Consider the following 81,548-nt stretch of genomic DNA (forward strand, 5'->3'; position numbering starts at 1 on the left):
AGATGGGGGGATGGGGGGAAGGAATATCCCCTTGTTCCCTTGTCTCCTTGTCTCCTTGTCCCAAAAGGCGGTAAGTCCGCAATACATTCTCCGTTTTTTGAGACTGCACTGTTTCTGGACGGGCTTGGACAACAAACAGTTCGTTGGTAATACCGTCTTTCGCCCATTCGATATCCATTGGGGTGTAAGTGTTGTTTACTTTAGAGTAATGCTCTTCAATCAAACACGCCCAACGAGCTAGTTGTAAAATTTCATCATCAGTCAGGGCGAATTTGCCTCTGTCACTTTCAGGAACTAGCACATTTTTCGTAAATTTAGAACCGTCATCATAAACCATTTTTAATTCTTTACTACCCAATCTTTTATCGACAATTGGGCGGAAATCTTCTTTAAGAGTTGGTTTAAAAACGTAGTATTCATCTGGGTTGACGGAACCCTGAACAACGTTTTCTCCTAAACCGTATGCTGCGCTAATCAGTGCAACATCTTTGAATCCTGTCTCTGTTTCAATCGAGAACATGACTCCAGAAGATGCTAAATCAGAACGCACCATTTTTTGCACGCCAACAGCAAGGGCAATGCTGAAGTGGTCAAATCCCTTAGTATGGCGGTAGGAAATGGCACGATCTGTAAATAGGGAAGCAAAGCATTTGTGACAAGCGGCTAAAACACTTTCTGTACCAGTCACGTTGAGGTAGCTTTCTTGCTGTCCGGCAAAACTGGCGTCGGGGAGGTCTTCTGCAGTTGCACTTGAACGCACTGCTACGTCTGTGTCTGGATTGTATCGCTCACATAAAGTTTGATATGCTTTAACTATCGCTTCCCTTAATTCTTTGGGAAATGGTGTGTGCAGTAAGAGCGATCGCGCTTTTTTCCCTCGTTCTCGTAAATTTTTTACATCTTCTACATCTAAGTCTGAAAAAAGTTCGCGCAAGCGTTCTTCTAGCCCAGCACCTTGAATGAAATAGCGATACGCGTAGGCTGTAGTCGCAAACCCGATAGGAACGTTGATACCTTTGGGTGTTAGTTGTTGAATCATCTCACCTAAAGATGCATTCTTCCCACCAACTATGGGTATGTCAGTAATGCCCACTTCATCAAACCACAGGACGAGCGATCGCTCCTTGGAGGATGATTGTAATAAAGTATTTTTTGCTACTGTATCCATCTGCATTTGCCTCCCTATTTGATGCCCTGACTGTTCGACGATTGCTTGCCTTTACGTAAGGTATATCACATTAAATCGTAAATGATTTTATAGTTTCTTTAGGTTTTACAGAAGAGATTTTAGATATTGCACTGACAAATCATCCAAAATCTAGGTTTTCTAACTCTCAGAATGCGTTGTCTACTCTAGAACAGTAAAAAGATTAAGTTTGCTTTGTTAAATTTACATTATTATTGGCAATTCATATATCTTGACTTGTTTTCATTTGCCTTAGAGATCACACTGTGCATGACTGCGGCAGAATCATACATCTATGACTACTATTTGAGATTCAACTATTCCGGAATTTTGTGTGTGATTGCTGGAGTTATATCTGTACCGCTTTAGCCTTCACAATAGGAAGTCAGCTAATGTTTGATGAGTTTGGTGACTCTCAAGTGCGCATTTTCTATTCTAGAAGAGTCAAAATATCAAGTTTGCTTGGTGAAATCCACATTGGCAATTCATATATGGAGTATCATTTGAAATGATAACTTTAGTAAATTTGTCAAACTAGCTGTTAAACCTGTTTGCAAAAATAGTGGCTTTTTTATAAAAGTATGTTATCAAAGGCAAAATCATTTCCCAAAACGCGTTAATTACAATGATTCAGGAACATATCAATCTTAGATCTCTCAAAGGTCGCACGGCATTTTTTCTCATTCATGGAGTTGGGGAACAAAACCCTTTTGAAACTGTGGATTATTCTGTACAAAATTTTATTAAATATTTTGAACAGCAAAATATGCCAGTCATTGCAGAACACTTAGTTGCGAAGCGAAGACGAGCGAATGGTTCTATTTGGACCGAAAGTTTTGTGCGCTTAAGTTCAAAAGATTCTGAACAAGATTGGTTAATTGATCTTCATGAATATTATTGGGCAAATCAGACGTCACACCAAATAAGCGTACCTGAGGTTTTGCAGTGGACAGAGCAGACGCTTGAAGGAACAATTAAGTTTTATAGCCTTGAAGAAAACAAGTCTCAATTAGATGAACTTTTACAAGTTAGTGATGAAAAACACTTGTTTAAATTTCGTTTGCGCTGGCTGACTATTTTTCTGCGCTTATTCAACTTTGTCTTCCCAGTGTTGCGACTGTTACTTTGGCTTATTCTGTCTTTACTAAATCCGTTTATGAGCGGTCGTTTTCTGCAATCTGCTTGGAAACTAAGTCAATCACTGATCACTCCACAACTAGTCAATTTAGTTGGCGACGTCGCTATATATACAACTACTGATGTCAAATCGCCTCACGAAAAAGTTCGAGACCAGATGCTTTGCGAATCCTTAGCATTATTGAAAGCTATTCTTAGAGATAAAGAAGTTAATTACGACCAAGTTATACTGATTGGGCATTCTCTCGGCAGCTGTATTGCCTACGATACACTTAACCGCCTCTGTATTGAAGCAAGTCTTTTAAAAGACAAAGGTAAAAGTCTATGCTTAGATAAGATTACAGGGCTAATAAGCTTTGGTTCACCACTAGACAAAATCGCCTTTTTTTGTAAGGAACAAGCACAGAAGCACCAGTACATTCGTGCTTCAATCTTAGAACACCTCAATTCCTTTTGCGTGAAACCGCAATCTGCAAAGACAACTCCATACTTCACCATCAATCCAGTGGATTGTAAGCTAGAGAAAATTCAATGGGTTAATTACTTCCATCAAAAAGATCCAATTAGCGGTCATCTTGATTACTACGATAATGTAGATAATTTCCCAATGAAATACGATGCTCGTTGGGGAATCGAAGCGCACATGGGATACTGGACAGACCCAAATTTTTACGAAGACATTGCTCGGCGCTTCCTGTATGCTTCAAATGAGCATAGTGTCAATCAGGAGTTGGTGAATAAATTTGATTCCAGCAAGGGTAGTGAACAGCTCATTGATGCTTGAGAGATACTTTCTACATGAGTTTTGAAGTCTCAAATACTGTCAATCAGCCATCTTTGAGTGTGCTTTTCTCGGTACAAACAGCATGTTAATATACATCTAAAACAAGCTTTTTGTAAAGATAAAACAACAGGAGACTCGCTGATTGCTAAACTACCCATTGACACTAGATTTGTATGATCACTCGCAAGCTTGTAAGAAGGAAGCAGTCATGGGCAAGTACGACAAGTTTTTTAACTCAAAAAAGAAATCAGAAGAATCACTCAGCCCAGAAGAAGCTATAGCGGCGATCGCGGTTGTTACAGCAGCCGCTGATTCTTCGTTAGAGGAAGTAGATCCAGAGTTTTTAGCCGATATCCTCTGGGGACTCGTTGATATTTATGAAGAATACTCAGACGACGAATTGTTAGAAAAACTTGATAAAGTCATAGCCATTGCAGAGGAAAATGGAGTAGGAGCGCTGTTCAATACTGCAAGAGATGTTCTGACAGACGAGTTAGTACTGGATGCTTATGCTGCGGGAGTCAGCGTACTTATAGACGAAGATGAACTGCGTATTCCCAAAGGGAAAACGACTTTGCTTAAAAAGCTGCAAGAAGCGATGGGAATTGACGATGAAGAAGCCCAAGAAGTCATGGACGAGGTGATCGCCACCTTTGAAGAAGTAGATGAAGACTTCGCAGAAGACGAGGATGAGACAGAACTTGAGGAAGACTCAAACCCAAACGTATATGAATCACCCTCAGGTAATTTTATAGTTCTGATTCCGGTGGAGATCAGCGAAGGTGGTAGAATTCAAACTCAAGAAGGGTCAGTCAACTTTTCTGATGACTCTGGCACATTGTTGAGAATTGATTATTATCCTATCTCCTCAAAACAGACGGAAGAAATAGATTCTGTGGGACAAGAAGAATATCTGCGTTCACTTCTCCTCAATAAGTATGTGCCTCAAACAATTGTTGCTAATCTACCAGATGCTCAGGTAAAGCATACAGAATACCACGAAGACATCTTACAAGGAGCTTACTTCGTGTTAGTTGATATGCCAGAAGTTTCAACAATAACCAAAACAGGAAACAACGGTACTGCAACAAAGTCGAATGCCTACCGAGGACTTCTGGCGTTTATCTACGACAACTTTTTGTATGTTGTCAGCAGCCAGCGCAGCTTTTTTGATGGAGAAAAACCAGGTTCTTTGGAAGAAGAAGCCGAGGGTATCAAGCAAAATCTTTTAAATTTTGTTGATACTATCGAGTTTACTTAGAATTGACAAGCTTTTACCAATTTTCACTATAGGGGTAGACGCATGATGGTTTGTAATCAGACATCGAGCTTGTTCTACCCCTGTTGTTTAGTGATACGATTTAGAGTTTTAGATTTGGGCATTCCATCTATTGACATTTGTTTTTCCAGGTGCAAGATGTAAGATAATGCAATTGATTATTTACTAAAAAATCTACGATTGTAACGGTCTTGATATTGTGCAATATATTCCACATTCTGCTGTTCTGTATTTGAGAGTAAGTTAGTTGGAAAATCTTTTGGTGAATAAAGAGGTCGATACCACGGCTGTTTATTAAAATACTGTTGTAAACCAGCAGTGTCAAAACGACGACCATGATGTGCGAAAATTGAATTTCGCATAATATCAAGCTCGAAACCATTTTTCCCATCTAAATCTTTATCTGTAACAAGTCTTTGAGAAAGCCAAGAATAATTATTAGCAGTTTTTGTAGTCACTAGCGGTGTTACAGAAGTTAAGGGAGGTGTAGATGAGGTAGAAATTTGCTTGAAATAGAAGCGATCAGGGGGTGAATTTGGATTTTTGCTTGCAAACGCACAATAAGCTTTGGAATTGACTTGTCCATAAGTTCTTAGTAAGTCAAGGCAATTGTTGCGTTCGCTAAAGATGGCGGTATAAACTTCAAATAACTGCTGATCCGACAAATTTGGATATTCTGGTATCCAAAACATTCCTGCTTCAGGATAACCAGCCGCCTGTAAATTTTTAACTTGCTGAGCAGCTGTTTGTGAATTTGCAAAGGCAGAATCTGCCAAAAAATAAAAAGAACTGGGAAGACTGTTACTATTTGTATTTGATTGTGCAGGCGTTGATACTTTTGGAAATTGAGGATTTGTCTTTTCAGATGCAGAAGTAGGTAAAGAACTGAGATTTTCTGATGGTATGAATGAAGTCGTTTGTTTTGCCACTGGCTGTTGTGAAGATTTTGTTAACACAAGACCAATAATGATAGATGCGCCAATCAATCCACCTGCAATTACACTTCCTATAAGGATACGATTTTGACTATGACTGCGAACTAGAGATGGTGTAGATGTGACCGTTTCAGGAGATGGTGTAGATACGGTAGGAGGTTGAGTAGAAGGCGGTTGTGTCGGTGGTAAAATTGTATTTGGTATTCCCTGCAAAGCTTGCAACATTTCTCTTGCACTAGCAAACCTATCCCTTGGATGATAAGCAATTGCTTTGTCAATCACAAATATCATTGTTGGGCTAATATTCAAGATATAAGGATGCCAAACAATCTCTCCAGTCTGTGGATTTATCTCTAATTCTTGTGGCTGTTTTCCTGTTAACAAATAAATAATTGTAATTCCTAAACTATATAAATCACTCACATAAACAGGTCTACCCATTGCTTGCTCGCTAGGCATATATCCTGGAGTTCCAATGATAATTGAGCTAGCAAGACTTCCTTGAGAATTGATGACTGTACCCATTGTTTCTCGTACAGCACCAAAATCAATCAGTACTGGTTTTTGATCGCGATCGCGCAAAATAATGTTATCCGGCTTGATATCACGGTGGACAATGTGCCTTGAGTGTATGTATTCTAATATAGGTAATAAAGTTAGTAATAATTCACGGACAGCACTTTCACTAAAAACTCCCTGTTGTTTGACTTTAGCTGTCAGCGTATTGCCTTCAATATACTCTTGAACCAAGTAGAAGAGTCCATTAGACTGAAAAAAAGCATATAAAACTGGTATTTGCTGACTACTTTCACCTAAATTTTCTAAAATCGCGGCTTCACGTTGAAATCTTTCTTGTACAAGTTGATAAATCTGAGGGTTATTGTGAATCGGTTTAAGTTGTTTTATAACACAACGACGAAGTGATGGCATTTGGGTATCTTCTGCTAAGAAAGTTTCACCAAATCCACCACTCCCTAAAGAACAGATAATTCGATAGCGATTGTTTAAAAGATTTGACATAAGCTCAGCTAATTAACAATTGAAAGCAGGGGTTAAAAAGTTTTTAAAATCATCCCCATCACAAACCCAACAATTAACCCAGAAGTATGCCCAACAAAACTAATGTGTGGAGTTGTTAAATCAAAGATGACTTGCACCACAATGACTGTTAACATTCCTCGCAAACTTCTAGCAGCAAGACGCGTTTTTTTCCTTCGCCAGTCGTGCAATAAGATTGCAGTAAAACCACCAACAAGACCCATCACACATCCTGATGCACCAACGACAAAATTAGATTGAGAGTATCCCAGAACTGACATATAAGTGACAGCCAGCATTGAGCCGATCGCACTCGTAAAGTACAATAGCAAAAATCGCGGCATTTTCAGAACAAATTCCACCAAGCGACCAAAGAAATAAAGACCAAGCATATTCAGTAATAGGTGCAAGAACCCGAAGTGAAGAAAAGCCGCTGTTAATAAGCGCCACCAACTTCCAGCAACAACTTCTTGTGGTACTAATGCACCTAAACGATATAGATTATTAAGGTTGGTACTACCTCCTAATTTCACTTCTAAAGCAAAGACAAGTAGATTCAAACTGATAATAGAATATGTGCCGATCTCATGACGTGGCTTAATGCTGAGTTTACTGTTATGTTTTGTTTCATACTCTATTTCTGTACAGATTTTAGAAAGAATTTCTTCTGATTTTTCAGTTAGTATTGTATGAGCAACAACCACAGGAGTGGATAAACGTCTTGCGACTGCGTTACGAATGCGAACATCACTGCTATCAGCAATACTCAAAAATTGCTCGTGAGCTATGATAAGTTCTCCCGCTGCTTGATCAACTGTTGCTAACCAGAATAATTTGATAGTGTTGGAATAATTCGCTAATGGACCATTGAATAATCTGGCTACATGTTCTGTTTGACCGCAAAAGGCTAGCACATACATACGTACTAGATTGCGTGTTCTCAGGTTGGGTATTTTTTCTAGACTACGCTCATAGCGCTCCCAAGCTTGGAGCATACCATTCAAATCGCCAGTTTCTCCAAGGACTCTCAGGTAGTACTTCAGCATATCAAAATCTTTTTGCAACATTGCTTCGCTGAGGCTATCTTGTATCCACATCAAGAGTTCTTCCCAACGAGCATCCATTTGGTAAAGATTAACAATTGCAGAACGACCAGTTGGTGTTGTCGCAGTTTGATAACGATCTAGAATTGCAATAGCTGAAGCTCTTTCTCCACGCTGGCTCAAATCTAGAGCATGTAATAATTTTGGTTGCTCGCGCCAACCATCTAATGGATGAAGCCAGGAAATTAGGCTTGCGACTGTGCTTGCTTGATCAAAACGTTGTTGAGCAATAAGTTGGTCAACCTTCCTGTGACCAAAACTAGGTAAAATAATTAAAATCCCCCATAAGCATCCACCTATTAAGCCACTTAAGGATGGAGTAAAATAGGAAAAAACTCCTATGACAACCAAGATGAATCCTGACACTATAATCCAGCCAAGATTATTCTGAGTAGAAATACGAGATGCACTCATCATGGTCGAGATGCACGATAGACACACAAGCCAAATCAGTATGTGATTAAGATCCATTGGATTTACACTAATCAGGAAATGCCTGGTTGTACAGCAATTCAGTCATTACTATTATGATTTTGTTTTCAATATGCGTGTATTAACTTTGTAAAAATCCAAGAAAGCTACACTTCCAAAGCCAGCGCTTTCAATGCTGATTTTTTGCCTATATTAAGCTTGACGTATGAACTCTACTCTTTTTAAAAGTGGGTGTACTCAATTTAGACATTACTAATCAGCTGTTTTAAATAATCACGCTGCTGTGGATCAAGACGATTCAATTCCGTCCCGGACTTTCCGATGATGTATCCTTGAACGTATCGAATTCCAAGTTGATATAACTTCCCTAATGTCACTGGACTTGTGTTGTCAAATCCTTCAATGACGACTTTTGGAGCATGAGAGCGCCCTTCACTAGCAAGGTCAAGCACAAAGCGACATGTAATATCAATAGATGCTTGGTGAAGAATATCACGATCTATCTTAACATGAGCAGGATTCAATCCTGCCAAGCGATTGACTGAAGCATGACCAACACCAAAGTCATCAATAGCAAACCCAATCTTTAACTCTCGTACATACTTCCCTAACTCTCTTCGGAAGACTTGTAAGGCAGACTTTTTAGACACGGTTTTATACTCTGGTAATGGAGACTTCTCGGAAATTTCTAATATCAGTTTTTCAGCCTGAAGCAGTTCTTCATCAGCCAAAATCTGCTTAACTGCTTTAAAATAGGTTTCGTGCATTAATGATTGTGGATATACATTGACCGATAGTTCTTGTATATCTTCAACTCTTCGTCTTCCTGGGGTACGCAAACAAGCAGCGTGATAAGCAGTTATAGCGTGTTGCATAAAATATATGTCAAGTTCAATCATAAATTGATCACCCCAAAGTTCTGCAGCCTCAAACAGATCAATAGGAGCAAAACCATTATCTGGATTGCGGGCTAAAGCTTCCCAACTGTAAATATATGGACGTTTTGGACTGAGATACAAAACTGGTTCAAAGTGAACTATCATTTGACTCAGACGTTCACGGAACAACTGAAATCTACGATGATACATTGCCAAAGAAACAAACCCATAAGCTCGTTTTAGATCATCCAGAATAGCAGCTTCTACTAAAGAAGTTTGCACAGAGGTTAACTCATGACTTGCTGAATACAAAGAGCTTAGAATTCGTCCGTACACTTCTCCTAAAATCGGGGAATTTTGAGATAAACCACAAACAACCATCAAATCATTCGTTAATAAAGATGGCAATGGTAAAAACATCAATGCTTTGGTTGTTTCTCTGTCTTCATAAAGAAGAAAGGCTCCATGATAATCTCGGCTAAAGACAGATTTGTCAGAAGAAAGTATTGGTAAAATTTGCGAAACAACAGTCTCAACATAAGTACTTTGGCTTAACTGTGTCGCTTCAAGATGACTTTGTGCTCGGATAATCCATTTATCCTGATATTGACGTAGAACAACTACAAAATCTGCGCTGGATGTGATGCGAACTGCTTCCAAAACTCGATTTTCTACGCTAGAAAGTGAAGATTCATCTGTTAGGAGTTTTATCAAACTATCGAGAAAAGCTTTGTAAGGTTCAAATGGATTGTTTAAAGGAGTGACCTCTAAACGTTGTTGAGAATGAAATTGTGCTTTAGAACTGATAAAAGTGGTCTGTTCTTTGGTATTCTGTTCTTGCCAGTTAGAGCTAGATTTAGCGAGAACAATTCGACCATAGTCTTGTCCATAACGTCCTGGAAGTTGATTAGAAGGAGCATGATTTCGGATGTAGGTTAACAAGCTATCAACTGTCACTTCACCAGTATCTTGTTCAATTGCTCCTCCTCTTAACCCCTGAAGCAAATAGTAAGTGAACACACTATTTTGAAATTCTTTACTTTCGTAAGAACTCACATCTGCTGGACATGAGACAATAGCAACTCGACCAGTTTCTCCTAAAAAGAATCTCTTGTCTATTAATTTTTCATCAGTGAGTATTTTGGTGACACTACTCATCGTTCCTTTAGTCACAGATGGAACAAATGCTCCGCTATGACAGCTATCTAGAATAAAAAGAACACATTTTGCCGGTGAAGCTAAGAAAATATCTTCGTAGAGTTCATCCATTCTCAAGCCTGCTCGTCTATTTTTCGTGAGTAAAGTCATAACATCTACATCACGAGTTCCTAGATAAGCTTTTCGTTGGTCTTGTCCAAGAATGAAACCATGTCCTGAAAAATAGACTAAAACAGTATCATTAGCAGTTGGTTTTTGTACAATTTCTCTAAAAAGGACTTCTCGTATATTATTTGTAGTTGCATCTTCTCCTAAGAGCAAAGTCGTGTTTTCTTCCAAGAAAATACTAGTTTCTATATCTGTCAAAAGTTTGTAAAAATCTTGACAATCTTTTTCAGCATATTCAAGAGAAGGTAAATATTGAGAATCATGATAATTATTAATTCCTATTAATACAGCATAGTTAGTCCTCTTCATAGCTAATTTCTCCAGATTTCTGCATATTGATATCTTGCATCTGCAAAATAAAATCTCAATTCTATAACGACTCTCCTTATATCTTGCACCCGGTTTTTGACAAGAGTGCAAGATATAAATTAAGAGAATTGATCTACCGTCAACCAATGCAAGAGACGTTGCATCCCGTCGTTCTACACACTGGAAATTCTCATCAGGCCCTAACAGCAACCGTATTGCCTTATGGCAAAGCCGTAACGCATCCTAGTACCGCTCTTACAAGGAAACACAACATCTACCTTGGTTTTGTTGGGTTGCACTGCGCTTAACCCAAGCTACAATTCTTCTTAACAGCAACCGTATTGCCTCTTACTGTAGATCAAAGAAGAAACTAATGACTAATTCAAATTCACCTTGAAAGTACCAACAGTTGCTTGTAATTGCTGAGAAATCTCCACAGTTTGTTGCAAAGATTGCGATACCTTGATTGAAGAATCACTTGTGCGCTGCGAGCAAGCAGCTATATCTTGCATTAATTGGCTAACGACATAGGATGTTTGCGCCTGTGATGTTGTCGCCAGGGAAATCGACTGTACTAAAGCGTCTATTTGCTGTGAAATTTCCAATATTTGAGCCAGATTTTCCTTGGCATCTTCAACAATGCGTGTACCTTCGACAACCTGAGTTGTTCCCAGTTCCATCGCTTGCACAACCTCGGTTGTTTCCCGTCGGATGTTCTCGACGATTTGTTCAATTTCTGTGGTTGCTACAGCACTACGGGCTGCTAATTCCCCAATTTCCTCTGCGACAACTGCAAAACCTTGACCTTCCTCACCCGCACGTGCGGCTTCGATTCCTGCATTAATCGATAGTAAGTTGGTTTGCATGGAAATCTGATTGATTAATGCCACCACACGCGAGATTTGTTGCGTTGATTCTCCCAAGCGTTTGACTTTCTTGCTGGTTTCGCCCACTGTTTCGCGCAAATACAAGATGTTTTGCACTGTCATATCCATTGCGATGCCACTTTTTTTGGCAGTTTGGGCGGCGCTGTTGGCAATTAAAGCTGCTTGTTGGGCGCTTTGAGCAACATATTCAATTGATTGGGTCATGTTATCAACTGCATCTAGTGTGCGGTTGATTTCTTCTGCTTGAGTCAGTGCTTCTTCTGCTAGTTCACGAATTGCACCAGAGTTTGTCCCAATCGCCTGATTCACTTGTAATGCTGATAGCTTCACTTTTGTTACAATCAAGCGCAAACTTTCAACGATAGAGTTGAAAAAGTCAGCAACTGTACCAATTTCACCTTGTTTGACTTCAGCACGCACTGTCAAATCACCTTTGGCTGCATCTTCAATATCATTTAGCAGTTCCAAAAGTTGCATTTTTAGGGCTTCTTTTTGTTTGCGTTCCTCAATTGAAGCTGTTTGAGCAAGTTGACGACTTTGTTCTATATCTTGAAGAAGCCTTGATTGTTCTAAAGCATAACCAACTTGAATTGCGACCTGTTTAAACAAAGTGATTTCTATATCTTGCCACTTTCGGTAATTAGAACACTGATGTGCTACCAATAAACCATATAGTTTTTTGTTGAGGAAAATAGGTGCCAGTAAATACGCTTTGACGGCAAATGATTCTAGCTGTTTAATGTATTGCTCGCTCAAATCGGCTTCGTAAATGTTTTCAACTGCTTTAACCCCACTCACCGTATAGTCTTGAGAGTGTTCTTCTGCATGAAACAGTTCAGTGAGATTTGTTTTTAAAGCTGCGGAACCTTCGTAATTAACGGATTTAGCAATAACTGTACCTAGATAGTTTTCGTCTAAACGATAGAAAAGCACTCGCTCAACTTGTATAACTTTTCGCGTACTAGAAACTGCTGCTTTTAAGATTTTTTTTGTGTCTAGCGATTCCCGCATACTCGTAGTTATTTCATTCAGTTGCATTGCAACTTTCGTTTCATTTTCTTGATATCGGATTTGTTCTACGAGTTTTTGTGCCATGATATTAAAATTAACGGCTAATTGACCGACTTCATCTGTAGAGAAAATCTCAGCGCGAGAAGAGCGATCGCCAGCCGCAAATTTTTGCGCTGTTTGCTGTAGGTTTTCGATAGGTTGAATAATTGTCCGCCGGAGAATAACTGCCCAAATTGCAATAATGATGAGTGCGAACACAACGGTGAGGGCTTGTTCCAGCAAACTTTGTAGTAGTAAATAATTTAAAGCTGTTTCTGGAGTTCCTCGCACTAAAATAGCACTTGAGTGCCCGTCAAAAATTGTTTGGGGTCCTTCAGCTTCTTCAACTATTTTATTAGGGACAGCTTTGGCTGCTATTGTGTAAGTTTGATTTCCTACAAATATGCGTCCAGTCACCGCTTTTCCATCGGTTGATCTTGCTGCCTCTTTCAGTAAAAACTCTCCTTCTTTTGGTAATTTTACATTCAACTGAGCTTGGTTTAAATCCTCAGTTTGACCTTTATCCAGAGAAGTCGCTAGAGTAAATTTTCCAGTCGGTTGACGTAAATAAACAGCACTGTAGCCGCCTCCAGTCGCTTGTAGAGTGTTCCTGACAATTGGGTCTTTGCCATTCACAATATCTCCGGAAACCAAAGCACCAACAACAGTACTTGTTTTTGGATCTCTCACAGGCGTTACCGTATAACGAATGAGAGCATCTTGATTGCTGAAACTATTTGGTAAAGGTGGTGATTCTTTACTCAACTCTGACCAGCTAACGATTCTACTAGCTTTAATTTGCTTAGGATTTTTAAAAACATCACTGACCAAGTTGTTAGGATTAAAAACTTCACCTTCACGGTTCTTATTCGCGTTGACAATAATCTTGAAATCTTTACCGACTAAGGTTGCATATTCAATTTTGCGAGCCTTGATTTCGTTCACCAGAATTCGCTTAACTTCTGCTTTTAAATCGGAACTTATGCTTTTGCTTGAGTTATAGTTGACAGAGGCTTTAATAATAGCAGTATTATCTGATTGCCCTCTAAACCCAAAGCCCATTTGATTAATTTTAATGTTGTAATTCGTATCTACAACTGCAACTTCTGACTTGGCTTGTTCAAGCAGTTGAGTCCGTAAGCCGTTAATAATAATTAGGGTGGCTCCAATACCTATTCCCAGAACAGACACTAATTCAGAAGCGATTAAAGCAATCAACTGTTTGCGACTAATAGGAAGGTTGTAGAACCATTTACTTAAAGACATAAAAATCTTTTGGTTAGCCACAATTTTTGCTTTTTTAACTCGGTGCAATATCTGATGATTTTTAGTCAGGGATATCCTGTTATTTTTGGTCATTAGAGTTTAAATGATCGTTGTGTATTTTATATTACATTCTGCCCTGACGCCTACATTATGCATGGGTAAATATACTGGAAAATGTTAAATGTTTTTATTTAACATTAGTAAATACACTTAACTGATGAATGACAAACTCTGCCTAAAATCTTTAAGTAAATGCACTAATAAATCAATCTTTCTTTAGGGGAATTCATTTATTCAAAATGATCAATCTTTATACCTCTTGCGGAGGAGTTCGCTCATTCAAAATTCATAATTGAATAAGCGAATTTCAGCGTTTAGTTAGAAGCTCCTGTCAGAGGAAAAATGATGTCATGTAAAGTTTTCAGCAATTCTTGCTCGTTGTAAGGTTTGGAAAAGTAAGCTCTGGCACCTAATTGCATTGCCAATTGACGATGTTTATCGCTACTGCGAGAGGTTAGCATAGCGACAGGTATATCTCTAAAGTCAGTATTTGATTTGATACGACCTAAAAAGCCATAACCATCAACACGAGGCATTTCAATATCACAAATAACAGCCTGAACTCTTAAACCACTCTGAAGTTTTTCTAGTGCATCTTGACCATCTTTAGCTTGTTCGACTTGATACCCTCCTTTCTCTAGAGTGAGGGCTAAGAAGCGGCGGACATTAATTGAGTCATCTACAATCAAAACGGTACCTTTTTGATGAATTGATGGTATTGATTTTTCGCTAGCTGGCGTTAGGAAAACAGTCTTTAACCTTGTCGATGGTAGTTGATTGGTTTTTGGTGTGCGCTGGTTGGTAACAATCCAATAAAGTAACTCGCTGGCATTTACGAGTGGGACTACCCGACCATCACCCAGAATGGTACAGTTGCTAAAGCCATTCGGTAAAGGTATGTTTCCTTCAACTCGACGGATGGCAACTTCTTGCTCACCCCAACAACGATCAACTTGCACCGCTACTAGTTGATTGCCTTGGTTGACGATGAGTATGCTAGGAGCATTAATTGCAGGAGGAGTTTCTAAGTCTGGGTTATCGTAACGGGGGCAATTAAACTCTAAATGCCGACCGAGACGAACTAACGGTAACATGCTTCCTTGCCAATTCAGGACTTCGCTGTTCGCCATTGAAAACACCTGCTCGTGATCAAGCAAGAAGATTTCTGAAACTACATCTGTAGGAAATGCTAAAAGCATTCGATGACTTTCTATCAGTAGGACTCTTGCGACTGAGAGTGTAAACGGCACTGATATCGTATAAGTAGTTCCCTTTCCTGATACGGTATTAACTTTAACGTCTCCCCGGACTTGTTTGAGGTTGCTACGAACCACATCCATCCCGACACCACGACCGGACAAAGCCGTCACTCGGTCAGATGTGCTAAATCCTGGCTCAAAAATGAGCGAGAGCAATTCTTCATCAGTTGCTTGTGCTATGAGAGTTGGTTCTAATCCCATAGCTATAGCACGGGCGCGAATTTTATCTAGTGAAATCCCACGTCCATCATCTCTGAGAGTCAGGATTGTGCGATTGTCTTGATGTGTGGCTTTAATCTCAATTAATCCTTGTTCTGGCTTACCGGAGGCGCGGCGTGTTGCTGGATCTTCTATACCGTGGTCGAAGGCATTTCGCAACATATGCATCAAAGGCTCATTTAAAGCCTCTAAGATGTTACGTTCAACTAAGATAGCTGCACCCTCAATTTTCAATTGCACGTTTTTGCCATACTCTACACACAGGTCGCGCAAAGCCCTAGGAAAGCGATCCACAATGTCAGATAATGGGCGCATCCGTACTTGAGTCAGCTTTCTTTGTAACTGCTTGGATGTTTTGGTAAGCTTGCGGGCAAATAGATCTGTATCGTCAAGACCGAGTTGAATATCACTGGTGACTTCCTGTACCTGAACGATAGTTTCCATCACTTCCTGAGAAAGCAGGTTTAATTCGTTATAGCTATCCATTTCTAAAGAATCAAACCCAGCTTGTGTCTGGTCGTCATCGTTAGATGCGATAGACGTCTCCACATTTTCACTTGGTAGTAATGGTAATAATGGAACACCAGATGACAGCACGCTCTGAGTTGCTATTCTGTCGTAAGCTGTACGTAATTGCTGATTTTCTCTGCCGAGAACTTGTACTCGCTGGTTCAAATTGCGAATCAGTTTGCGTAACTTCTCAAGTTGTAAATTCAATCCGTTACGCTGAATAATCAGTTCTCCGAACAAATCATTAATTTGTTCGAGTTGCTTGCTAGGAACTCGAACTGTATTTTCTGGAGGTTCATTCTTATTGTGGTTGTTACCAACAGTTTGTTCGACTTTCTGCTCAATAAATTTGTAATTTGTTGTCTGATTTTCTGGCTCAATATCTGTATTTTGTTCGACTTCAAATTGAGCTTTAATCTCATCTGCAAAAGCTGCTTCTAAAGCTTCAAAATCAGCTGCAATGATTTCACGATCTAGCCAATTTTCTTCTGTTTCTTCTGATTGTAGGATATCTGTTTGCGTAACTTCTGTTTCTGGATCTAGCGTGGGTACGACTTCTACTTTTGGTAGTTCTTTTTGGGTATGTGCTGCACCAACTACGATCAAATCATCTAGTTTAATTTCTGTTGGTAACCTATCTAGTTGATTTGTGATCACTAACGCTTGCGATCGCCGCCATGCTTCCAATGCTGCACGAGCAACTGTTTCAATTTCAGAGGGAGCAACAGTTTCCAAGTAGTTTCCTACTGATTCGCAAAGCTGAGTAAAAGCTGATAATTGCAGCATTTCACCCAAACCACCCAACTCAGCTGCCATAATCGCAACTTCTTCTTTTAAACAGGGCTGTGCGCTATCTGCCAACACAGATTCTAGGCGTTCTAAACACCCTTCTACCTCTGTTTCAAACAGTAAAGGAATGATGTCTTGCCCGTCTTCTGGAGACAGCATAGTTGCTGCATCCTCTGGGCTTGGATCACCTAAACGCGCATGCAGTTCTTCAAACACTGGATAACAGAAAGTTGATAACCAATGTTCATCTATAGGATTGCCTTGTGATAACAATTCCACTATCTGACGTAGCCAATCTACTCCAGATAGCAATAAACTTTGTAATTCTGTGTCAATTTCTAAAGAGTTTTTCCTAGTTTTTAAAACTTTAAAGGAATCTTCCAAGCGGTGAGCCAAATCACTTAGGGAGCGAAATCCCATCATGCCTGCGCCACCTTTTATTGAGTGGGCAGCTCGAAGTGCGGCATTAATTTTTTCTTGAGAAATACGATGATTGTTATTGAATTCTAACAATACCCCTTCTAGGGTATTTAAGTAATCGGTCGCTTCCTCCAGAAATTGCATCTGGATTTCTAATTCTTTGTCTTGTGACATAGTCTTTGCTATTAGTCATTAGTCATTAGTCATTAGTCATTAATCATGAATCATTAGGAGGCAGTGCGGTGAGAGCAGCACTGTGGGAGGGTAACCCAAAGGCAGGTGACTGGCAAACCCGCCTGTCCGTTGGATGACGAACTGAAGACAGTTGTATCTAGCGTCACCTCCAGTCTTCACTAATTATCAGTCATTGGTCAAGGGTCAGATACAAATGACAAAAGACAAAAGACCAATGACTAATTCACCTTGAAGGTACCAACAGTTGCTTGTAATTGCTGAGAAATCTCGACAGTTTCTTGCAAAGATTGCGATACCTTGATCGAAGAATCACTTGTGCGCTGCGAGCAAGCAGCTATATTTTGCATTAATTGGCTCACTGTTTGTGATGTTTGCGCCTGTGATGTTGTCGCCAGAGAAATCGACTGCACCAAAGCGTCTATTTGCCGTGAAATTTCCAATATCTGAGCTAGATTTTGCTTGGCATCTTCGACAATGCGTGTACCTTCGACAACCTGAGTTGTTCCCAGTTCCATCGCTTGCACAACCTCGGTTGTTTCCCGTTGGATGTTCTCGACAATTTGTTCAATTTCTGTGGTTGCTGCAGCACTGCGGGCTGCTAATTCCCCAACTTCCTCTGCGACAACGGCAAAACCTTGACCTTCCTCACCTGCACGTGCGGCTTCAATTCCTGCATTAATCGCAAGTAAGTTGGTTTGCATGGAAATCTGATTGATTAATGCCACGACACGTGAGATTTGTTGCGTTGATTCTCCCAAGCGCTTAACTTTTTTGGTGGTTTCGCCCACTGTTTCGCGCAAATACAAAATGTTTTGCACTGTCATATCCATTGCGATGCCACTTTTTTTAGCAGTTTGGGCGGCGCTATTGGCAATTAAAGCTGCTTGTTGGGCGCTTTGAGCAACATATTCAATTGATTGGGTCATGTTATCAACTGCATCTAGTGTGTGGTTGATTTCTGCTGCTTGAGTCAGTGCTTCCTCTGCGAGTTGATGGATTGCCCCGGAGTTTGTCCCAATTGCTTCATTGACTTGGGTGGCGGTTTGTTGAACTTGAGTGACAATCAACCGCAAACTTTCAACGATAGAATTGAAAAAGTCAGCAACTGTGCCAATTTCTCCCGCTGTCACTTCAGCACGCACTGTTAAGTCACCACTGGCTGCACCCTCAACTTCAGAAAGAAGTTCCAAAAGTTGCATTTGCAGAGTTTCTTTTTCTTGGCGTTCGTCTCTGGATACTCTTTCTGCGATCGCCCTTGCTTTTTCTACCTCTTCAAGAAGCTGTGCTTGTTCTAGAGCATAGCCGACTTGGGTAGCTAGTTGTCTAAACAAATCTATCTCCGGTTGTTGCCAATTCCGGGGACTTTCGCAGTGATGAGCAATGATTAAGCCTACCAGTTCTCCTTCGAGAATAATTGGTGCGACCAAATTTGCCTTCACAGCAAATTTTTCCAACATTTTGATGTAACACTCTGCGTTGCTGAGGTTATTATCTTGATAAATATTAGATATTGCTCGTACTCGACCATCTTTATAACTTTCTGCGTAACGTTCTCGAAAACAAGGATCATCGATTCGAACTCCTAACATTCTTGGTAATCCAGCCGTAACTGATTCAGCGACGACATTTCCATCTAAGGTTTCTAAATTGAATTTATAAATGAGAACCCTGTCTGTTTTTATTGCTTGACGAACTTCTCTGACAGCTGTTTTGTAGATGTCCTCTACTTTGAGACTTCTACGAGTACGCAGGGTAATATCTGTTAGTAACCTTGCCTTTTCTGTGTCTAGCGCTTGTTGTTTCACCAGGGTTTGGAGTTGCGACGCCATTTGATTGATGTTATCGCTCAAAATGCCGAACTCGTCTTGTGATTGTACTTCCAAACGGGTACTGAGCTCTCCTTTACCGAGTTTTGCCACTGCTGTGGTTGCTTTCGTAATTGGTTCTGTGATTCGTTTGGCTAACCAGACTGCAATTAACGCAACAATTAATGCTGTCAATCCTGTTCCAACTGCAACTGTTAACAATAATTGTCTTTGAGCGTCAAATGCTATTGCTGTGTCTGTCGCTAGAATGAATCGCCAATTCAAATTCGGCAATCCATCTTGTGTTCTGGATGAGTAGCTAACAAGTTGCTCTTGGTTATCAGTTTGATTAACACTAATAAAAGTATCGTCTTTTTTTACTTGCTGTTCTAAGCCAGGAAAATCTGATTTAGCACTATTACCTATATATTTCTTGTCCGTTGCCAAGAAGATTTTTCCCGTTCCATCAATCAAGTAGTACTTGTGCCCTGATTGTGCATAATTTTTAATGACATTATCTAGAGCTTTTACGGGTATCTTCGCTCTGACTACGGCAATTGTTTCTCCTGTAGAACTTTTGATAGGTGTTGCAATCGTAATACGAGACTCACTTATGTTTTTTGTGACTTCTGGTTGACTGATGTAAAAACGGTCATTTTGCCGTATTGCTTTAAAGTCCTGACTACTGCTTTGATTAGGAATTAAGTTTCCCTGAGATTGTGCAATCACATCACCGTTTAAGTTAAGTATCACAATGCTGTCATAAACTTTATAAGTATCTATAAACTTATCCAGCAATGCTTGCTTTTCCTTTTGAGAGAGAGTATTGCTTAGGTTAGAATTTGTGAAGATTGGTAGATTAGATGTAAGTTGAATATTGTGATACCGTTCTGTCATGAAACGGTTCACTTTGTCTGCTAAACCTTTGGCTTCTGCTTGTTGAATTTGAGAAATTTTATTCGTTAAGGAGTTATTCGCAACAAAGTAAACAAGTGCTCCAATTGCTAAGACAGGAAGTGTGCCAATAGCGATCGCCAGTAATGTCGCTTTGGTACCTAAACTTAGCCGCCGCAAGGTTGAAGATGCGCGATTTGGTGTCATCTGATGAGCAGATTCAGGATTCACCTCGTGAGCCAATTTTTTGCCATTGTTATTCGTGACATTTTCAGATGACGAAACAGATGCTCCATTTTGAGTTTCAATATTTTTAGCTGGATCAGTTTTATTAAACATTAAGATATTCTCCTATGCTGGTGAATGAAAATACGAAAAATTCAGTGTTCTCTTTGGAGTACACCCTAATCACTGCGGAGAATAGAAGATTGCACAATTGCTTGTGCATCTAAGACAAGTAATATTTCACTTTGTTGAACAACGCAACCACGTAGATAAGGGATTAAACTGGCTGCCACTTGTCCCATAGGAGAGCGAACCTCTTCAGGCATAAACTTAGTGGTACCTTGTATCTCTTGTACGACCAAGCCTAAAAGTACTGAATCTACCCGGATAATCACTACATTATACTGCCGAAGCCTGCTATCTAGATATTCTAGATTGAACATCTTTGGTAAATCAACCACCCAAACTATGCGACTGCGCCAGTTCATCAATCCTATGATACAGCTAGGCATATTTGGCATTGATGATATGGTCTCAACAGGCACAACAACTGCTTCTTGGGTGTGTCTCATTGGTAGAGTGGCAGATGTATGTCTATTTAGCCGAAACTTAAGATAGCCATCCCCCAAGCTATTTTGATTTTGTTTTAGAGAGAGTGCTAGTTTGGAACTATTCATTTGATTCAAATGACTACTGATTTAATTGCTCGTAGGAGCTGCTCTCGAGTGTAAGGTTTTGTTACATAGGCGTCAGCGCCTTGTCTCATTGCCCACAATCGATCAATCTCCTGATTTTTAGAACTGCAAATGACAATCGGCACTTTTTGAGTAGCCGGATTTCTCTTGAGAGAACGACACAACTCAAAACCGCTCATTCCCGGCATAACCACATCAGTGACGATCACGTCTAGGTTTTGTGACTGTGCTTTTTCTATTGCTTCCTTTGCACCAGTGGCTTGAATCACGTTATAACCACTTTCTACGAGATAATGGCTCATCAGTTCCAATTCACTGGGCGAATCTTCAACAATCAAAATTGTGCCAAGCAAAGTAATACTCATCCCTATATCTCCTATACAATTAAATGTACTTTATAAAACTCTATGACTGTTCTTTTCCTCTCGACTTCAATGACCAAGATGTTTAAACACCATTTTCAACAAATCTGATTGAGTAAAGGGCTTAGTCAAATACCCTGAAGCTCTCACCATTTTTGCCTTTGCTCTGTCTATAAATCCTGTTCTGCCAGTTACCATAACAATAGGGATATTCTTAAAAGCTGAATGCCTCCGCAACAAAGAACATAGCTCATAGCCATCTAAATTAGGCATTTCTACATCTAGTAAAATCAGGTCAGGCTTGCTGCGGAGAATTTGCATCAAAGCTTTGACAGGATCGTTGATCATTACAACTGAAAATGTGCTTTCATCTAAAAAGTGCTTGATAGAGTTTAAAACTGTGGGGCTATCATCTATACAGGCAATTGTGTATGTATTTTTGCCACGAGGTTGTTGTAAATCTTTGTTGTTGTTCAGATGAGAAGTCTCAAAATTGTTGTGATTTGGCAATTGTTCCCCGACTTTGACTTGATTATGCTGCATTGCAGGAACTTCAGTGCTAGGTATAAGTTCGGAATTCACTTGCGTATCAATCGTTGATTGAGTCTGTTGGTGATTGCGTAACTGTTTTTGACAATGTTCTACAAGTAATCGCAAGTCCAAACGACAGAATTTTGGTAATTCATTTAAAGAAGTTTCACTTTTAAATTCATAGCTTCCTTGTTTTATTATGAGAAATGACTCCAGGACTTCTTTGGCCAATTCATCTATCAAGACAGCTGCTTGCGGAGGAGTAATATATTCTTCATTAACTAACCAGCAAATAGCTTGATAATCTGGTTGTGACGTTGACTGATTCGCTGTGTTTTGCTCAAATATGGGCCTTAGCCGCATAAGAGATGTACTCGTAAGATTGTTTGTTTGTTGGTCCAAGCGACTCAAAATATTTTCAAGCCGCTCAAACATTTTATCTGAAGAGGCATAAACTAGTTTACCGTCTTCTAGATAGATTGACCAAGAAACCGATTCTGTAAATACTTGTAAGCACCCTGTAGCACGCCGACTTGTTAATTGTGCTAGTAGAGATAGCGGGTGTAGTTTCTGAAAAAACTTGTAGCTACCTATAGGAGTTGTGCTCATTTTGCTTTTACTTGGGCTAAATTCTTGCTAATGTGAGCTAAATTTATGCAGGGTTTTTCTACAATTTCATTGAAACGGTTAAAAACTTTTGTTATAAAAAATACAAAAGCCTAGCTTTAAGATTTGCGGAAAAACTCAGTGTTAGCACCCTTTTATCTGGATAGAAAAACCTCAGATAATTCGCAAATTGCAGTGAAATTTACTAACTTATACTGAGATTAGCAGACATCTTTACACGACAAGTAAAAAAAATGTAAAGACTAGATGAAGCCATGAGACTTAGAGTAAACCTTTTCTAATGGCAACCGAAATAATACTGCTTTTTTTATTCAGTCCAACCCTGCTATCTTTAGTACTCGTACCTAAGTATAGTACGGTTTTTAGAACCTGCGTAAATCTCAGGTCTGTTTTGCTAGTACAACAGTATTTTTACTTGTCAAATCTGTAAAGTATAACATAAAAAATCCAGACTACAGAACACTGCCACTGTCTTTTATATACTTCACAGCCTTAATTTGCCAATGATATGACTCATACAACTTTGACAGACCGAGAGTTGAAGTTTATACGAAAAATTTTTTAACTATAAGAATGACAAGAAAATTCTAACGACCGTTGAATTTATATTTCGTTGTATTAATTGTCATTGTAGTGGTCTTTCTTGAGATGATTCTACGGTCAAAAATACACGATACACGGTGCTTTTTAAAACATGTTTATACTTAGCTTGCTTTGATTTCAAATCAATATTTTTCCAGAAAAATCAAGATTGCTTGGTTTGAGTCTACACATTTCCCACTTTCGGGACAAATTTTCTGTGTATGGAGGTGTATGGAGGTGAGTCGCGTGGAAATTTGCTCAAATCCTAGTTTGAAAGGACTTATTCTTTTGCCACATAGAAGAATTCAGCCTATTTGACTCCCTTATTCAATTTTGAATTTCAAGAATTTAAAGAGAGTGAAGCAATGAATAGCCCTGTCTTGTACGGGTAGACCGAAAAACACCTGCAAAGATAACCACTAAGCGTGCTAATTTTTATAGTGCGGATGAAAGGACTTGAACCTTCACGCCTTGCGGCACTAGAACCTAAATCTAGCGCGTCTGCCAATTCCGCCACATCCGCATTAGTAGTCTATATTATCATAACAAAGTCATCTGTTGCAACACCTAACGATTAATTATAAGGAAGGCTGGCTGAAAACCCTTGAGGAACAGGCGCATAGCGCCGTATTCCCCCTAAGAGGGGAGGTAAGATCAAAACTTGGACGAAAGTCACGCGTTGAGGCACTCGCCTATGAGTAAACAAACCCAGTCCACACCACAGCAGCGCTTGTTTCACTATCTACCAAGCACTAACCAGAGAATCATCAGCTTTGACTAAATACCGCAACACGAGGTAAACGGTGCTTAAAACCACAGAGAATTTCCCAAGAAATTGTATTTAATTGATTTGCCCAATCTTCAGCAGTAATTTCTTCTTTTCCCTGTGTTCCAAGTAGAGTTACGACTTCGCCTTCCTGTACATCTGGTAATGCACTGACATCTAGCATCAACTGATCCATTGTAATTGTGCCAATCTGCGGCACTCGTTGACCACGAATTAACACTTGCATTTTATTGGAAAGATTGCGAGGAACACCATCGGCGTAACCAATTCCTACCACAGCAAGGCGGAGTTCGTCTGAAGCAACAAATTGATGACTGTAGCTGACACCAGTTCCAGAGGCAATAGTTTTTACTTGTGTGACTCGCGCTTTAACTTGTAAAACAGGTTTCAAGTCTATGCTTGAGCGCAAATGCTCAGCTGGGTAAAGTCCGTGAATTGCTAAACCTACACGCACAATATCATAATGCAATGCTTTATCGGTTAGGGTTGCAGCTGAATTTGCCAGATGTAGGCAAGGCGGTTGTATGCCTATTGTCTTGAGTTGGGCAATTGCTTGCTCAAACCTTTGCTGCTGCTGTATCATAACTGTGCGGTCGAGACTATCTGCCGTTGCTAAGTGAGAATATATACTAGCAATAGTCAGATGGGGTAACCGTTGTACAAGCTGAACAAACTCAGCAGCCTCGCGCCAATTGGTTCCTAACCTAGACATTCCTGTATCTAATTTCACGTGTACAGGTAGTGAAGTCTCGGTATTGATGGTTTCTAAAGTATTGGAAAAAACTAAAGCTTGTTTAGGACAAATCAATGTTGGTTGAAGTTTCCATTTGGCGATCGCATGAATTTGTTCTGGGGTATGAGTTGCACCCAAGATCAAAATTGGAGCTTTCATTCCTGCTTCTCGCAATTGAATTCCTTCTGGAACTGTCGCGACTCCTAACCAACTTGCTCCAGACTCTAACACAGTTTGGGCGACTGTAACTGCTCCATGTCCATAAGCATCAGCTTTCACCACCGCCATCAGCTGGGTGTAGGGTGAGAGTATCTTTAAAAGCTGCTTGACGTTGTACGACAATGCTGACAAGTTAATTTCTACCCAAGCACGTTGCGACAACCAGGGGTAGGTATCTAACTGCTGATTAGAGGTTAAACTGGAAGTTTGCTCGTGACTCAACATCTTGAATAACTCCTATCACACCACTGTTTGGCTTCTAAATCATTTACATTATTCTTACTGTTAGAAGCCTAATCGTGATCTCTGGTCGAAGTTTACCTCTAATTTTGGAGTCGGCACAAGATCATGAGGGCACACCCAAGGATGCTTATTTGCTCACGCCCTTGAGAAAATCTATGTAAATTTAGGAGAACTCTCCCACACTGGCTTCTGTGCTTAGAACTCAAACCAAAAATAACTTAACTGTTTGGAAAAATTTAAACCTTGATTCATAAGCGTTTAAGGGATTCCAAAAGGTAACTTATTCTTGCAGAATGCCTTAGCAGTCTTTTTATTTTTCAGTTTTGCCGGATGTATAATTTTTTTTCATCACCAAAGCAGAATATAATTGTGTTAATATATGTAAAATTAATAGCTTGAGCGCTAATCAATGGGGAAAGTTTTAGTTCTAAACGCCTCTTACGAACCGCTCAATATCACGAGCTGGCGGCGAGCTGTCGTGTTACTCATTAAAGGCAAAGCTGAGCGAGTAGAATTCAGTCACAAGCAAGTCTACCTGGGCTTTCCACTTCCGACGGTTATTAGGTTACGTCACTATGTGCGCGTTCCCTATAAAGAGATTCCTCTCACTCGTCGGAATATACTACACAGGGACGGTCACACTTGCCAGTATTGCGGTTACACGGGAGATGATTTGACATTGGATCATGTCGTACCGCGATCGCGCGGGGGCGGCGATACCTGGGAAAACATTGTTACAGCATGTGTCCGCTGCAATGTGAAAAAGGGTAATCGTACGCCCAGTGAAGCTCACATGATGTTGCGTCATACTCCGCGCCGACCTTACAGTAGTCTCTACTTTGAGGTCAGCAAACATCTCAAAAGTGGTATGCATCAAGAATGGCAAAAATATGTTATAGGTCTCTGACAATTTCTGCTGGTTTTAAACAAGGCAGTTGTCAGTTTTTTTGCTTTATTGACCTTGCTTGGTGATTGTAGCTTATCTACAGTTTTTTGTGGGCTTTAACCTTTGAAGCTGATAGAAAAGCTTGAACATCTGCGAGTCTATCGAGAGCAACTTATCTAGTATAGCACATATTAATGTCAAAACAAGCAGGGTGCGTCCCAAACTCTACCAAAAAAGAAAAGGTAGTTGCTCCAAGCATTTTCCTGGAAGGTTGTTGCTTATAAAATATTGACAAAAAATAGACTGGAAGATACAGTTTACAGTTTTGATATTTTGCAAAGATCATAGTAGTCATGTATGGCTGAAGTATTAAATGACAAAATCTCGTATTTCTAAACAAAAAAAGGAGCCTCACACTTATAAAAACGTTTCATATGCACTTTAATTCTTCTCTTACTCAGATTGAGAGTTTGCCGTTGACGGGTGACCCTACTCCAGATGATTTTGAAACGGACAAAGATTTAGTGGAACTTCCACTAACTAAGCACTCAGGTACAGCATTAGCAAATGATGGTCCTTCTCTGAGTCAGCGTAACAATTCATTGGTAAATCAGAAATCAGAAGAACTGCACAATACGTTTCTTGCACATAAACAAGAACGCCAACTAGTCATTCTTCAAGATTTTCCTGACCCTGATGCCTTATCATCTGCTTGGGCTTACCAGTTAATTGCTCAGCAATACGACATCAAATGTGACATCATTTACGCTGGTGCATTGAGTCACCAAGAAAATATTGCTTTGGTCAAGCTGACTGGCTTACCTGCCCAGCGTTGGACACTACAAACACTCAAAGGCAAGGACTTATCTTCCTACCAAGGTTTTGCTCTCATAGATAACCAAGGAACGACTTCTCAGCTAGTACCTTTAGTACAAGAGGCAGGAATACCAATAGTGGTGGTGATCGACCATCACAGTTTACAAAGTGACATCAAATCAGATTTTTTTGATGTTCGTCCTTCTGTACGCGCGACAGCAACGATTTTTACACAGTACTTACAGACCGGGTTGCTGACTCTAGATAGCAGCATAAATCAGCACGTCAAGTGCGCAACAGCCTTGATGCATGGCTTGCGATCGGATACTAATAGACTGATGCAAGCACAGGAAGAGGATTTTATGGCTGCAGCGTATCTGAGCAGATTTTATGACGCGCAGTTGCTGAACGCTATTCTACAGGCGAATCGTTCTAAGCGAGTCATGGACGTGATAGAGCGATCGCTCAAAAACCGCATCGTGCAAAATAATTTTTCGATAGCTGGTGTTGGTTACTTACGTTACGATGACCGCGATGCCATCCCCCAAGCGGCAGATTTTCTTGTGACAGAAGAAAACGTCCATACAGCCGTCGTCTACGGAATCGTTCACGATGAAGATGAGGAGCTAGAGGTGATTATTGGTTCCCTGAGAACTAGCAAACTGACCCTCGATCCTGATGAGTTTATTAAAGAAGCGTTTGGTCAAGATAGCAGCGGACGCTTTTTCGGGGGTGGACGGATAAGCGCAGGTGGCTTTGAAATTCCGATGGGTTTCTTATCTGGAGGTAATGAAAATTCTGCTTATGCGAAGATGAAATGGGAAGTTTTCGATTCTCAGATTAAGCAGAAGCTCCTGAGATTGGTCAATCCGAAAGATAATCCAATACAGCCGGAGTAGATGAGATGGGGAGCAGGGGAGCAGGGGAGCAAGGAAGTGGGGGAATTTTTGACTCCTGACTCGGTGACTCCTGACTCCTACCGAGTAAATGAGATGAGGAGACAAATATCTCAGTGGAACTGTATTTAATTCGTCATGGAATTGCTGAAGAAAGGCGAGTGGATATCAAAGATGAGGAACGTTCGCTGACCAAAGAAGGTCGCCAAAAAACAGAGAAAGTTGCCGAACGATTGAAAAAGCTAGGTTTGCATTTTGACTTGATCGCGACTAGTCCCTTAACACGAGCTCGCCAAACAGCAGAAATTTTGATATCTACTGGGCTGAGTTCTCAGCTAGAGGAATGTTCTTACCTTGGTCCAGATGGCTGTCTTGAAAGTTGGGTTTTGAACTGGCTGAGTCCAAAAACTTATTCATCCGACAGCCAACTTGCTTTAGTTGGACATGAACCAGATTTGAGCACTTGGGCAGAAATTCTTCTATGGGGACAAGCTAAAGCAACCTTAGTTTTGAAAAAAGCGGGTATGATCGGGGTAAAACTACCAGAAAAAGGCTCCCCTCTGGGTCGTAGTCAGATGTTTTGGTTGACGCCACCCAAGTACTTGCTCTAACAGTGGGGTAACGTTTCTGAAAGAATTTTTAGGAGAACGGATACTGTTATGGTAATAACAATTTCTGGTAAGTTAGCCTGAAAAAATCTTTCACAAAAAAGCAGATGGTGTTGCCATGATGGTGTGCGAATACAAGCCTGGATTGGACGGCATTCCCGCCGCTCAATCCAGTATTAGCAATGTTGACGGGCAAAAGGGAATACTAGAATATCGTGGCATCCGCATTGAGGAATTAGCGTCAAAAAGTACATTTTTGGAAACTGCTTATCTCCTAATTTGGGGTGAGTTGCCCACATCGCAAGAACTGGTAGCATTTGAGCAAGAAGTTCGCTCTCACCGGCGGATTAAATATCACATTTGCGATATGATGAAATGCTTTCCAGAAAGCGGTCATCCTATGGATGCACTTCAAGCCTCTGCTGCAGCCTTGGGCTTGTTTTATTCGCGTCGTGACTTGAATAATCCTGCTTACATTCGGGATGCTGTTGTTCGCCTCATAGCAAAGATTCCAACAATGGTGGCGGCGTTCCAGTTAATGCGAAATGGGAATGATGCAATACGTCCTCATGAAGACTTGGACTATTCTGCTAACTTTCTGTACATGCTCAAAGAGAAAGAACCTGATCCATTGGCGGCGCGGATTTTTGATATCTGTTTGATACTTCACGCTGAACACACAATGAACGCCTCCACCTTTAGTGCTAGGGTTACAGCGTCTACTCTAACAGATCCATACGCAGTGGTAGCTAGTGCGGTGGGAACGTTGGGAGGACCGCTGCATGGTGGGGCTAATGAAGAAGTCATTCAGATGTTGGAAGAAATTGGCTCTGTAGAAAATGTGCGTCCCTACATTGAGGATTGTCTCGAACGTAAAGCCAAGATTATGGGCTTTGGACATCGTGTGTACAAGGTGAAAGACCCACGCGCTACAATTTTGCAGAACTTGGCAGAACAGCTGTTTACCAAGTTTGGACATGACAAGTACCATGACATTGCCCTAGAAATGGAAAGGGTGGTGGAGGAAAAACTCGGTCACAAAGGAATTTATCCTAATGTTGACTTTTATTCAGGTTTGGTGTATAGAAAACTGGGAATTCCTACAGATTTGTTTACACCAATATTTGCGATCGCCCGCGTTGCTGGTTGGTTAGCACATTGGAAAGAACAGCTAGAAGAAAACCGAATTTTCCGTCCCACCCAAGTTTACGATGGCAAGCACGACGCTCCTTATATTCCCATTGAGCAGCGTTAGGGAATGAGGAGGGAAGGAAACAGAGAAAAAGGGAGGGAAGCAAGGATATTTTCCTACACTCCCTCATCTACCCCAACTCCTCCGACTGGGGTTTGATTAGCGAATTCTAATCCTTACCATAGGTAGAAAATCTCGTATGGCTAGAAGGGTAAAAACCATCCAACGGTATACTAGGCATGGGAATTGCAAAAAATCTTAAATTTTGCATGATTTAGGCAGAAATCTTAATGAGCGAATTTACAGTTATTAACAAGCGTGGATAGTTGTAAATGACAATGATCTAATGACTTGAAGAGCAAAAAACATGAATTCAGGAATTGATCTGCAAGGAACTTTTATAAAATCCCTCATGGATTTGGGATTGCCAGCTGGCGCAGCCAAGGCGATTTGGATGCCACTGCCAATGACTTTGATGATTATTGGTGCCACGATGGGAGTGTTGACCTGCGTTTGGCTAGAGCGGAAAATTTCCGCAGCAGCACAGCAGCGGATTGGTCCTGAGTATATTGGTCCATTGGGTTTACTGGCTCCCGTAGCAGATGGTCTCAAACTTGTTTTCAAAGAAGACGTGGTGCCAGCTAAGTCTGACAGTGTGCTGTTTACCCTGGGTCCAATCATCGTTGTACTACCGGTGTTTTTGTCCTATCTGGTTGTGCCTTTTGGACAGAATATAGTGATTACAAATGTTGGGATGGGGGTATTCTTGTGGATTGCTTTGTCTAGCATTCAGCCAATTGGCTTGTTAATGGCTGGTTACGCATCCAATAACAAATACGCTCTCTTAGGAGGGTTGCGGGCTGCAGCACAATCAATTAGCTATGAAATTCCGTTGGCACTGGCTGTGCTGGCGATCGCCATGATGTCCAATAGCCTCAGCACCATCGATATTGTAGAACAGCAATCTGGTTATGGTATTCTTGGCTGGAATGTATGGCGGCAACCAGTCGGTTTTCTCATATTTTGGATAGCAGCGCTTGCTGAATGTGAACGACTGCCTTTCGACCTTCCGGAAGCTGAAGAAGAACTGGTCGCAGGTTATCAGACTGAATACTCTGGTATGAAATTCGGTCTGTTCTACGTGGCTTCCTATGTGAACCTTGTCCTTTCTGCCCTGTTAGTAGCAGTTTTATACTTGGGCGGTTGGGATTTTCCCATTCCCATCAATTTAATAGCTGGTTGGTTAGGGGTGAGTGAAACAAATCCTGTTTTGCAAATAGTAACCGCTTCGTTGGGAATCACCATGACCGTACTCAAAGCATACTTCCTTGTCTTTCTGGCAATTTTGCTGCGCTGGACAGTGCCACGGGTTCGCATTGACCAATTGCTAGATTTAGGATGGAAGTTCTTGCTGCCTGTTGGTTTGGTGAACTTGTTACTCACTGCAGCTCTGAAACTTGCCTTTCCCTTTGCCTTTGGTGGTTAGTCATTAGTCATCGGTCATGAGTCGTTAGCATATACACAAAATGACTCATGACAAAAGAGGAAGGACAAATGACGCTGATAGCTTAAAAAGAGAGAGACACGCTATGTTAAAGTTCCTCAAGCAAGTTGGTGATTACGCAAAAGAAGCGGTGCAAGCTGGTCGCTATATTGGTCAGGGTTTATCTGTAACCTTCGACCATTTGCAGCGGCGTCCAGTCACCGTACAGTATCCTTATGAGAAACTCATTCCTGGTGAGCGGTTTCGCGGTAGGATTCACTTTGAGTTTGATAAGTGCATTGCTTGCGAGGTTTGTGTTCGGGTTTGTCCGATCAACCTCCCTGTCGTAGATTGGGAATTTGATAAAGCAAGCAAAAAGAAAAAGCTCAAACATTATAGTATTGACTTTGGAGTTTGTATCTTCTGCGGTAACTGCGTCGAATATTGCCCGACGAACTGTTTATCAATGACAGAAGATTATGAGCTTTCTACCTATGATCGCCATGAATTGAACTATGACAACGTGGCGCTTGGTCGTTTGCCATACAAGGTGACTCAAGATCCAATGGTCACACCTTTGCGTGAACTTGTTTATTTACCCAAGGGTGTCATGGATCCCCACGGACTACCTGCGGATGCGCCTCGCCCTGGTGCGCGTCCAGAAGACCTTGTAGAACAGGAAAAATAAACGTAATGAGTCAAGAATCAGTAGTCTATGAGTTTTTGATTCTTGACCGGAGGCGGAGCGTTTCTACCGGCTCCGCTGTTGATTTTTGATTCTTGAGTTTTGACTAAGGACAAAAAACAGTGAATCTAGCAGAAGGAGTACAGATTGTTTCTTTTGGCATACTGGCAGTGATGTTGATTGGGACAGCGCTGGGTGTGGTGCTGTTTGATAACGTCGTCTATTCAGCCTTTATGTTAGGAGGCGTATTTGTTAGCATTGCTGGGCTATATCTATTGCTAAATGCTGACTTTGTAGCAGCAGCGCAATTGCTAATTTATGTTGGTGCAGTTAACGTGTTGATTTTGTTTGCCATTATGCTGGTAAACAAGCGGGAAGCTTTTGCGCCCTTTCCTACTGCTTGGATACGCAAAGCACTTACAGGTGTCGTCAGTCTGGGATTGTTTGCACTTTTGAGTACGATGGTGTTGGCAACTCCTTGGTCACTGTCTACTGCCATACCAGCAAGTGACACCATTGTTTTAATTGGTCAGCATTTCTTCACTGACTTTTTGCTACCTTTTGAACTAGCTTCCATTTTGCTTTTGATGGCAATGGTAGGCGCGATCATTTTGGCACGTCGCGAGTATCTGCCTGAACAAACGATTTCTTCAGAACAACAGCAAGTTTTGACACTACCAGAACGTTCCAGAGAACTGGTACAGGTCGGCGAATCGAGCCGCAATATTCAGTAAACAGTTATAAATTCGCGCTGTTGTTCACTGATAACTGATAACTGATAACTGATAACTGACAATGGGGGACATCAAAATTCATGCAGATCCAGTACTTTTTATTGCTTGCAGCAGCTTTGTTCTGCATCGGTATTTATGGCTTAATTACTAGCCGCAATGCTGTAAGAGTGCTGATGTCGATTGAGTTACTGCTCAATGCTGTTAATTTAAACTTAGTAGCGTTTTCCAACTTCTTAGACTCAATCGCAATTAAGGGTCAGGTATTTACCGTATTTGTCATCACCGTAGCGGCAGCTGAAGCGGCGGTAGGTTTGGCGATTGTACTTGCCATTTATCGTAACCGCGATACTGTCGATATGGAGCAGTTTAATCTCCTGAAGTGGTAATTCTGTGGAGCTCAAGCAGGTTATTATTGCTTACAAAGCACGAGATTCCCAAAGTAAACGCTGGGCAGAAATCTGTGCAAAGCAACTAGAACATCGTCACTGCCAAGTTTTGATGGGACCAAGTGGACCAAAAGATAACCCATATCCGGTGTTTTTGGCTTCAGCAGGGCAACCAATTGACTTGGCTTTGGTACTTGGTGGTGATGGTACCGTTTTAACTGGTGCTAGACATCTCGCCTCAGCTGGCATCCCAATACTAGCAGTGAATGTGGGAGGTCATCTGGGGTTTTTAACCGAGTCTGTAGAGGAATTTCAAGATACTGAACGAGTTTGGGATCGATTATTAGAAGACCGTTACGCTATTCAGCGGCGGATGATGTTGCAAGCCGCAGTCTTTGAGGGAAACAGTACAAATTTGGAACCAGTGTCTGAGCGTTACCTGGCTTTGAATGAAATGTCTGTCAGACCAGCTTCCGCTGATCGCATGATCACCTCAGTTTTGGAGATGGAAATTGATGGTGAAGTCGTCGATCAATACCAAGGAGATGGGTTAATTATCTCTACTCCCACTGGTTCTACAGGTTACACTGTTTCTGCGAATGGTCCGATTATACATGATGGTATGGAGGCAATTACCATCACTCCCATCTGTCCAATGAGTCTTTCCAGTCGCCCGCTTGTCTTACCTCCTGGTTGTGTGGTCAGCATTTGGCCCTTGGGCGATTACGATTTAAGTACTAAGTTGTGGACGGATGGGGTATTAGGGACTTCCATTTGGCCGGGACATCGTGTTGATGTGCGAATGGCAGATAGTCGGGCTAAGTTTATTATTTTACGGGAGAACAACTCGTATTATCAAACGCTGCGAGAGAAGTTGCTGTGGGCAGGAACAAGGATTCGTTACAGTAGTGCTAGTCATGCGAATTGAGTGTAATGACTGCTCCTCTTCCCTTGTTTGTGTTCATAAGAGTTGTTTTCTGGTTCTTGGGTAAAACTTTTCATCTCAACTATCAGACGAAGCCTGCTTGGTGCAGGCTTTGTTTGTATCGCCTTAATGATCAGCGGTTGAGGTTTTCAGTTTCCATTATTTACATAAACAGCATCCACCTCTACCTCTATCAACATCGCTGGATGTATTAAAGATTTCACTTCTACCATTGTTGTCGCAGGCGGATAATTTGCAAAGAATTCTTGATGCGCTCGTCCAAATTCAGCCCAACGACTAATATCAGTGACAAACATTCGAGTCCGGACAACATGACTGATGTCTGCTCCCAAGTCTCGCAAAGCTTTTTGGATAATTTCAAAACAACGCTTTGCTTGTGCGTATGCATCGCCAGGAGAAAACACTCCTCCCGCTTCATCGACTGGTGCTGTACCAGAAACATAAATGTGGTTTCCGACTCTTATAGCGAGTCTGTAACCTACCTTTGATTCCCAGGAAGCTCCAGAAAAAGTTCGCGTGACTGGCATGGTATGCTAAGGCTAAAGGTTCACAGAAAAAATTGTACTTGCAATAGCATTGTTTATCACAATTTGGACTCCAGCTTTCGCTGCAACATAAATAAGAACATTAATTTTTTGGAGCGTAATCATACTTCTGCTAAATTGACAATTCTCAAGCATAAGTTCAATTAATGAACAAATCTTTGCTAAATTCGCTAAATTCTTTCCAGGCTTGATAATAGTAAAGTGTTCATTGGTAAGTCATGCACAACTTCATCAAGCTACAGCAATCCTAATAGAGTTGTTAAATTCTTTGGATTCTCTTAGCTTTGTTCCTTTATATCCTGTGCGATTCGTTAGAAAACAGAAACCAGGTTATGCGCCATATCAAACTTGCTCCGAATTGGTTGCGGTTTCTCATTGTCGTGGTATTAGTTGTGGGTGTCTTTTTTCGCTTCTTCAATCTTGAGAGCAAAGTTTATGGACACGATGAAACTTACACTTCATTGCGAGTTTCTGGATATACCAAGACAGAAGTCAGGCGGCAAATTTTTAATGGTCGTGTTGTTGATAGGGAAGCATTTGCTAAGTTTCAGCGTATTAATCCTGAAAAAAATTTAGGTGATACACTCAAATCTTTAGCGATAGAAGATCCTCATCATCCTCCGCTTTATTACGTTATAGCACGATTGTGGGCGCAAATCTTTGGCACTTCGGTAACAGCTATTAGAAGTTTATCTGTCATTATTAGCTTGTTGGTATTTCCCTGTGTTTTTTGGCTGTGTCGAGAATTATTTAACGTGCCTTTGTCAGTACCTTTTTTGGCGATCGCTCTCGTAGCAGTCTCCCCAATTCATCTTATCTACGCTCAACAAGCACGAGAATATATTCTTTGGATTGTCACAATATTAATCTCTAGCGCTTCTTTACTGAGAGCTTTACGACTAGAATCAAAACGACAAGTTAGCGATGCCTGGCGGCAAGCCGCTAGCCCCTTAGGGGGCGCTGCGCAAATGCGTCTACGCACTGCAACATGGGGAATTTATACACTCACTTTAGCACTCAGTCTTTATACATCTTTACTAAGTGGATTTGTCGCAGCTGCTCATGGAATTTATGTCATGACAAGGACAAGATTTCGCTGGACTAAGACAGCCAAAATTTATACAATAGCAGCGCTTTCGGGCTTTTTAGTTTTTACACCTTGGATTTTAGTTATTCTGACCAACCTGTTGCAATTTCATCGTGGGATAGCAGAAACAACACAGAAATTTTCACCATTTACTTTAATTCAATCTTGGCTATTGAAGTTAAGTCATATTTTTGTGGATTTCGACTTTGGCTTAGAAAATCCTCTCAGCTATCCAATGACTTATATTTTTTTAATTATAGTTGGATATTCAATTTATTTTCTTTGTCGTACGACTCATCCAAAAATTTGGTTATTGATTGTGTTATTGATTGCTGTACCTGCACTACCCTTAATGCTTCCAGATTTATTTTTTGGAGGAACGCGAACAACAGCAGAGCAGTATTTAATTCCTTCTTATTTGGGTATTCAACTAGCAGTGACTTACCTTTTTGCGTATCAACTTTATGATGGTATTTTTACACTCCGGAGAATTTGGCAAATAATATTTGTATTAGTCATTGTCTGTGGGATATTTTCTTGTATAGTCAGTTCTCAAGCAGAAACTTGGCTGAGTAAGGGTGTCAGTTCTGGTAATCCACAAGTCGCCAGAATGATAAATCAGGCTTCTCGTCCACTTTTGATGAGTGATTCTTTTGGTATGAATTATGGAAACGTTTTTTCTCTGAGTTATCTTGTGGAGGCAAAGGTACGATTTCTGCTGATGAAGGACAAAAATATTCCGAAAATTCCTAAAGGTTTTACTGATGTGTTTTTACTCAATCCTTCAAGTACTTTGCGTCAGGGAATTGAAAAGAAATACAAGTATAAAATTCAGAGAGTTTACGGTAATCAATCTTATTCAGTATGGAAAATAGCGAAAATTTAAGTAAATAAAGAATAGACCTACAAAAGGTATATTGTCATTCTGTAGTTTTTGAAAACTTTTGTGTGTACTGTCTCAAAAGTGGAGTAGACGTGGCTTCGCTTCTGACCGGAGTTCCGGAGTAGGCAGGGGAAAAATGTAGCGGAATTGGTATCTAATAAGCTGTGGCGCTTTTAATTTGCATATTTGTGTTGGTCTAATCAATCATCGAAACCCTCTTCCCTTCAGTATAGCTGCCTTGCTGTTGTGCATTTTTAATGTACAACAGCTTATTTACCTATAGTTTCACCAACTATGAGATGAAAATTTGATGAAAAACTTGCTTTGGCAAAAAAGTACCAATTTTCAAGAAATTCTCAGCCTAAATTCATTTACTTCCTGGAAAGACAGTTTAAATTGTCCTTAGACATAGATTTGAGGACTCTAAACCGATGAATTAGAAGTATTTATCGCTGGTTGTTAGTATTGTTGCTCTGCTAACCATTAAGCGGTATGTTGTCGTGTATTCAATGCTACCTTGAATTTCCACAGTAAAAGTATTTTTTGATACAAAATTATCCGATTTATGTAGAAACGCAGAAGTTTTTTGAGTCAAATCAGGCATGTGCAAATAGGTATTTTATGGAACTAGCAGATTTTTTTGGTCTTATTCATCCAGCGATCGCAGTCTTTTTCGTCTTTCCCTTGATTGGAATTGTCGCTAATTTTGCTTGGGCGACACGACAGCGTCGCTTACAAACTTCAGCTTCTGGTAAAAGTAAAATTCCTCCTGTTGTAGGGGTTGAACACAGGCAATTAGGAAATTGGCTAACGGGTGCAGTTGTGGGATTAACTTTACTAGGGTTAGCTTATCCAATTGGTAAGAATATTATCAAAAATCAATTGTGGAATAAAGACATTTTCCAAGTCATTTTTATTCTTCTGATGTTTGCTGCTACTATCACCTCTTTGATATTCCTTTATCGAGCTAAACAGCCGCTGTGGCGTGGAGTTTTTGCAACTTTAACGGGTATAGGTTTAGTGGTTCTCGGCTGTCAGGATGGAGTATTTCGTCGTACAAATGAATGGTATTGGTCACATTACTACTTTGGCATAACAGCAGCAGAACTGATGATTTTTTCCCTAGCAATTGTTCCTGATATTTATAAAGATAGGTCAAATCGCTGGCGCATCATTCACACAATTTTAAATTGCATCGCCTTATTACTGTTTATTGGACAAGGAATGACAGGAACGCGAGATTTACTAGAAATTCCCTTAAGTTGGCAAGAGCCTTACATTTATAAGTGTGATTTTGTGAAGAAAACTTGTCCTACTCCTAATCCTCAATCTAAATAAAGAGTTATGATTTATGAGCTAAGAGTTCAGAGTCAAAAAACTTTTCACTCTTGACCGAAAAAGAAAAGGATACAAGCCCCTAAATTTCTTTATGGAGAATGTAAAAAATGTTTTCAAAAGACGCATAGCGCGTTAGCGGAGCGGCACGAAGTGCGGAAAACGGCGTCCTTGTTTCAAGCCCCTAAATTTATTTTGGTGGTTCTTAATTTTGAATGAGCGAATGAGCGAATGAGCGAATTTGAGCGTTTGCGTAGCGCCCCTCTTAGGGGCTAGCGAGTGATTCTTCATGCTTATTCTTTACTCCTCACTTTCAGTGAAATCACAGGTGAATAAAATTAGGGGACTTTCGAGAAAAATTGATTTATTTTCATTACGTTTGCGCTTAACGATTGGTATTGGCGTAGTTTCAGCTTTAGGGAATGGTAGCATTGCTATTTGGATGAGTTGGAAAATGCAGCAAATTCTGATTAATAGTCAGAAAAATCATGTTGAACAAATTGCTGCACGTTTACCTGATGATGTGAAACTTTATAGTGAAATGATACCATTAGAAACTGGGTTGCAAAAAGCAATTAATAACTTGACGAACACCAACTCATTCTTATGGGTGCAAAAACCTAATCGTCAAATACTAGCGCAATCTACCAAATGGCATTCTCTATCAGATTCTACAGTAGCTGAGTTAATGTCCAAGAGTGAAATGCCGATTAAACCTGAGGTGTACAAGATTGGACAACGCTACTTTGTTTTGTATGGTGGTTCTTTGCAAGTAGAGGGGAAGGTATTAGGAAAGCTGTTCATCGTGCAAGATATGACTCATGAACAGACAATGTTTTTGGCAATGGTACAGACTTTATGGATTGCCAGTATTTTAGTTATTATTGTTATTACGCTTGTCATTGCATATTATGTTAAGTTTTCTCTTCAACCCTTGCGTCAACTCAACCAAATGACAGAAGTCATTTCTGCAAAAGACATAGCACAAGCACAGCTACATCTTGATCATGCACCAAGTGAGGTTAAAGAATTAGCTCAAACTTTTAATATGCTGTTATCTCGTCTTTCTCAATCTTGGGAGCAAGAGCGACAGTTTGTGAGTAATGTTTCTCATGAGTTACGCACTCCGTTGACGATTGTACATGGTTATTTGCAAAGCGTATTGCGGAGACAGAATAATTTAACAGAAACGCAAAAGGAAGCTTTAGAAACTGCTGCATCAGAAGCTGAACACACCATCTCTCTTTTGAAAAATTTACTTGATTTAGCACGGGCAGACAGTGGGTATTTGCATTTTCAAATAGAATCTTGCGTACTGAATGATTTAGTTGCAGAAGTCGTCGGAATGGCAAAGAATTATAGTGAAAGAACAATTCAAGTTGAGGTTCAAGCTTCTTGTATTAGAGCAAAAGTAGACTACAATCGTCTCAAACAAGTGTTACTCAATTTAATTGATAATGCTATTAAGTATTCTGAACCTAATACTCCGATAATTTTAAAATTAAATCAGCAACAAAACCAAGCAACTATTCAAGTTTGTGATAGAGGTTATGGTATACCTCTGCAACACCAATCGCGCATTTTTGAGCGATTTTACCGCGTAGATGAAGCTCGTAATCATACGACTGGTGGTAGTGGTTTGGGTTTATCGATAGTCAAGACTCTTGTTGAAGGGATGGGGGGTAGTGTAACAGTGCATTCCAAGTTAGGAGAAGGAAGCGTGTTTACTGTGACTTTACCTATTTAGTTGCAAGCATCCCAAATGTGGAAAAACATTATTTGTCCGTTTCAGCAACGCCTAACCCTCTTCTGTCACTTTCGTCATAAAATAATCTCAAATACCTATTTTTATCTATTTTTCGCAACAATAAAAGTTAAAAGCCAAAATGGGGATGCGTTCACGAAGTGGCGGCTTCTGCATCGCTCAATTTTTGCAAAGCAAATTTTTGGAGGTGTCTAATGTTGTACCTTCACATTTCGGTTCTTCTGTTCGGTATAGCCGGACTCTTTGGAAAGTTCTTACTCCTTCCATCTTTCCTTATTGTGTTTGGACGGACTGCGATCGCAAGTGCTACTCTCCGACTGACGATTCCGATGCTTGGCCTTGCTGTAAGACCAACTTCACGAAAGATACTTTTGTCCCTAGCCGTACAAGGTATCATCCTTGCTGTTCACTGGGTAACATTCTTCTACTCTATTCAAGTTTCAACGGTTGCGGTGGGTTTAATATCGTTTTCCACATTCCCTATTTTCGTAACCTTCCTTGCTCCTCTGCTTTTTGGAGGGAAAATCAGAGGTTTTGATGTTACAATCTCAATAGTGATATTCCTGGGACTCCTTCTTGTTGCACCAGAGTTTAAGCTAGAGAACGATATCACAAGGGGAATTATCTGGGGAACTCTTTCGGGTTTAACTTTTGCATTGCTCTCACTGCTCAATAAGAAGATAGCGAATTTAGTCTCCCCTATCGTTATTGCATACTATCAGAACCTTGTCGCTTCAATCGTTCTTGCGCCTTTTGCATTCAGATATCTTAACTCTCTATCATCGAAAAGCATAGTTCTCCTTTTCATCCTTGGAGTTGGTTGCACCGCTTTTGCTCATACTATGTTTATCAAGTCTCTTCAATCTGTACGTCCACAAATCGCAAGTATCACCGCTTGTCTTGAGCCAGTGTATGGGATAATATTCGCGTACATATTTCTTAATGAAGCTCCTACCTTGCGAATGATGGTGGGAGGAGGAATCATTCTTTCCATTACTTTGCTTGCTAGCTTGAGGGAGCAACCTTTCAGGGAAGCAGCGTCAAAAAGTGAGCGCTTGTCAGAATTTTAACAAAAGAACTCAAGAGTCAGGACTCGTCTTGGGGTTCAAATCCCCACCGGATACACGGTGTTCACTTTCGTTGGGGTTTGAATCCACATACTCTTGATTCTGAATCAAGAATTGCTGTCTTGTGACTTCTTCTTCAATTTCCTTGTCTGGGGACAAATCGTAGAACAAAGCAGCAATCAATGTTTCTAGGGGATTGGTGAGAATGGACAAACAGAGGTATTCTTCTCTCAAGAGCTTGCTATATGCGTGTAAATTTCTTATCTGTACCGTATTGAGGGCGGGGGGAACTGGAAGCCCTTCAGTACAAAAATTTTACGTGCAACAAAAATCTCGGGAAAATCGTCCGGAACACTGGAACTGGAGTTTGTAGTTATGAGTGTTCCCAAAAAAGAGAACAAAAAACAACAGACAACTGCATAAGATAAACAACTGCTCCCTATAAATATATAGAAAGAGTTCAAGCCTAAACAAACAAGACCAACTTTGCAATGATCAAGATGAGGTAAATGATTATGACTAGCTTTACTCAAATCCGGGCACAAAACGACCTTCTCCAACCGATTCGTCAATGGTTTGATTCCATAGAAGTTCACAACGCTAAATTAGCTCACTTCTTATGTCAACTGATTCCTGCTCAATGTCCTTTTGAACGTGATATTACACTATTTGGCCGCAAGCTATTTCACATTCCACCAATGTGCAAGTTAAATCCTCTGTATGAAGAAGTGGTGAGTTTACGTTTCAGAGCTTTGTGTTATCTTGCTGATGAATGTGGTGAAGACATATCAGCTTATTGTTAAAGCATGTCTGGCAGTGATATCATGCCATCTGTACAGGTGAGCGTACACTGAGCGTTGTACCTTCCGCAAGATTTGATTTCGTCAAAAGCTCTCTACCATGAACTTTCACAATGCGTTTGGTAATGGTAAGTCATAACCCAGTTCTAGAATATTTTGTACAGTAGAAGAACTGGGTTAGCCTGGGTAAAATTTTTGAGGAAATTGGTTCACCACTATTGTGAAATTCATACAGACTTGATTGAGATTGGTGTTATACCAATTCTGTATGAATATGCGCCATGAACTTCTGAGGAACAAACCACATAGACAAGGAAGCGCTTTCCCGCAGTCTGTGAGCACATTAGCGCAGCGTGCGCCCTTGGCGCATAGAAATAAACAAAGAAGAAGTCAAAAAAATTGGCGCCGCCTCACAAAAAATGGTATTCATCTCAATTTTTAATTGAAAAAGTTTTTTAAAACTGCTTCACTTTTCTTCAATACAAGATAAATACTTGTTCTAGTTTTTCTTTATATCCTTCTGCTTTAGTCGTGTTCATTGCTGCATAAAATACAATTTATCTTTTCACAGCTTCTGACAGATTTTGCAGCAATGGTAAAATTTCGGTAATGAATTCATTAATATTTTTTTTTAGAAATTAAGGTTTACGTTCGCTACTTGCACCGGAAATTGGAGGCGAATGACACAAAGCCTCTCATCTAAACCGCTACACTTAAATACGGTAGTCAACTTCACCGAGTGCAATGAGTTATCTTGAAACAGCGGCGCAGTTTTACAATGAAGTCGCCCAAACACCGCAAGTAGGGCTTTGTTGTGTGCAAAGCACACCCCTGCAACTACCAGGGTTGAAAATTCCTCGCAAAATGCAGGAAATGAATTATGGTTGCGGTACAACTGTTCATCCCACCGAACTTGGAAATCAACCAACAGTGTTGTACGTTGGGGTTGGTGGTGGTTTAGAAGCTTTGCAATTTGCCTACTTTTCTCAGCGTTCTAGTGCTGTTATTGTTGTTGATCCAGTAGCAGAAATGCGTCAAGCTGCTACACGTAACTTGGAAATTGCTGTTCTAGAAAACCCCTGGTTTGATACCAGCTTTGTAGAAATTCGCGAAGGCGATGCTTTCAATTTACCTGTTGCTGATAGTTCTGTTGATATCGTCGCGCAAAATTGCCTTTTCAATATCTTTGAACCAGAAGATTTAACTCGTGCTTTGCAAGAAGCATACCGAGTGTTAAAACCAGGGGGAAGATTGCAGATGAGTGATCCAATTGCGACTCGTCCCATTCCACAACATCTGCAAAAAGATGAGCGGCTACGAGCAATGTGTTTATCAGGCGCGCTCACTTATGAAGAGTACATTCAGCATATTATAAATGTAGGCTTTGGGCAAGTCGAAATTCGCGCCCGTCGCCCCTACCGTTTGCTGGATTCCCAAACTTACAACTTAGAGGAAAATCTTCTTTTAGAAAGTCTGGACTCTGTAGCTTTCAAGGTTATCATTCCTGAAGATGGTGCTTGTGTCTTTACAGGTAAAACAGCCATTTATGCTGGTTCAGAACCATTTTTTGATGATGGAGCCGGACATATTCTTCAGCGTGGAATTCCAGCATCAGTGTGTGATAAAACTGCTGCCAAACTTGCAGCATTAATGCCAGATAAAATAATGATCACTGATTCAACCTGGCATTATAAAGGTGGTGGCTGTTGTTAATTGTAAGGTGTGTTAAGTAACTTAACCAAATTTCTCGTTCCTTGCCTAAGACAAGGAATATATAACTGAAGTAGCAACCCACAATAATACATTCCCATGCAGAGCATAGGAACGAGAAAAAAAAGACAAAAATTTGACTTTGCATCTATCTTAAGTGAGACAATGATTCAAACAGCAATAACACCTTTCAAACAAAAACTCGCATCTGTTTTAACTAAAAAGAAAATCACTGTTTTACAAATTAACTTAGGTAAGCGTTGCAATCTTGCCTGTAACCATTGTCATGTAGAAGCAGGACCAAAACGCACAGAAGAACTTTCTCCTGAAATTTGTCAACAATTGATTGAGATTATTCAGAGATTTCCTCAAATTAAGATTGTTGATTTGACAGGTGGCGCACCTGAAATGAATTATGGCTTTAAACCATTGGTAGAAGTCGCAAGAGCAACAGGTAAACAGGTGATTGTTCGGTCTAATTTGACTATTTATTTTGAAGATGGATTTGGTGATTTGCCAGAATACTTTGCCAAACATAAAGTTCGGGTTGTTGCTTCTCTGCCCTGCTATTTGTCAGATAATGTGGATAAAATGCGCGGTGCTGGTGTGTATGATGACTCGATTAAAGCGCTGCAATGGTTGAATCAACTTGGTTATGGGAAAGAGCCAGATTTAATTATAGATTTAATCTATAATCCACAATTACCTAAAGATGATAAATTTTCTCTGACTCCAAACCAAGCAAATCTAGAAAAAGATTACAAGCAATATTTACAAGAACAGTTTGGTATTATTTTTAACAACTTATTCGCCATCACCAACTTACCAGTTGGAAGAACAAAGCTGTATCTGGAAAGAAAGAAACTGTACGCTCCTTATTTGCAGTTTTTAGAGTCTCATTTCAACACTGGTACAGTTGAGCATTTGATGTGTCGGGATGAAATTTCAATTGATTATCTGGGTTATGTGTATGACTGCGACTTCAACCAGATGATGAATCTACCCGCAAAAAGTCGTGACGGGGAACACCTGACAGTCGCCAAGTTCTTAGAAGCTGGTTGTTTGGATTTGATAGATGAGGTACAGACAGCAGCTTATTGTTATGGCTGTACAGCTGGCGGTGGTTCTAGCTGTGGTGGCGCTTTGGTGTGAAGTCCTCATATGATTTCCTGGCAAAGATTTGAGCAACTGAATTTGTGTGGCTTCAAAATAATCTCGTTACCAAAACTGTTACCAGCATCTTACTAAAATTCAAATAGGTTTATTATTGACCTAAGTTAAGTCTCCTCACACCACATTCAAAACCGTGGACTCATCTGTAGCTTCCACGGTTTTTATTTTCTTATGGAACGTCAACAAAAACTCATCCAATATGAGGATGATACGCAAGGGTGTGAATTTATACTATAAGCAAGGTGTGTTGTGAATACTGGCGGAAAAATTCTTGTTACCAAAATCGTTACGAGCGTGTTTATACTTGTCAGCTACTATTATGATGATATTTAGTTAAGCTCCTCACACCACATTAAAAGCCGTGAAAGCGAATGTTTCACGGTTTTTATTTTTGGGATGGATGCGCAGATGCATCTAGAGTGGGAAAGGGTGCGATCGCATTGTAACCATGTCTCTATCCCCTCTAGACAATTGTCGCTCCGATCAAAAGCAAATCTCAGCTTTATTCACTTTTGCCTGAAGTTTTGCTTTAACTGCTGCGCTAAAGTTTCGCTCAGATGCCAATTCATCTAGATTTATATATCTCTTGCTTTGTCTGCGGGTTATAAGCTTATCAATAGTCGTTCCTTTTACACCTGTACCCTGAAAAGCAATAATCAGTGAAGCCTTATCCGCTGTATTGATATTGACAGCAGTTGACGGTGGTGTAGGTTCTACTATCTCAGGTTCGATAACTTTTTTAGATTCTATATATTGAATATTTTTAAGCTCTAGCTTTCGTTGCAAAAGAGATGGGCATGAAGGAGCAATCATAAAAGCTAGATCGGGTGGGTGTCCATCAGAGGTTGATGGCTTGAACTTAACATCGTTTAACCATTCCTCAAACGTCTGCAAGTGTCCGCTCAAAAGCTCATAGTTTTTAGCTTCGCCAAAAGCTCTTGCTACAGTATTATTGTTCTCTTAAGTAGTTTTACTAAAAAAATACTTTTATGAACGCGTTTTATACTAAGTTAATGTGACAAAATTATTTATAACATAATAACATTTGTTACATAAAACTAAGTGACTGGTAAGTCAGTACGCAAAATCAACAAAAGTATTGTCTTGTAGATACAGATAACCATACCAAAAGTAATCGCTTTCTACTTAAAACAATGCATCACCTCTCCTCTGTTGCTTCACGTTCTATGCGCCGCAAGCGCACGCTGAACGCGAACGTGTCTTTGCTGTTCCAATCCATAAAACACCCAAACACAGAAGACTTGCCAAAAGAGCGATCTGCGCATTGGCGCAGCGCTAGCCCCGATAGCCCAAGCGTGCCGTTAGGCATAGGGGGCGCTACGCAAACGCTATCGCCCTCCCCTTTGCGGTAAATTGTCTAATGCAACTACCCTTTAGCACAGAAGAGGAAGCGAAGCAATGAAAGCAGTTTTAATGACAGCAACTGGTAGTCCCGAAGTTCTGCAAGTGCAGGATGTGCAAAATCCTGCTATTCCTTTGGGTGAAACTGAACTTTTGGTACACTTACGCGCAGCTGGTGTCAACCCTATTGACACCAAACTTCGTAAACGTGGCACTTTTTACCCCGATAAAATGCCCGCTATTTTAGGATGTGATGGTGCTGGTGTTGTTGAGGCTGTAGGTGCTGGCGTTCAGAAATTTCGCGTAGGCGATGAAGTTTATTTTTGCAACGGTGGCTTAGGTGGACATCAAGGCAATTATGCTGAATATACAACTGTTGATGAGCGATTTGTTGCCCGTAAACCCGCGTCTGTATCCTTCGCAGAAGCTGCTGCTGCACCGTTAGTACTCATCACCGCTTGGGAAGCTTTATACGAACGGGGACGCTTGGGACCAGGAGAACAAGTATTAATTCACGCTGGTGCTGGTGGTGTCGGTCATGTAGCAATTCAACTGGCAAAGCTCAAAGGTGCTGATGTTAGCACGACTGTAAGTACTCAGGAAAAAGCAGATTTTGTTCAGAAACTCGGTGCTGATCATGTCATTCTTTACAAACAAACAGACTTTGTGCAAGCAGCACTCGATTGGACTGATGGGGAAGGTGTAGACTTAGCTTTTGACACTGTAGGTGGAGAGACTTTTCATAAAACTTTTCCAGCAGTGCGAGTTTATGGCGACATAGTTACAATACTAGAACCAGATGCCAATACCGTTTGGAAATCTGCTAGACAACGTAATCTCCGCGTTGGTTTAGAATTCATGCTAATACCAATGTTGCAAGGAATTGTAGAAGCGCAACAGCATCAAGCAGAAATTTTAGAACAGTGTGCTAAGTGGATTGATGCAGGCAAATTACACATCCAAGTGAGTCATACTTTTTCGTTAGAAGAAGCAGATTCAGCTCATCATTTGCTTGAAACTGGATCTACGACAGGTAAAATTGTTTTGCTAGTAAAAGATAAATGATACGAACACTGTTTTGATAAATTCTCATTTCCTCGTTCCCTGGTTCTGCCAGGGCGAGAAACTCCATTTTTATATTACGACGAGACGGAGCCTGTTTGAATGTATCACCAGCCAGCAGCCCGGTAACCAGGTTGTCTGGGTAGATTGGCTAAAAACCGCTGGCTGCTTGCTGAGTCTATGTGTACTGCTGTTGTTGTTACAACCTTTACCTGCATGGGGAGCACCTGCACAGATAGAACGTACTCCTTTAACTCCAGAATTATTGCAAGAACGACTGCATACACCTATTCTTCGTGAAGGCAATGTTGTCGTAGATTTACGGGAGATGGTGATAGATTTACGTCCAGAAAATGCAAGTTTTCGGGATAGTTTTTATCAAGTTTTGCGAAAGGAATTACAAAAAGCAGGCTCAAAACCTTTGGGTTTGGACTTAAGTCGTTCTCTGATTCAGGGAGATTTTGCTGGTAGTGATTTGGGTTTGAGAACGCCTTTGTATGCTCAAGCGATCGCCCCTATTTTCACCTCAACTGAACAAGAACAACTCGAACGTCTACGCGAAGTTTGCTTACAGTCACTCACCTTGGCTTTACCTAGTTCTAAAGATTGTAAATCACTTTTAGCAACTGAGTTACCTTCATCAAGTGAAATTAGTGTTTTCCGTGGTTCACTGACACTTGTGGAAACTCGTTTTAACGGAAATGTACAGTTTGCGAATACATTTTTTCTTCAGCCTGTGGATGCCCAAGGTGCTATTTTTAATCAACAGGTAAATTGGACTGAAACAAGATTCAGCCGTACAGCCAGTTTCACTAGTGCAACTTTTAAAAAAGAAAGCCAGTTCCAAGGTAGTATATTCTTTGATAAAGCTAATTTTAAGCAAGGACAATTTCAGCAAAGCATAAATTTCCAAGATAGCAGTTTTGAGGATGCAGCCAATTTCACTCAGGCGAATTTTAAGCAGTTGGCTAAATTCAGTCGCGTACAATGGCAAGGAAATGCAGATTTTTCTAATGCAGATTTTTCTGAACAAGCACAATTTACTCAAGCAATTTTCAAACAGTTTCTCTTCTTTATAGAAGCAAGATTTGAACAAGCTGTGATCTTTCGCTTAGCACAGTTTAACAAAATTGTCAATCTGCAAGGTGCTAGCATTCTTAACTCTGCAGATTTTAGTGATGCTGGATTTGCAAAGACTGCTTGTTTGAATGTCTCCAGTCTCATTTTTAATTCTAACCAAGCAAAAATTTTAGGCAATCCAGGTAAGATTGGTAAAATGCTTGTGGTATCTGGATTACAAGGAAATCAAAGTGTTTTGCGGAATTTAGGACAAAATTTCCGTCAGTTGCAGCAAATTGGTGATGCTAATCAGTTGGAATACACAAAGCATCGCTTGCGACTGAAGGATTTTAGCCTTCGTCTGGTTGGTACGAATATAAACAGTGCTTCGCAAGAACGTTTGATGAAGCTGGGTTTTTCAGCAATTCAAGCAGAAGCGATCGCAACCCGTCGTCTTCAACAACCATTTCACAACAAAAGTGAGTTACTCACTTTAGCTGATATAGATTATGACACATACACCCAAGTCAGTTCGCTGTTCATTGTTGACGAACCTCTTTCACCATTTGGGTGGTTACTACAAGCATGGAGTTGGCTAACGTTGAGTTTACTGCTGTTGCTTTCTGGATATGGTACAGATTTTTGCTTGGTGATTGGTGTTGGGTTGATTGCGATCGCCTACTTCGGCTTGCTATTTTGGCTGATTGATCGTTTCCGTCGCTTGCTTCCAGCACCAATTCTTCCCACAAGCTACGAAACCGTATCGATGCTAATTAGTTTCAGTCTACTTTTACTCTTTGGTATCTTAGCCATCTTTTGCACAGGAGAACAGCCTTGGCTAACACTGGGGTATCTTTTGATTATCATCGTCCCCTTACCCATAACTTTATTATTTCGACTTTACCAACAAGGGCGTTATCACAACTTAATGGACGTTTCCTACTTTACAGAAGATGGAACTTTGCGACAGTTACGATTACTTATTGGACGTTTACCCGTGATACCGAGGTATGAAACGTTTCGTGAACGATATTTACCTTTGTTGTGCGATCGCCGCTGGAATTGGCTCAATTATTACGACTTTAGCCTCAACAATCTATTAAAGTTGGGGTTTAATGATATTCGTTTGCGAGACGAACATCTTCCAGGCATCATCACGACATTGGCATGGTATCAATGGATTTTAGGTGTACTTTATATTACTCTCCTTTTGTGGACTCTCTCTCGTACAATTCCCGGATTGAATTTGTTGATTTATCTGAAGTAAAGCTTTTTACACTTTTTGAGTTTTTGCCACTTATCTTACAGTTCGCGTAGATTTATTGACAATATCGCTTTCTTGCGTGTTGTATTCTTCAGTAAAGTAGTAGTAGCTATGAGGCTCATTTTTGGGAATCACTCCATTCACCACTTGTCCTAAGACATTTTGACCAGATTTTTCCAAAAGTTCTTTCGCAAAAGCGGCATTAACGGAATTAACTACCCCCGGTCGAACGACTAACAAAACACCGTCAGCCATTTGACCTATACTAGCAGCATCAGCCGCAACCGTTAATGAGGGAGCATCAATGATCACGAAGTCGTAGTTGGCAGCAAAATTTTCAATTAACCCAGCCATTCGTTTCGAGTCAAGCAGAGATGCTGGGTTGGGAGGTACAACTCCAGAAGTGAGGACATCCAAATTATCCATGACTTGTGCTGTGGCTGCCCTGATCTCAGCCTGTCCGACAATCACATTACTCAAACCAGGGCTATTTGGCAAATTCCAGATTTGATGTTGAACTGGACGGTGCAAATCTCCATCTACTAATAAGACTTTACGCTCTCTCTGAGCCATTGCGATCGCTAAATTGGCTGCAACTGTTGACTTACCTTCTTTAGGTACGGAGCTAGTAATAACAATCACTTTTAACTCTTGATCAGCACTCGTATACTTCAAATTTGCCCGAAGCATCCGGAAAGACTCACTAATTGGGGAACGAGGAATATCCCTAACAACGAGCTGATGTGTAGATAATTCTGATTCTTGATTGCCGCGAGTAGATTTTTTAGACTTGCTAAAGGAAGGAATCACACCCAATAAAGTTAATCTCAGTAATTCCTTTGCTTCATCAACAGTCTTGATTGATTTATCTCTAACTTCTAAAAGATATATAGTCGCCAAAGAAGCTAAAATACCTATTAAACTTGCAATCAGGTACGAAACCATAGGAGAAGAAATAGGTTCTTCAGGAACTTGAGCTGTGGACATTATCCTGGCGTTACCTAAGTTCTGATTTTCTGCTATTTCGCTCTCTTGCAGCTTTTGGAGTAAAAGTGAATAGGTAGATTGAGATACTTGTACTTTGCGTTCTAACTGGCGCTGTTGTTGCTCTAACTTGGGCAAAATGTTAAGCCGTTGCTTGTAGGCAGCTTGTAAGTTAGATAATGCAGCGGCTTTACTAACTAAACCCAGACGGGTTGATTCTAATTTAACAAGCTCTGCGGTTAGTTGTTGTTGTAGAACTCCAACCTGCAAGTTGCTTGAGGGCTCTTGTTGCTGAGTTCCGACAACATTTCCTATTCGTTGTTGTAATATTCCTTTTAGGGCTTCTAACTTACTTTTTAAATTAATGATTTCTGGATGTCTGTCCTGTAGAATAGTGCGCCTAGCTGCAAGTTGCGACTCTAGCTGCTGAATTTCTTTGAGAATATCTTGTACACCTGGAGACTGACTAAGGGAAGTCGTAGCGATCGCCTGTTGGGAGTTCATACTCAATTGGTTGCGAATCACTTCAGATTGGGCTTTGACTTCGGCAATTTGAGATTGATCTGTGCTAATTTGCTTTTGCAACTCGCCAATCACTTCCACTGCTTTATTTGCTTCTTCTTGCAGGGCAACAACTTTGTTTTTTTCTTTGAAATCCGCGAGTTCAGCTTCTGCTTGACGGACAACTAATTCAGCTTTTGGTACTTGTTTTTCGATAAACTTCCGAGCAGCCTGTGCTTGAGCTCTGTGGTTAGATATGTTGTGCTCTAAATAAACAGCCATCAACGTATTAACAACCTGTGCAGCTTTTTCAGGGTTCGTATTCTTGTTGGAAACTTTGAGAATGTCGGTTTCCTTAATTCCAATAACAGTCAGCTGTTTGATAAAATCTCGTGGTTTTAGGGATGCTCCTTTGTTGTCTTTCAGGTTGAGTGTTTCAATAGTCTTGTGGACAACAGGGAAAGAAAGTATGACTTCTGCCTCTGTAGTCAGAGGATTACTTTTATCCTGCGCGACTGGTTCTAATTTAGCTGTTTCTGTCCCCACTCCCGTGAAGGAAGAAATCGTAGTTCTTTGAAAAAGTAGTTTTCCTTCCGCCACATAAGAGGGTTTTTTTAAAGAGAAAGCCAGCACTGAAATCAGGAAAACAGGAAAAAAGATTCCTATCGCTGGTATCCAACGGCGCTTGAGAACTTGTAAAAGGGCTTGCCAATACTTATCAATATTTACAACAGTTTCTTGTGATTCCATAAATAAATTTACAATTCTTCTGTGATATCTAGATTCAATTTATATTGAATCCTTGAATTTTGCCACTTCTTAAAACAGTGACCAGTACACAGTAAACAATGAAGGAGTCAGGAGTCAGGAGTCAGGAGTCAGGAGTCAGGAGTCAGGAGTCAGGAGTCAGGAGCGGAGCAAGGAAAGCTCCGCCTCCGGTCAGAAGTCGAAAAACTCAATTCTTTATTTCTTCCTTGGTGAATACTGAATTCAGAATTGCTGAATTCTTCTTCAAACTGATAACTGATAACTGGTAACTGATAACTGCAAAAGATAAAAGATGACAATTGGTTTTGAAATTAAAGTTTTTATGAAGCCATAAATAAGTGTAAATTATCTGCTATTGAAAACCTACTCAAATCTATCTATGAGGCTTGAGAGGCTTTCTTAATTAGCATCGAGGTTCCTTCGTTGAGTGCAACAGGCGTGCGATTTCTTGTTGCTCGGTATTTTTGGAAAATTCGGATGCTCCCGCGATCGCCTGAATCACTCGCTCTAAATCTTCAGTTCTAAGATTAGATCCAGAAGGCAAACAAAGACCGCGTGCAAATAAATCCTCTGCAACGGTACCACCGATACATTCACACTCAGCGAAAACGGGCTGTAGGTGCAACGGCTTCCACACAGGACGAGCTTCAATTTGCTGTTCAGCAAGTGCTAAGCGGACTTGTTCTCGATCTGCACCAAAAGTTGCTGGATCGATTGTCAGGCAAGTCAGCCAGCGGGTGCTGTGTCCAAAAGTGGCTTCTGGCATGAATTCGATTCCTGGCAGATTTCCCAAAGCAGAAGCGTAAATTTCAAAGTTGCGTCGTCTGGCGGCGACTCGCTCATTTAAAACATGCAATTGACCACGACCAATCCCAGCCAAAACGTTGCTGAGGCGATAGTTGTAACCAATTTCTGAGTGTTGGTAATGAGGAGCCGGATCACGTGCTTGGGTTGCTAAAAAACGGGCTTTGGCGACTAGTGCTGCATCGTCAGAAACCAACATCCCACCACCAGAGGTGGTAATAATTTTATTCCCATTGAAGGAGTAAATGCCAATGCGCCCAAAAGTTCCAGGAGAACGCCCTTTGTAGGTTGCTCCTAAAGCTTCCGCAGCATCTTCTATTAAGGGAATTTCATACTGATTGCAGGCTTCCACAATTGGATCTATATCGGCACTTTGACCATACAAATGCACAACCACAACTGCTTTGGGCAATTTTCCCACGCGTGCGCGGTTTAAGAGCGCTTCTCGCAACAAGTCAGGATTCATGTTCCAACAAGTGCGATCACTATCAATAAAGACTGGTTTTGCACCTAGATAAGTAATTGGGTTGGCGGTGGCTGCGAATGTCAGGGTAGAGCAAAACACTTCATCCCCAGACTGAACACCAACCAATTGTAAAGCCAAATGGATAGCCGCTGTGCCAGAACTTAAAGCAGCTGCATGACTAGCACCTGTCAGTTGACAAAATTCTTGCTCAAAAGCATCGACATGGGGACCAACTGGGGCGATCCAGTTTGTGTCAAATGCTTCTTTGACGAATTCTAGTTCGCGATCGCCCATGTGAGGTGTTGACAAGAGAATTTGTTTGTTCATGACTTATTAAACTCATTAAAAATGTTGGGTGAACGATATGCCGGGAAAAACTCTGTTTGGAGTATTTTCTCTGCGTCAATTTTCAAAGATTTTGCTCGTAATGCAACCAGAGAAGCATATTTTTCCTCATCTGTGATTAAGCGTAGTGTCATGAATGTGTGACTTTGTTTAGAGAAACCTGCTTTGAAATGATAGAGACTATCTTTCGCTCCTCCTACTCCACCTCCTAGATGAAAAACTTGATTTCCTCGTTCCTTCGCCCAGAGTCTAACATAATCAAACATTAGCTTGCTCGGAGCTTGTTTTAAAAAATCTGTTTTCGTTCCGCCTAGGTGATATTGAACAATCCCACTACATTCTGTAAACAATCCGGCACATGTTATTTGTTCATTATATTCTACTAAACATAAATGAATTTTATTGTCTAATAATTCTGCAAAGTTTTTCAAAAAATCTATCCCAAAAAAATAAACTCCTCCAGCATTGACTCGGTTCATCGTTTCTTCATATATAGTATTAAAATCATTCATAAATTCTTGAGCAGGCACCATTCTTGCCGTAAACCCTAGACGTTTACATTTATTGATTTTATTACGATGTTCTGACCTCGTTTGATGCCAAATCTCTTGAACATCCAGTTTCAAATCAATAGAAACTGTTGAACCATTTAATTTTAATGAGTTATCGTTGATCAATTGATGAACATTCTCGTTAAGTAGAGGATGAAGTCGTAAAAAAGCTGAACACACCTGCTGCTTGCGAAACACCTGTATTAGTTCCTGTATCGCCAAGCTCAAAAATTCTGGCTGGTTTGCTGCTGCTTGCGAAAGCAAAAATCCAGGATAGCCATAGGGTGAGATAACATCAAACACTTCTGGTGTCTTGAACTCGCCATCAAATGAATCATCACAACAACGCCGCAAATAAGGCAAAAAAAAGATTTTTTCATCTTCGGCGATTAAAATAGCTTCTGGTATCGCCTTTATTCTTTTCGATTCTAAGTAGACATACTCAGGCAAATGATAAATATCATAAGTGAGTTTTTCTAAAGTTTCTTTCCACAAAGGATGAGTGACATCAAAAAGTCGAATATCCATCAGAATTTTCTCAGGTTTATAGAATTAAGAATGGTTAGTATCAACAATACCCAGTCAAAAATCAAAATTCAGAATGTCATTTTTAAATTTTCTTTTGCAGCATACATGTAGGGCAGATGTTGAATTGTAATGTCAGTCAAGTTCAAGTGGTAGATATTGCTCTTTGATGAATGGTGCCATACTCAAATGGAGCTGCACCCTGTTAGAAATATGTTTTGCCAAAAAATCTATTGCTTCTGAAGAGTACACAAGTTTTCGTCTTCAAGAGAAGGCAGAATTTACAATTTCATCTTGCTTTCGAGTTGCTCAAGTGAACCTTTAAATTCTTCGGCTGTAGCATGTCCTTCTTGGTTGATTCCTTCTTGTTGCAAAACTTTAAACGCTGTCAGAAAAAGAATTTTCAAGTCTAGCCATAAACTCCAATTATCGACATACCAAACATCTAGTTTGAATTTTTCTTCCCAACTAATGGCGTTGCGACCCTTAACTTGGGCTAAACCCGTGATACCTGGTTTGACGTCATGGCGGCGTGCTTGTTCCGATGTATAGCGGTCAAGATACCTGACTAATAAAGGACGAGGACCAACAAAACTCATGTCACCTTTGAGAATGTTCCACAGCTGAGGAAGTTCGTCCAAACTTGTTTGACGCAGAAATAAACCAAATCCTGTGAGACGTTTTTCATCAGGAAGAAGATTACCTTTACTATCGCAGTCATTTGTCATGGTACGAAATTTGTAGAAGGTGAAAATACGAGCGTGTTGACCAGGACGAGGTTGAGTGAAAAGAATTGGACGACCCATGCGAATGTAGATAGCGAGCGCAACTATCACTATCACGGGAGAAAAAACCAACAAGCTGAACGCCGCTACAACTCTGTCTAATGCAGATTTGATGAATCTGCTATATTTCATTGAATGAACATCCTGAAATTGTTGAGTAAACATAAATACCTCATGACTTTTTTTCAGCAATCAAAAAAAAGAAAGCTTGCATTTGGTACAGGAATACTGTTGATATTCCGGTTTCTTAAAACTGCTGTATTATTGCTAAATTTCAATCTTTTTTAAAAAGCACCTTGCTTTCTACCAATATTTAATTGGTGTTCTCTTTTTCTATTCTTCTCTAAACACTGTAACCTTGAAGTCCTGAGAAAATTTAGATTCGTTAATCATTAAACGATTATTGGTTGACTCTTCATCTTTACGCAAATAAATTGCGTAAAATTTATCTGTTTTTTTGATATTGCTATCTACTTGAAAAAAACAATTTTGAAAAACAAGTAATTGGTTGCGCTGAGTGCTATAACTAGGATGCTGCCACCAAACATCAGCAGCACTAAAAAAACTATATGGTTTTCCTGTTTCTTTGCGAGTTACAGAAAATTTGCAATTCTCAAAGGTAATATTGTGTGGCAAGACAATTCGATTTTCATAGTCATCAACCGCTCCTATTTTGAATTTAGAATTAGTAAATTTCATGGTTGAATTCAGACTAAAGATATAAAAAGGAGCATCACTAGAGATGATGTTATTACCGATCACGGTTGAACCGTCCTCAACGTTAACATCAAAATCTCCATCAATTAAATTGAGATTTTCAAGTTTCACATCTACCTTCAAGGTGTCCCCATAACCTCGTCCATCCACTTCTATATCAATTCCGGCAGGATCAACTTTGCCTCTTGTTGTTAAATTATGAACTTGAGCAGACGAATTTCCACCCGTTAATACAAACCCTCCACGAAAGACATCTATTGCCTCACAATTGTTGACTTTTACAGATACATTTGTGTACACAGAAATACCATCAGCAACTCCATTCTTGAAAGTACAATCTTCAACAAAAGCTTGTAATCGTCCTGGAAGTTTTGGATCAGCAGTCAAGAATATTAAATGCGCTTGTTCTAACTCATATTTTTGGTACGCTCCTTGATTTTTGCTATTTCCATCAAAAGTAAGTCCTTTAATTATTAAAGGCTTTGAATCTTCCTTGCTTGAATACTCAGTCGTGAAAGTTCTTGTCCATTTATCTTGTTTATCTGGGCGTTTTATGGTCGCTTCATATCCTTGATAAGTAATGTTTTCTTTGAGCTTGACAGAGGTGACAATATAAACTCCCGGAGGAAATAAGATGACACCTCCCCCTTGGTTATAAACTGTATCTATTGCTGTTTGTATTGCTTTTGTGTCATCAGTTATTCCATCCCCAGTTGCGCCTACATCTCGAACAGAAACTATTGATTTTCTATCATTATCAATGATTGTTAAATTATGCAACTTTTTATTATTAAAAATCGCGTTTTGTGGATTTAAAAGTTTAAATTCAAGATTTTCATCGGCTTCGTTAATATCGTCATCAACAATAGAAATGGATAGGTTTTTAGTAACAGTACCGGGTTCAAAAGTTAGAGTTCCCTGTCCAAGAGTATAGTCTTGACCACTCCCTTTATTTGTTTGACTGGCTGTTCCACCTGTCACTATGTAATCAACAGCGATCGCCTGTTCAGAGACAGCACTCAAATTGACCGCTAAATTAGCAGTGGAAACATCTTCAGAAATACTAGAACTACTTAACTCAAAAGCCACAGTAGGCTTAGATAAAGTCATTACTCGGCTTGGATTAATACATTGAATCAGCCCTAGACTTAACAAACCTAGAAAGAGCCAAAATGTAATTTTTGAAAAACCCAAAGTTTTCTGCCATCTTCTGTTGCGTAACATTTCCCGAATTCAGCTTCATATTTGTCAGATTTTATGTAAATACAACTCCTAATTCCTGATAGAATTGTTCAAGTCTTTGGAAAACGATTCGCTCATCGTACTCAGCTTCAATACGTTGACGACCTGCTTTCGCGTAGGCTTGTCGCAATTTAGAATGAGACAGTAGTGTTCTTAAAGCGTCAGCTAACTTTTCAGTATCTTGAGGTCGCACAATTGCGCCGGTTTTTCCATGCACGACTGCTTCCCGACAGCCTCGAATATCTGTGGCGACAACTGGTAAACTCATCGACATGGCTTCCAGGATAGAGCGCGGTAATCCTTCATGAGTGAAAGTAGGTAGCGTGAAGATGTCTAAAAGACCTAAAAGCTCTGGTATATCTTGGCGCTGTCCTGTCAGGGTAACGTGTTTTTCAATCCCCAAAGTGTGAATTCTTTCCAAAAGTTCCGTTTGAAACGGTTCAGGATCAGTGCTAAGTTGACCACCAATCACTAGAATGTGCAAATTAGGAAAGTCAGGAAGTAGCTTGGCTGCAGCTTCAATCAGGTATCCACTTCCTTTTTTACGGGTTAAACGTCCAATAGTACCAATGATTAAATTAGCAGTTTCAGGAATACCTAAAGATTTGCGTAGTTCAATTTGATGAGCTGGAATCAGGCGATCGCGATTGAAGCGATCAATATCTATACCGTTACCCAAGTATCGCACTTTTTCTGGTGGACAAAGATTCAATTTTTGAGCAGTAGCAACATCTTCATGATTCTGGCTCAAGATAAGATTGGTGATGAAAGCAGTGAGTTTCTCAACAGTAAAGTAGAAACGATATTGAGTCGGAGATGATAAATCGTGGAACGGAAAACCGTGAGAAGTGTAAACAATACGTTTGACACCAGCAAGTTTGGCTGCAATGCGTCCTAAAACAGCAGCAATTGGAGTATGGACATGAACAAGATCATATTGATTGTGTTGGATAATTTTTGTTAGTTCATAGACACTTTGACAATTAGATAATAAAGAAATACTCCTGTCAATTTTAACTGGATGTACTTGAAATCCATTTTGTTCTAGTTCTTGAAATTCTGGTCCAGGAGAACAAGCTATTCCTACTGTGACTTTGCGCGATAAGAAGTACTTCAGTTGAGGCTGTAAAAGGATTTTGGCAGTAGGTGCAATTGCACAAATATGCAAAATTTTCATTTTATTTTACCTATTTGCTAAATGAAATTATGAAGATTTTTTGTGAATTTGTTTCTTGGCAATTCTTGACTGAAACTAGTGCAATAAGGCAGAGGGTAGAAGGAATTTTGCTTGTACAGTAAGCTTTTTAACTTTTTTCACTGGATAATTATTTCCACCACGCTGTACTAGTACTTCACTAAGGGAATTTTGAGAGGTAGATAAAAAACCGCAAAGGCGCAAAGAGCACGTTAGCGCAGCGTGCGCCCTTGGCGCATAGAAAGAGGAAAAGAAGATGAATTTGAGAGTTGATCAATCAAGCATTGTTGGTGTGGTAAAGTACTAGTTATGTTTGTCTAACCACGCTTGGAACATAAGTACGTCCCAAAGATGGTATTGCCAGTTGCGATCGCAACTCAGATGTTCTTTCCATTTCTGTTGAATAGGTTTAGGATTGAACAATCCCTGTTGACGTAAGCGACTTTCATCGAGTAATTCCTCTGCCCACTCACGTAAGGGACCACGCAACCAGCTATCAATCGGGATGCCAAAGCCCATTTTGGGACGCTCAATCAACTCTTTTGGTACATATTTATATAAGATTTGACGCAATAGCCATTTACCTTGACCATGACGAATTTTCATCGATAAAGGTAAGCGCCAAGCAAATTCCAAGATGCGATGATCTAACAGTGGTATGCGGCTTTCTAAACTCACACCCATACTGGCGCGGTCAACTTTGACCAGGATATCGTCCGGTAAATAAGTCACCGTATCCAGGTACATCATGCGTTGAGTATAATCTGGTAACTGTGCCCAAGATTGGCGAGCACTGACAACTGTTGCAGGCTCACAACTACCGATGACTATAGCTTCAGGTTCTTTCCAATGGGAAACAAGACCAGCGTACATTGCTTCCGGATCGGAAACTGCCAAAACTCCAGCTAGTTTGTGTAAATGGTCCCCAGCAGTGGAGTATTTGAGTTTACCTGGTAATACGCTACCAAAGTTTGTAAAAACACGGTCCCAAGTTTGGGGCGACAAGCTAGTTAAGGCATTTGCAGCAATCTGGCGCAGGCTTTTGGGCATCCAGCCTATTTTTTGCCAGATACTACGACCCCAAAAATAGCGGTTGTATCCTGCAAATAGCTCATCGCCACCATCGCCTGAAAGACTGACTGTGACATCTTTTCTAGCTAATTGAGAAACCAAAAATGTTGGAATTTGGGAAGGGTCGGAAAAAGGTTCATCGTACAGAACTGGTAGTTTAGGAATAACAGCAAGCGTGTCTTCTGGGGTGAGATAAAGTTCTGTGTGGTTTGTACCTAGATACTCTGCAACTGCTTTGGCATGCTCTGCTTCATTGTATGCCTTTTCATAAAAACCAATAGTAAAGGTTTTCACGCTTTGACTACTTTGAGCCTGCATTAAAGCTACTACAGTTGAGGAGTCAATTCCTCCTGAAAGGAAAGCACCTAAAGGGACATCAGCAACCATGCGTAGTCCTACAGCTTCCAGTAATAGCGTCTCCATTTCTGCGATTGCTTCTAGTTCCGACCCCAGGAAGGGTTTAGCAATGCCTAATTCTGCAGCTTTCTTAACAGACCAATAGGGGATTGGTTTGGGATGAGCATCTGCACCGTTCAAAGTGAGGACACATCCAGCTGGTAATTTATAGATGTCTTGGTAGATGGAATAGGGTGTAGGAACGCAGCTATAGCGCAGAAATAATGCTAAAGCATCACGATTGATTTCAGGATGAAAACCGGGATAAGCTCTGAGGGCTTTTAATTCGGAGCCAAACACAAAAGTGTTATTACACCAGCCATAATAGAGAGGTTTTTCACCCAGGCGATCGCGTCCCAAATGCAAAACCCGCTCTTGACTATTCCATAGAGCGAAGGCAAACATACCATTGAAGCGCTCTATAGCCCCATGTATTCCCCACTGACTAAAGCTAGCCAGCATGACTTCGGTATCAGAATGACCCCGGAAGCGGTGACCGAATCGTTCTAGCTCGCGTCTTAACTCTAAAAAGTTATAAATCTCTCCATTAAACACAATCACATAGCGGCCATCTACAGACACCATCGGTTGGTGTCCTTCTGAGGATATGTCAATAATCGCAAGTCGTCGATGTCCCAGGGCAATACCGTTTTCAGTGTCTATCCAGATGTCGCCGTTATCTGGTCCACGATGATAAAGAGCGTGGCTCATATCTTGCACCACAGACTTCATCTCTATAGTGGACATTTGTCTGACAGTATTAAAAAAACCAGTTATTCCACACATATATGACTGTACTCATCTTTCATACAAATTTTCTTCCTTTTTTTAGTTCAATCAGCAAGAGCGTGATTAGTACGTTGGGCGCGGAAATAAAGTTATTATTTACTTACAGTCTGAAAAGCTTGTGATGTCAGCTTTTTAAATTTTGTAACCTCTATGGCGTTCCGCCACGTGCTCGTCCCGGATACGCATAAGGGACACTATCGGGGACGCGACGCTTTCGCGTTTGCGCAGCGCCCCCTTTGGGGCTAGCGTGTCCGCAGGACATATTTTGAATTTTAAATTCTGCAAGAGCGGTACTCGTTTTTGATGATTGTTTGCTCAAATTCGCTATTGCTAACAAATAAAACCAAAAAATTGGGTGTCTCAACACATAGTGAAAGCAACTAAATCCTGCTAATGAAATAACCGCAGCAAACAGAACAACAAATCCTTTATGCCATGCAGTCCAAGCTACCCATCCTAATAGGGCAATATAGGCAATTAGCCCAATTATTCCAGAACTTGCTCCCCAATCTATAAAAGTATTATGAGCCTCAAAATCTAAGAATGGACCATTTTCACCTGAATGAGAACCAGGTCCCAGACCAAATAAGGGTGAATGAGATAGTGCAGCTATTCCATTTGTCCATAATGTCACACGCTCGCTTCCCTGACCGCCTTTATCGTAAACATCTGCTGAAGCTAAATAAAGGGTATCATAACCGATTTTCAATACTATGACTGCTAGTAATAGTATAATTAATCCAATAATTAATTTATAAACTAGTCTAAGATAAGTTGTTAAATTTTTAATGACAAAAATATTTGTCGTGACTTGAACAGTGACGAAAAGTGTGATGATTGTAAATCCGATTGCCCACGCTAGCATTAAGGCATCTGAACCCGTGGACAGACCAATAATAACACACATAATACTCAGAGTAGCATAAAATATCTTTTTGAAAAAACTGCTACTTTTATTAAATAAATACAATGCTAGAAAAGGAATCATACATAATAATAGAGCTAACTGGTTTGGATTTTTAGCCCAACCTGCAAATCTAATACCACCATACCAGGACTCTAAAAATGGGGTCAGAGAAGGAAAACAAAATATTATAAATAAACAAACCATAGAGAATGAAAGACTGTAAAGAATGATTTTCTGTATATTTTTTGAAAAATTTTCTGAAATTGTACAGCTACTGGAAAACAGAAATGCCAATATAAAAGCAGAATAATCATATTGAAAATCAGAAGCTTTGACTCCCATCAATTCAGCTATCAAAAGACCAAATGTCATTGAAGTAAAAGCAATTAACCAAAAACATAGAGTGACTTGTAAAATATGTGTTCTCGAGAAAGAGCCAAGAACTAATAGTCTGATAATGACAAATATTATCCAGAGAAAAAGTATCATTTCTCCAGGTCCTAGGGGAAGGCTCGAAAGCCTTAACTGGGTGGCAGTTGTCAGGACTATTCCCATTGCAAGCCAGATACTCTCAAAACTTTTCATGGCGATAGCATTCCTACATTGCTTAACGACGAGTTAGTTGATAATCTGTGACACATTTCCTTTGTATAATTCTTGTTGAATATTGTTAGTTATTCATTCCTTGATTGATTAGTCATCTGGTAAGAATTTATCGTAATGAGCAAATCAAGACACGCCTGTAATACTTTGCTAAAGACCACAAGGAAAGAATACGCCATTCCAAAAATGTAGTAGATCCAGATTTGCAAAGTCGGCGATAAATTTCCTTTTCAGCTGCTTTTCCGTTCAAAAGATTTTTGGTTTGTCCTCCCTCTCCGAAAGGATGCTTAAAGTAATAAGAACCAGTGAAGTTGAGAACTTTTGCCTGACTACCACTCAATATAATTTCTATCCACAAAAAATAATCTTGAGAGTATCGTAACGAAGGACTGAAGCGTTGATTAATAGCCCGTTTCATCATAACAGAAGAAGTACAAAAAACATTAGAAAATAAAATTTTATTTCTGTCTATCTTCTGAGATTTTATATTTGATGGTATTCGCTCATGGTTGAATTGAGTTTTTTCTTTTTGAATAACAACACGATGTCCTGATAAAACAATCTCAGGATTTTTGAGCATCCAAGAATACTGAATGGCAATCTTTTCTGGGTGCCAAGCATCATCAGAATCAAGAAAGGCAATGTAGTCATGGGATGCCATATCCCAAGCAGTATTACGAGCAACAGCAGGACCAGAATTTTCTTTGAGTGCAACAACCTTGAGCCAATCTTTGCCATAATCACGCTGTAGCTGTAGCAAGACTTCTAAAGTGTCATCTCCACTGCCATCATCAACAAGTATGACTTCAGTTGGTCGAAGAGTTTGCTTGGCAACAGAGTCAACTGCTCTAGCAATTGTTTTAGAGCAACGGTAGCATGGAATAATCGTACTAACAGAAGCAATCATATTTTGAACCTTTTACTAAAAATAAGAAACTTGAAAAGTTATACATCTTGAGTTCTTTGTTCGCTTTCAGAGCTAAAGCTTTTCGACCAATTATTAAGGTAAATTTTCTCCAAAGATAGAACGCTATTTTGAATATTAAATGGGCTTTGAGCAATAGCCATTAAAGCTTCTGCAGGAGTTATTCCTAGTTCCGCTTTCTTGATTGTCAAAAGTGCCTGGGCCCAAGCGTAGGCTGGTTGTGACAGAGACAGTCGCTGCACCAGAGGTTTTACGACATCTGCCTCGTTTGGAACAGTATCTGAAACAACGCAAGGTAATCCAGCAGCCTGTGCTTCTAGCCGCACATTTCCTAGTCCTTCGTAGAGGGATGGAAAGAGGAATACATCCATCGCACCTTTCATCAGTCGGGGTATATCAGACCGGACGCCTGCAAAGATGATCCTATCCGCCAAGCCCATTTGAGCGGCTTTATGCTCAATTTCTGGGCGTAATGGACCATCACCCACCAGCAAGAGGCGCATTTTCGGTTCTCTCTGGGCAACCTCTGCAGCAATGTCTAGGATAAATGTATGGTTTTTGACTTTGACAAATCTACCAACGTGACCAATCACAAAGGCATCAGCAGGGATGCCAAATTCAGCACGTACCGCAGGTGAATCAATAAAATTCTGGAACGGAGTCTTGTCAATGCCATAGTAAATAACTTGCGAACGTGGATCTGTTTGGCTGACCGAACCGAACAAGTTTGCTACCGCCTTGCGGCTCATTCCCAGACCAACTGTCGCATGACGGTTAATTAACCATTTCATTAAAGTGTGATAAACACGCCGATATAATCCCGCTTTGGCTTCAATTGAAGAAATATCTGTATGGATATGGGCAATGCGAATAGGTACACCAGCTTGCTGTGCTAACCGCAGGACATAACCACTGAAGAGATAGACATGACTGTGAACAATGTCATAAGGACCATACTCACGTAAGATTCGCTTGAAGTTAGAGGCATAAGCCCACGGTTGAGATGGATGAAGGCAGGGGATAATTTGACTGTTGAGGGCGCGAATCTCTTCATCGTAAGCGCATGGCTGCGTTGTGTGGACTAAAAAGTCTATTTGGAAGCGATCGCGGTCTGTTCGGCGCAAGATATCCATTAACCATGTTTCAATACCACCTCGATTCATCCCTGCAACAACATGGAGGATACGTATTGAACGCTCAGCAGCGAATGTGGAGTTCTCGTTTGCTTTCAGTGTATTTCTGGTGCTTGTGTCATGCATAAATCATTATTTGTTACGAGATTTTTATCGAACCTTTATTTCTTATTATTTGACTCTGTTCTCCTCCGCTTCGGACTTACAGTCTGAAGCTGGAACTGATTTTTGAGTCGATTGAAACACTATTTCATATAAGCATGAGTGGTTTACAAAGTAATGGTGCAAGATATCAGTTAAGGTTGAGACAATGGCTCTGATTTTCTTCCCGTATTCTTCTTTATCCTGTAAAGTGCATGAATATTCACTCCTAAACTCAGAACTGCTTGCATACTTGCTGCAATGAGTTGCGCGAACGCTGCTCCTCGCAGTCCATAAATTGGGAGCAACCACAGACAAGTTATAGCTAATGTACTGGTAACAACAATAAACAAAGGAATTTGGATGCGGAAGTACCTAGCTGATGACATTCCATAACCTAGGAAAGAAGATATATAGCTCATTGCTGCTGCTACCATTAGCCAAACCAACAAATCTTTATGTTGGGCATACTCAGGTTGGTACAGAAGAGTTAAAATCTGCTGACCTGCGACGAAAACCACGAGGATGATTGTTCCACCCAAGAGAGCACCAATTCCTATCAGTTTGAGAAGGAGTGTACGAAAAGCGATTCCATTTCCACTCGCATAGTATTTGGCTAGCCTTGGCGTGGCTGACTGTCCTAGCGCATTGATCACCATGCTTCCTACCATCATAAGGTAAGCGATCGCAGCGAATATACCAAGTTCCCGCTCGCCCAAATATTCTTCAATAAAGTAACGAGGGATGTTTGTATTGAGCGAAATAAGCATCATCACGATACCCAGTGGTAAAGCAAGCCAGACCAATTTTGCCAGCGTTTTTAAATCCCACCGAGGTTGCACGACATCTGTTGTCTGTTGCGTTGTTGGTTCTTCATTGTTTGGCGTTTCTTGAGACTGGTTTAGCATTGTTGTTCCAGTACGAATGTCGTAACCGAACAAAACCAAAGCCCAAGCGACAGCTAATCCAAGCACACCCCATGCAACACTACCTGATATATAAACGCTAATCCCAAGTACTAGCAAGGATAAAGGACCTTTAATCATCATCGACATGGCAATACGATCCATGCGTTCGTGCTTCTGGAGTAGCCCATAAAACACGTCACTAATTGACTCGAATGCCTTAGCCAAACTGACTAGCAGAATAATGAGTGATGTTTCCCAACGATATCCTGCTGTCAAGGTAATGACGACAATCACCAAAAGCGCTAACAGTGTTGAAATAATTCTCAGACTTAGGTAGTCACCGAAAAGATATTGATGTTTAACGTCTGTCGCCTGAATGTATCGCAGTTGGAGATTTGTCAACATGAATACGGGTGCAGTCACTGCAAGCCCTAATGTGAACTGCCCTACTATTTCTGGACTACCGAGTTTTGCAAGTACGACTAGCATCCCCCATTGACAACCAGCATAAACAAGATTGCCGACAAAAGTCCAAGAAAAGTTATGGTGCAGTGTGAGTGGCTTATTTTGTCCCATCTGTTCTAAAGTTATGTCCGTGTAACGGTCTGACAAGCTTTTTCAAGAAAGTTATTATCTTAATCCGATTTCGTAGTTCAATACCGAAATCAACAACTATTCGATATCCATCCACACACGCTATCCATTTATCCTCACCAATTTGATGAGGATCAATATTGTGCATTCCGGTTTTATTCCAACCAGAGCCGCTTGCTTTAAGAATTGGATTTTCTCTAACTTCTTTTTCTTCGTAAGTTGTTGTTGTTAACTCAGTTATTTCAAAAGCTCGAACTTTATTACCATAGAAATGCTCATCATCTTGGGTATATCTAAAAATTCTGTCGTTATAAACTATAACTCTACCTCCTGGTCTTGCTATATTTAAATTTTTTTCTATCACAGGACTTTTAGGATGTTCAGTCCAAGCTTCCATAAAGTGAGTTGCATAGTAGAGACGCAGAATATCGCTTTTTGGTGATGTGGTAAACATCCACCACATACCTTTGTCATGAAACACAGAAGAGTCTACATAGTCCGCATCATCTAGTAAAGTTTTTACAAATGTCCATTTGGTTGGAAAATCAACTGCTTTGTACAAGCGAACAGAATTTGCTTTATAGCTTTCGGGAATCATGTAATAGTCATTCTGATGCTTGAAAACATAGGGATAAGACAAGTGAAAAGGCTCATCAAGTACAATTTGTTGGTACTTCCACTTGAAACCATCATTGCTAATAGCCAGTCCTATATCTCCTTGTTGATCAAGACCGTTCAGCACTTCAAAGAACATATACCAAGTGCCATTTTCGCGTACCATAAATGGGTCAGCAACAAAGTCTGCTGGCACATCCGTTACATCCTTAGCAGTCAACACTGGATTGTTAATATTTTTTGGCGAACCAAACTTAACTAGAGATTCACCAACATAAATTCCAATAGCCCAATCACTTCTTCTTCTTACAAATTTTCTGGCTAAATTTTTGACTACCTGAAAATATTTCCACTTTTTTAAAGACATTTTATCATCTAATTGTAAAGTTATGTCAAAGTTTTTAAATGTGTTTGTCATTTGATTGTATCAGAATGTCAGAGTGTGTTCATGAATGATAAATAGAGCAACCTGGTCAATAATTCTTTGTTGTTCTGATTACGCTTCTTTTAGTTGTGCGGTGATCCCATTACTATTTGGCTTTGGCATGACAACTTTATGTTTTGAATCATTAGCTAGTACATTATTGTGAAAGGATTCTGGTTTGTATCCTGTCACTAATTGCCCTAGCAAAGACTTGATGGAACTAATATCATTATCGGCTGCTGCTTTGCACACACTTTCCACAATAGCAACCAAATTTTCGGGAATAATCTTGCTGGCATTTTTCACAACAACTAATTTTTCGTGTTGTGTTGGTTCGTACTCCTCTCCAGGAATGAACAATTCCTCAAATAATTTTTCTCCAGGTCGCAACCCTGTAAACACAATGTCAATGTCTTTGTTGACTTGATATCCTGAAAGACGAATGAGTTCTTTTGCTAAATCAACAATTTTGACTGGCTTGCCCATATTCAGCATTAACACTTCTCCACCACGACTAAGTACTGCAGCTTGCAAAACAAGCTGTACTGCTTCTGGAATGGTCATGAAATAACGACAGATTTCAGGATGAGTAACTGTTATTGGACCACCCACAGCAATTTGTTTTTTAAAGGTGGGAACAACACTACCGCGACTGCCTAAAACATTACCAAAACGTACTGCAACATAAGGATAACCACTTTGTTTTGCTGCTTGGAGTACTAACATTTCGGCGATTCTCTTGCTAGCCCCCATGACATTGGTAGGATTCACAGCTTTATCTGTGGAAATCATTACGAAATGTTTAATTTTGTATTGTAGCGCCAGTTCTAGTAAATTTTTTGTCCCAAGCACATTGTTGGTGATTGCTTCCGGTGGATTTAATTCCATGAGAGGGACATGTTTATGAGCCGCAGCGTGGAAAATGATATCAGGTTGGAATTGCTCAAAAATATGTTTGAGGCGTTCCTGAAAGCGAATATCAGCAATGAAGGCAAAAAGACGTGGGGTTTGTTTTTCTACTTTGGCATTCTTTTTGAGTGCTTGGGCAGCTTGGTCTAGTTCTTGTTGAATATTGAAGACAGAATTTTCTCCATGTCCCACAAATATTATTTCAGCAGGGCAACATTTGAAAATTTGACGACAAAGTTCGCTACCAATTGATCCACCTGCGCCTGTGATCAGTACTTTTTTACCTCCGAGGAAATGGGAAACTCGTTCAATATCCGTCTGTACAGGTTCGCGTCTGAGCAAATCTTCAATCCTGACATCCCGAATGCTGTCTACTCGCACACGACCATTTAGGATTTCATGTATTCCAGGTAAAGTACATGTTTGAATTCCAGTTGTGTTGCAAAGATCTACGATTTCCCGAATGACTTGTCCTGCAACCGAAGGCATGGCAATGATAGCTTTTTGGATCTCTAGAGATTTCACCATCTCAGGAATTTTGTGGCGATCGCCTACTACAGGAATCCCACGAATACGCGCGTGTAATTTTTTGGGATTGTCGTCAATGAAAGCAACAGGATAAAAACCCATTTGAGGATTACTCTGCATTTCTTCCACTAAGGAAACTCCTGCACTTCCTGCACCGATTATAAGCACGCGTTCCCTCAAATGTGATGGTACATTTTTGTCGCTAATTCTTTCCACAACCCTAACACTAAAGCGCAGTGCCAAAATGAAAATAAACGAAAGTATTCCATCAATCAAGGGCAGCAATTGAGGTACTTTATTGATTCCCCAGTGTCCATAACTCAGGAGATTAAATAATAGGGTTTGGATGACTATCGCAACCACCATGAGCTGAACTATGTATAGCAGTTCCTCAATGCTGGCATAGCGCCAGTAACGCCTGTAAAAACCAAGACTCCAAAATATGCAAAGTTTGACACTTAAAAACAGTATTGTAACCAGTCCTAGCTCCAATGAATAGTAAGCAATATCAAGATTACCATCTAAAAGCAAAAGCAGAGCTAATAAGGGTGTTATGGAAAAGACAATGATATCAAAAATGAACAAATGGCGGTTTCTCAGTTGTAACAGTGTACTTAATAAACCGTTCTTCGATTTTGGTTCGAGACTGAAAGAATTCATGAATAACCTTTGGTAGTCATTATTGAAGAAAGTGTCGTTCCAGAATGGAAGTCTGAAAAGGGATGACTCTAGCTTGAAAGTTTGTGAATTTAACAGAGGTTGGTAAGGGATCTACACAGCTATTTTTTTCATTTTTTGCATTATTCTCTGATGAAACTATGTCAAGCAAGGTATATCTTTGCAGTTTTTTCTACATTGCACTAGAAAAACTTTCTTTTTTTAGAAACTTTGATACATTAAATCAGCAATCAGTGATTCAGTTATCAGTCCTGACGGCGTATGGTGGCGGACTCCAACCCAAAGATCAATACATCACTATGTACTGATGAGTTTTCACTGAAAAGTGCTGATCAACTCATCACTAAAAACAGCTCGTTTCTAGCAATTTTTCTAAAATCCTTACTTGATAAGGGTTATAAAATGTGTTTCTTGAAACAAGACAAAATCTAGCCGGAAAAGTCAGATATTTATAGGGTTAACTGCTCACATCAATGGTGTAAATCTTTGAAAATTCCAGATTTACAAAAGTCTCAAAATACTAGTACAAGGAGTCAGAATCATCCGCAAAGCCACGCCTACTCCGGAGAACCGGCAGAATTTAGGAGAAAGAAATGCTTATCCCACCTGGATTTTGACTTCTTTCTAACTGTATAGTTATTTCTGTCGTGGTGTACTAGTTAGGATAGAAATGGTAGATATAGCTCTAACGCCTGTCACAAAAGCGATTTCTACTAGTTTGCTGTGTGCGCGCTACACTTGAAATTTCCTCTTAATTAAAGGAAAAAGAGTAAGATAGATATTAGGAAGTTTTTAGCTGTGATACTTTGCAACAAAACAACCTTTGTGTATTTCAGTAGTCATGTAATTCTGACTCTGCATTATTCTTTTGAAGCATTTAAAATTCTGAGAAAAGAGAGTCGTTTACTTGTTTGCTACTGGTAACCCTGATATAAAACTGCTGTCGTTAGTCACACACACATAATTCTTAAGTTACAACAATTTCCAGTATTGTCAACGACACTTTAACGAAACATTAAATTCAAAAACCATGTGTTTTAGGTAGAGATTGACTAAAATTTATCCTAATTCAGTATTTTATAAGTGAATTCACTGCTTTTTTTCACTAAACTTTAGTGTAAAAAGTATATAAAGAAAAGATCTAAAATAGCTGCTATTGTGGGTGTTGTAAAATACATTTTACAGAGACAAATAATTTTGTGTACAGGTACAGTTTTTATCCTCTGAGCGAACCCCATCTTATATCTTCCACGAGAGTCAAAAACTGGGTTTCTTGAGAATGACGACACAAGCCTTACCTTAATTTTCGCCTCAGTTACCCAGTTTTTTAAGTTTTGTTGAGAATAGCGAAAGACGTCAGCCATCCTTCCCCAAGTCTTTCTTCTTTGACACTCCCAAATTGCGGCGTACAAAGTGCGAATGAAGAGCGATAAGTTATAGATATTATGAAGAACCCCCTCATTTTTCATGTTGGGGTTCGTACTTCAGGAAACCTAGAAAGGAGAAGCTGAGCTTGCAAGTCAAAGCAGCAGTAGCTTACAATCCCAGTAAGCCGTTAAGTATTGAAACAGTTCAATTAGAAGGACCACATGCAGGGGAAGTGATGGTCGAAATCAAGGCCAGCGGAGTTTGCCACACCGATGCTTACACTCTTTCTGGTACCGATCCCGAAGGTTTATTTCCTGCAATTTTGGGACATGAAGGCGCTGGTGTTGTTGTGGAAGTTGGGGAAGGCGTTACAAGTGTAAAACCAGGAGATCATGTTATTCCCTTGTATACTCCAGAATGCCGTCAATGTGAATATTGTCTAAGTTTCAAAACCAATCTATGTCAGGCAATTCGCGCTACTCAAGGGCGGGGTGTCATGCCTGATGGAACGAGTCGGTTTTCTATTGATCGGCAGATGATTCATCACTACATGGGGACATCCACCTTTTCCAACTATACAGTACTACCGGAAATCGCCGTCGCAAAAATTCGGGAAGATGCACCGTTTGATAAAGTTTGTTACATTGGGTGTGGTGTAACAACAGGAATTGGTGCAGTCATCAATACGGCAAAAGTGGAACCGGGAGCGAATGTGGTGGTTTTCGGTTTGGGCGGTATTGGCTTGAATGTCATCCAAGGGGCGCGGATGGTGGGAGCTAATATGATTGTGGGGGTAGATATTAATCCGAACAAGAAAGCTTTGGCAGAAAAATTTGGCATGACTCACTTCGTCAACCCCAAAGAAGTAGAAGGAGATTTGGTTGCTTATTTGGTTGACTTAACCAAAGGCGGTGCAGATTACAGTTTTGAATGCATTGGCAATGTGAATATCATGCGTCAAGCATTAGAATGCTGTCACAAAGGTTGGGGAGTCAGTGTGATTATTGGCGTTGCTGGTGCTGGCGAGGAAATTCGCACCCGTCCTTTTCAACTTGTGACAGGGCGCGTTTGGAAAGGAACAGCATTTGGTGGGGCTAGAGGACGCACTGATGTGCCGAAAATTGTTGACTGGTACATGCAAGGGAAGATAAATATTGATGATTTGATTACCCATGTCATGCCAATTGAGCAGATAAATGATGCTTTTGATTTGATGCACAAGGGTGAATCAATTCGGAGTGTGGTGACATTTGATTAGTTGAAAAACAGCACATAATCGGATTTCAATACCATTTCACGCTTAGAGGATGTTTTAAAAGTTTTGGGCGAATATAATTCGCTACTACACAGGCAAAGTCCGCCTGCGCGGACTAACACAAAATCAAATATTTTAAACCCACGGAGGTGGGTTTCGTCTGTGTAGCCGCGATTTCTAATCGCCGGGTTGGTATTAATTTAGACTTTACAAACAACCTCTTAGACTTGATACAAATGATTGGTGTTTAACTTCTTCGTCGTAAGTCCCGCGCTATAACGGTACTCCGTTTAGCGTCGGGATATAAGACGGGCTGTAATACTAAGTGAATTGTTAACAGAGGTAGGTAGTAAAGATGAGTGCAGAACAAGAGTTATTAACCAAGTGGCGTTCCCTTCCACAAGACAAACAAGAGGAAGTTTTAGATTTTGTTGAATTTCTTAGCTTGAAAACCTCTGCAAATAAAACTCCCTTGGGAGAACGTTTACGCCAAATTCGCTCTAAAATTGTTGCTTCTGGTGAACCTTTATTAAGTCGAGATGAAATAGAAAAAGAAATTGCTAGTCGTCGTGGAGGATTAAAGGAAACTGACACATGAAGAGAACTTTTATTGATTCTGGAGTGCTAATAACTGCGGCGCGTGGTGTGGGAGAAGATTCAGAGAAAGCTTTGGAACTTTTAGCAGATTTAAGCCGCGAATTTGCTTCGAGCGAATTTATCAAAATGGAGGTAATACCTAAAGCAATTTACAATCGAAAAACGGCAGAAGCTGAATTTTACGAATCATTCTTTGGTGCTGTTACTTACTGGGCTAACGATATAGAAAAAGTAAGTAGATGGACATAAATAAATGAAACATACCAGTAGGGTGGGCATTGCCTAAAACAGTTCCTCTGCAAAGGTTACAAGCTTTTAATATGCAATGCCCACCATGAGTTTAATTTTGTCCACCCACTTAATACAAGATGCTTATCACATTGCTTGTCAGTATGGTTTAGCAGCTATGGACGCGCTTCATATAACTGCGGCGTTGTCAGTTGGTGCAGAGGAATTCGTGACAACTGAGAAAAAAACAAAGCCTATGTTTAGAGTATCTAGTATTAAAATAATTTCTATTTTTGATTAATGTTTTATTGTCGATATTCTAGAGCGATGTCTACTAATAATTGCGGTTGTCCCCAAATAATACGCTCTTGCTTGTAGACAGCGATTCCCGGTTTAGCTCCCTTGGGTTTGTAAACATATTTTGGTTGAGTATAAACAACAGGCACTTGGTCACTCTGACGACCACGACTGTAGTATGCTGTTAAGTTAGCAACATATTGTAAATCAGCTTCTTCTGGAACAGCACCCGGTTCCAGACGCAATAACACATGGCTACCTGGAATCTCTTGAGCATGAAACCATAAATCATAATCGTTTGCTACCCGAAAAGTTAATTGATCATTCTGACGGTTATTACGACCAATTAAAACTTCAAAACCACTGGGAGTGCGGTCATGATAAAAGTTAGTGCTAGCAGCATCACTTGGACTGCGACGACGGTATTCTGAGTCTTCTAAATACCCTTGCCCAATAAGTTCCTCACGGATTTCTTCAAGAGCTTGTAAATCATCTGCTGTGTTGTAATTCTCTATCTGAGAAATCGCTGCTTCCACTTGTTCCAAATACTCAATTTCAGAATTGACTTCAGTCAACAAAGGTTCTACAGCAATACGCGCGCGTTTGAGTTTTTGATGTTGTTTGTAGAGATTTTGAGCATTTTGTACAGCATTTTTATCCGGCTGTAAAGCGATTTTCACTGGTTCACTCGTTTCAAAATCAGGGATAATGATTTCTGTCATTCCCACTTGCCATTCATGTAGATACGCCATCAACAAATCAGCTTTTTGTCGATATTCATCTGCTTTTTCTGATTGCTGCAAGCGTTGCTCAAAAGTAGCAGCTTTCACTCGTAATTTTTCCAACAAATTATTCAGTTTCTGACTTAATTGATGCCGCAGTTGTGAAAATATTTGTTGATTAAATTGGTCAGTGTAGTAACGATTGAGTAATTCTTGGATATCTTTTGCGCTTTTATCAATACCCCAACCAAGTACAGTGTAACCTTGTTGTGTCCAACCAGGTTCAAACTTCTCACTTTGCAGCTTTTGTAGCCATTCTTGCCAATGCTGAAACAACCTTTGCCAATCATCAACTTTTAGGGTGTCTGTCGAACTTTCTGGATCAATATCAGATACCAGCAACATTGACTGTATCAATGAAGGAGAGACACCGCGATGAGTTTTGAGCAACTGACGCTTAATAGCTCCTGGTACTAAGCTAACCCGTTCTTGCCACCGTTCTTGAGATTCATTCAAACTAGGTACTGCAGCGGTGAGACTGGGTGGTGTTTCATAAGGTTGTCCTGTCAGAATTGGACGGACACTAGATTGTTGTTGTTTAACTTGATGGGCAACAGTGATAATGCTGTTATTAGCATCAGTCAGAATAACATTGCTGTACTTACCCATGATTTCGACGTATAAGTGATATAATGCGCTTTCACCTGGACGACGGGCAAATTGCAAATCAACAGCACGTTCCCAAGGAGCTATAGTACCAAGCGCTACCAACGCCAAACCACCCAACTGGTGCAGTAATTGTTGGCTAAAAGTGAAGGTATCTGGTATTCTTGGTGGTGGTTCACCGATGTGAAGGCGGGCTGCTTGCGGATGCCAAGAAATTTCCAGCCAACCCCGCTGTTTGAGGGTGCGGAGTGCGATGACAATCGTGTAGCTGTTGCGTTGATAAACTTGCTCTACACGAGCAGGTAGCCAGTGAGCGCGGATGTCGCTACAAACAGCGGTAAGAGTTGTAAAGTCAAATGTTTGCACAACGATTAGTCATGTGATTAGATGGCGTATTAATGGAATATATCGGAAGAAATCGCTGCAAAACGGATATTTTGTTCAAGAGCGGGAAAAGTCGATTAGACATAACTGAACCCATCATTGCGGTGAATCGTTTTAACATCAGTCATGTTAGAAAAAGTGACCCTAAAACCGTTAATGACGATTTCGCAGCCTTTCTCGGTGGGAGTTTTGACTCTCCCTGCATAAATCCCAGACGCTACGTTTTTCCTGTCTTTGGTTATTGTGACTTTGACAAAATCTCCTGTGGTGCTATGTTTAAAAGTTTGTTTTGGCGCTGTGCAAGGAAATCCATATTTATTGATACGACAGAATCTTCTACATCCATGCCCAGTTGCTTTCACCTCCAACACCTTAGAAGTAACTAACTGCAACTTATCAACGCTGCCAACACAAGCAGCGTCAATCCAATGTGTTTTAGGTAATTGCAACCTAGTACGATTAAACTTCGTTCTTCCGCCAGAGCCAGTCGAGACTGGCAAACCGGATGCTTTTAGTGTGTGGAACAATGCCCAACGGGTTGTATTAACAGCAGCCGCATCTTTTAAGGATCGCTTTGCTTGAGCCAAAATCCGCTTTAGGACTTCTGGCTTCTTTGCTAGAAACTTTTCAATATCCTGTGTTCCTTTTTTCTCGTTGCACTTTTGGCAAGCTAAACATAAATTGCTGATTCTGTTAGTACCTCCCTTGGCTTTTGGTTTAATGTGCTCAACTTGTAATGGGATATTTTCAGCACCGCAGTAAGCGCATTTTCTCTCCCACTTGTTCAGCAGATATTCCCTCACTTCGTAGCCTTGGAGTTCACCTTGCTGGTACTCAACGTCGGAGATTTCCGGATTCTCTAATTGTTGTAAATCAAAGCGCACTAATTCTTGAACGATTGCGGTTATAGGAGCAAACCTACACAATCTCTTCACCCAAGTCTCAACAGTCTGAACACGGTGCCACAATGAGGGAGCGTTGAGCCTACCATTAGGACGTTTACGGTTAATAAATCTGGCTTGACGATAACGAGTGTGCCGAGCGCGTCTCCCCCTACGAACACCTTTGCGGGTTTCCAAACTATCTTTAATCGCCGCACTTCTGTGGTGCAACTCCATTCCCCATATAACTTCATCTCGGTTATTTACTAATGCAATCCCTGTCGTTTTTGAACCAGGATCTATTTTCAAAGTAATGGGATAAGTTACTATGTTTTCAACTACCCGATTCATTATTAAAGTAAATGGGTAATAACGAAAAACCGCAGCTTTGTTGGATTCTAGAAGCTTTTTGGCATGTGCTGGATGAATTGGATTTATCGGCGTTTTGTTGGAATCAATTAGAAAAACGAAGTTTGACATAATTTGAGTTTGGTCGGTTTGACCATTCCTTATTTCTAAGTAATGTTTGCTTCAACCTTGTTATCTCAAGCTTTTTAAGCCAAGAGCACTTCGATTGCTCGATGTTTAACTGGTGGCGACAGAGCAAAAGACTAGCGAATCTTAGGGTGTCGTGACTTGGATAACGTTTACCCTGTTATGGGTGGTTTGGTTCACATTTGTCGCGAATTACTCCGATTTCAAATGCTCTCGCTGTTATTTGGGTACTGATTGTCAGTATAGCAATCCTAAATCATTCGTACACAATAAGAAACCCGACTTCTTTAAGAAGTCGGGTTTCTCGTTGTTTCTCGTTCCCAGCCTCAGGCTGGGAATGCATAACTGTGGGCTGCTGCCTCAATATAATCATTGGGAAAGAGCTTCTAGCCCCACCCCTCCCCTTGCTAAGGGGCTACGGTGTACACACAAGTCATTGAATTACCCGCTCATCCGGTGCAAAACCTCACCCTGCCCTGTCGGGCATCCCTCTCCTTACTAAGGAGAGGGAAAGATTTTAGCGCAGCTAAAAGCGAGGGTGAGGTTTTGAGCGCTTCGGTGTGTACACCGTAGTTGCTAAGGGGAACTCGGGATCCCCTCTGGGGATTAGGGGCAGGGAGGTTTTGGCGTCAGACAAAACCGGGGTGGGGTGATATGCATGAATGCAACACGCGCTCATTCGTCAACGCACAGCACAACTACTAGCAGGTGTTGGTGAGGAGCGTTGTGGACCAGTTTTGGTAGGATCATAAGCAACTAGCATGACCTCACCTTTCTCATTAAATATCCATCCTTGTGCTGGTACTATCTCTTTGGTAGTTGGACTAGTAGATGGCTGACTCTTAGTTGCACTTGTTGAACTCACCGTACTGGTGACAGGTTTCACTAAATCAACCCGCACATTGTCACTACTGATGACTTCCTTTGGATCTGTTGGAACTCCCCCACGTCCTACGATGGTGAAACTGCTACCAAAACCTTTGATACAGGGATTTTGAGCAATCTGCTGTGCGGGATCGATGACAGTTTCTGATAATTCAAATAACCCTTGACTGGGGTCAACATCAGGTGTATTTAGTTGCACCGTACCACTAAACTGTGGACCAAGGGCAGAACTTGCAGTGATATCACTAAATTCTGTTTCTTGCGCTCGATACTCAATACCAAAGATGCCTTTGGCATTGATGGTTATCGAACCGCCAAAGCTTTCTTCTGACTTGGCGGTGATGTCGCTATTTTCCCTTGGAAAGGCGACGAGATTGTTAGTATTAATGGTGATATTGCCACCAGTCGCTAAGCCAGTGGCATTTGTAGTTATCTTGCTACCACGACGTAATAGCAGAAAATCACGAGCGCCCAGGTTGATATTTCCTTGCCCCGCTACAGTGTCAGCTTTGATAATTGAACCATTGTCCAGACGGATAGAGCGAGCAGCAACTTCTATATTGCCAGCAGCACCGTTACCAGTACTGCTAGCAGTGATTTGAGCGCCATCTTTGAGGGATACTGTTCGAGCGTTGATGTTGATATTGCCTCCTTTGCCCACTCCTGTTGGTTCCACAATACTGAAGATGCCAGTGTTACTGCCTGCAAGCTCAACTGCACTGGACGTTCGCACCGACACATTGCCTGCATTTCCTTGTCCACCAGTGCTGGCGGACAGTCTGCCACTATCGGTTAAGGACAAGGAACCAGAGGAAATAGCAATATTCCCCCCATTGCCCGTTGCTCCCGTTCCCACAAAGCTGAAAATCCCACTGCGAAATCCGCCACCAACTCCAGCAATCGTTACTGGTCCTGTGACATCAACTGTAACATTACCTGCATCTCCCCTTCCGGCTGGCTGATTGCCAGATGCTTCACGAACTATGGTTACCAGTTGAGCGCCATCTTTGAGGGAAAGTGAAGCCGCTTTAATGTCGATATTGCCACCTTTGCCCACTCCTTCTGCTCCCACATCGCTGAAGATGCCAGCATTGACAAGCTCAACCGAATCAGAGGCTCGCACCGACACACTGCCCGCATTCCCTTGTCCCAAGGTGCTGGCACTCAGTTGAGCGCGATCGCTTAAAGAGAAGTCCCCAGAGGAAATATTTATGTTTCCCCCATTACCAGTCGCCCCCGTGTCCACATAGCTGAAAATCCCACTGCGAACTCCGCCACCAACTCCAGCAATCGTTACTGGTCCAGTGACAGAAACACTGACATTACCTGCATCCCCCCTTCCAGCTGGCTGGGTGGAAGATGCTCGACTAACTAGGGTTCGCAGTTGAGCACCATCTTTAAGTGATAGTGTTGCTGCCTTGATGTCGATATTGCCACCTTTACCGACACCTCCTGCTTCCACAGTGCTAAAGATGCGAGTGTTACTGCCTGTAAGAGAAACTGAATCAGATGCACGCACCGACACATTGCCTGCATTTCCTTGTCCAGAGGTACTGGCGGACAGTCTGCCACCATCGCTTAAAGACAAAGAACCAGAGGAAATATTTATGTTTCCCCCATTGCCAGTCGCCCCCGTTCCTACCGAGCTAAAAATCGCACTGGAAAATCCGTCCTTGACTCCAGCAATTGTCACAAAACCAGTGACAGAAACACTGACATTACCTGCATTCCCTTGTCCAGAGGTACTGGCGGACAGTCTGCCACCATCGCTTAAAGACAAAGAGCCAGAGGAAATAGTAATATTCCCCCCATTACCCGTCGCCCCCGTTCCTAGCGAGCTAAAAATCGCACTGGGAAGTCCATCCCTCACCCCAGCAATTGTCACATTCCCTGTGACATCAACTGTGACATTACCTGCATCTCCCCTTCCGTCTGGCTGGGTGTCAGACGCTGGACGAACTACGGTTAGCAGTTGAGCACCATTTTTGAGAGATAGTGTTGCTGCCTTGATGTCGATATTGCCACCTTTGCCCACACCTCCTGCTCCCACATCGCTGAAGATGCTAGCATTGACAAGCTCAATTGCACCGGATGCTCGCACCGACACATTACCTGCATTCCCTTGTCCAAAGGTTCTGGCTTGCAGTTCAGCACGATCGCTTAAAGAGAAGGAACCAGAGGAAATAGTAATATTCCCCGCATTGCCAGTCGCCCCTGTTCCCACCGAGCTGAAAATCGTACTGGGAAATTCGTCTTTGACTCCAGCAATCGTTACTGGTCCTGTGACATCAACAGTGACATTGCCTGCATCTCCCCTTCCAGCTAGCTGATTGTCAGATGCTCGACGAACTGCGGTTACCAGTTGAGCGCCATCTTTAAGGGAAAGTGAAGCCGCTTTAATGTCGATATTGCCACCTTTGCCCACACCTCCTGCTCCCACATCGCTGAAGATGCTAGCATTGACAAGCTCAATTGCACCGGATGCTCGCACCGACACATTACCTGCATTCCCTTGTCCAAAGGTTCTGGCTTGCAGTTCAGCACGATCGCTTAAAGAGAAGGAACCAGAGGAAATAGTAATATTCCCCGCATTGCCAGTCGCCCCGGTGTTAACTCGGCTGAAAATCGCACTGACTAATCCATCCTTCACCCCAGCAATTGTTACTGGTCCTGTGACATCAACAGTAACATTTCCTGCATCCCCTCTTCCTGCTGGCTGGGTGGAAGATTTTTCACGAACTAGGGTTAGCAGTTGAGCACTATCTTTGAGGGAAAGTGAAGCCGCTTTAATGTCGATATTGCCACCATTGCCCACACCTCCTGCTTCCACAGTGCTCAAGATGCCAGCATCGACAAGCTTAACTCCACCCGACGCTCGCACCGACACATTACCTGCATTCCCTTGTCCCAAGGTGCTGGCTTCCAGTCCAGCACCATCGCTTAAAGAGAAAGAACCAGAGGAAATACTAATGTTCCCCCCATTGCCCCTCGCCCCCGTGTTAACTCGGCTGAAAATCGCACTGGGAAGTTCGTCTTTGACCCCAGCAATCGTTACTGGTCCTGTGACATCAACAGTAACATTGCCTGCATCTCCCCTTCCAGCGGGCTGGTTGTTAGATGCTCCAAGAACTGAGGTTATCAGTTGAGCGCCATCTTTAAGGGAAAGTGAAGCTGCTTTAATGTCGATATTGCCACCATTGCCCACACCGGATGGTTCCACTGTGCTGAAGATAGCACTACTACTGCCTGCAAGCTCAACTGCACCCGACGCTCGCACCGACACACTACCTGCATTTCCTTGTCCAGATGTGCTGGCATACAGTCTGCCGCCATCGCTTAAAGAGAAAGAACCAGAGGAAATATTTATGTTTCCCCCATTGCCTATCACTCCCGTTTCTACATCGCTGAAAATCGCACTGCGAAGTCCATCCCTCACCCCAGCAATCGTCACTGGTCCTGTGACATCAACACTGACATTGCCTGCATCTCCCCTTCCGGCTAGCTGGGTGTCAGATGCTTCACGAACTGTGGTTAGCAGTTGAGCACCATCTTTAAGGGAAAGTGAAGCCGCTTTAATGTCGATATTGCCACCTTTGCCCACACCTCCTGCTCCCACTGTGCTGAAAATGTCTCCGTTGACAACCTCAACAGAACCAGACGCTCGCACCGACACACTACCTGCATTCCCTTGTCCAAAGGTGCTGGCAATCAGTTGAGCACCATCGCTTAAAGAGAAGGAACCAGAGGAAATACTAATATTTCCCCCATTGCCCCTCGCCCCCGTTTCCACATCGCTAAAAATCGCACTGGGAAGTCCATCCCTCACCCCAGCAATCGTCACTGGTCCTGTGACATCAACACTGACATTGCCTGCATCTCCCCTTCCGGCTGGCTGGTTGTTAGATGCTCCAAGAACTGAGGTTTGCAGTTGAGCGCCATCTTTGAGGGAAAGTGAAGCAGCGTTAATGTCGATATTGCCTCCTTTGCCCACACCTCCTGCTTGCACAGTGCTGAGGATGCCAGTGTTACTGCCTGTAAGAGAAACTGAATCGGAGGCTCGCACCGACACACTGCCCGCATTCCCTTGTCCAAATGTGCTGGCTTGCAGCACAGCGCGATCGCTTAAAGAAAAAGAGCCAGAGGAAATACTAATATTTCCGCCATTCCCCGTCGCCCCCGTGCCCACAAAGCTGCGAATCCTACTGGACAATCCGTCCTTGACCCCAGCAATCGTCACTGGTCCAGTGACATTAATCGTGACATTGCCTGCATTCCCTTGTCCAGAGGTGCTGGCACTCACTTCAGCGCCATCGGTTAAGGATAGGGAGCCAGTTGTAATATTAATCTTGCCACCATCGCCGGTTGATCCTGGTTGTACATCGTTGAACACACCAGCACCGACTCCACTCTGCCCAACACCAGAGAAGTTGAAATTCTTTGCATTGAGGGTAATATCGCCTGCATTTCCCTCTCCTTCAGTTCCAGCTGTCAACCGTCCACCATTCGTTGCAGTAAAGTTATTTGCATTAACTACAATATCTCCTCCTCCATTCCCCCGCACAGCCACTCGTGCATCATTCGCCAGAGTGATATTCGAGAGCAAACTATCACCACCGAAATTAAGTTTAAAAGTATTATAAGTAACATCTAGTCCAACAGTTCCCGCCCCAGCCAATCCTCCTAACTCCACTCGTCCACCTGGTACTGTGATTCTCCCGTTATCTGAGTTGATGTCACCACCAACTAGTACTAAGGAGTTTCCAGAAGGAACAGTAAGACCAATAGGATTGCCCCTACTATCAACAATAGTCGGCTGATTAGACTGATTGGTGATACTTCCCGGATTGTTGCGAAATCCTAACCCAATCGGAATATTTATAGTTAACAATGGCGGTGCTTGCGGATTGGTAGCGCTAAATTCAAACCCATTCTTAAATATCAGACTATTTGCTGTACTTCCCAAAAAAGAACCACCCAAATCCAACCGGGCATTTCGTCCAAATATAATTCCATTGGGGTTGATAAAGAACAAGTTAGCTTTGCCCAACACACCCAAGACACCCTGAATATTCGAGGGATTACCTCCAGTCACTCTGGTGAGTATGTTTGCAATCCCAGCCGGATTAGAAAAATAAGCTCCTCTACCTGCATTTATATTAAATTCCTGAAAACTATGAAATAGGTTCGCCCCACGAGTTGCGCCCCCATCAATCCTGTCGCTAGGAATATCCTTAATCTCAACATTGGGAGTGACGACAGAACTTTCTGCACCGAGACTGTTATCCGGAGTAATTTGTGCTGTTGCGACGGTGAAATAAGTAAAGCTTCCTAGAGTTGCCAGAGGTAAGGTGAGGAAAAAGAACGGGTGATGCACCTGCTTCATACTCAGTAGCCTACAAGTTTAAAATTATGAAGTTGAGGAAAATACTGCAATTAGACAAGTAAAATTGTCTATAGAGTACTAATAACAGGTTTGTAGGCTCTAGTGCTTGTTTGTAAGATTTTTTGACAAAACTTTGTAGTTTTTATAGATTCAACTGTGTACCTCTTTCATATCATGTTCGGCTAATTAGTTATGATTGCCACGTTGACTCCACCCCACACGCCAGATGCCACAACGGGGGGAACCCCCCTCCGGGTTCGCCAGATGCCTGCGGAGGGAGACCCTCCTGCAGCACTGGTCTCACCGCAAGGCGCTGGCTCCCCTTTATCCCCTCCCCTTGGCAAGGGGAGGGGAGCCTAAGCGTAGCTTTGGCG

At 41.1% G+C, this 81,548-nt stretch carries 53 protein-coding genes, 1 tRNA gene and 1 pseudogene; 24 read left to right on the forward strand and 31 right to left on the reverse strand.

The features are described from left to right. Positions 1-1,168: PEP/pyruvate-binding domain-containing protein (locus DP117_RS18160; protein WP_282440299.1), on the reverse strand; the 1,168-nt coding region annotated here is incomplete at its 3' end. A gap of 643 nt (positions 1,169-1,811) precedes the next feature. Between DP117_RS18160 and DP117_RS18165 the strand changes: the two genes are divergently transcribed. After that, a complete protein-coding gene (locus DP117_RS18165) occupies positions 1,812-3,107 on the forward strand; it encodes a hypothetical protein (RefSeq protein WP_169219688.1) in 1,296 nt (431 codons plus the stop codon). Positions 3,108-3,315: 208 nt separating this feature from the next. Further along, positions 3,316-4,368: a tellurite resistance TerB family protein gene (locus DP117_RS18170; RefSeq protein ID WP_169219734.1), complete on the forward strand. Its 1,053-nt coding sequence runs from the start codon at positions 3,316-3,318 to the stop codon at positions 4,366-4,368. Positions 4,369-4,544: 176 nt separating this feature from the next. Here DP117_RS18170 and DP117_RS18175 read toward each other — a convergent pair whose 3' ends face one another. From DP117_RS18175 to alr, 11 genes are all read right to left on the reverse strand, one after another. Further along, a complete protein-coding gene (locus tag DP117_RS18175; RefSeq protein ID WP_169219689.1) occupies positions 4,545-6,341 on the reverse strand; it encodes a YARHG domain-containing protein in 1,797 nt (598 codons plus the stop codon). A 32-nt stretch (positions 6,342-6,373) separates the two neighbouring features. Continuing rightward, positions 6,374-7,879, reverse strand: coding sequence for a rhomboid family intramembrane serine protease (locus DP117_RS18180; RefSeq protein WP_248277706.1), 1,506 nt, complete (start codon positions 7,877-7,879; stop codon positions 6,374-6,376). A gap of 257 nt (positions 7,880-8,136) precedes the next feature. Then, positions 8,137-10,407 carry an EAL domain-containing protein gene (locus tag DP117_RS18185; protein WP_169219690.1) on the reverse strand — a complete coding sequence of 757 codons (2,271 nt, stop codon included), beginning with the start codon at positions 10,405-10,407 and terminating at the stop codon, positions 8,137-8,139. A gap of 377 nt (positions 10,408-10,784) precedes the next feature. Further along, positions 10,785-13,610, reverse strand: a complete 2,826-nt coding sequence (locus tag DP117_RS18190) for a methyl-accepting chemotaxis protein (protein WP_248277707.1) — start codon at positions 13,608-13,610, stop codon at positions 10,785-10,787. A gap of 374 nt (positions 13,611-13,984) precedes the next feature. Further along, entirely contained in the window at positions 13,985-17,041 is a 3,057-nt protein-coding gene (locus tag DP117_RS18195) for a hybrid sensor histidine kinase/response regulator (RefSeq protein ID WP_169219692.1), read from the reverse strand. A 239-nt stretch (positions 17,042-17,280) separates the two neighbouring features. Then, a complete protein-coding gene (locus DP117_RS18200; protein ID WP_169219693.1) occupies positions 17,281-20,100 on the reverse strand; it encodes a methyl-accepting chemotaxis protein in 2,820 nt (939 codons plus the stop codon). Between the two features lie 65 nt (positions 20,101-20,165). Beyond that, complete coding sequence (locus DP117_RS18205; protein WP_169219694.1) at positions 20,166-20,663, reverse strand: chemotaxis protein CheW; 498 nt, start codon at positions 20,661-20,663, stop codon at positions 20,166-20,168. 5 nt (positions 20,664-20,668) lie between these two features. Continuing rightward, positions 20,669-21,046 (reverse strand): response regulator, encoded by a 378-nt coding sequence (locus DP117_RS18210; RefSeq protein ID WP_169219695.1) that lies wholly within the window; start codon positions 21,044-21,046, stop codon positions 20,669-20,671. A gap of 66 nt (positions 21,047-21,112) precedes the next feature. Continuing rightward, entirely contained in the window at positions 21,113-22,183 is a 1,071-nt protein-coding gene (locus DP117_RS18215) for a response regulator (RefSeq protein ID WP_169219696.1), read from the reverse strand. 1,041 nt (positions 22,184-23,224) lie between these two features. After that, positions 23,225-23,306, reverse strand: a tRNA-Leu gene (locus DP117_RS18220). A 244-nt stretch (positions 23,307-23,550) separates the two neighbouring features. Further along, entirely contained in the window at positions 23,551-24,747 is a 1,197-nt protein-coding gene (alr, locus tag DP117_RS18225; RefSeq protein ID WP_169219697.1) for an alanine racemase, read from the reverse strand. A 427-nt stretch (positions 24,748-25,174) separates the two neighbouring features. Between alr and DP117_RS18230 the strand changes: the two genes are divergently transcribed. The 9 genes from DP117_RS18230 (at position 25,175) to DP117_RS18270 (ending at position 33,379) form a co-directional block, all read left to right on the forward strand. Continuing rightward, a complete protein-coding gene (locus DP117_RS18230) occupies positions 25,175-25,672 on the forward strand; it encodes an HNH endonuclease (RefSeq protein ID WP_169219698.1) in 498 nt (165 codons plus the stop codon). Between the two features lie 413 nt (positions 25,673-26,085). Further along, a complete protein-coding gene (locus DP117_RS18235; RefSeq protein WP_169219699.1) occupies positions 26,086-27,366 on the forward strand; it encodes a bifunctional oligoribonuclease/PAP phosphatase NrnA in 1,281 nt (426 codons plus the stop codon). A 113-nt stretch (positions 27,367-27,479) separates the two neighbouring features. Next, positions 27,480-27,974, forward strand: coding sequence for a phosphohistidine phosphatase SixA (gene sixA / locus DP117_RS18240; RefSeq protein WP_169219700.1), 495 nt, complete (start codon positions 27,480-27,482; stop codon positions 27,972-27,974). A 115-nt stretch (positions 27,975-28,089) separates the two neighbouring features. Further along, positions 28,090-29,226 carry a citrate synthase gene (locus tag DP117_RS18245; protein WP_169219701.1) on the forward strand — a complete coding sequence of 379 codons (1,137 nt, stop codon included), beginning with the start codon at positions 28,090-28,092 and terminating at the stop codon, positions 29,224-29,226. A 304-nt stretch (positions 29,227-29,530) separates the two neighbouring features. Next, complete coding sequence (gene nuoH / locus DP117_RS18250; RefSeq protein ID WP_169219702.1) at positions 29,531-30,649, forward strand: NADH-quinone oxidoreductase subunit NuoH; 1,119 nt, start codon at positions 29,531-29,533, stop codon at positions 30,647-30,649. 103 nt (positions 30,650-30,752) lie between these two features. Then, positions 30,753-31,334, forward strand: coding sequence for an NAD(P)H-quinone oxidoreductase subunit I (gene ndhI / locus DP117_RS18255; protein ID WP_169219703.1), 582 nt, complete (start codon positions 30,753-30,755; stop codon positions 31,332-31,334). A gap of 119 nt (positions 31,335-31,453) precedes the next feature. Then, entirely contained in the window at positions 31,454-32,065 is a 612-nt protein-coding gene (locus tag DP117_RS18260; RefSeq protein WP_169219704.1) for an NADH-quinone oxidoreductase subunit J, read from the forward strand. 80 nt (positions 32,066-32,145) lie between these two features. After that, positions 32,146-32,451, forward strand: coding sequence for an NADH-quinone oxidoreductase subunit NuoK (gene nuoK / locus DP117_RS18265; RefSeq protein ID WP_169219705.1), 306 nt, complete (start codon positions 32,146-32,148; stop codon positions 32,449-32,451). Positions 32,452-32,455: 4 nt separating this feature from the next. After that, entirely contained in the window at positions 32,456-33,379 is a 924-nt protein-coding gene (locus tag DP117_RS18270; protein WP_169219706.1) for an NAD(+) kinase, read from the forward strand. A 146-nt stretch (positions 33,380-33,525) separates the two neighbouring features. Here the strand turns inward: DP117_RS18270 and DP117_RS18275 are convergent, their stop codons facing one another. Next, entirely contained in the window at positions 33,526-33,924 is a 399-nt protein-coding gene (locus DP117_RS18275; protein WP_169219707.1) for a RidA family protein, read from the reverse strand. Positions 33,925-34,274: 350 nt separating this feature from the next. On the opposite strand from DP117_RS18275, the gene DP117_RS18280 reads away from it, so the two are divergent. From DP117_RS18280 to DP117_RS18295, 4 genes are all read left to right on the forward strand, one after another. Then, positions 34,275-35,915, forward strand: coding sequence for a glycosyltransferase family 39 protein (locus DP117_RS18280; protein WP_169219708.1), 1,641 nt, complete (start codon positions 34,275-34,277; stop codon positions 35,913-35,915). Between the two features lie 618 nt (positions 35,916-36,533). Beyond that, positions 36,534-37,250 carry a DUF4079 domain-containing protein gene (locus DP117_RS18285; RefSeq protein WP_169219709.1) on the forward strand — a complete coding sequence of 239 codons (717 nt, stop codon included), beginning with the start codon at positions 36,534-36,536 and terminating at the stop codon, positions 37,248-37,250. Positions 37,251-37,575: 325 nt separating this feature from the next. Then, on the forward strand, positions 37,576-38,994 hold the full coding sequence (locus DP117_RS18290) for a HAMP domain-containing sensor histidine kinase (protein ID WP_339381315.1): 1,419 nt from the start codon (positions 37,576-37,578) through the stop codon (positions 38,992-38,994). A 212-nt stretch (positions 38,995-39,206) separates the two neighbouring features. Then, positions 39,207-40,082, forward strand: a complete 876-nt coding sequence (locus DP117_RS18295; protein ID WP_339381313.1) for a DMT family transporter — start codon at positions 39,207-39,209, stop codon at positions 40,080-40,082. A 9-nt stretch (positions 40,083-40,091) separates the two neighbouring features. Here the strand turns inward: DP117_RS18295 and DP117_RS18300 are convergent, their stop codons facing one another. Then, positions 40,092-40,292, reverse strand: coding sequence for a hypothetical protein (locus DP117_RS18300; protein WP_169219712.1), 201 nt, complete (start codon positions 40,290-40,292; stop codon positions 40,092-40,094). 302 nt (positions 40,293-40,594) lie between these two features. Between DP117_RS18300 and DP117_RS18305 the strand changes: the two genes are divergently transcribed. The 3 genes from DP117_RS18305 (at position 40,595) to arsS (ending at position 43,741) form a co-directional block, all read left to right on the forward strand. Then, positions 40,595-40,882 (forward strand): Mo-dependent nitrogenase C-terminal domain-containing protein, encoded by a 288-nt coding sequence (locus DP117_RS18305; protein ID WP_169219713.1) that lies wholly within the window; start codon positions 40,595-40,597, stop codon positions 40,880-40,882. A 741-nt stretch (positions 40,883-41,623) separates the two neighbouring features. Further along, entirely contained in the window at positions 41,624-42,592 is a 969-nt protein-coding gene (arsM, locus tag DP117_RS18310) for an arsenosugar biosynthesis arsenite methyltransferase ArsM (protein ID WP_169219714.1), read from the forward strand. Positions 42,593-42,754: 162 nt separating this feature from the next. After that, positions 42,755-43,741, forward strand: a complete 987-nt coding sequence (gene arsS, locus DP117_RS18315; RefSeq protein ID WP_169219715.1) for an arsenosugar biosynthesis radical SAM (seleno)protein ArsS — start codon at positions 42,755-42,757, stop codon at positions 43,739-43,741. Positions 43,742-44,245: 504 nt separating this feature from the next. On the opposite strand, the gene DP117_RS18320 is transcribed toward arsS, so the two are convergent. Then, a complete protein-coding gene (locus tag DP117_RS18320) occupies positions 44,246-44,668 on the reverse strand; it encodes a hypothetical protein (protein ID WP_169219716.1) in 423 nt (140 codons plus the stop codon). A 513-nt stretch (positions 44,669-45,181) separates the two neighbouring features. On the opposite strand from DP117_RS18320, the gene DP117_RS18325 reads away from it, so the two are divergent. Next, positions 45,182-46,189, forward strand: coding sequence for a zinc-dependent alcohol dehydrogenase family protein (locus tag DP117_RS18325; protein WP_169219717.1), 1,008 nt, complete (start codon positions 45,182-45,184; stop codon positions 46,187-46,189). A 166-nt stretch (positions 46,190-46,355) separates the two neighbouring features. After that, on the forward strand, positions 46,356-48,512 hold the full coding sequence (locus DP117_RS18330; RefSeq protein WP_248277710.1) for a pentapeptide repeat-containing protein: 2,157 nt from the start codon (positions 46,356-46,358) through the stop codon (positions 48,510-48,512). A 30-nt stretch (positions 48,513-48,542) separates the two neighbouring features. Here DP117_RS18330 and DP117_RS18335 read toward each other — a convergent pair whose 3' ends face one another. The 13 genes from DP117_RS18335 to DP117_RS18395 form a co-directional block, all read right to left on the reverse strand. Continuing rightward, on the reverse strand, positions 48,543-50,744 hold the full coding sequence (locus DP117_RS18335; RefSeq protein ID WP_169219718.1) for a polysaccharide biosynthesis tyrosine autokinase: 2,202 nt from the start codon (positions 50,742-50,744) through the stop codon (positions 48,543-48,545). Between the two features lie 421 nt (positions 50,745-51,165). Beyond that, a complete protein-coding gene (locus tag DP117_RS18340; protein WP_169219719.1) occupies positions 51,166-52,359 on the reverse strand; it encodes an aminotransferase class I/II-fold pyridoxal phosphate-dependent enzyme in 1,194 nt (397 codons plus the stop codon). Next, positions 52,356-53,456, reverse strand: coding sequence for a GNAT family N-acetyltransferase (locus tag DP117_RS18345; RefSeq protein ID WP_169219720.1), 1,101 nt, complete (start codon positions 53,454-53,456; stop codon positions 52,356-52,358). Before DP117_RS18345 ends, DP117_RS18340 begins: the two co-directional genes overlap by 4 nt. Positions 53,457-53,734: 278 nt before the next feature. Next, positions 53,735-54,403 carry a sugar transferase gene (locus tag DP117_RS18350; RefSeq protein ID WP_282440301.1) on the reverse strand — a complete coding sequence of 223 codons (669 nt, stop codon included), beginning with the start codon at positions 54,401-54,403 and terminating at the stop codon, positions 53,735-53,737. A 168-nt stretch (positions 54,404-54,571) separates the two neighbouring features. Beyond that, the gene (locus DP117_RS18355) at positions 54,572-56,179 is read right to left on the reverse strand and encodes a Calx-beta domain-containing protein (RefSeq protein ID WP_169219721.1); all 1,608 of its coding nucleotides are present in this window, start codon (positions 56,177-56,179) and stop codon (positions 54,572-54,574) included. A gap of 31 nt (positions 56,180-56,210) precedes the next feature. Beyond that, complete coding sequence (locus tag DP117_RS18360) at positions 56,211-57,374, reverse strand: glycosyltransferase family 4 protein (RefSeq protein ID WP_169219722.1); 1,164 nt, start codon at positions 57,372-57,374, stop codon at positions 56,211-56,213. Between the two features lie 321 nt (positions 57,375-57,695). Continuing rightward, positions 57,696-59,645, reverse strand: a complete 1,950-nt coding sequence (gene asnB / locus DP117_RS18365; protein WP_169219723.1) for an asparagine synthase (glutamine-hydrolyzing) — start codon at positions 59,643-59,645, stop codon at positions 57,696-57,698. A 151-nt stretch (positions 59,646-59,796) separates the two neighbouring features. Further along, positions 59,797-61,140, reverse strand: a complete 1,344-nt coding sequence (locus tag DP117_RS18370; RefSeq protein ID WP_169219724.1) for an O-antigen ligase family protein — start codon at positions 61,138-61,140, stop codon at positions 59,797-59,799. A 127-nt stretch (positions 61,141-61,267) separates the two neighbouring features. Then, positions 61,268-62,065 carry a glycosyltransferase family 2 protein gene (locus DP117_RS18375; RefSeq protein ID WP_169219725.1) on the reverse strand — a complete coding sequence of 266 codons (798 nt, stop codon included), beginning with the start codon at positions 62,063-62,065 and terminating at the stop codon, positions 61,268-61,270. A gap of 38 nt (positions 62,066-62,103) precedes the next feature. Further along, positions 62,104-63,342 (reverse strand): glycosyltransferase family 1 protein, encoded by a 1,239-nt coding sequence (locus tag DP117_RS18380; RefSeq protein ID WP_169219726.1) that lies wholly within the window; start codon positions 63,340-63,342, stop codon positions 62,104-62,106. Positions 63,343-63,512: 170 nt separating this feature from the next. Then, positions 63,513-64,841, reverse strand: a complete 1,329-nt coding sequence (locus DP117_RS18385) for an oligosaccharide flippase family protein (RefSeq protein WP_169219727.1) — start codon at positions 64,839-64,841, stop codon at positions 63,513-63,515. Further along, positions 64,828-65,892 carry a hypothetical protein gene (locus DP117_RS18390; protein WP_211176184.1) on the reverse strand — a complete coding sequence of 355 codons (1,065 nt, stop codon included), beginning with the start codon at positions 65,890-65,892 and terminating at the stop codon, positions 64,828-64,830. Before DP117_RS18390 ends, DP117_RS18385 begins: the two co-directional genes overlap by 14 nt. 78 nt (positions 65,893-65,970) lie before the next feature. After that, positions 65,971-67,995: a nucleoside-diphosphate sugar epimerase/dehydratase gene (locus DP117_RS18395; protein ID WP_169219728.1), complete on the reverse strand. Its 2,025-nt coding sequence runs from the start codon at positions 67,993-67,995 to the stop codon at positions 65,971-65,973. Positions 67,996-69,526: 1,531 nt separating this feature from the next. On the opposite strand from DP117_RS18395, the gene DP117_RS18400 reads away from it, so the two are divergent. The 4 genes and pseudogenes from DP117_RS18400 to DP117_RS36315 form a co-directional block, all read left to right on the forward strand. Next, complete coding sequence (locus DP117_RS18400; RefSeq protein ID WP_169219729.1) at positions 69,527-70,639, forward strand: S-(hydroxymethyl)glutathione dehydrogenase/class III alcohol dehydrogenase; 1,113 nt, start codon at positions 69,527-69,529, stop codon at positions 70,637-70,639. A 352-nt stretch (positions 70,640-70,991) separates the two neighbouring features. Beyond that, entirely contained in the window at positions 70,992-71,234 is a 243-nt protein-coding gene (locus DP117_RS18405; protein WP_169219730.1) for a DUF2281 domain-containing protein, read from the forward strand. Next, positions 71,231-71,482, forward strand: coding sequence for a hypothetical protein (locus DP117_RS18410; RefSeq protein ID WP_248277708.1), 252 nt, complete (start codon positions 71,231-71,233; stop codon positions 71,480-71,482). Before DP117_RS18405 ends, DP117_RS18410 begins: the two co-directional genes overlap by 4 nt. 109 nt (positions 71,483-71,591) lie before the next feature. Beyond that, positions 71,592-71,762, forward strand: a pseudogene (locus tag DP117_RS36315) (nuclease); the annotation flags it as partial. A gap of 4 nt (positions 71,763-71,766) precedes the next feature. Here the strand turns inward: DP117_RS36315 and DP117_RS18420 are convergent. The 3 genes from DP117_RS18420 to DP117_RS18430 form a co-directional block, all read right to left on the reverse strand. Further along, complete coding sequence (locus DP117_RS18420; RefSeq protein ID WP_169219731.1) at positions 71,767-73,512, reverse strand: NFACT family protein; 1,746 nt, start codon at positions 73,510-73,512, stop codon at positions 71,767-71,769. 95 nt (positions 73,513-73,607) lie between these two features. Beyond that, positions 73,608-74,891, reverse strand: a complete 1,284-nt coding sequence (gene iscB, locus DP117_RS18425) for an RNA-guided endonuclease IscB (protein ID WP_169219732.1) — start codon at positions 74,889-74,891, stop codon at positions 73,608-73,610. Between the two features lie 697 nt (positions 74,892-75,588). Beyond that, positions 75,589-81,174, reverse strand: a complete 5,586-nt coding sequence (locus DP117_RS18430) for a filamentous hemagglutinin N-terminal domain-containing protein (RefSeq protein ID WP_169219733.1) — start codon at positions 81,172-81,174, stop codon at positions 75,589-75,591. Between the last annotated feature and the right edge of the window lie 374 nt (positions 81,175-81,548).

Origin of the sequence: Brasilonema sp. UFV-L1, from assembly GCF_012912105.1 — a bacterium.
Classification (GTDB): domain Bacteria; phylum Cyanobacteriota; class Cyanobacteriia; order Cyanobacteriales; family Nostocaceae; genus Brasilonema.

What these genes read in the sequence shown, in the direction of transcription:
- DP117_RS18165 (WP_169219688.1), top strand. Translation starts at nt 1,812, where the DNA reads ATGATTCAGGAACATATCAATCTTAGATCTCTCAAAGGTCGCACGGCA.
- DP117_RS18170 (WP_169219734.1), top strand. Translation starts at nt 3,316, where the DNA reads ATGGGCAAGTACGACAAGTTTTTTAACTCAAAAAAGAAATCAGAAGAA.
- DP117_RS18175 (WP_169219689.1), bottom strand. Translation starts at nt 6,341, where the DNA reads ATGTCAAATCTTTTAAACAATCGCTATCGAATTATCTGTTCTTTAGGG.
- DP117_RS18180 (WP_248277706.1), bottom strand. Translation starts at nt 7,879, where the DNA reads ATGATGAGTGCATCTCGTATTTCTACTCAGAATAATCTTGGCTGGATT.
- DP117_RS18185 (WP_169219690.1), bottom strand. Translation starts at nt 10,407, where the DNA reads ATGAAGAGGACTAACTATGCTGTATTAATAGGAATTAATAATTATCAT.
- DP117_RS18190 (WP_248277707.1), bottom strand. Translation starts at nt 13,610, where the DNA reads ATGTCTTTAAGTAAATGGTTCTACAACCTTCCTATTAGTCGCAAACAG.
- DP117_RS18195 (WP_169219692.1), bottom strand. Translation starts at nt 17,041, where the DNA reads ATGTCACAAGACAAAGAATTAGAAATCCAGATGCAATTTCTGGAGGAA.
- DP117_RS18200 (WP_169219693.1), bottom strand. Translation starts at nt 20,100, where the DNA reads ATGTTTAATAAAACTGATCCAGCTAAAAATATTGAAACTCAAAATGGA.
- DP117_RS18205 (WP_169219694.1), bottom strand. Translation starts at nt 20,663, where the DNA reads ATGAATAGTTCCAAACTAGCACTCTCTCTAAAACAAAATCAAAATAGC.
- DP117_RS18210 (WP_169219695.1), bottom strand. Translation starts at nt 21,046, where the DNA reads ATGAGTATTACTTTGCTTGGCACAATTTTGATTGTTGAAGATTCGCCC.
- DP117_RS18215 (WP_169219696.1), bottom strand. Translation starts at nt 22,183, where the DNA reads ATGAGCACAACTCCTATAGGTAGCTACAAGTTTTTTCAGAAACTACAC.
- alr (WP_169219697.1), bottom strand. Translation starts at nt 24,747, where the DNA reads ATGTTGAGTCACGAGCAAACTTCCAGTTTAACCTCTAATCAGCAGTTA.
- DP117_RS18230 (WP_169219698.1), top strand. Translation starts at nt 25,175, where the DNA reads ATGGGGAAAGTTTTAGTTCTAAACGCCTCTTACGAACCGCTCAATATC.
- DP117_RS18235 (WP_169219699.1), top strand. Translation starts at nt 26,086, where the DNA reads ATGCACTTTAATTCTTCTCTTACTCAGATTGAGAGTTTGCCGTTGACG.
- DP117_RS18245 (WP_169219701.1), top strand. Translation starts at nt 28,090, where the DNA reads ATGATGGTGTGCGAATACAAGCCTGGATTGGACGGCATTCCCGCCGCT.
- nuoH (WP_169219702.1), top strand. Translation starts at nt 29,531, where the DNA reads ATGAATTCAGGAATTGATCTGCAAGGAACTTTTATAAAATCCCTCATG.
- ndhI (WP_169219703.1), top strand. Translation starts at nt 30,753, where the DNA reads ATGTTAAAGTTCCTCAAGCAAGTTGGTGATTACGCAAAAGAAGCGGTG.
- nuoK (WP_169219705.1), top strand. Translation starts at nt 32,146, where the DNA reads ATGCAGATCCAGTACTTTTTATTGCTTGCAGCAGCTTTGTTCTGCATC.
- DP117_RS18275 (WP_169219707.1), bottom strand. Translation starts at nt 33,924, where the DNA reads ATGCCAGTCACGCGAACTTTTTCTGGAGCTTCCTGGGAATCAAAGGTA.
- DP117_RS18280 (WP_169219708.1), top strand. Translation starts at nt 34,275, where the DNA reads ATGCGCCATATCAAACTTGCTCCGAATTGGTTGCGGTTTCTCATTGTC.
- DP117_RS18285 (WP_169219709.1), top strand. Translation starts at nt 36,534, where the DNA reads ATGGAACTAGCAGATTTTTTTGGTCTTATTCATCCAGCGATCGCAGTC.
- DP117_RS18295 (WP_339381313.1), top strand. Translation starts at nt 39,207, where the DNA reads ATGTTGTACCTTCACATTTCGGTTCTTCTGTTCGGTATAGCCGGACTC.
- DP117_RS18305 (WP_169219713.1), top strand. Translation starts at nt 40,595, where the DNA reads ATGACTAGCTTTACTCAAATCCGGGCACAAAACGACCTTCTCCAACCG.
- arsM (WP_169219714.1), top strand. Translation starts at nt 41,624, where the DNA reads ATGAGTTATCTTGAAACAGCGGCGCAGTTTTACAATGAAGTCGCCCAA.
- arsS (WP_169219715.1), top strand. Translation starts at nt 42,755, where the DNA reads ATGATTCAAACAGCAATAACACCTTTCAAACAAAAACTCGCATCTGTT.
- DP117_RS18325 (WP_169219717.1), top strand. Translation starts at nt 45,182, where the DNA reads ATGAAAGCAGTTTTAATGACAGCAACTGGTAGTCCCGAAGTTCTGCAA.
- DP117_RS18335 (WP_169219718.1), bottom strand. Translation starts at nt 50,744, where the DNA reads ATGGAATCACAAGAAACTGTTGTAAATATTGATAAGTATTGGCAAGCC.
- DP117_RS18340 (WP_169219719.1), bottom strand. Translation starts at nt 52,359, where the DNA reads ATGAACAAACAAATTCTCTTGTCAACACCTCACATGGGCGATCGCGAA.
- DP117_RS18345 (WP_169219720.1), bottom strand. Translation starts at nt 53,456, where the DNA reads ATGGATATTCGACTTTTTGATGTCACTCATCCTTTGTGGAAAGAAACT.
- DP117_RS18350 (WP_282440301.1), bottom strand. Translation starts at nt 54,403, where the DNA reads ATGTTTACTCAACAATTTCAGGATGTTCATTCAATGAAATATAGCAGA.
- DP117_RS18355 (WP_169219721.1), bottom strand. Translation starts at nt 56,179, where the DNA reads ATGTTACGCAACAGAAGATGGCAGAAAACTTTGGGTTTTTCAAAAATT.
- DP117_RS18360 (WP_169219722.1), bottom strand. Translation starts at nt 57,374, where the DNA reads ATGAAAATTTTGCATATTTGTGCAATTGCACCTACTGCCAAAATCCTT.
- asnB (WP_169219723.1), bottom strand. Translation starts at nt 59,645, where the DNA reads ATGTGTGGAATAACTGGTTTTTTTAATACTGTCAGACAAATGTCCACT.
- DP117_RS18370 (WP_169219724.1), bottom strand. Translation starts at nt 61,140, where the DNA reads ATGAAAAGTTTTGAGAGTATCTGGCTTGCAATGGGAATAGTCCTGACA.
- DP117_RS18375 (WP_169219725.1), bottom strand. Translation starts at nt 62,065, where the DNA reads ATGATTGCTTCTGTTAGTACGATTATTCCATGCTACCGTTGCTCTAAA.
- DP117_RS18380 (WP_169219726.1), bottom strand. Translation starts at nt 63,342, where the DNA reads ATGCATGACACAAGCACCAGAAATACACTGAAAGCAAACGAGAACTCC.
- DP117_RS18385 (WP_169219727.1), bottom strand. Translation starts at nt 64,841, where the DNA reads ATGGGACAAAATAAGCCACTCACACTGCACCATAACTTTTCTTGGACT.
- DP117_RS18390 (WP_211176184.1), bottom strand. Translation starts at nt 65,892, where the DNA reads ATGACAAACACATTTAAAAACTTTGACATAACTTTACAATTAGATGAT.
- DP117_RS18395 (WP_169219728.1), bottom strand. Translation starts at nt 67,995, where the DNA reads ATGAATTCTTTCAGTCTCGAACCAAAATCGAAGAACGGTTTATTAAGT.
- DP117_RS18405 (WP_169219730.1), top strand. Translation starts at nt 70,992, where the DNA reads ATGAGTGCAGAACAAGAGTTATTAACCAAGTGGCGTTCCCTTCCACAA.
- DP117_RS18410 (WP_248277708.1), top strand. Translation starts at nt 71,231, where the DNA reads ATGAAGAGAACTTTTATTGATTCTGGAGTGCTAATAACTGCGGCGCGT.
- iscB (WP_169219732.1), bottom strand. Translation starts at nt 74,891, where the DNA reads ATGTCAAACTTCGTTTTTCTAATTGATTCCAACAAAACGCCGATAAAT.
- DP117_RS18430 (WP_169219733.1), bottom strand. Translation starts at nt 81,174, where the DNA reads ATGAAGCAGGTGCATCACCCGTTCTTTTTCCTCACCTTACCTCTGGCA.